112 protein-coding genes, 2 tRNA genes and 2 riboswitches (2 of these 116 cut by a window edge) are annotated in these 110,669 nt (G+C 61.4%); of the genes, 64 read left to right on the top strand and 50 right to left on the bottom strand.

What is annotated here, in order from left to right; genetic code table 11:
• From gltB to GLP43_RS03015, 6 genes are all read left to right on the top strand, one after another.
• On the top strand, positions 1-3,783 hold the 3' portion of the coding sequence (gene gltB / locus GLP43_RS02990) for a glutamate synthase large subunit (RefSeq protein WP_237278146.1). It extends 750 nt beyond the left edge of the window; the window shows 3,783 of its 4,533 coding nt (coding positions 751-4,533); the start codon falls outside the window, past its left edge; the stop codon is at positions 3,781-3,783.
• Between the two features lie 99 nt (positions 3,784-3,882).
• Positions 3,883-4,596, top strand: a complete 714-nt coding sequence (locus GLP43_RS02995) for an SGNH/GDSL hydrolase family protein (RefSeq protein WP_237278147.1) — start codon at positions 3,883-3,885, stop codon at positions 4,594-4,596.
• A 27-nt stretch (positions 4,597-4,623) separates the two neighbouring features.
• Positions 4,624-5,370, top strand: a complete 747-nt coding sequence (gene mtgA, locus GLP43_RS03000; protein WP_237279913.1) for a monofunctional biosynthetic peptidoglycan transglycosylase — start codon at positions 4,624-4,626, stop codon at positions 5,368-5,370.
• A 60-nt stretch (positions 5,371-5,430) separates the two neighbouring features.
• Positions 5,431-6,096 (top strand): FtsZ-binding protein FzlA, encoded by a 666-nt coding sequence (fzlA, locus tag GLP43_RS03005; protein ID WP_005850934.1) that lies wholly within the window; start codon positions 5,431-5,433, stop codon positions 6,094-6,096.
• A 15-nt stretch (positions 6,097-6,111) separates the two neighbouring features.
• Positions 6,112-7,170, top strand: a complete 1,059-nt coding sequence (gene queG, locus GLP43_RS03010; protein ID WP_237278148.1) for a tRNA epoxyqueuosine(34) reductase QueG — start codon at positions 6,112-6,114, stop codon at positions 7,168-7,170.
• A 61-nt stretch (positions 7,171-7,231) separates the two neighbouring features.
• A complete protein-coding gene (locus GLP43_RS03015; protein ID WP_237278149.1) occupies positions 7,232-9,238 on the top strand; it encodes a hydantoinase/oxoprolinase family protein in 2,007 nt (668 codons plus the stop codon).
• 52 nt (positions 9,239-9,290) lie between these two features.
• Here the strand turns inward: GLP43_RS03015 and msrA are convergent, their stop codons facing one another.
• From msrA to ade, 6 genes are all read right to left on the bottom strand, one after another.
• A complete protein-coding gene (msrA, locus tag GLP43_RS03020) occupies positions 9,291-9,800 on the bottom strand; it encodes a peptide-methionine (S)-S-oxide reductase MsrA (protein WP_237278150.1) in 510 nt (169 codons plus the stop codon).
• A complete protein-coding gene (gene msrB, locus GLP43_RS03025; RefSeq protein ID WP_237278151.1) occupies positions 9,797-10,246 on the bottom strand; it encodes a peptide-methionine (R)-S-oxide reductase MsrB in 450 nt (149 codons plus the stop codon). The genes msrA and msrB overlap by 4 nt, the downstream gene beginning before the upstream one ends.
• 120 nt (positions 10,247-10,366) lie before the next feature.
• A complete protein-coding gene (locus GLP43_RS03030; protein ID WP_037954066.1) occupies positions 10,367-11,236 on the bottom strand; it encodes a DMT family transporter in 870 nt (289 codons plus the stop codon).
• 144 nt (positions 11,237-11,380) lie between these two features.
• Complete coding sequence (locus GLP43_RS03035) at positions 11,381-11,671, bottom strand: HU family DNA-binding protein (RefSeq protein ID WP_235183739.1); 291 nt, start codon at positions 11,669-11,671, stop codon at positions 11,381-11,383.
• A gap of 129 nt (positions 11,672-11,800) precedes the next feature.
• The gene (locus tag GLP43_RS03040; protein WP_237278152.1) at positions 11,801-13,264 is read right to left on the bottom strand and encodes an AMP nucleosidase; all 1,464 of its coding nucleotides are present in this window, start codon (positions 13,262-13,264) and stop codon (positions 11,801-11,803) included.
• Positions 13,261-15,063 carry an adenine deaminase gene (ade, locus tag GLP43_RS03045; RefSeq protein WP_237278153.1) on the bottom strand — a complete coding sequence of 601 codons (1,803 nt, stop codon included), beginning with the start codon at positions 15,061-15,063 and terminating at the stop codon, positions 13,261-13,263. Before ade ends, GLP43_RS03040 begins: the two co-directional genes overlap by 4 nt.
• A gap of 121 nt (positions 15,064-15,184) precedes the next feature.
• Between ade and GLP43_RS03050 the strand changes: the two genes are divergently transcribed.
• Genes GLP43_RS03050 through GLP43_RS03060 form a run of 3 tightly spaced genes read left to right on the top strand, consistent with a single transcriptional unit; the run spans position 15,185 to position 17,913 of the window.
• A complete protein-coding gene (locus GLP43_RS03050) occupies positions 15,185-16,447 on the top strand; it encodes a glycosyltransferase family 4 protein (RefSeq protein ID WP_237278154.1) in 1,263 nt (420 codons plus the stop codon).
• Between the two features lie 12 nt (positions 16,448-16,459).
• Positions 16,460-17,314 (top strand): SDR family oxidoreductase, encoded by an 855-nt coding sequence (locus tag GLP43_RS03055; RefSeq protein ID WP_237278155.1) that lies wholly within the window; start codon positions 16,460-16,462, stop codon positions 17,312-17,314.
• 14 nt (positions 17,315-17,328) lie between these two features.
• Complete coding sequence (locus GLP43_RS03060; RefSeq protein ID WP_237278156.1) at positions 17,329-17,913, top strand: exopolysaccharide biosynthesis protein; 585 nt, start codon at positions 17,329-17,331, stop codon at positions 17,911-17,913.
• Here GLP43_RS03060 and GLP43_RS03065 read toward each other — a convergent pair whose 3' ends face one another.
• The 3 genes from GLP43_RS03065 to thiB are packed head-to-tail and all read right to left on the bottom strand — an operon-like array spanning position 17,914 to position 21,102.
• Positions 17,914-18,606 carry a thiamine ABC transporter ATP-binding protein gene (locus GLP43_RS03065; protein WP_237278157.1) on the bottom strand — a complete coding sequence of 231 codons (693 nt, stop codon included), beginning with the start codon at positions 18,604-18,606 and terminating at the stop codon, positions 17,914-17,916.
• Positions 18,593-20,149: a thiamine/thiamine pyrophosphate ABC transporter permease ThiP gene (locus GLP43_RS03070; protein WP_237278158.1), complete on the bottom strand. Its 1,557-nt coding sequence runs from the start codon at positions 20,147-20,149 to the stop codon at positions 18,593-18,595. The genes GLP43_RS03065 and GLP43_RS03070 overlap by 14 nt, the downstream gene beginning before the upstream one ends.
• Positions 20,125-21,102 carry a thiamine ABC transporter substrate binding subunit gene (gene thiB, locus GLP43_RS03075; RefSeq protein WP_237278159.1) on the bottom strand — a complete coding sequence of 326 codons (978 nt, stop codon included), beginning with the start codon at positions 21,100-21,102 and terminating at the stop codon, positions 20,125-20,127. The genes GLP43_RS03070 and thiB overlap by 25 nt, the downstream gene beginning before the upstream one ends.
• Before the next feature lie 34 nt (positions 21,103-21,136).
• Positions 21,137-21,236, bottom strand: a riboswitch (TPP riboswitch).
• A gap of 92 nt (positions 21,237-21,328) precedes the next feature.
• Here thiB and aroC point away from each other — a divergent pair.
• The 3 genes from aroC (at position 21,329) to GLP43_RS03090 (ending at position 24,567) form a co-directional block, all read left to right on the top strand.
• The gene (gene aroC, locus GLP43_RS03080) at positions 21,329-22,429 is read left to right on the top strand and encodes a chorismate synthase (protein WP_237278160.1); all 1,101 of its coding nucleotides are present in this window, start codon (positions 21,329-21,331) and stop codon (positions 22,427-22,429) included.
• Between the two features lie 101 nt (positions 22,430-22,530).
• Positions 22,531-23,508: a DMT family transporter gene (locus tag GLP43_RS03085; RefSeq protein ID WP_237278161.1), complete on the top strand. Its 978-nt coding sequence runs from the start codon at positions 22,531-22,533 to the stop codon at positions 23,506-23,508.
• Positions 23,509-23,619: 111 nt separating this feature from the next.
• Positions 23,620-24,567, top strand: a complete 948-nt coding sequence (locus GLP43_RS03090; protein ID WP_037964653.1) for a cyclase family protein — start codon at positions 23,620-23,622, stop codon at positions 24,565-24,567.
• An 82-nt stretch (positions 24,568-24,649) separates the two neighbouring features.
• On the opposite strand, the gene GLP43_RS03095 is transcribed toward GLP43_RS03090, so the two are convergent.
• On the bottom strand, positions 24,650-25,519 hold the full coding sequence (locus tag GLP43_RS03095; protein WP_005850954.1) for a branched-chain amino acid aminotransferase: 870 nt from the start codon (positions 25,517-25,519) through the stop codon (positions 24,650-24,652).
• 160 nt (positions 25,520-25,679) lie between these two features.
• Here GLP43_RS03095 and GLP43_RS03100 point away from each other — a divergent pair, with 160 nt between their 5' ends.
• The 5 genes from GLP43_RS03100 (at position 25,680) to dxs (ending at position 30,105) form a co-directional block, all read left to right on the top strand.
• A complete protein-coding gene (locus tag GLP43_RS03100) occupies positions 25,680-26,192 on the top strand; it encodes a MarR family winged helix-turn-helix transcriptional regulator (protein WP_237278162.1) in 513 nt (170 codons plus the stop codon).
• Positions 26,189-26,890 (top strand): response regulator, encoded by a 702-nt coding sequence (locus GLP43_RS03105; RefSeq protein WP_180828558.1) that lies wholly within the window; start codon positions 26,189-26,191, stop codon positions 26,888-26,890. The genes GLP43_RS03100 and GLP43_RS03105 overlap by 4 nt, the downstream gene beginning before the upstream one ends.
• A 135-nt stretch (positions 26,891-27,025) precedes the next feature.
• Positions 27,026-27,268 carry an exodeoxyribonuclease VII small subunit gene (locus tag GLP43_RS03110; RefSeq protein ID WP_005850957.1) on the top strand — a complete coding sequence of 81 codons (243 nt, stop codon included), beginning with the start codon at positions 27,026-27,028 and terminating at the stop codon, positions 27,266-27,268.
• Positions 27,222-28,160 (top strand): polyprenyl synthetase family protein, encoded by a 939-nt coding sequence (locus GLP43_RS03115; protein ID WP_237278163.1) that lies wholly within the window; start codon positions 27,222-27,224, stop codon positions 28,158-28,160. The genes GLP43_RS03110 and GLP43_RS03115 overlap by 47 nt, the downstream gene beginning before the upstream one ends.
• A 16-nt stretch (positions 28,161-28,176) precedes the next feature.
• Positions 28,177-30,105 (top strand): 1-deoxy-D-xylulose-5-phosphate synthase, encoded by a 1,929-nt coding sequence (gene dxs / locus GLP43_RS03120; RefSeq protein ID WP_237278164.1) that lies wholly within the window; start codon positions 28,177-28,179, stop codon positions 30,103-30,105.
• A gap of 27 nt (positions 30,106-30,132) precedes the next feature.
• On the opposite strand, the gene GLP43_RS03125 is transcribed toward dxs, so the two are convergent.
• Positions 30,133-30,567, bottom strand: coding sequence for a 6,7-dimethyl-8-ribityllumazine synthase (locus GLP43_RS03125; protein WP_005850960.1), 435 nt, complete (start codon positions 30,565-30,567; stop codon positions 30,133-30,135).
• Between the two features lie 80 nt (positions 30,568-30,647).
• A riboswitch (FMN riboswitch) is annotated at positions 30,648-30,803 on the bottom strand.
• A 66-nt stretch (positions 30,804-30,869) separates the two neighbouring features.
• Here GLP43_RS03125 and GLP43_RS03130 point away from each other — a divergent pair.
• From GLP43_RS03130 to GLP43_RS03150, 5 genes are all read left to right on the top strand, one after another.
• Positions 30,870-31,493: an FMN-binding negative transcriptional regulator gene (locus tag GLP43_RS03130; protein ID WP_037964659.1), complete on the top strand. Its 624-nt coding sequence runs from the start codon at positions 30,870-30,872 to the stop codon at positions 31,491-31,493.
• A gap of 68 nt (positions 31,494-31,561) precedes the next feature.
• On the top strand, positions 31,562-32,173 hold the full coding sequence (locus GLP43_RS03135) for a glutathione S-transferase (RefSeq protein ID WP_237278165.1): 612 nt from the start codon (positions 31,562-31,564) through the stop codon (positions 32,171-32,173).
• A 176-nt stretch (positions 32,174-32,349) separates the two neighbouring features.
• The gene (gene petA, locus GLP43_RS03140) at positions 32,350-32,910 is read left to right on the top strand and encodes a ubiquinol-cytochrome c reductase iron-sulfur subunit (protein ID WP_237278166.1); all 561 of its coding nucleotides are present in this window, start codon (positions 32,350-32,352) and stop codon (positions 32,908-32,910) included.
• A 12-nt stretch (positions 32,911-32,922) separates the two neighbouring features.
• Positions 32,923-34,266: a cytochrome b gene (gene petB / locus GLP43_RS03145; protein WP_005850964.1), complete on the top strand. Its 1,344-nt coding sequence runs from the start codon at positions 32,923-32,925 to the stop codon at positions 34,264-34,266.
• 5 nt (positions 34,267-34,271) lie between these two features.
• Positions 34,272-35,120 (top strand): cytochrome c1, encoded by an 849-nt coding sequence (locus GLP43_RS03150; protein ID WP_272903174.1) that lies wholly within the window; start codon positions 34,272-34,274, stop codon positions 35,118-35,120.
• A 131-nt stretch (positions 35,121-35,251) separates the two neighbouring features.
• Here GLP43_RS03150 and GLP43_RS03155 read toward each other — a convergent pair whose 3' ends face one another.
• The 3 genes from GLP43_RS03155 to dapF are packed head-to-tail and all read right to left on the bottom strand — an operon-like array spanning position 35,252 to position 37,818.
• Positions 35,252-35,611, bottom strand: a complete 360-nt coding sequence (locus GLP43_RS03155; protein ID WP_005850966.1) for a putative quinol monooxygenase — start codon at positions 35,609-35,611, stop codon at positions 35,252-35,254.
• A 60-nt stretch (positions 35,612-35,671) separates the two neighbouring features.
• The gene (mtaB, locus tag GLP43_RS03160) at positions 35,672-36,928 is read right to left on the bottom strand and encodes a tRNA (N(6)-L-threonylcarbamoyladenosine(37)-C(2))-methylthiotransferase MtaB (protein ID WP_237278168.1); all 1,257 of its coding nucleotides are present in this window, start codon (positions 36,926-36,928) and stop codon (positions 35,672-35,674) included.
• Positions 36,925-37,818: a diaminopimelate epimerase gene (gene dapF / locus GLP43_RS03165; protein WP_237279914.1), complete on the bottom strand. Its 894-nt coding sequence runs from the start codon at positions 37,816-37,818 to the stop codon at positions 36,925-36,927. The genes mtaB and dapF overlap by 4 nt, the downstream gene beginning before the upstream one ends.
• A gap of 104 nt (positions 37,819-37,922) precedes the next feature.
• On the opposite strand from dapF, the gene GLP43_RS03170 reads away from it, so the two are divergent.
• Positions 37,923-37,998 (top strand) — tRNA-Lys (locus GLP43_RS03170).
• An 81-nt stretch (positions 37,999-38,079) separates the two neighbouring features.
• On the opposite strand, the gene GLP43_RS03175 is transcribed toward GLP43_RS03170, so the two are convergent.
• The 9 genes from GLP43_RS03175 to GLP43_RS03215 all read right to left on the bottom strand — a co-directional run bounded on the left by GLP43_RS03175 (position 38,080) and on the right by GLP43_RS03215 (position 47,199).
• On the bottom strand, positions 38,080-38,850 hold the full coding sequence (locus GLP43_RS03175; protein ID WP_237278169.1) for a LamB/YcsF family protein: 771 nt from the start codon (positions 38,848-38,850) through the stop codon (positions 38,080-38,082).
• The gene (locus tag GLP43_RS03180) at positions 38,851-39,879 is read right to left on the bottom strand and encodes a biotin-dependent carboxyltransferase family protein (protein WP_237278170.1); all 1,029 of its coding nucleotides are present in this window, start codon (positions 39,877-39,879) and stop codon (positions 38,851-38,853) included.
• On the bottom strand, positions 39,876-40,613 hold the full coding sequence (locus GLP43_RS03185; protein ID WP_074636225.1) for a 5-oxoprolinase subunit B family protein: 738 nt from the start codon (positions 40,611-40,613) through the stop codon (positions 39,876-39,878). The genes GLP43_RS03180 and GLP43_RS03185 overlap by 4 nt, the downstream gene beginning before the upstream one ends.
• Positions 40,610-41,920, bottom strand: a complete 1,311-nt coding sequence (locus GLP43_RS03190; protein ID WP_237278171.1) for a TRAP transporter large permease — start codon at positions 41,918-41,920, stop codon at positions 40,610-40,612. The genes GLP43_RS03185 and GLP43_RS03190 overlap by 4 nt, the downstream gene beginning before the upstream one ends.
• Positions 41,921-41,924: 4 nt before the next feature.
• Positions 41,925-42,449 carry a TRAP transporter small permease gene (locus tag GLP43_RS03195; protein ID WP_005850973.1) on the bottom strand — a complete coding sequence of 175 codons (525 nt, stop codon included), beginning with the start codon at positions 42,447-42,449 and terminating at the stop codon, positions 41,925-41,927.
• Between the two features lie 72 nt (positions 42,450-42,521).
• Positions 42,522-43,511 (bottom strand): TRAP transporter substrate-binding protein, encoded by a 990-nt coding sequence (locus tag GLP43_RS03200; RefSeq protein ID WP_237278172.1) that lies wholly within the window; start codon positions 43,509-43,511, stop codon positions 42,522-42,524.
• Between the two features lie 39 nt (positions 43,512-43,550).
• Complete coding sequence (locus tag GLP43_RS03205) at positions 43,551-44,795, bottom strand: NAD(P)/FAD-dependent oxidoreductase (protein ID WP_237278173.1); 1,245 nt, start codon at positions 44,793-44,795, stop codon at positions 43,551-43,553.
• A gap of 164 nt (positions 44,796-44,959) precedes the next feature.
• Complete coding sequence (locus GLP43_RS03210) at positions 44,960-46,165, bottom strand: winged helix-turn-helix domain-containing protein (protein WP_237278174.1); 1,206 nt, start codon at positions 46,163-46,165, stop codon at positions 44,960-44,962.
• Positions 46,162-47,199 carry a LacI family DNA-binding transcriptional regulator gene (locus GLP43_RS03215; protein ID WP_272903175.1) on the bottom strand — a complete coding sequence of 346 codons (1,038 nt, stop codon included), beginning with the start codon at positions 47,197-47,199 and terminating at the stop codon, positions 46,162-46,164. Before GLP43_RS03215 ends, GLP43_RS03210 begins: the two co-directional genes overlap by 4 nt.
• Positions 47,200-47,355: 156 nt before the next feature.
• Here GLP43_RS03215 and GLP43_RS03220 point away from each other — a divergent pair.
• From GLP43_RS03220 to GLP43_RS03230, 3 genes are all read left to right on the top strand, one after another.
• Positions 47,356-47,432, top strand: a tRNA-Arg gene (locus tag GLP43_RS03220).
• Positions 47,433-47,738: 306 nt separating this feature from the next.
• On the top strand, positions 47,739-48,002 hold the full coding sequence (locus tag GLP43_RS03225; protein ID WP_237278175.1) for a hypothetical protein: 264 nt from the start codon (positions 47,739-47,741) through the stop codon (positions 48,000-48,002).
• On the top strand, positions 47,999-49,120 hold the full coding sequence (locus tag GLP43_RS03230; protein ID WP_237278176.1) for a TauD/TfdA family dioxygenase: 1,122 nt from the start codon (positions 47,999-48,001) through the stop codon (positions 49,118-49,120). Before GLP43_RS03225 ends, GLP43_RS03230 begins: the two co-directional genes overlap by 4 nt.
• Before the next feature lie 62 nt (positions 49,121-49,182).
• Here the strand turns inward: GLP43_RS03230 and leuB are convergent, their stop codons facing one another.
• The 6 genes from leuB to GLP43_RS03260 all read right to left on the bottom strand — a co-directional run bounded on the left by leuB (position 49,183) and on the right by GLP43_RS03260 (position 54,720).
• A complete protein-coding gene (leuB, locus tag GLP43_RS03235; RefSeq protein ID WP_237278177.1) occupies positions 49,183-50,289 on the bottom strand; it encodes a 3-isopropylmalate dehydrogenase in 1,107 nt (368 codons plus the stop codon).
• Positions 50,290-50,354: 65 nt separating this feature from the next.
• Positions 50,355-51,320 carry an endonuclease/exonuclease/phosphatase family protein gene (locus GLP43_RS03240; RefSeq protein WP_237278178.1) on the bottom strand — a complete coding sequence of 322 codons (966 nt, stop codon included), beginning with the start codon at positions 51,318-51,320 and terminating at the stop codon, positions 50,355-50,357.
• An 11-nt stretch (positions 51,321-51,331) separates the two neighbouring features.
• Positions 51,332-52,177, bottom strand: coding sequence for a hypothetical protein (locus GLP43_RS03245; protein WP_005851026.1), 846 nt, complete (start codon positions 52,175-52,177; stop codon positions 51,332-51,334).
• Positions 52,178-52,499: 322 nt separating this feature from the next.
• A complete protein-coding gene (gene leuD / locus GLP43_RS03250; protein WP_237278179.1) occupies positions 52,500-53,105 on the bottom strand; it encodes a 3-isopropylmalate dehydratase small subunit in 606 nt (201 codons plus the stop codon).
• A gap of 30 nt (positions 53,106-53,135) precedes the next feature.
• A complete protein-coding gene (gene leuC / locus GLP43_RS03255; RefSeq protein ID WP_237278180.1) occupies positions 53,136-54,545 on the bottom strand; it encodes a 3-isopropylmalate dehydratase large subunit in 1,410 nt (469 codons plus the stop codon).
• A 76-nt stretch (positions 54,546-54,621) separates the two neighbouring features.
• On the bottom strand, positions 54,622-54,720 hold the full coding sequence (locus GLP43_RS03260; RefSeq protein WP_037954076.1) for a hypothetical protein: 99 nt from the start codon (positions 54,718-54,720) through the stop codon (positions 54,622-54,624).
• Between the two features lie 174 nt (positions 54,721-54,894).
• Here GLP43_RS03260 and GLP43_RS03265 point away from each other — a divergent pair, with 174 nt between their 5' ends.
• The 3 genes from GLP43_RS03265 to rlmH all read left to right on the top strand — a co-directional run bounded on the left by GLP43_RS03265 (position 54,895) and on the right by rlmH (position 57,600).
• On the top strand, positions 54,895-56,250 hold the full coding sequence (locus tag GLP43_RS03265; protein WP_237278181.1) for a mechanosensitive ion channel family protein: 1,356 nt from the start codon (positions 54,895-54,897) through the stop codon (positions 56,248-56,250).
• 489 nt (positions 56,251-56,739) lie between these two features.
• Entirely contained in the window at positions 56,740-57,108 is a 369-nt protein-coding gene (gene rsfS / locus GLP43_RS03270; RefSeq protein WP_005851034.1) for a ribosome silencing factor, read from the top strand.
• Positions 57,109-57,129: 21 nt separating this feature from the next.
• Positions 57,130-57,600, top strand: a complete 471-nt coding sequence (gene rlmH / locus GLP43_RS03275) for a 23S rRNA (pseudouridine(1915)-N(3))-methyltransferase RlmH (RefSeq protein ID WP_237278182.1) — start codon at positions 57,130-57,132, stop codon at positions 57,598-57,600.
• Between the two features lie 35 nt (positions 57,601-57,635).
• Here the strand turns inward: rlmH and GLP43_RS03280 are convergent, their stop codons facing one another.
• The gene (locus GLP43_RS03280; RefSeq protein ID WP_064216286.1) at positions 57,636-57,992 is read right to left on the bottom strand and encodes a hypothetical protein; all 357 of its coding nucleotides are present in this window, start codon (positions 57,990-57,992) and stop codon (positions 57,636-57,638) included.
• 33 nt (positions 57,993-58,025) lie between these two features.
• Complete coding sequence (locus tag GLP43_RS03285) at positions 58,026-58,727, bottom strand: DUF599 domain-containing protein (protein WP_037954554.1); 702 nt, start codon at positions 58,725-58,727, stop codon at positions 58,026-58,028.
• 81 nt (positions 58,728-58,808) lie between these two features.
• Between GLP43_RS03285 and GLP43_RS03290 the strand changes: the two genes are divergently transcribed.
• The 7 genes from GLP43_RS03290 to GLP43_RS03320 all read left to right on the top strand — a co-directional run bounded on the left by GLP43_RS03290 (position 58,809) and on the right by GLP43_RS03320 (position 66,118).
• Complete coding sequence (locus GLP43_RS03290) at positions 58,809-60,257, top strand: FAD-linked oxidase C-terminal domain-containing protein (protein WP_237278183.1); 1,449 nt, start codon at positions 58,809-58,811, stop codon at positions 60,255-60,257.
• Positions 60,258-60,318: 61 nt separating this feature from the next.
• Entirely contained in the window at positions 60,319-61,437 is a 1,119-nt protein-coding gene (locus tag GLP43_RS03295; protein WP_237278184.1) for an FAD-binding protein, read from the top strand.
• A complete protein-coding gene (locus tag GLP43_RS03300) occupies positions 61,434-61,799 on the top strand; it encodes a hypothetical protein (protein ID WP_237278185.1) in 366 nt (121 codons plus the stop codon). The genes GLP43_RS03295 and GLP43_RS03300 overlap by 4 nt, the downstream gene beginning before the upstream one ends.
• A 45-nt stretch (positions 61,800-61,844) precedes the next feature.
• Entirely contained in the window at positions 61,845-63,236 is a 1,392-nt protein-coding gene (gene glcF, locus GLP43_RS03305) for a glycolate oxidase subunit GlcF (protein WP_237278186.1), read from the top strand.
• 106 nt (positions 63,237-63,342) lie between these two features.
• The gene (locus GLP43_RS03310; RefSeq protein WP_237279916.1) at positions 63,343-64,131 is read left to right on the top strand and encodes a trypsin-like serine peptidase; all 789 of its coding nucleotides are present in this window, start codon (positions 63,343-63,345) and stop codon (positions 64,129-64,131) included.
• Positions 64,132-64,287: 156 nt separating this feature from the next.
• Positions 64,288-64,758 (top strand): Hsp20 family protein, encoded by a 471-nt coding sequence (locus tag GLP43_RS03315; protein ID WP_237278187.1) that lies wholly within the window; start codon positions 64,288-64,290, stop codon positions 64,756-64,758.
• 139 nt (positions 64,759-64,897) lie between these two features.
• Positions 64,898-66,118 carry an aminotransferase-like domain-containing protein gene (locus GLP43_RS03320; RefSeq protein ID WP_237278188.1) on the top strand — a complete coding sequence of 407 codons (1,221 nt, stop codon included), beginning with the start codon at positions 64,898-64,900 and terminating at the stop codon, positions 66,116-66,118.
• Between the two features lie 60 nt (positions 66,119-66,178).
• Here GLP43_RS03320 and GLP43_RS03325 read toward each other — a convergent pair whose 3' ends face one another.
• Positions 66,179-67,654, bottom strand: a complete 1,476-nt coding sequence (locus GLP43_RS03325) for an NAD-dependent succinate-semialdehyde dehydrogenase (RefSeq protein WP_237278189.1) — start codon at positions 67,652-67,654, stop codon at positions 66,179-66,181.
• A 93-nt stretch (positions 67,655-67,747) separates the two neighbouring features.
• On the opposite strand from GLP43_RS03325, the gene GLP43_RS03330 reads away from it, so the two are divergent.
• The 5 genes from GLP43_RS03330 (at position 67,748) to GLP43_RS03350 (ending at position 72,128) form a co-directional block, all read left to right on the top strand.
• Positions 67,748-68,539: an alpha/beta hydrolase gene (locus GLP43_RS03330; protein ID WP_237278190.1), complete on the top strand. Its 792-nt coding sequence runs from the start codon at positions 67,748-67,750 to the stop codon at positions 68,537-68,539.
• A gap of 120 nt (positions 68,540-68,659) precedes the next feature.
• The gene (locus GLP43_RS03335; protein WP_237278191.1) at positions 68,660-69,883 is read left to right on the top strand and encodes an aminopeptidase P family protein; all 1,224 of its coding nucleotides are present in this window, start codon (positions 68,660-68,662) and stop codon (positions 69,881-69,883) included.
• Between the two features lie 218 nt (positions 69,884-70,101).
• Entirely contained in the window at positions 70,102-71,187 is a 1,086-nt protein-coding gene (locus GLP43_RS03340; protein ID WP_237278192.1) for a histidine kinase dimerization/phosphoacceptor domain -containing protein, read from the top strand.
• Positions 71,188-71,222: 35 nt separating this feature from the next.
• Positions 71,223-71,489 (top strand): hypothetical protein, encoded by a 267-nt coding sequence (locus GLP43_RS03345; RefSeq protein WP_237278193.1) that lies wholly within the window; start codon positions 71,223-71,225, stop codon positions 71,487-71,489.
• A gap of 12 nt (positions 71,490-71,501) precedes the next feature.
• Entirely contained in the window at positions 71,502-72,128 is a 627-nt protein-coding gene (locus tag GLP43_RS03350) for a DUF1523 family protein (RefSeq protein ID WP_237278194.1), read from the top strand.
• Positions 72,129-72,182: 54 nt separating this feature from the next.
• Here the strand turns inward: GLP43_RS03350 and GLP43_RS03355 are convergent, their stop codons facing one another.
• Together GLP43_RS03355 and GLP43_RS03360 are read right to left on the bottom strand one after the other, a co-directional pair.
• Positions 72,183-72,563: a histidine triad nucleotide-binding protein gene (locus GLP43_RS03355; RefSeq protein ID WP_005851062.1), complete on the bottom strand. Its 381-nt coding sequence runs from the start codon at positions 72,561-72,563 to the stop codon at positions 72,183-72,185.
• 9 nt (positions 72,564-72,572) lie between these two features.
• Positions 72,573-74,150, bottom strand: coding sequence for a DUF5928 domain-containing protein (locus GLP43_RS03360; protein ID WP_237278195.1), 1,578 nt, complete (start codon positions 74,148-74,150; stop codon positions 72,573-72,575).
• Between the two features lie 158 nt (positions 74,151-74,308).
• On the opposite strand from GLP43_RS03360, the gene GLP43_RS03365 reads away from it, so the two are divergent.
• The 4 genes from GLP43_RS03365 to GLP43_RS03380 all read left to right on the top strand — a co-directional run bounded on the left by GLP43_RS03365 (position 74,309) and on the right by GLP43_RS03380 (position 77,892).
• Positions 74,309-75,127 carry a sulfotransferase family protein gene (locus GLP43_RS03365; protein ID WP_237278196.1) on the top strand — a complete coding sequence of 273 codons (819 nt, stop codon included), beginning with the start codon at positions 74,309-74,311 and terminating at the stop codon, positions 75,125-75,127.
• Positions 75,128-75,221: 94 nt separating this feature from the next.
• Positions 75,222-75,710, top strand: a complete 489-nt coding sequence (gene smpB / locus GLP43_RS03370; RefSeq protein ID WP_009825868.1) for an SsrA-binding protein SmpB — start codon at positions 75,222-75,224, stop codon at positions 75,708-75,710.
• A 143-nt stretch (positions 75,711-75,853) separates the two neighbouring features.
• Positions 75,854-76,708, top strand: a complete 855-nt coding sequence (sseA, locus tag GLP43_RS03375; RefSeq protein ID WP_237278197.1) for a 3-mercaptopyruvate sulfurtransferase — start codon at positions 75,854-75,856, stop codon at positions 76,706-76,708.
• A complete protein-coding gene (locus tag GLP43_RS03380; protein WP_237278198.1) occupies positions 76,708-77,892 on the top strand; it encodes an amino acid aminotransferase in 1,185 nt (394 codons plus the stop codon). Before sseA ends, GLP43_RS03380 begins: the two co-directional genes overlap by 1 nt.
• A 163-nt stretch (positions 77,893-78,055) precedes the next feature.
• On the opposite strand, the gene GLP43_RS03385 is transcribed toward GLP43_RS03380, so the two are convergent.
• On the bottom strand, positions 78,056-79,357 hold the full coding sequence (locus GLP43_RS03385; protein WP_237278199.1) for an ammonium transporter: 1,302 nt from the start codon (positions 79,355-79,357) through the stop codon (positions 78,056-78,058).
• Positions 79,358-79,382: 25 nt separating this feature from the next.
• Positions 79,383-79,721, bottom strand: a complete 339-nt coding sequence (locus GLP43_RS03390; protein ID WP_005851080.1) for a P-II family nitrogen regulator — start codon at positions 79,719-79,721, stop codon at positions 79,383-79,385.
• 256 nt (positions 79,722-79,977) lie between these two features.
• On the opposite strand from GLP43_RS03390, the gene GLP43_RS03395 reads away from it, so the two are divergent.
• Complete coding sequence (locus GLP43_RS03395) at positions 79,978-82,149, top strand: transglycosylase domain-containing protein (protein ID WP_237278200.1); 2,172 nt, start codon at positions 79,978-79,980, stop codon at positions 82,147-82,149.
• Positions 82,150-82,284: 135 nt separating this feature from the next.
• On the opposite strand, the gene GLP43_RS03400 is transcribed toward GLP43_RS03395, so the two are convergent.
• From GLP43_RS03400 to GLP43_RS03410, 3 genes are all read right to left on the bottom strand, one after another.
• Positions 82,285-83,139, bottom strand: coding sequence for a DUF481 domain-containing protein (locus tag GLP43_RS03400; RefSeq protein WP_237278201.1), 855 nt, complete (start codon positions 83,137-83,139; stop codon positions 82,285-82,287).
• Between the two features lie 156 nt (positions 83,140-83,295).
• A complete protein-coding gene (locus GLP43_RS03405; RefSeq protein WP_237278202.1) occupies positions 83,296-84,195 on the bottom strand; it encodes a LysR family transcriptional regulator in 900 nt (299 codons plus the stop codon).
• A 104-nt stretch (positions 84,196-84,299) separates the two neighbouring features.
• Positions 84,300-85,049 carry an MlaA family lipoprotein gene (locus GLP43_RS03410; protein ID WP_237278203.1) on the bottom strand — a complete coding sequence of 250 codons (750 nt, stop codon included), beginning with the start codon at positions 85,047-85,049 and terminating at the stop codon, positions 84,300-84,302.
• Between the two features lie 189 nt (positions 85,050-85,238).
• On the opposite strand from GLP43_RS03410, the gene GLP43_RS03415 reads away from it, so the two are divergent.
• The 4 genes from GLP43_RS03415 to GLP43_RS03430 are packed head-to-tail and all read left to right on the top strand — an operon-like array spanning position 85,239 to position 88,001.
• Positions 85,239-85,697, top strand: a complete 459-nt coding sequence (locus tag GLP43_RS03415) for a RidA family protein (RefSeq protein WP_009825875.1) — start codon at positions 85,239-85,241, stop codon at positions 85,695-85,697.
• The gene (locus tag GLP43_RS03420) at positions 85,694-86,455 is read left to right on the top strand and encodes a glycerophosphodiester phosphodiesterase family protein (protein WP_237278204.1); all 762 of its coding nucleotides are present in this window, start codon (positions 85,694-85,696) and stop codon (positions 86,453-86,455) included. The genes GLP43_RS03415 and GLP43_RS03420 overlap by 4 nt, the downstream gene beginning before the upstream one ends.
• A 50-nt stretch (positions 86,456-86,505) precedes the next feature.
• A complete protein-coding gene (locus GLP43_RS03425; RefSeq protein ID WP_237278205.1) occupies positions 86,506-87,693 on the top strand; it encodes a GNAT family N-acetyltransferase in 1,188 nt (395 codons plus the stop codon).
• Positions 87,690-88,001, top strand: a complete 312-nt coding sequence (locus GLP43_RS03430) for a 4a-hydroxytetrahydrobiopterin dehydratase (RefSeq protein WP_093731549.1) — start codon at positions 87,690-87,692, stop codon at positions 87,999-88,001. The genes GLP43_RS03425 and GLP43_RS03430 overlap by 4 nt, the downstream gene beginning before the upstream one ends.
• Before the next feature lie 87 nt (positions 88,002-88,088).
• Here GLP43_RS03430 and GLP43_RS03435 read toward each other — a convergent pair whose 3' ends face one another.
• Entirely contained in the window at positions 88,089-88,577 is a 489-nt protein-coding gene (locus GLP43_RS03435) for a peroxiredoxin (RefSeq protein WP_237278206.1), read from the bottom strand.
• 92 nt (positions 88,578-88,669) lie between these two features.
• Here GLP43_RS03435 and GLP43_RS03440 point away from each other — a divergent pair, with 92 nt between their 5' ends.
• The 4 genes from GLP43_RS03440 to pssA all read left to right on the top strand — a co-directional run bounded on the left by GLP43_RS03440 (position 88,670) and on the right by pssA (position 91,940).
• Positions 88,670-89,878, top strand: coding sequence for an NAD(P)/FAD-dependent oxidoreductase (locus GLP43_RS03440; protein WP_237278207.1), 1,209 nt, complete (start codon positions 88,670-88,672; stop codon positions 89,876-89,878).
• Complete coding sequence (gene rsmD / locus GLP43_RS03445; RefSeq protein ID WP_237278208.1) at positions 89,875-90,426, top strand: 16S rRNA (guanine(966)-N(2))-methyltransferase RsmD; 552 nt, start codon at positions 89,875-89,877, stop codon at positions 90,424-90,426. Before GLP43_RS03440 ends, rsmD begins: the two co-directional genes overlap by 4 nt.
• Positions 90,427-90,517: 91 nt before the next feature.
• Positions 90,518-91,177: a phosphatidylserine decarboxylase gene (locus GLP43_RS03450; RefSeq protein WP_174226618.1), complete on the top strand. Its 660-nt coding sequence runs from the start codon at positions 90,518-90,520 to the stop codon at positions 91,175-91,177.
• 1 nt (position 91,178) lies between these two features.
• Positions 91,179-91,940, top strand: a complete 762-nt coding sequence (pssA, locus tag GLP43_RS03455; protein WP_237278209.1) for a CDP-diacylglycerol--serine O-phosphatidyltransferase — start codon at positions 91,179-91,181, stop codon at positions 91,938-91,940.
• A 3-nt stretch (positions 91,941-91,943) separates the two neighbouring features.
• On the opposite strand, the gene map is transcribed toward pssA, so the two are convergent.
• Complete coding sequence (map, locus tag GLP43_RS03460) at positions 91,944-92,759, bottom strand: type I methionyl aminopeptidase (RefSeq protein WP_037944888.1); 816 nt, start codon at positions 92,757-92,759, stop codon at positions 91,944-91,946.
• A gap of 34 nt (positions 92,760-92,793) precedes the next feature.
• Positions 92,794-93,531: a DNA/RNA nuclease SfsA gene (sfsA, locus tag GLP43_RS03465; RefSeq protein WP_237278210.1), complete on the bottom strand. Its 738-nt coding sequence runs from the start codon at positions 93,529-93,531 to the stop codon at positions 92,794-92,796.
• 46 nt (positions 93,532-93,577) lie between these two features.
• On the opposite strand from sfsA, the gene GLP43_RS03470 reads away from it, so the two are divergent.
• From GLP43_RS03470 to GLP43_RS03485, 4 genes are read left to right on the top strand one after another with little or no spacing between them, the layout of a single operon-like run.
• Positions 93,578-94,297, top strand: a complete 720-nt coding sequence (locus GLP43_RS03470) for a competence/damage-inducible protein A (RefSeq protein WP_237278211.1) — start codon at positions 93,578-93,580, stop codon at positions 94,295-94,297.
• Positions 94,294-95,004, top strand: a complete 711-nt coding sequence (locus GLP43_RS03475; RefSeq protein WP_237278212.1) for a GNAT family N-acetyltransferase — start codon at positions 94,294-94,296, stop codon at positions 95,002-95,004. The genes GLP43_RS03470 and GLP43_RS03475 overlap by 4 nt, the downstream gene beginning before the upstream one ends.
• Before the next feature lie 12 nt (positions 95,005-95,016).
• Positions 95,017-95,586, top strand: a complete 570-nt coding sequence (locus GLP43_RS03480) for a peroxidase-related enzyme (protein WP_237278213.1) — start codon at positions 95,017-95,019, stop codon at positions 95,584-95,586.
• Complete coding sequence (locus GLP43_RS03485; protein WP_237278214.1) at positions 95,583-96,536, top strand: OmpA family protein; 954 nt, start codon at positions 95,583-95,585, stop codon at positions 96,534-96,536. Before GLP43_RS03480 ends, GLP43_RS03485 begins: the two co-directional genes overlap by 4 nt.
• Positions 96,537-96,624: 88 nt before the next feature.
• On the opposite strand, the gene GLP43_RS03490 is transcribed toward GLP43_RS03485, so the two are convergent.
• The 3 genes from GLP43_RS03490 to GLP43_RS03500 form a co-directional block, all read right to left on the bottom strand.
• Positions 96,625-97,530 (bottom strand): LysR family transcriptional regulator, encoded by a 906-nt coding sequence (locus GLP43_RS03490; protein WP_005851116.1) that lies wholly within the window; start codon positions 97,528-97,530, stop codon positions 96,625-96,627.
• A 136-nt stretch (positions 97,531-97,666) separates the two neighbouring features.
• The gene (locus tag GLP43_RS03495; protein ID WP_237278215.1) at positions 97,667-98,608 is read right to left on the bottom strand and encodes a zinc transporter ZntB; all 942 of its coding nucleotides are present in this window, start codon (positions 98,606-98,608) and stop codon (positions 97,667-97,669) included.
• 134 nt (positions 98,609-98,742) lie between these two features.
• A complete protein-coding gene (locus GLP43_RS03500; RefSeq protein WP_237278216.1) occupies positions 98,743-100,770 on the bottom strand; it encodes an NADPH-dependent 2,4-dienoyl-CoA reductase in 2,028 nt (675 codons plus the stop codon).
• Positions 100,771-100,937: 167 nt separating this feature from the next.
• Here GLP43_RS03500 and GLP43_RS03505 point away from each other — a divergent pair, with 167 nt between their 5' ends.
• Positions 100,938-101,429, top strand: a complete 492-nt coding sequence (locus tag GLP43_RS03505) for an RNA pyrophosphohydrolase (RefSeq protein WP_237278217.1) — start codon at positions 100,938-100,940, stop codon at positions 101,427-101,429.
• Between the two features lie 211 nt (positions 101,430-101,640).
• Entirely contained in the window at positions 101,641-102,525 is an 885-nt protein-coding gene (gene purU / locus GLP43_RS03510) for a formyltetrahydrofolate deformylase (protein WP_237278218.1), read from the top strand.
• Between the two features lie 12 nt (positions 102,526-102,537).
• Here purU and GLP43_RS03515 read toward each other — a convergent pair whose 3' ends face one another.
• Genes GLP43_RS03515 through nth form a run of 3 tightly spaced genes read right to left on the bottom strand, consistent with a single transcriptional unit; the run spans position 102,538 to position 104,758 of the window.
• On the bottom strand, positions 102,538-103,128 hold the full coding sequence (locus GLP43_RS03515; RefSeq protein WP_237278219.1) for a GNAT family N-acetyltransferase: 591 nt from the start codon (positions 103,126-103,128) through the stop codon (positions 102,538-102,540).
• Positions 103,128-104,117: an adenosine kinase gene (locus GLP43_RS03520; RefSeq protein WP_237278220.1), complete on the bottom strand. Its 990-nt coding sequence runs from the start codon at positions 104,115-104,117 to the stop codon at positions 103,128-103,130. Before GLP43_RS03520 ends, GLP43_RS03515 begins: the two co-directional genes overlap by 1 nt.
• Positions 104,114-104,758, bottom strand: a complete 645-nt coding sequence (gene nth, locus GLP43_RS03525; protein ID WP_005851129.1) for an endonuclease III — start codon at positions 104,756-104,758, stop codon at positions 104,114-104,116. Before nth ends, GLP43_RS03520 begins: the two co-directional genes overlap by 4 nt.
• A gap of 140 nt (positions 104,759-104,898) precedes the next feature.
• Between nth and GLP43_RS03530 the strand changes: the two genes are divergently transcribed.
• Positions 104,899-105,792, top strand: coding sequence for a methylated-DNA--[protein]-cysteine S-methyltransferase (locus GLP43_RS03530; protein WP_237278221.1), 894 nt, complete (start codon positions 104,899-104,901; stop codon positions 105,790-105,792).
• Positions 105,793-105,918: 126 nt separating this feature from the next.
• Positions 105,919-106,587, top strand: coding sequence for an OmpA family protein (locus GLP43_RS03535; protein ID WP_037964750.1), 669 nt, complete (start codon positions 105,919-105,921; stop codon positions 106,585-106,587).
• 95 nt (positions 106,588-106,682) lie between these two features.
• Here GLP43_RS03535 and GLP43_RS03540 read toward each other — a convergent pair whose 3' ends face one another.
• Positions 106,683-107,714 (bottom strand): NAD(P)/FAD-dependent oxidoreductase, encoded by a 1,032-nt coding sequence (locus GLP43_RS03540; protein ID WP_237278222.1) that lies wholly within the window; start codon positions 107,712-107,714, stop codon positions 106,683-106,685.
• A gap of 59 nt (positions 107,715-107,773) precedes the next feature.
• Between GLP43_RS03540 and mnmD the strand changes: the two genes are divergently transcribed.
• Both mnmD and GLP43_RS03550 read left to right on the top strand, forming a co-directional pair.
• On the top strand, positions 107,774-108,445 hold the full coding sequence (gene mnmD, locus GLP43_RS03545) for a tRNA (5-methylaminomethyl-2-thiouridine)(34)-methyltransferase MnmD (protein ID WP_037943053.1): 672 nt from the start codon (positions 107,774-107,776) through the stop codon (positions 108,443-108,445).
• The gene (locus GLP43_RS03550; protein WP_051577598.1) at positions 108,442-109,350 is read left to right on the top strand and encodes a DMT family transporter; all 909 of its coding nucleotides are present in this window, start codon (positions 108,442-108,444) and stop codon (positions 109,348-109,350) included. Before mnmD ends, GLP43_RS03550 begins: the two co-directional genes overlap by 4 nt.
• Here GLP43_RS03550 and GLP43_RS03555 read toward each other — a convergent pair.
• Positions 109,306-110,669 carry the 3' portion of a lytic transglycosylase domain-containing protein gene (locus GLP43_RS03555; protein WP_237278223.1) on the bottom strand. Its footprint extends 610 nt past the window's final position, so 1,364 of the gene's 1,974 nt are visible here — the last part of the coding sequence; the start codon falls outside the window, past its right edge; it ends in the stop codon at positions 109,306-109,308. The genes GLP43_RS03550 and GLP43_RS03555 overlap by 45 nt on opposite strands.

The following is a 110,669-nucleotide window of genomic DNA, read 5'->3' on the forward strand; positions in this document are numbered from 1 at the left end:
CCACAGTGGTGGCTGGCGCAGCCCTTCCGCATGCTGGCCCACAACGGCGAGATCAACACGCTCAAGGGTAACGTCAACTGGATGAAAAGCCACGAGATTCGCATGGCCTCGGGCACTTTTGGCGACATGGCCGAAGATATCAAACCGATCGTCGCCGCGGGGTCGTCCGACTCTGCCGCGCTGGATTCGGTGTTCGAAGTCCTGGTGCGCGCGGGTCGTTCGGCCCCGATGGCGAAAACCATGCTGGTGCCTGAAAGCTGGTCAAAGCAGGCGGTCGAACTGCCACAGGCATGGCGCGACATGTATTCCTATTGCAACTCGGTGATGGAGCCTTGGGATGGTCCCGCAGCGCTGGCCATGACCGATGGCCGCTGGGTCTGCGCCGGTCTTGACCGGAACGGCCTGCGCCCCATGCGTTTCGTCGTCACCGGTGACGGCATGCTGATCGCGGGTTCCGAGGCGGGGATGGTCCCGCAGGACGAGGCGAATGTCGTGCGCAAAGGCGCGCTTGGCCCCGGTCAGCTGCTGGCGGTCGACATCGAAGAAGGCAAGATGTTCGGCGACACCGAAATCAAGGACAAGCTTGCCGCGTCGCGTCCCTTTGGTGAATGGGTCGGCAAGATCAACGAGCTGGACAAAGCGCTTGGCGATGTCGAGGAACAGGCCCTGTTCTCGGGCGATGAGCTGCGCCGCCGTCAGGTGGCAGCGGGCTATACCATCGAAGACCTCGAGCAGATCCTCGCACCGATGGCCGAAGATGCGAAAGAGCCCTTGGCGTCCATGGGCGATGACACCCCGTCGGCGGTTCTGTCGAACCAGTACCGCCCGCTCAGCCACTTCTTCCGCCAGAACTTTAGTCAGGTGACAAACCCACCCATCGACAGCCTGCGCGAATTCCGCGTCATGAGCCTAAAAACGCGGTTCGGGAACCTCAAGAACGTGCTGGATGAATCCAGCGCCCAGACCGAGATCCTCGTGCTCGACAGCCCGTTCCTCGCGAACGCGCAGTTCGATCAGTTGATGACCGAATTCAACGCGAACTCTGTCACCATCGACTGTACGTTCGAGCCGGGCGGCAACAACCTGAGCGAAAACCTGCGCCGCATCCGGGACGAGGCAGAAGACGCCGTGCGCTCCGGTGCTGGTCACATTGTGCTGACCGACCAGTTCAGCGATGCGACCCGCGTGGCGATGCCGATGATCCTTGCGACCTCTGCCGTGCACAGCCAGCTGACCCGCAAGGGCCTGCGGACCTTTACCTCGCTCAATGTGCGCTCGGCTGAATGTGTGGACCCGCATTACTTTGCCGTGCTGATCGGCTGTGGTGCCACCGTGGTGAACGCCTACCTTGCCGAGGATTCGCTGGCGGATCGTATCGGACGTGGTCTGCTGGACATGACTCTGACCACCGCAATGGCCCGCTACCGTGAGGCGATTGATCAGGGCCTGCTGAAAATCATGGCGAAGATGGGCATCAGCGTCATGTCCTCCTACCGTGGCGGCCTGAACTTCGAAGCCGTAGGGCTGAGCCGTGCGATGTGCGCGGAATACTTCCCCGGCATGACCAGCCGCATCAGCGGGATCGGTGTGACCGGTATCCAACGCAAGGCCGAAGCGGTCCACGACCGTGGTTGGCAGGGTGATGGCGTCGTCATGCCCATCGGCGGCTTCTACAAGGCGCGCAAATCCGGCGAGACCCACGCATGGGAAGCATCGTCGATGCACATGCTGCAAATGGCCTGCAACAAAGCGTCCTACCAGATGTGGAAGCAGTATAGCGCCAAGATGCAAAGCAACCCGCCGATCCATCTGCGCGACCTGCTGGATATCAAGCCGCTGGGGGCCCCAGTGCCCATCGAAGAGGTCGAATCCATCACCTCTATCCGCAAGCGTTTCGTGACGCCCGGCATGTCCCTTGGCGCGCTGTCGCCCGAGGCACATAAGACCCTGAACGTCGCGATGAACCGCATCGGGGCCAAGTCAGACTCTGGCGAAGGCGGCGAAGATCCGGCGCACTTCGTGCCCGAGGCCAACGGTGACAACCCGTCGGCCAAGATCAAGCAGGTGGCGTCGGGCCGTTTCGGTGTGACTGCCGAATACCTGAACCAGTGTGAAGAGCTTGAAATCAAGGTCGCCCAAGGGGCCAAGCCCGGCGAGGGTGGTCAGCTTCCGGGCATGAAGGTCACCGACCTGATCGCCCGTCTGCGCCATTCGACCAAAGGCGTGACCCTGATCTCGCCCCCGCCGCACCACGATATCTATTCCATCGAAGACCTTGCGCAGCTGATCTATGACCTCAAGCAGATCAACCCGCGCTGTAAGGTGACCGTAAAGCTGGTGGCGTCTTCTGGCGTTGGTACGATTGCGGCCGGTGTGGCAAAGGCCAAGGCGGATATCATCCTGATCTCGGGCCACAATGGCGGCACGGGCGCATCGCCTGCGACCTCAATCAAATATGCGGGTCTGCCGTGGGAGATGGGCCTGACCGAAGCGCATCAGGTTCTGGCGATGAACAACCTGCGCGACCGCGTCACCCTGCGGACCGACGGCGGTTTGCGCACAGGGCGTGACATCGTGATGGCCGCGATGATGGGAGCCGAGGAATACGGCATCGGCACTGCCGCGCTGATCGCGATGGGTTGTATCATGGTGCGTCAGTGCCAGTCGAACACCTGTCCCGTCGGCGTCTGCACCCAAGACGAAGCGCTGCGTGGCAAGTTCACCGGCAACGCGGATAAGGTCGTGAACCTGATCACTTTCTACGCCACCGAAGTCCGTGAATTGCTGGCGTCAATCGGGGCGCGTAGTCTGGATGACGTGATTGGCCGTGCCGATCTGCTGGCGCAAGTTAGCCGTGGCTCTGCACACCTTGACGATCTTGATCTCAACCCGCTGCTGATCACCGTCGATGGCGCGGCAGAGATCGTTTATGACCGTAACAAGCCGCGCAACGCTGTGCTGGACACGCTGGACTCTGAAATCGTGCGCGACGCTGCGCGCTTCCTTGAGGATGGCGAGAAGATGCAGCTCAGCTATGCGGTGCAGAACACGCACCGTACCGTGGGCACCCGCGTCTCGAGCCACATCATCCGCAACTTCGGCATGAACAACCAGCTGCAGCCCGATCACCTGACGGTCAAGCTGACCGGTTCGGCAGGGCAGTCGCTGGGGGCCTTCGCGGCACCGGGGCTCAAGCTTGAGGTGTCGGGCGATGCGAATGACTATGTCGGCAAGGGTCTGTCGGGCGGCACCATCGTCGTGCGTCCGTCTATGGCCAGCACCATCGTTGCCTCTGACAACACCATCATCGGCAACACGGTGCTTTATGGTGCGACCAAGGGCTTTTTGTTCGCAGCGGGCCGTGCCGGTGAACGTTTCGGCGTTCGGAACTCGGGCGCGCATGTGGTGATCGAAGGCTGCGGCAGCAACGGGTGCGAATACATGACCGGCGGTGTGGCCGTGATCCTGGGCGAGATCGGCGCGAACTTTGGCGCGGGTATGACGGGCGGTATGGCCTATCTCTACAACCCCGATGGCAAGGCCGACAAAATGCTGAACCGCGAAACGCTGGTGACCTGCCCTGTCACGGTCGAGCATTGGGAAAACCAGGTGAAGGGCCTGATTGAACGGCACCTGCAGGAAACCAACAGCCGCAAGGCCGAAGACATTCTGCAGCACTGGGACATTGAAAAGGATAACTTCCTGCAGATCTGCCCCAAAGAGATGCTGGTCCATCTGCCCGCCCCGCTCAGCGTCGAAGAACACGCGATCCCGGCGGAGTAAGCAAAACGGATAGATCGGGCGCGGGGGAAACCTCGCGCCCGATTTGTTTTGTGCGTCGCCCACGCTTTACCGGGGCCGCAACCGGCCTATAGTTACGGAATGATCAAAACACTTACCTCTCGCGTCCGGCTGATGGCGCTTTTGCTGGTAGGGCTCGCGCTTGCGGCCTGTACCGATGCTGCGCCCAAGGGTGGCGGCGATATTCTGGTGATTGGCGATTCCGTCATGGCGTGGAACGGATCAAGCGATCAGGCGATCCCCGATGCGATGGCAGCCAGCCTCGGGCGCAATGTTGTCAGCAAGGCCGTCCCCGGTGCGCAGTTCAGCAATGACAGCACGCTTTTATCCGCTGTCGGTTTCGACATTCAGGATCAGTACCCCGGCGGGCGGTGGAACTGGATCGTGGTGAACGGCGGGGCCAATGATCTGGGGTTCAACGACTGCAAATGCGGGGCCTGCACGCCTGTGGTCGACACGCTGATCGCGGCGGATGCCGCTACTGGGGAAATACCCGCCTTCCTGACGCGTTTGCGCAGCACGGGCGCGCAGGTGATGTGGATGGGGTACTACGCCGGCAATGGCAAAGGGTCATTCGAGGGCTGTCGCGATGATCTGGTGCTGCTGGAACGCCGTATCGCGCGGTTTGCGGCACAAACGTCGGGGGTGACATTCCTTGATTCCGAAACAGTGATCGACCGTCAGGATCCCAGCCTTTTTGCCAGCGATAACACCCACCCGTCGCCCAAGGCCTCGGCGCTGATCGGGGCCTATCTTGCAAAAGGGATTTCCGCCCGCAGTGCCCGTTCACAATAAGCCATTGCCACGATATAGCTGATGGCTATGGCAAAACGCGCATCCTCCAAATCCAAGGGCAAAGCCAAGTCCAAGACTCCGTCCCCTGTGGCGCAGCTGCGGTCGCTCAAGCAGCGCGTGGTTCGGGGCGCGTTCAAGCTGGTGCTCGCCGTGCTTGGCCTGTTGATCGCCCTGGTGTTGCTGTTTGCGGTGATCAACCCGCCGACGACCCCCTATATGTTCAGCGAAGGCCGCAGGCTGGGGGGCGTGGACCAGCAATGGGTCGCGCTGGAAGACGTGGCCCCTGTCATGGCGCGGTCTGTCGTGGCGGCGGAAGATGCGAATTTCTGCGAACACTGGGGCTTTGATCTGGCCGCGATCAAACGCGCCATCGCCGAAGGGTCAAACCGCGGGGCATCCACCCTGTCGCAGCAGACGGTCAAGAATGTCTATCTCTGGCATGGCCGCACATGGTTGCGCAAAGCGCTCGAGGCCGGGATCACGCCGCTGGTCGAAACCGTCTGGACCAAGCGGCGCATTATCGAGGTCTATCTGAACGTGGCCGAGTTCGACGAAGGCATCTTTGGTGTCGACGCCGCGGCGCAACATTACTTTGGGGTGATTCCCGCCAAGCTGACCGCAACCCAAGCGGCGCGGCTGGCCGCGATCCTGCCGTCGCCGAAAACCCGTTCGGCCGCGCGCCCCTCTGCCGCGGTGCGCAAGCGCAGTGCCCAGATCCGCGATGGTGCGGCGACAATCAGCAAGGACGGACGGGCAGCCTGTTTCGAGAGTTGAAAAACCCAACCAAGACGGGCATGAGGATGAAACCCCTGTTTGTTAGTACCGGAACCCCTTATGGCTCGCCTGTTTCACGTCCCGCTTTCGCCGTTCTGCCGCAAAGTCCGGCTGAGCCTCGCTGAAAAGAAGATCGAGGTTGAACGCGTCGAAGAACGGTATTGGGAGCAAGACCCAGATTTCATGCGCCGCAATCCGGCGGGCAAGGTGCCCGTATTGCAGCTTGATGGCATCATCATGTCCGAAAGCGCCGCGATCTGCGAATATATCGAAGAGACCCGCCCCGAACCGTCGCTGATGCCCTCTGATCCGGTCCAGCGGCTTGAAGTGCGTCGTCTGGTCAGCTGGTTCGACGACAAGTTCCACGACGAGGTCACCTCGAAGCTGCTGTACGAACGGGTCAACAAAAAGGTGATGAAGCAGGGCTTCCCTGACAGCCGCAACGTCAAGGACGGGGCCAAGGCGATCAAGTATCACATTGATTATATGGCATGGCTGCTGGACCACCGGCGCTGGCTGGCAGGCGACGTGATGACGTTGGCCGATTTCGCGGCGGCGGCGCATCTATCCTCGCTCGATTATATCTCGGATGTGGACTGGAACCGGTCCGATGTGGTCAAGGACTGGTATGCCAAGATCAAGTCCCGTCCCGCGTTCCGGTCGTTGCTGGCCGATCAGGTGCCGGGCTTCCCGCCGCCGAAGCATTACAATGACCTTGATTTCTGATCCCCGCCGCGGCCGATGTCTGTGACACCGGCTGCCGATACGGACGCCCTGCGGGGCCGGTTGGTGGCGCAGGCGCTGGACGAAGGCTTTGTGTCGTGCCGGATCTGCCGCCCCGACGCGGTGCCTGATGTGCCCGAACGGCTGCAGGCTTTCGTCGATGCAGGCTATCACGGGCAGATGGCGTGGATGGCCGACCGTATGGCATGGCGTGGCAACCCCGCAGCGCTTTGGCCCGAGGCGCGGTCGGTGATCATGCTGGCCGAAAGCTACACCCCCGAATACGACCCGACCGAGGTGCTGAACCACCCCGACAAGGCGGGCGTGTCGGTCTATGCGCAGGGGCGCGACTACCACGACATCGTCAAGAAACGGCTCAAGCGGGTGGCGCGTTGGCTGGTGGCGCAGGAACCCTGCGAGGTGAAGGTCTTTGTCGACACGGCCCCCGTGCCGGAAAAGGCGCTTGGGCAGGCGGCGGGGCTGGGCTGGCAGGGCAAGCACACCAATCTGCTAAGCCGCGACTGGGGGAACTGGGCCTTTCTGGGCGCGATTTTCACCACATTGGATTTCGCCACCGACACGGCAGAGGTGGATCACTGCGGGTCGTGCCGGTCGTGCCTCACGGCTTGCCCGACCAATGCCTTCCCCGCGCCCTATCAGCTGGATGCGCGTCGCTGCATTTCCTATCTGACGATTGAGCACAACGGGCCGGTCGACCTTGAGCTGCGCAGCAAGATGGGGAACCGCATCTATGGCTGTGACGATTGCCTTGCCGCCTGCCCGTGGAACAAGTTCGCCGTCACGGCGAGCGATTTGCGTTATCACGGCGGTGTTGGTGCGCCCGATCTGGCAGAGCTGGCGACGCTGGATGATGCGGCCTTTCGTCTGCGGTTCAGCGGCTCGCCAATCAAGCGGATCGGGCGCAATCGTTTCATTCGCAATGTGCTTTATGCCATCGGCAACTCCGGTCTGGCGCGTCTGACCCCTGTGGCGCAGGGCCTGCTGGACGATCCAGACACGACTGTCGCCGACGCGGCACAATGGGCCGTGGCTCGTCTGCGCGAAAACCGCGGCTGACAGGGCTGGACCGCTGCGCCGGAACAGGTAAACCCTAGGAAAACGGTGCAAGGATAGTTGAATGGCGCTTTTGCTTGGGGTCGATACGGGCGGCACCTATACGGATGCGGTGCTGATCCGCGATGAAACCACGGTGATCGCATCGGCCAAGGCGCTGACCACCCGCGCCGATCTGGCCATTGGTGTGGGGCAGGCTGTGCGCCGCGTGCTGGCGGCGGCCGATGTGTCAGCGGGTCAGGTGGCGATGGCGTCGCTGTCCACCACGCTGGCAACCAATGCGCTGGTCGAAGGGCAGGGCGGGCGCGTCGCGTTGATCTATGTCGGCTTCAAGGAACGGGATCTTGAGACGCACGGGCTGGCCGGGGCGCTGAACGGTGACCCTTATCTGATCCTTGGCGGTGGTCATGACCACGCAGGCGCAGAGCGTGCCCCGCTGGACGAAGCCGCGCTGATCTCCTTTTTGACCGAGCAGCGTGAACAGGTCAGCGGTTTTGCCGTCGCCAGCCAGTTCGCCACGCGCAACCCCGCGCATGAACAACGCGTCGCCGCCTTGGTGACGCAGGTGACGGGGCGGCCCGTGTCGGCCTCTCACCAGCTGTCGGCCAAGCTCAACGGGCCGAAACGGGCGCTGACGGCGGTGCTGAACGCGCGGCTGATCGGGATGATCGACCGGTTGATCGGGCGGGCCGAGGATGTGTTGACCGACATTGGCGTCACGGCCCCGCTGATGGTGGTGCGGGGGGACGGGGCGCTGATCTCTGCCGCGCAGGCACGGGAACGGCCGATTGAAACGATCCTCAGCGGGCCTGCGGCCTCGATCGTGGGGGCGCGGTGGATGACCGGTGCGGCGCGTGCGTTGGTCAGCGATATTGGCGGCACCACCACCGATGTAGCCCTCTTGCGCGACGGCCGGCCCGTGATCGACCCCGCAGGGGCCCGTGTCGGCAGCTACCGCACGATGGTAGAGGCCGTCGCCATGCGCACCACTGGTCTGGGGGGCGACAGCGAGGTGCATTTCCTGACCGAAGGCTTGCAGGGGGGCGTGACGCTGGGGCCAAAACGTGTCTTGCCCATTGCCCTCATCGCGGCGGAGGCACCTTTGGTGGTCCATGCCGCGCTTGATGCACAGCTGCGCAGCACCACCCCCGGCGAATATGACGGGCGCTTTGTGCGTGCCGTGGCAGGTCAACCGCGCGAAGGCATCTCGGCGCGTGAACAAACGCTCCTGGACCGTATCGGTGAGGGGCTGCACCCGATGGCCGACATCCTGCGCGCACGGATAGAGACAGGCGCGCTGAAACGTCTGGTAGAGCGTGGCTTGGTCCAGCTGGCCGGCGTTACGCCGTCAGACGCAAGCCATGTGCTGGGACGGGTGGCGGCGTGGGACGCAGAGGCCGCAGGCAAGGCGCTGCGGTTGTTTGGACGGCGACGCACAGGCGCGGGGAAGATGCTGGCCCCTGATCCCGCCGCTATGGCGCAGATCATTGTGGATCAACTGACCGAACAGACCGCACTGGCCATGCTGGAAGCGGCGCTGGCGGAAGAAGAGCCCGCCTTTGATACAGAACCCGAAACGCTGGCCCGCCACGAGCTTTTGCAGCGCGGGTTGCGCGGGCACGCGGGGCTTGTCCGGATCGAGGCGGCGTTGAACGTGCCGGTGATCGGGCTGGGGGCCTCTGCCGCGGCTTATTATCCGGCGGTGGGGGAACGGCTGGGCACGCAGATGATCCTGCCCGAACACGCCGCAGTGGCCAATGCCATCGGTGCGGTGGTGGGGCGGGTGACCATGCGGGAAAGCGGCACCGTGACCTCGCCCGCAGAGGGGCGGTTCAGGGTGTATCTGGCCGACGGGCCGCAGGATTTCACTGATCAGACCGACGCGCTGGGCACGCTTGAGGCGACCCTACGCGACAAGGCAGAGGCGGCGGCGCGGGCGGCGGGGGTGGTCGATGTGCAGATCGACGTGCAACGCGACATCCGCCACGCAGAGGTCGAAAGCCGCAAGGTCTTTATCGAAGCGCTGCTGACGGTCGAGGCGACAGGCAGGCCAAGGGTCGCATCGGCCTGACGCTGCCCAAAAGAAAACGGCGCAAACCCGAAGGGGCTGCGCCGTTTTGCGTTTATTCTGCTGCCGCGCGTTTGGGCAGGATCCAATCGGGGCGCGGGAAATGGCAGGTATAGCCGTTTGGAATACGCTCCAGATAATCCTGATGCTCGGGCTCTGCTTCCCAGAAATCGCTGACGGGTTCTACCTCTGTCACGACTTTGCCCGGCCAGATGCCCGATGCCTCTACATCGGCAATCGTGTCCAGCGCCGTGGCTTTCTGGTCTTCGTCGACATAGTAGATCGCCGAACGATAGCTCAGCCCGCGGTCATTGCCCTGACGGTTCAGCGTTGTCGGGTCATGGATCTGGAAGAACAGCTCCAGCAGATCACGATAGCTGATGACGTCGTCGTTAAACATCACCTCGATCGCCTCGGCATGGGTGCCGTGGTCGCGGTAGGTGGCATTGGGTACATCGCCGCCCGAATAGCCCACGCGGGTCGATAGAACCCCCTCGCGTTTGCGGATCAGGTCCTGCATGCCCCAAAAGCATCCTCCGGCCAGTACTGCGCGTTGTTCGCTCATGCTGCATCCTCCACTTGGTTGATATAATCGCCATAGCCTGCGTCTTGCATGTCGTCACGATGAATAAAGCGCAACGAGGCGGAATTGATGCAATAGCGCAGCCCGCCACGATCCGCGGGACCGTCGGGGAAGACGTGGCCCAGATGGCTGTCCCCATGGGCGCTGCGCACTTCGGTGCGCACCATTCCAAGCGACGCGTCGCGTAATTCGGCGACATGGGCCGGTTCGATGGGTTTGGTAAAGCTCGGCCAGCCGCAGCCGGATTCGTATTTGTCCGAGGACGCGAACAGCGGCTCGCCAGAGACGATGTCTACGTAGATGCCTGGCTCTTTGTTATCGAGCAGTTTGCCCGTGCCGGGACGTTCGGTGCCGTTCTGCTGGGTGACACGGAATTCTTCGGGGGACAGAGCGTTAATGGCGGCGTCGGTCTTTTCATAGGTCGGCATGCGAGGCTCCTTTGCGGTTTGATACATTAAATGGGGCCTGCGCGGGTTTTTCAAAGGGGTAATGCACCGACGCACCGATCTGTGACCGCCCGCCTATCGCCCAACCCCTTGGCTTGTAGGTCAGGCCCTGCGCTGCCGCGAGACCTGAACTGCAAGAATACCCAAGGCAATCACGGCGACGCCGATGATATCCTGAACCCCCAGCGGTTCGCCCAGCAACAGCCAAGCAATCGCCACCCCGAAAAACGGGTTGAGGAAATGGAAGGTCGCGGCGCGGGTGGCTCCGATGCGGTTGACCAGCCAGAACCAGACCACCGTCGCCAGCAGCCCCGGCACCAGACAGGTATAAAGGAACGCCAGCGCCAGCGGCCAGCTTGGGCTGATGTGCGGCGTCTCGAACAGCAAGGTCGCAATCGACAGCGCCACGCAGCCGACAAGCATCTGCAAGCCCACCACCATCAGGAAGTTCCCGCCAGAGGTCGCACCGCGCACCAGCAGGGTCGCCGCAGATAGCGCGACCACACCGACCCCGCATAGCAGCAGCCCCGTTAGATCGACGCCACCGCTGATCCGTGCCCCCATAATGATGGCCACCCCGATCACACCTGCGATCAGCCCTGCAATGCCCAACGGCTTGAGCTTTTCCCCCAGAAACAGCCATGTTGCCAGACCGACGAGCAGCGGCATGGTCGAGGCGATGATCGCCGCCAGTGACGCCTGTACGGTCTGCATCGCGACAAAGTTCATCCCCAGATAGACCGCGTTTTGTAGCACGCCGAAAATGATCGTTGCCCGCCATTGCGCGCGCGTCAGCCGCCACGTCTGCCCAAGCGCCAGCGCGACCCCCACGCCGATCAGGCCAGAGATCAGATACCGCGCCGACAAAGCCATCAAGGGGGACGCGTCCGCGACGATAATCCGCGCCGACGTAAAGGCCGAGGACCACATGACGGCGAAGGCCAGCCCCATGAGAATTGCACGTATATCCATGAGGGGGCCTTTCAGGTTTTCCAGTGGGCGGAGACTTCCGCAGTTGCCCGACAGGAGCAAGCGCATTCGGCGCAACACAGACCTGCGCCAAACGCAAAGGGCCGCCCGTGGGCGACCCTTTGTCAGAACAGACTGTAATCAGTCTTATTCGTTAACGCTGTCTTTCAGCGCTTTCGCGATGGTCATCTTAACAACCTTGTCCGCGTCTTTCTTGAACTGTTCGCCGGTGGCAGGGTTACGCACCATACGCTCGGGACGTTCGCGGCAGTAGATTTTGCCAATGCCGGGAAGTGTCACAGCGCCACCGCCGGAAACCTCTTTCGTGATCAACGCGCAAACCGCGTCCAGTGCCGCGCTTGCTGTTTTCTTGTCTTCGCCCATTTCCTCAGCCAAAGCCGCGACGAGCTGGGTTTTTGTCATTGGTTTAGTTGCCATCTTGTTTTTCTCCTTCGTCCGCCCGGATTAGGGCCTCACGCGCAGAATGTAACGGTATGTTGTGGCTGAACACAACGAATAGGTCGCAAGAAACCGCGAAAACATGCTATTTTCAGCCGATTTCGGCCTTTAGAGAAAGGCAGTTTCGTCAAACGAGCGCAATTTTCGGCTATGCAACCGCTCTAGCGGCATATCGCGCAGCTGTTCCATCGCGCGAATACCGATCATCAAGTGTCGTGCGACCTGCGTTTTGTAGAAATCAGACGCCATACCGGGCAGCTTCAACTCGCCATGCAAGGGTTTGTCCGAGACGCATAGAAGCGTGCCGTAGGGCACCCGGAACCGGTAGCCGTTGGCCGCAATCGTGGCGCTTTCCATATCCAGCGCCACGGCGCGCGACTGGCTGAGCCGTTGCACCGGACCGGATTGATCGCGCAGTTCCCAGTTGCGGTTGTCGATGGTGGCAACGGTGCCCGTGCGCATGATCCGCTTCAACTCGTAGCCTTCAAGCTGGGTGACCTGTTCAACCGCATCCTCCAGCGCAATCTGGATCTCGGCCAGCGCGGGGATCGGAACCCAGACCGGCAGGTCGTCGTCCAGCACGTGGTCCTCGCGCAGATAGCCATGCGCCAGCACAAAATCCCCAAGCGCCTGTGTGTTGCGCAAACCGGCACAGTGGCCGACCATCAGCCACGCATGGGGTCGCAGCACGGCGATGTGGTCGGTCGCGGTTTTCGCGTTGGACGGACCGACGCCGATGTTGACCAGCGTGATCCCGGACCCGTTCGCGCGCTTGAGGTGGTAGGTCGGCATCTGCGGAGTCTTTACCGACGCAGGCAGCGGCGCGTCGCCATCCGAAATCTCGACATTGCCGGTAGAGACGAAGGACGTGTAGCCGCTGTCGGGGTCACGCAGCATGGCGCGGGCGTATTCCTCGAACTCGGTCACGTAGAACTGGTAGTTGGTGAACAGCACGTGGCTTTGGAAATGTTCGGGGTCGGTCGCGGTGTAATGCGTCAGCCGTGCCAGCGAATAATCGACGCGCTGCGCGGTGAAGGGGGCCAGCGGGCGCACGTTGTCCAGCGGCAGATAGGTGCCGTTGACGATGTCGTCATTGGTTGTGCTCAGGTCCGGCACGTCAAACACATCGCGCAGGGTGAAATCCGCGGCACCTTCCTGCGGGATCGTCACGCTGTCGTCATTGCTAACCGCGAAATGCACGGGGATCGGCGTGTCGGATACCGCGATGGTCACGGGCTGGCCGTGGTTTTCGATCAGCAGCCCGATTTGCTGTGTCAGGTAATGTTTGAACAATTCTGGCCGCGTGATCGTGGCCGAGAAGGTGCCGGGGGACGACACATGACCGAATGACAGCCGCGAATCCACCTGCGCATAGCTGGAGGTGGTAAACCGGATCTCGGGGTAGAAGGCCCTGATCCGCGTTTCCGGGGCGGCGCTGTCCATCGCCTTCTGGAAATGCGCGCTCAGGAAGCCTGTCGCTTGGCTGTATAGCTCGATCAGCCGGGCAACGGCGGCAGCAGCATCGGTGAATTGTTCGGCGGGGCGGGCGTCTGGGGTCAGGATTCTGGTCATGAAACAGGCTCTAACAAAGGAATAAATTCAAAACTGCGCACATCGACCAAGCCGAGGTCAGAGATGCGCAATTCGGGAATGACAACAAGCGCCAAAAGCGAATGCTGCATATAGGCGTTGTTCAGCGTGCAGCCACAGTCGCGCATTGCCTGCATCATCGCCTCGGTCTTGGCGGCGACATCGGATGCGGGGTTGTCGGACATCAGGCCGGCGATCGGTAGCTCGACCATGGCCAGCTCTGCCCCGTCCTTGAAGATGGTGATCCCGCCGCCAACCTCGCGCAAGCGGTTCGCGGCCATCGCCATATGGTCGGTATCGGTGCCCACCACGATCATGTGGTGACTGTCATGCGCCACGGTGGACGCCATCGCCATCGGCCCCTGATAGCCAAAGCCCGAGACCAGCGCATTGACGACAGTGCCGGTGCCGCGGTGCCGTTCGACCAGCGCGATCTGGCACACTTCGCCCGTTGATTGCACGCGGCCTTCGGTCACCGGCAGCTCGAACTTCAGCGCGCGGGTCGGGGCCTGATTCTCGACCACGCCGATGACATTGGCGGTGACGGCATTGGCCCCCGCAGGTGCGGTGATCTGGAAATCATCCGCGCCAAGCGCTTTGCCCATGTTGACGGTCTGCCGCGCATGGGGTGGCCAGTCGTAATGCGGGCAGTCTACCAGACACGCGCCATCCTCGGCCACGATCTGCCCCCGCGCGATCACCGTCTCGATGGGCAGGGTTTTCAGGTCAGAGGTCAGGATCACATCCGCTCGCCGTCCGGGTGTCAGCGACCCGATCTCGCGTTCCAGCCCAAAATGGGTCGCGGTGTTGATCGTCGCCATTTGCAGCGCGACCAAAGGGTCGCAGCCGCAGTCGATGGCATGGCGCACCACGCGGTTCATATGACCGTCATTCACCAAGGTGCCGGAATGGCAGTCATCGGTGCACAGGATCATGTTGCGCGAATCCAGACCTTTTTCGGTGATCGCGGTGATCTGTGTTTCAACGTCATACCACGCGGACCCCAGCCGGATCATCGACCGCATCCCCTGACGCATCCGCGCAATGGCATCCGCCTCGCAGGTGCCCTCGTGATCATCCGCCGGACCGCCCGCGACATAAGCCGCAAAGGCAGGTCCCAGATCGGGGGAGGCATAATGCCCGCCCACGGTCTTGCCTGCGCGTTGCGTCGCCGCGATCTCGGCCAGCATCTTGAGGTCGCCCGCGGTCACACCGGGGAAGTTCATCATCTCGCCCAGACCAATGATACCGGGCCAGTGCATCGCCTCGGCGACATCCTCTGCCGTGATTTCAAAGCCGGTGGTTTCCAGACCGGGGGCAGAGGGCGCACAGGACGGCATCTGGGTGAAGATGTTCACCGGCTGCATCAGGGCTTCGTCATGCATCATGCGCACGCCTTCCAGCCCCAGCACATTGGCGATCTCGTGCGGGTCGGTGAACATTGACGTGGTGCCATGGGGGATTACGGCGCGAGCAAATTCCGCAGGTGTCAGCATACCGCTTTCGATGTGCATATGCCCGTCACACAGGCCGGGGATCATAAAGCGGCCCTTGGCCTCGATCACCTTGGTCGCATCGCCTTTGCAGTGGCTGGCGTCCGGCCCGACAAATGCGATGCGCCCCGCCTTGATCGCGATATCATGGTCCGGCAGGGTTTCGCGCGTGTGCACGTTCACCCAGATACCGCCGGTGATAATCGTATCCGCGGCGCTGCGTCCTGCCGCAACAGCGACCAATTGATCGGCCACATCGGGCCATGAGGGGAATGTGTGTTCTTTCATACCTGACGTTGACACGAAGATCGCCCGAGGTTCAAGCCAGAGCCGTCCAGCGCCGTGGCGTTTGCACTGTCCGTGCCGACTGGGCTAACTGTCTGCAACCGACAGGACATAAGGCGACCCCATGAAGATCATGTTTGTGCACCAGAATATGCCCGGCCAATACCGCGAGCTGGTGCAATGGCTGGCCGATCAACGCACACACCAGATCTATTTCCTGACCCAACGCAAAAACCCGCCCCGTTTTGATGGCGTCGAGACACGGGTCTACAAGGCGCATCACAGACCGGCAGAGAACGCCTATGGGCTGTCGAAGAACTGGGAGGAATCTACCGGCAACGGATTGGGGGCCGCTCGCGCGGCCAAACAGATCGAGACCCGCGAAGGGTTCAAGCCCGATATCGTGGTGGGGCATGTGGGCTGGGGGGAGCTGACGTTTTTCAAGCAGATCTGGCCCGACGTCCCGATCATCGGTTTCTTCGAGTATTACTACAGCGATACCGGCGGCCCTGTGGGGTTCGACCCCGAAGACCCCGTGACCGAGAATACCCCCTTTCTGTTGCACGCACGCAATGCCGTGCCGCTGGCCAATATCGAAACCGTCGATGTCGGGCTCAGCCCGACCTACTGGCAGCGCGACCGTTTTCCGCAAAGCTTTCATCGCAAGCTTTATGTTTGTCACGACGGGATACGCACAGACCAGCTGCGCCCCGATCCGGCGGTGACGCTCAAGCTGGGGCGGATGGATCGCGCCCTGACCAAGGATGACGAGGTGCTGACCTTTGTGTCGCGCAACCTTGAACGCACGCGGGGCTTTCATGTGTTCATGCGCGCATTGCCACGCATCCTGAAGCAACGCCCCAATGCGCGGGTGTTGGTGGTGGGCGGCAACGACACCTCCTATGGCGGCAAAAGCAAACACCCCGGGGGTCTGCGCGCCGAGATGGAGGCGGAGGTGGGCAAGCACGTCGATTGGTCGCGGGTGCATTTTCTGGGTAAGCTGTCCTACGAGGATTACCAGAAGGTTATTCAGATCAGCCGCTGCCATCTTTATTTGACCATGCCATTTGTGCTGTCGTGGTCCCTGCTCGAGGCGATGGCGATGGGCGCGACGATCGTCGGCTCTGACGTGGCCCCCGTGCGCGAGGCGATTACCCACGGCGAAACCGGCCTGCTGTGCGATTTCTTCGATCCCGATGCGCTGGGCGATCAGGTGGCGGATGTGCTGGGCAATCCGGCGGCCTATGCGCATCTGGGGCCGGCGGCGCGGGCGCATGTGGTCAAAACCTATGACTTCCTGACCAAATGCCTGCCGGAACATATCGCGCAGATGAATGCGTTGGTCCCCGAGGGGCAGCGGATCGCCTTGCCCCAGACCACCACATAGAAAGGACGCCTCATGGAGAAAACGCTGCTGTCGATCGGGCATGGCTTTAGCGCGCGCGCCCTTGCCGCACGGCTGGTGCCGCAGGGCTGGCGCATCGTCGGCACCACGCGCAGCCCCGACAAGGCAGATGCCATCGCGGACACGGGCGTTGAACCCGTCGTCTGGCCGGGTGCCGATCTGGGGGCGTTGATCGCGCAGTTTCCTAATGTGCTCGTCTCGGCCGGACCGGACAGCGCGGGCGATCCGGTATTGAATGCGGTCGAGGATGCAGTCAACCGCGCCGCGCCCGATCTGCGGTGGGTAGGCTATCTGTCGACAACAGGCGTTTACGGCGACCACGACGGCGATTGGGTGGACGAGGACACGCCGCTGACACCATCGACCAAGCGCGGACGCGCCCGTGTCACGGCAGAGGCACGGTGGCAGGCGATCCCCGATTTGCCGCTGCATATCTTTCGCCTCGCAGGCATCTATGGCCCCGGACGCGGCCCCTTTGCCAAGGTGCGGGCCGGAACGGCGCGGCGGATCATCAAGCAGGGGCAGGTCTTCTCTCGCATTCATGTCGAGGATATTGCCCAAGCGCTTGAGCTGTCCTTACAGCGGCCCGACCCGGGCGCGGTCTATAATCTGTGCGACGATGACCCCGCGCCGCCGCAAGACGTGATCGCCCACGCGGCAGAGCTGCTTGGCCTGCCCGTGCCCCCCGCGATCCCCTTTGATCAGGCCGATATGACCCCCATGGCCCGCAGCTTTTACGCGGAAAGCAAGAAGGTTCGGAACGACCGTATCAAGCAGGCGTTAGGCTGGGCACCGCAGTTCCCCACCTATCGGGCCGGGCTGGCGGCATTGCTTGCACAAGACAGCTGACCTTTGGGGGGTATATGCACAATATCGAGGAGCGTAGCCTCACCCATCTGCTGGACGGGATGGAGCAAGCGGCCAGCCGCGAGACGGTCACGATCAACGATGTGCTGAACGAATTCGGAGAGCGGTCCCTGCTCCCGTTCATTCTGGTGGCCGCGCTGCTGTTGGTGTCGCCGCTGTCCGGTGTTTTTGGTGTGTCCAGTTTCATGGCGATGGTCGTCATCGTGCTGTCGGCGCAGGCGGTCTATGGGCGCAAACGTCTGTGGTTGCCGCAGTTCCTGCTGCGCCGCGAAGTCAAGTCATCGCGGTTGCTGTTCTGCGTAAGGTGGCTGCGCAAGCCCGCGGCGTTTTTTGATCGCCACTCGGGTAAAAGGCTCCAGTTTCTGACGACAGGCCCGATGCGTCTGCTGACGTTGGTGACCTGCGTGATCCTGCCCGTGGGCTGGCCCTTGCTTGAATTCGTGCCTTTTGCGTCGTCTTTCGGGGGCGGGACGGTGGCGCTGTTTGCCTTTGGTCTGTTTACGCGTGACGGGCTTTATGTGCTGCTGGGGTATCTGACGATCCTGCTGACGTCGCTGACCTTCTACGCGGTCATTTTCTGACTACCCCAGATAGGCACGCAGCGCGTCGGGCGGGTTGTCCATCAGCGCTGCGGCAGGCTGCGGCGGATGTGCGGTGCCACCTTCGACAAAGATCACCTGATCCGCGATACGGCGCACGTCCTCGGGGGCGTGGGTGACCATGATCAACGCGGCTTTGGTCTCTGCGGCGAGCGCGGCCACCAGATCCAGCATGTCGTTGCGCAAAGCGGGGCCAAGTGCGGCAAAGGGTTCGTCGAGCAGCACAAGCGGGCGGGCTTGTACCAGCACCCGTGCGAGGGCCACACGGCTTTGCTGCCCGCCGGAAAGCTCGGAGGGTTTGCGCCCGGCCATCCCCTGCAGCCCGACACGATCAAGCGCCTCGTGTACACGGGTTTGTTCCGCGGTGCCGAGCCGCAGGTCGGGGCGCAGCCCCAGCCCCACATTCTGCATCACGCTGAGATGGGGAAAGAGGTTGTTATCCTGAAAAAGCATCGTCATCGGCCGCGCACCGGGGGCGGCTTGGGTGATGTCTTTGCCCTGCCACAGCAGCCTGCCGGACCTGAGCGGAATGAACCCGCAAAGCGCCCCCAGCAGGGTGGATTTCCCCGCACCCGAGGGGCCGATCACCGCATAGGTCTGCGCGGGCGAAAGGGTCAGGTCGGCGTGCAGGGTAAAGCTGCCTTGGGTGATCTGTGCGGTCTCAAGCGTCAGCATGCCAGCGCCCTCCCTTGTCGAATATCCAGAAAATCCCCAGCGACAGCGCCAGCAGGATCAGGGCCGCACCGGCCGCGGCCTCCATCCGGTAGGCCCCCATCAACCGGTACATCTGCAGTGGCAAGGTGGCACTGTCGGGGTCGGCGAACAAGGCGATGACCCCCAGATCTCCCATCGACAGGGCACCGGTCAGCCCCGCGGCAAAGCCGATCTGCGGGCGCAAGCGTGGTAGGATCAGCCAGCGCCAAAGCGGCCATCCGGTCAGCCCCAGCATCTGCGCCTGCCGGCCATAGATCTGCACCGTGTCGCGCAGCCGCGGCACCAGAATACGCAGGGCAAAGGGCAGGGCCATCAGCGCATTGACCAGCGCCGTGACGGGTAGGGCCAGCGCAAAGGGGCTGGCGACAGGGTTGATCAGAATGAACCAGCCGGTGCCGATCATCAGCGGAGAGGCCGCAAGCCCCAAGAGTCCCACGGCCTCTACCCCGCCGCGGGCGCGGGTCGCGATCCATCCGGCAAGGGGGAGGGCCAAGGCCAGCAAGACCACCACGCTGATCAGCGCCACGGTGACAGAGGTGCCCGCCGCCTGCCACACGCTGGCGGGCATTTGCGGCAGGCCGATCACCCCGCGCAGCACGACCGAGGTCAGGGGAAGCAGCAGAAACCCCGCCGCCACCGTGATGAACAGCGCGTCAAGCCACCGTTGCAGCCCGCCACGTGCGTCCCAGCGGTGCAGGGGTCGGTCCTGCCCGCCACCCAGACTGATCGCGGGGATGATCCACAGCGCCAGCGCGGCGGTGCTGCCCGCAAGCCCAAGCTGCACCAGCGACAGCAGCGCTGCACGGTTCAGGTCAAAGTCGAAACGGAACGCCTGATAGATCGCAAGCTCGATTGTCGTGGCGCGGGGGCCACCGCCCAAGGTTAGCGCCACGGCAAAGCTGGTCAGGCAGATCACAAAGATCAACGCCGCTGTGCCGGGCAGGATTTGCCGCAGGAGGGGAAGCTCGATGCTGCGAAATACCGCGCGCGGGGTCAGGCCAAGCTGTGCGGCCAGCCGGAACCGTTCCGCGGACACGGTCTGCCACGCTTGCAACAGCAGCCGCGTGGCCAGCGGGAGGTTAAAGAAGACATGCGCCAGCACAACGCCGTGCAGCCCGTAGATCGTGATGCCGGGCAATCCGACCAGCGCCAGCGCCGCATTGAGCCAGCCCGCGCGGCCAAAGACCGCAAGCACCCCCAGCACGGCGACAATCACCGGCAGGATGAACGGTGCTCCTAGCAGCGTGACCAGCAGCCCGCGCCCGACAAAGCGCCGTCGGGCCAAGGCACGGGCGACAGGGATTGCCAGCACGGTAGACAGCAGGGCGGAAAGCGCGGCCTGTAGCACGGTAAACTGGATCGCGGACCAATCGGCCGGGCCAAGCCCGCTGCCGAACTCCGCCCGCCAAAGTACCGCCCCCACCGCAGCAAGGATCAGCGCCGCAACCAAAACGGCGGCGCTGATGCCGGTTTTCGTGCTTATTGCGACAGCGCGGAGAGCCATTCGGCCAATGCTTCCTCGCGCAGGGCGGGCACGTCATCGCTCGGGATCAGCAGCGCCTTGCCCGGTTCGATCAACTTTTCAAAGCCTTCGGGCAGCCCGCCTTGAGGCGTGACGGCAGGGTACATCCAGTTGGTCGTGGGCAGCACCGATTGCGCCGCGTCCGATACCATGAACTGCATGAACTGATCGGCCAGCTCGGGCTGGTCGCTGCCTGCCAGTTTGCCGACCACTTCGATCTGCATGTAGTGGCCTTCGTCAAAGGCGGCGGCGGCCTTGGTCGCGTCCTCTTCGGCGATCAGGTGGTAAGCGGGGGATGTGGTATAGCTCAGCACCATGTCGGCCTCACCCTCAAGAAACAGACCGTAGGCTTCGGACCAGCCCTTGGTCACGGTCACGACGTTATCCGCCAGACCTTCCCAGATCGCAGGGGCCTCGTCGCCATAAGCGTCCTTGACCCACATGAGCAGGCCCAGACCGGGGGTAGAGGACCGCGGGTCCTGGATCACAATCTTGAGGTCACTGTCCGCCAGCGCACGAAAATTCGCAGGCGGTGTAAGATCGGCGCTATGGACAAAGGCAAAATAGCCCCAGTCATAGGGGGCAAAGCTGTCGTCTTCCCATGTGACCGGCAGGTCGTAGTCCGCATCAACTGTGGCCGTCGCGAACAACCCTGTTTCCTTGGCCGCCGCGATCAGGCTGGTATCAAGCCCCAGCACCAGATCGGCGTCAGACCGCGCGCCTTCCAGCTTGAGCCGCGCCAGCAGCGCCGCGCCATCACCCATGCCTACGAATTTCAGATCGCAAGCGCATTCGGCCTCGAAGGCCGCTTCGATCACGGGGCCGGGGCCCCATTCGGCGACAAAGCTGTCGTAGGTATAGACCACCAGTTCGGGCGTCTCGGCCCATGCTTGCGTGGCGACAAGCGTGATGGCAGCAAGTGTAAGATACTTCATGGCATCCTCCAAAATGCGGCGTCAGAAAGCGTTGGAGGTGTATCCAGACCTTCCCTCCGCCGGTGTTAACCGGTTCAGGTTCAACGGGTCCGTGCGCGCACATCTCAGCCTGTCAGGCCCCCCGAGGTATCTTATCGGTAGAACGCCTGTCGCCCGCGCGCAAGGTGAAACCCCTTGAGGCATGGTGCAGCCCCCGTTAAGGATCACCGCCAAAGGAGCACCGCCCATGTCGATCAACAGCTTTGGCCATCTTTTCCGCGTGACCACCTGGGGCGAAAGCCACGGGCCTGCTTTGGGGGCCACGGTGGACGGCTGCCCCCCCGGTGTGACGATCACCGAAGAGATGATCCAGCACTGGATGGACAAGCGCAAACCTGGCCAGAACAAATACACCACGCAGCGCCGCGAAGCGGATGAGGTGCGGATCCTGTCGGGTGTGTTTGAAGGCGTCACCACCGGCACGCCGATCCAGCTGATGATCGAGAACACCGACCAGCGGTCAAAAGATTACGGCGACATCAAGGACAAGTTCCGCCCCGGTCACGCCGACATCACCTATTTCCAGAAATACGGCATCCGCGATTACCGTGGGGGTGGGCGGTCCTCGGCACGTGAAACCGCGTCGCGTGTCGCGGCGGGTGGCCTTGCGCGCGAAGCGATCAAGGCGATTGCCCCGAATGTGCAGATCACCGGCTACATGGTGCAGATGGGCCCCCACAAGATCGACCGAGATGCGTTCGATTGGGACCAGATCGAACAGAACCCGTTCTGGGTGCCCGATGCCAAAGCGGCAGACGACTGGGCGGCGTATCTGGACGGGCTGCGCAAATCCGGATCCTCCGTCGGTGCGATCATCGAGGTGACAGCGCGCGGCGTGCCCGCGGGCCTTGGCGCGCCGGTCTATGGCAAGCTCGACACCGATCTCGCCGCCGCAATGATGAGCATCAACGCCGTCAAAGGCGTGGAGATTGGCGAAGGCATGTCCGCCGCCATGCTGACCGGAGAGCTGAACGCGGACGAGATCAGCATGGGCCCCGACGGCCCTGTCTATTCGTCGAACCACGCGGGCGGTATTCTGGGCGGCATCAGCACCGGTCAGGACATCGTGCTGCGTTTCGCGGTCAAGCCGACATCAAGCATCCTGACGACGCGCAAGACAATCACCAAGGCCGGCGAAGATACGCAGATCATCACCAAAGGCCGCCACGACCCCTGCGTCGGCATCCGTGCCGTGCCTGTGGGCGAAGCGATGATGGCCTGCGTCCTGCTTGACCATATGCTGTTGCACCGCGGTCAGGTCGGCGAAAACCGCGGCATCATCGGCTAAGCTGCAATGAACGCTCGGATTTTCTGCATGTTGGCGGGAATACGACGCGCAAGTTGACGCGGGGTCTTGCAACTTGAAACATGCAGGCGCAAGCATGCGCCATGCAAAGCACCACGACAGAGCACCGCCCCGGCCGGGCCATCGCCCTTAAGCTGGGGGCGGTCTTTCTGTTCTCGGTCATGGCGGCCCTTATCAAGATCGCGACGGCCACCGTGCCCGCCGCCCAGGCCGTGTTCTACCGGTCGTTCTTTGCCTTCCCGATGATCATCCTGTGGCTGTGGCAACGCGGCGACCTGCGCGACGGGCTGAAGCCGAGCAATCTGATGGGCCACGTCTGGCGCGGCGTTTTCGGGACCACGGCGATGGCGCTGACCTTTGCGGGGCTTAGCCTGCTGCCCCTGCCAGAGGTGACGGCTATCGGCTATGCCACGCCGCTGTTCACCGTGATCTTTGCCGCGATATTCTTGGGCGAACAGGTGCGTGTGTTCCGCCTGTCCGCTGTGGCGATCGGGTTGATCGGGGTGTTGATCGTTCTGTACCCCCGCTTCACTGTGGGCGGGGATAGCGTGTCGCAACTGGCGATGATGGGGGCGATGATGGTGGTTGCCGCGTCGATCATGCGTGCGCTTGTCCAGATCCACGTGCGCCGATTGGTGCAAACCGACAGCACGGCGGCCATCGTGTTCTATTTCTCGCTCACCGCGACCTGCCTGTCGTTTCTCACGCTGCCCGCAGGCATGGTGATCAACTGGGAACCGCTTTGGTGGGTGAACCCCGGTTGGCAAGTCTCGGCGCTGCTAATCCTGTCGGGTATGATCGGCGGGGTATCACAGATCATGATCACGGCCTCTTACCGCTTTGGCCCGGTGTCGATGCTCGCCCCGTTCGACTATGCCTCTATGCTGTTCGCGGTGTTGATCGGCTGGGTGCTTTTCAGCGAAATCCCGACGCCTGCAATCCTGATCGGTGCCGGTCTGGTCATCGCTGGCGGTGCCGCGATCATCTGGCGGGAACGGCAGTTGGGGCTGGATCAGTCCAAATCCAAGGCCAGCAGCACGCCACAGGGGGCGCCCAGCTGATCGGTTGAAATTACGTGCCCTGATTGAATTTCATGTTAGCCTAACCCTCTAGGGTGTGGAGTCGCGGGTGTTCCGTCGGAGCTGCACCCTGTTTTCTGGGAGGGAAGAAAGATGAAATTTACCAAGATTATCGCAACTGCCGTGTCCATCGGCGTCGGGGCATCTGCCGCATGGGCGCAAGACTGTGACCATTCGCATTGGGGCCCTGACGACCAGCTGGGATCGGCGAACCTGATCTCGACCGAGCGCACGTTGGAGGCCGCCAAGCTGATCAAGCAGGGCAAATCGATGCCGCTCGGGATCGTGATCGGGCCGGATACACCTGCCTTCCCGCCCCGTTCGCTGAGCCTTCAGGTGGTCCAGCCGAACCAGCACGGCGGCCAAAAGCTGTCGTCCTTTGGCTATGAGGGCAATTATAACGACGATCTGCTGCAAACCTGGATCGGTATCGGGTCGCAGTTGGACGGGCTTGGGCATCTGGGCGAAGACGGGATGTATTATAACTGCCTGGACGAAAAGGAAATCTCGGCGATCAGCGGCCTGACCAAATTGGGAACGCATGCCGTGCCGCCCTTGGTCGGGCGCGCCGTGATCATCGATATGGCCAAGCACATGGGCAAAGATGTGTTGGCCGCCGGTGAGCATTTTGGCGAGGCAGAGATTACCGCGGCGATGGAGGCGCAGCAGATCACGGTAAACGAAGGTGATATCGTGCTGTTTCACACCGGCTGGACCGACGGCATGATGGAAAGCGACCCGACGGCCTGGGGGTCCACCGAACCGGGGCTGAATAACGAAGGTGCGGTGTTTATGGCGTCGATGAACCCGATGGCCGTGGGTGCAGACACATGGGGCCTAGAAGCCATTCCACCGAAAGAGGGGGACAAGGTGTTCTATGGCCATGTCACGCTGCTCAAGGACAACGGCATCTATATTCTGGAGACGATGAACACAGGACCGCTGGTCGCGGAAGGCGTGCAAGAGTTCATGTTCGTGCTGGGACAGCCGCTGATCAAAGGCACGGTACAGGCGATGATCAATCCGGTCGCGCTTTACTGACACGCCGTGCTGCACCGCAGGTGCGGACATGAAAGCGGCGCGGGGGGTGATCCCTCGCGCCGTTTTGTTTTGGTGGGTCGGTTCAGGACCGGACGAGCTTTTCGTAGTCTTCCGAAATCTCGCGGGTGAGCGCGCCAACTTCGAAAGTGTAGTCGCCGATCTGTCCGACGGGTGTGACCTCGGCTGCGGTGCCAGTCAGCCAGCATTGCTCAAAGCCTTCCAGCTCTTCGGGCATGATGTGGCGTTCGTGCACGGTCAGGCCCTTTTCCTTGAGCATCCCGATGACGGTCTGACGGGTCAGCCCGTTTAGGAAGCAATCGGCCAGTGGCGTGTGCACTTCGCCGTCCTTGACGAAAAAGATGTTCGCGCCGGTCGCTTCGGCCACATAGCCACGGTAGTCCATGAACAGCGCGTCGGAACAGCCCTTGGCCTCTGCCGCGTGTTTGGAGGTGGTGCAGATCATATACAGGCCCGCCGCTTTGGCGTGCACGGGGATCGTTTCGGGCGACGGGCGCTTCCATTTCGAGATGTCGAGCTTGGCGCCCTTCATCTTGGCGTCCCCGTAATAGTTGCCCCATTCCCAGCCCGCGATGGCCAGACGCACAGGGTTGCGCGCCGCCGAGACCCCCATGTCGGGACCGGCCCCGCGCCACGCGACCGCACGGACATAGGCATCGGTCCAGCCGTTCGCCTTGAGCATTTCGTATTTCGCGGCTTCGATCTCATCCACGGAATAGGGGATTTCGAAATCGAGGTATTGCGCCGATTTGCGCAGCCGTTCCGAATGCTCGCGGCCTTTGAAAATCTTGCCATTGTAGCAGCGTTCGCCCTCGAACACCGATGACGCATAGTGCATGGCGTGGGTCAGGATGTGGACATTGGCGTCACGCCAATCGACCATTTTACCGTCCAACCAGATTTTGCCGTCGCGATCGTCATATGCGCCGTCCATGATGTATCCTTCCTCAAAGCACCTCGGGATTTATGAAAATTGCGTGAAACCCGCCGCGTGCAGACATATAATTACGCAAAACATGGGATTCGATAGCCTTTGACTCTTGGAAAGTCAATAACGCTGACGTAAGCTCTTGGCGCAGCAAGGGGAGAGTATAATGGCAGACGGACGCGGCCCATCATCACACACGGGCGAGAACCTGCTGTTCCTGACGGATGAACAGCTGCGGCAGGGGATCGAGGCGATGTTCTTTGCCTACCGCGGTTTTACAGCCGACCCTGACAAGATCCTTGTGGATATGGCCTATGGCCGTGCGCACCACCGTGCGATCCACTTTATCAACCGGGCACCGGGCACGACGGTAAACAACCTTCTGGGGATTTTGGGTGTTACAAAACAATCCCTTAATCGTGTATTGCGCACGCTGATCGCCGATGGTCTTGTCAAAAGCCAAGTGGGAAAAGCAGACAAGCGGGAGCGGCACTTGTATCTGACTGACGCCGGGCGCGCGCTCGAACAGACATTGTCTGATGCACAACGGATGCGGATGCGCAGTGCCTTCCGCGACGCGGGGCCCGAGGCGGTCGCCGGTTTCCGCACCGTGCTAGAGGCGATGATGGACCCCGAAATGCACCACAGCTACACCCGTCTGAAGGAAAGCGGCGCGTGAACGAGGCTGACGCGCACCTGCTGATCGTCGATGACGACGAACGTATTCGCACGCTGCTGCAGAAGTTCCTGATGCGGCACGGCTTCCTTGTGACCTCGGCCCGCGATGCCGCCCATGCGCGGCGTATTCTGGCGGGGCTGGATTTTGACCTGATCGTGCTGGATGTGATGATGCCGGGCGAGGATGGTCTAAGCCTGACCCGCAGCCTGCGCGAAGACATGCAAACGCCGATCCTGCTGCTGACCGCCAAGGGCGAGACGGGCAACCGGATCGAGGGGCTGGAAGCGGGGGCGGATGATTACCTTGCCAAACCGTTTGAACCCAAAGAGCTGCTGTTGCGGATCAACGCGATCTTGCGGCGTATGCCCGACACCCGCGTCGCTGATGCCGCGCCCAAGGTGCTGTCGATGGGGCCGATCCGCTATGACATCGAACGCGGAGAGCTGTGGCAGGGCGACGATCTGGTGCGGCTGACCGCCACCGAAATCCAGCTGATGCGCATTTTCGCGGCCCAACCGGGTGCCGCGCTTAGCCGGTCCAAACTGGTAGAAGAACTGGGCCGTGACCGCGGGCAGGCGCAGGAACGTGCTGTCGATGTGCAGATCACCCGTTTGCGCCGCAAGATCGAAGACAATCCCAAACAGCCCCGCTATCTGCAAACCGTGCGCGGCGCGGGCTATATGCTGGCCCCCGACTGATCACCCGCTGCCTTGGCGGTAAATGTGGTGTCGTGGCGTAAGAGAATTTGCGCCCAAGAAATCGGCACGGTCACTGGAAGCTATGGCGCGGGCGGGCTATGGTTAGGCCAAGTTTGATTGATGGGATTCACGGCAATGACGGATACTCCGGTAGAAGAGATGAGCTTTGAGGCGGCGATGGCCGAACTGGAAAAGGTTCTGGGCCAGCTGGAACGCGGCGATGTGGCGCTGGATGAAAGCATTTCGCTTTACGAACGCGGGGCCAAGCTCAAGAAACGCTGCGAGACCAAGCTAAAGGAAGCCGAAGAGAAAGTCGCGCAGATCACGCTGGATGGCGACGGCAACCCTGTCGGAGTGGCTCCCGTTGGCGGGGTTTGACATCTCGCTTGAGACAGAGCTGACGCGCCAACCGTTTCATGCGGCCTTGCCCCATGCTGCGGATCTGGCGATTGGCCAGATCCTGCATGGGCTTGGCGGGGTGGACGGCACCGTGGCCGAGGCGATGCGCTATGCCGTGACAGGTGGCAAGGGCCTGCGGGCCTTTCTGGTGATCGAAAGCGCACGGTTGCATGGCGTGATAGAGGCGCAAGCCGCCCCCGCCGCCGGTGCGATCGAGGCGCTGCACGCCTATTCGCTGGTGCATGATGACATGCCCTGCATGGATGATGACGCGCTGCGTCGGGGCCAGCCCACGGTACATGTGAAATGGGACGAGGCGACGGCGGTTCTGGCGGGCGATGCGCTACAGACGCTGGCGTTTGAACTGGCCGCGGCCACGGGCTGCGGCGACGCTGAACGGGTTGCGATGATCACGGGGCTGGCGCGGGCTGCCGGTGTGCGCGGCATGGTGGGCGGGCAGGCGATGGATATCGCCGCCGAAACCGCACGCCAGCCGCTGACCCTTGACCAGATCACGACGCTTCAGGCCGGCAAGACCGGTGCGCTGATTGAATGGGCGGCGACCTCGGGGCCGGTGATGGCGGGCGATAATCCCGCTGCGCTGCGCAGCTATGCGCGCAACCTTGGTCTGGCGTTCCAGATTGCGGATGACATTCTTGACGTCGAAGGCGATGCCGCCACGGTGGGCAAGGCCGTGGGCAAGGATGCCAATGCGGGCAAGGCGACCTTTGTGTCGCTGCTGGGGCTGGACCCCGCCCGCGCCCGTGCCCGTGATCTTGTCGATGCTGCCTGTGATGCCCTGTCCCCCTACGGCAGTGACGCCGAAACCTTGCGAGACGCGGCCCGCTTCGTTATTGCCCGCAAAAGCTGATCCGGTGGAGAGCCAGATGACCGATAGACCAGATACGCCCCTTTTGGACCGTGTGAACCGCCCTGCCGATCTGAAGAATTTCTCGGATGCAGAGCTGGTGAAACTGTCCCATGAACTACGGGCAGAGACGATTTCTGCCGTCTCCGAGACGGGCGGCCATCTGGGCGCGGGTCTGGGCGTGGTTGAACTGACGGTCGCGATCCATTCGGTGTTTGATACGCCGAAGGACAAACTGATCTGGGACGTCAGCCACCAGTGCTACCCGCATAAGATCCTGACCGAACGACGCGACCGCATCCGCACCCTGCGGATGAAAGACGGGTTAAGCGGATTTACCAAACGCAGTGAATCCCCTTACGACCCCTTTGGTGCGGCGCATTCGTCGACCTCTATCAGCGCGGCTTTGGGCTTTTCGGTCGCACGGGATCTGGGCGGCAATGTCCCCGAAGGTCTGGGCGATGCGATTGCGGTGATCGGTGATGGGTCGATGTCGGCGGGCATGGCCTATGAGGCGATGAACAACGCGGGCCATCTGAAAAAACGGATGTTCGTCATCCTGAACGACAACGAAATGTCGATTGCGCCGCCGGTGGGGGCGATGTCGACCTACCTCAGCCGTCTTTATGCCGAAGAGCCGTTTCAGGACTTCAAGGCCGCGGCCAAGGGCGCTGTCAGCATGTTGCCCGGCCCGTTCCGCGAAGGGGCCAAGCGCGCCAAGGATATGCTCAAGGGCATGGCCGTGGGCGGTACGTTGTTCGAACAGCTTGGGTTTTCCTATCTCGGGCCGATTGACGGGCATGACCTGAACCAGTTGCTGCCGGTCTTGCGCACGGTCAAGGCGCGGGCGACGGGGCCGGTGCTGATCCATGTGATCACCAAAAAGGGCAAGGGCTATGGCCCCGCCGAAGCCGCCCGTGACAAGGGCCACGCGACCGCCAAGTTCAATGTGCTGACGGGCGAGCAGAAGAAAGCGCCGTCAAACGCGCCAAGCTATACCCGCGTCTTTGCGGACAGCCTGATCGCCGAGGCGGCCAAAGACGACAAGATTTGTGCCGTGACGGCCGCGATGCCGGATGGGACAGGGCTGAACCTTTTCGCCGAACGCTACCCCAGCCGGTGCTTTGACGTGGGCATCGCGGAACAGCACGGTGTGACATTTTCGGCCGGATTGGCGGCGGGCGGGATGAAGCCGTTCTGCACGATGTATTCGACCTTCCTGCAGCGCGGTTATGATCAGGTGGTGCATGACGTGGCGATCCAACGCTTGCCGGTGCGCTTTGCGATTGATCGCGCGGGGTTGGTCGGGGCGGATGGGGCCACTCATGCCGGCGCCTTTGACGTGGCGTTCTTGGCGAACCTGCCCGATTTCGTCGTGATGGCCGCCGCGGATGAGGCAGAGCTGGTGCATATGGTGGCCACGGCGGCGGCCTATGACGACGGGCCGATTGCCTTCCGCTTCCCACGGGGCGAAGGCGCGGGTGTGACGATGCCCGAACGCGGCGAACCGCTAGAGATTGGCAAGGGGCGCATCATCGCCGAGGGCAAGCGCGTGGCGCTGCTGTCCTTTGGCACGCGCCTGTCAGAGGTGGAAAAAGCCGCCGAGGCGCTGCGGGCCAAGGGGATCACACCGACCATTGCCGACGCCCGCTTTGCCAAGCCGCTGGACCGCAAGATGATCCTGTCGCTGGCCGCCGATCACGAGGCGCTGATCACCATCGAAGAGGGTGCAGTCGGCGGTTTTGGCAGCCATGTGGCACAGCTTCTGGCGGATGAGGGCGTGTTCGACGCGGGGCTGAAATACCGGTCTATGGTGCTGCCCGATATCTTTATCGATCAGGCGAGCCCTGCGGATATGTATGCGGTCGCTGGGATGAACGCCGAACATATCGAGGCCAAAGTGCTGGATGTGCTGGGCATTGCCAGCATCGGGGCGCAGCGGGCCTGACGCACAGGCCCGCGCGGTAAACCCGTCTTAGGCGTCAAGCAGTTGACGCGCCGCGACGATGCCAAGCGCTGCCGAAGCGGCCTCGCGGCCCTTTTCGACGAAATGCGCGCGGTAGATCGCATTGTGGTGGTCGGTTTCCTGATAATGGTGCGGCGTCAGCGACACCGAGAGGACGGGCACGCCCGTATCAAGGCCTACGCGCATCAACCCGTCAACCACGGCTGTCGCTACGAAATCATGCCGGTAGATGCCGCCATCGACCACGAAGGCCGCGCAGATCACCGCATCGTATTTGCCGGATTTGGCCAGGGTCTGCGCCATCAGCGGCATCTCGAACGCCCCGGGGACATCGACAACATCAATCTGGCTTGCGGGGATGGTTTCGGAAAACCCGTCATAGGCACGATCTACAATATCGGCGTGCCAGCGTGCTTTTACAAAGGCGTAGCGGGTGTGTGTCATAGTGATCTCCTTTTTTACGTCAGCGACACAAGTCACCCAAGGCGATCACGATTGCGGACGGCCCCAAGGGGCCGCAACAAACGCATTCTCTTTCATCCGGACTATGACCGTCGGCTCTGGCATCTCACCAGATCTGCTGACCAAGCACCCCCGAAGGGGCGCGTTGCGCTCGCGGGCTCGTGGCACTGGGGCCACATACCGCCGGTGGGGAATTGCGCCCCGCCCTGAGAATAGGGATACGTTGCCAAGGCAGGGGCGCGTCTGCAATACCAAAAGCGCGTTTGCAGTTTGGACCCTACGTTATGCACCCGAATCCCGTTTACCACGACGCCGACACCGCCAAGAACATCGCCTTTGCCCGCGACCGCAGCTTTGGCGTGCTTGCAGCCAATGGCAGCGACGGCCCGTTGATCAGCCATGTGCCGTTTTTGCTGAACGAAGCAGGGGATCAGGCGGATCTGCATCTGGTCAGGTCAAACCCGATTGCGCGGGCGCTAAAGTCCGCGCTGCCCGTCAAGCTCGCCATCAGCGGGGGCGATAGCTATGTCTCGCCCGACTGGTACGACATCGACGATCAGGTGCCGACGTGGAACTATGTGGCGGTGCATCTGACCGGCACGCTAGAGCTGCGCCCGCAAGAAGAGCTGCTGGATCTGCTGGATCGCCAGTCTGCCTGGTTCGAGGACCGCCTACTGCCCAAGCCGCCGTGGACCACCGCCAAGATGAACCCCCTGACCATGCAGAAAATGATGCGCATGATCGTGCCCTGCCGGATGCGGATCACCGGCGTCGACGGGACGTGGAAGCTGAGCCAGAATAAACCCGATGCGGTGCGACTGGCCGCAGCCGACGGGGTAGAGGCGCACGGCTTTGGCGCGGGAACAGGCAGTTTGGCCGACCAGATGCGCGCGGCAAAAGGCGCCTGATCAACAAGCGATTGCACAGGGCGCGGTTGACGGTGATAGTCCGCCCGAACCCTGAGGAGGAGACACGCATGAAACTATCCTATTCCCCGACATCGCCCTATGTCCGCAAAGTCATGGTGTTGCTACACGAAACCGGCCAGCTTGAAGATGTGACGATTGAGAATATCTCGACCACGCCACTGGCCCCTGATGCGGCGCTGCTGCCGAACAACCCGCTTGCCAAAGTGCCGGCACTGGTGCGCGACGAGGGGCCCGCGCTCTATGATAGCCGTGTGATCTGCGCCTATCTGGATGATCGCGCGGGCGGCAAGCTGTACCCGACCGGCAGCCGCCGCTGGGACACGCTGACGCTTGAGGCAACGGCGGATGGTATGCTCGATGCGGCGCTATCGATGGTCTACGAGGGCCGGATGCGCCCCGAAGGCAAGCAGATGCCGGAATGGGTCGAGGGTCAGTGGTCCAAGATCGAACGGGCCTGCGCGGCGCTGAATACACGCTGGATCAGCCAGCTTTCCGGTCCGCTGGATATGGGGCAGATCGCCGTCGGCTGTGCTTTGGGATACCTTGATTTCCGGCACGACGCGCGCAATTGGCGCAAGGGAAACGACGCTTTGGCCGATTGGGCGCGCCGCTTTGATTCGCGAGCATCCATGCAGGCCACCGCCCCTCCGGCAGGATAAAAGCGCAAAAAATCCGGTCTGCACCCTTGAAGGAATGCAACACTGCGACGGTTTGCGCGACAAAGGTATCTGGACGTGCGCGACGCAGCCCGCTAGTAACCAAAAGAATTGTGGGAGGTGCGTCAGCGCCGCCCCTTGATTTAATGGCCGTCAGGCCCTCGATTTGGAGTTAACCCGTGTCCCAAGCAGAAGATCACGCAGGCACCCGGAGGGATTTCCTCTATTACGCCACAGCTGGTACAGGTGCGGTCGCCGTCGGCGCGGCAGTCTGGCCTTTGGTCAATCAGTTGAACCCATCCGCAGATGTGAAGGCGCTGTCGTCCATCCGCGTTGATGTGTCCGCTGTTGAGCCAGGTACACAGCTCACGGTCAAATGGTTGGGTAAGCCGGTGTTCATCCGCCGCCGTACCGAAGAAGAAATCGCCAAGGCACGTGACGTTGAAATGTCCGAGCTGCCCGATCCGGGCGCCGAGAACGCCAACATCGCAGCCGGTGCCCCCGCGACGGACGAAAACCGCGCGATGGTTGGCAAAGAAGACTGGCTGGTAATGATGGGCGTCTGTACCCACCTGGGCTGCGTGCCTTTGGGCGACGCAGGTGATTTTGGCGGCTGGTTCTGCCCCTGCCACGGATCGCACTATGACACTGCGGGCCGTATCCGCAAAGGGCCAGCACCGCGCAACCTGCCGGTGCCCGTCGCAGAATTCGTGGATGAAACCACGATCAAACTAGGTTAAGGGAGAACGGGAATGGCTGGAATTCCTCACGACCATTACGAGCCGAAATCTAACGGAGAGAAGTGGCTGCACACCCGTCTTCCCGTTGTTGGGCTGCTGTACGACACACTGATGATCCCGACACCGAAGAACCTGAACTGGATGTGGATCTGGGGCATTGTTCTGACGTTCTGTCTGGCACTGCAAATCGTGACCGGCATCGTGCTGGCGATGCACTACACTCCCCATGTCGATGTCGCGTTCTCGAGCGTTGAACACATCATGCGGAACGTGAACGGCGGCTACATGCTGCGCTATCTTCACATGAATGGCGCGTCGCTGTTCTTTGTTGCGGTCTATGCGCACATCTTCCGCGGCCTGTACTACGGGTCGTATAAAGCGCCACGTGAAATCACCTGGATCGTCGGCATGCTGATCTATCTTCTGATGATGGCAACCGGCTTTATGGGCTATGTTCTGCCTTGGGGTCAGATGTCGTTCTGGGGTGCAACGGTTATCACCGGTCTGTTCGGTGCGATCCCGTTCATCGGGGAAAGCCTGCAAACGCTTCTGCTGGGCGGGCCTGCGGTCGACAACGCCACGCTGAACCGTTTCTTCAGCTTGCACTATCTGCTGCCCTTCGTGATTGCCGGTCTGGTGATCGTGCACATCTGGGCCTTCCACACCACCGGGAACAACAACCCCACGGGGGTCGAGGTCCGTCGCACAAGCAAGGAAGACGCAGAGAAAGACACGCTGCCCTTCTGGCCCTACTTCGTGATGAAAGACCTGTTCGCGCTGGCCGTGATCCTGGTTGTTTTCTTTGCGATTGTTGGCTTCATGCCGAACTATCTGGGCCACCCCGATAACTATATCGAGGCGAACCCGCTTTCGACGCCTGCGCACATTGTGCCTGAATGGTACTTCCTGCCGTTCTACGCGATCCTGCGTGCCTTTACTGCCGAAGTCTGGGTCGTTCAGATTGCGTCCTTCGTGACCGGTGGCATCATCGACGCCAAGTTCTTTGGTGTTCTGGCGATGTTCGGTGCGATCGCGGTGATGGCACTGGTGCCTTGGCTGGACACATCCTCGGTGCGTTCGGGCCGCTATCGTCCCATGTTCAAATGGTGGTTCGCGCTGCTGGTCATCGACTTCTTCGCGCTGATGTGGCTGGGTGCCATGCCTGCGGAAGAGCCATATGCCAGCTTCTCGCTGATCGCGTCGGCCTATTGGTTCGCATACTTCCTGGTGATCCTGCCGCTTCTGGGTGTGATCGAGAAACCAGCGCCGCAGCCTGAAACCATCGAAGCCGACTTTGACGCGCATTACGCGCCAAAAACCGGCGGCACCAAGACGCTGGTCAAGCCAGCAGAGTAAGGACCATGACAATGATCAAGAAAACCTTCCTTTCGGCTGTTGTCGCCTTGGGCTTTGCAGGTTCCGCTGCTTTCGCCGCCGGTGGCGAAGCGCATGTCGAAGACTTTGACTTCTCTTTCGAAGGGCCGTTCGGGGCCTTCGATGCCAACCAGCTGCAACGCGGTCTGCAAATCTATACCGAGGTCTGCTCTGCCTGCCACGGTATGAAGTTTGTGCCGATCCGTACGCTTTCGGATGAAGGTGGCCCCCACCTTCCCGAAGATCAGGTCCGTGCCTATGCGGCGAACTTTGATATCTTCGACGCCGAGCTGGACGACACACGCCCCGGCACGCCGGTTGACCATTTCCCCGAGTCCGCGTTGGAAACCGCGCCGGACCTCAGCTTGATGGCCAAAAAGCGCGCCGGTTTCCACGGACCTTACGGTCTGGGGATCAACCAGTTCTTCAAAGGCATCGGTGGGCCCGAATACATCGCGTCCCTGATGATCGGCTACGAAGAAGCGCCTGCCTGTGCCCCCGAGGATTTCCCCGGCCACTACAACACGGCCTTCCCAAGCGGCGGTATCCCCGAGTCCTGTAAGGACGAGCATGGTCACGCCACAGTCGAAGGCAGCTGGATCGCAATGGCACCCCCGTTGTACGGTGATGACGTGACCTATAACGACGGCCACGCCTCTGACCTGCACCACGAAGCCGAAGACGTTGCAGCCTTCCTTATGTGGACAGCCGAGCCCAAGTTGATGGCACGCAAGCAAGCCGGTTTTGCTGGCGTTCTGTTCCTGACACTTCTGTCGGTCCTGCTGTATCTGACCAACAAACGTCTTTGGGCCCCTGTGAAGCACAAGGAAGACTAATCTTCCTTCACACGGCCAACACTGAATATAGCCCCCTGATCCCTTCGTGGTTCGGGGGGCTTTCTTTTTTGGGGCAATCGGCTGATCGCCAAACTCGCTGGTAGGACACCGGTACAGAGGGTGACCGTGACTTAGCGGTGGAACCCTGCCACGCGGTCAAGCCGCACACCGCCATAGCCCGCAAGCACGGACATCACCGCGGCGGTGGCAGGACCGTAGACGGTTAAACGCACCGGCATGAACAGCTCTGTAAACCGGTCAGCAAAGCGGCCACCGAACTGCGCAAAATGCGCCATCACGGCTGCGTTGTCCGCATAACGTTCCAGCACAGTGCAGGTGCGTCGGTCGTCGGACATGTAGAATTCGCAATGCAGCGTACGCGGTTCGTCTGCCTCTGCAGCCTGTACCATTTCCTCAAGCAACGGTTGGACATTGTCGCCCTGACCATCCCGCACGTCCATCTCGAGGACCCATTCGATAATTTCGCTCATGTTAAACCTTTCTCGCTAGGGAATCACCCTAGAGGAGAAAGGTTTACAATCTGCAACGTCTCACACAGCCAGCAGATGCCCTGCGTTCTGGCCGGTGATCGTGGCCGAAACGATCGCGCCCTCGGTCTGGTGGGTGGCAAAATGGGTTTCGGTAAATTGTTCGGTCCGGCCCATGGTGGGGCTTTCCATCAACACCTGATGGGCGCGTCCTTGTTGGGCCGCCAAATGGCGCGCGACCTGCGCGTCACCCGCAGCACGTAGCTGCGCCGCGCGTTCCTTGATCAGCGTGCCGTTCACTGCGGGCATCCGTGCCGCGGGCGTGCCTTCGCGCGCCGAATAGGGGAAGACATGCAGCCATGTCAGATCGCAGTCCGTCACCAGCTTGAGCGAGTTATCGAACATCGCGTCGGTTTCGGTCGGGAAACCGGCGATGATATCGGCCCCAAAGGTCATGTCGGGGCGAAGTTTGCGGGCCTCTTGGGCGAAGCCGATCGCATCGTCGCGCAGATGCCGACGTTTCATCCGTTTCAGGATCATGTCGTCGCCGTGCTGCAAGGACAGATGCAGGTGCGGCATCAAGCGGGGCTCGGTGGCGATGGCCTGCATCAGATTTTCGTCTACCTCGATCGAATCGATGGAGCTGATGCGCAAGCGCGGCAAGTCGGGCACCAGCCGCAGGATGCGCATCACCAGATCCCCCAGCTTGGGCGTCGCGGGAAGGTCCGCACCCCAACTGGTCAGGTCCACGCCGGTCAGAACGACTTCGTTAAAGCCCTTGTCGACCAGCCGCTTGATCTGATCCACCACGACCCCCGCAGGAACCGAGCGGGAATTGCCGCGGCCATAGGGGATGATGCAGAAGGTACAACGGTGATCGCAGCCGTTCTGGACCTGCACATAGGCCCGGCTGCGCGTGCCGAATCCGTCAATCAGATGCCCCGCCGTTTCGGTCACCGACATGATATCATCGACCTGCAGCGCCTCTGTCTCGCCGATGAAATCAGCCGCCAATCCCTGCCACGTTGCGCCGACCATCTTTTCGGTGTTGCCGATCACCGCGTCGACCTCTGCCATCTTGGTGAAGGTCTCCGGTTCGGTCTGGGCGGCGCAGCCGGTGACGATCAAACGCGCGTCGGGGTTGGCCTTGCGCAGCTTGCGGATGTCCTGGCGGGCCTTGCGCACCGCCTCGGCGGTGACGGCGCAGGTGTTGACGATCACCGCGTCTTTCAGGCCAGCCTGTTCGGCCAGTTCCTTCATCGCCTCTGTCTCATAGGCGTTCAGGCGGCAGCCGTGATTCGAGAAGATTGGAGCGCTCATGTCAGGCTTTCCAGAAACGAAGGGGTCAGGACGCCGCTGAAGACATGGGCCGACGGGCCGGTCATCCAGACGCCATCCTCGCGCCAGTCGATGTGCAGCGTGCCACCGTCCAGATCAATACGCACAGCGCGTCCTGTCAGCCCTCTGCGCGCCGCTGCCACGGCCGTCGCACAACTGGAGGAGCCGGAGGCCAGCGTGATGCCCACACCCCGTTCCCACACGCGCATACGGATGTGGTCGGGGCCGACGATCTGGGCGATCTGCACATTGGTGCGTTCGGGGTAGAGCGCGTGATGCTCGATACCGGGGCCAAAGGCGGGCAGATCAATCGCGTCAACATCATCGACAAAGAAGGTGCAATGGGGGTTACCCATGCCGGTGGCAGTCGGCGCGCCGTCAATCGGCAGCTCAAGCGTATCCATCTGGTGTGCCAGCGGAATTTCGTCCCAGTCAAGCTGCGGATGACCCATGTTGACCGATGTCAGCCCATTGCCGGCATCCCGCGCCGCCAGATCGCCGCGGTCGGTGGTCAGGTGCAGCTGGGTCTTGCCGGTTTCCTCCATCAGGAACCGTGCGATGCAGCGCGTGGCATTGCCGCAAGCGGCAGAGGTAGAGCCGTCAGCGTTGAAGAACGTCAGATGCGCATCAGCCGCGCCATTGGTGATCACGGCCAGCTGGTCGAAGCCCACGCCGAACTGGCGATGTCCGATGGCCTGCGCAAGGGCAGGGGTCACCTTCGGGAGCGCCGGGGTGCCGTCGGTACGCGCATCCAGCACATCTTTCAGGCGCGCATCCAGCACGACTTTTTGGCGCGCATCCAGCACGACGAAATCATTGCCCAGCCCATGCATCTTCATGAAGGGCAAACCGTTGGTCAGATCACTATACATTCGGCGCATATAACGCGGCATTTGAAACTAATCCAGCGAGAGTGAAATTTTTCGTAAGTTTCCGCTTGACCCCAAGGCCGCACCTTTCTAGATACCCGCCTAGTGGGCCGTTAGCTCAGTTGGTAGAGCAACTGACTTTTAATCAGTAGGTCGATGGTTCGAACCCATCACGGCTCACCACTACTTTCCAGTCTGACTGGAACGGATAAAAACAGCGCCCCTCGGGGCGCTGTTTTTCGTTTCAGGTGTTGGGTTTAGGGCTTAGCCCGTATGGCCTTCAAAACATTTCAGCGCGATCCCGGCTTCTTGCAGCGAGGATTTAACCGCACGGGCAATGTCGACGGCTTCGGGGGTGTCGCCGTGCAGACAGATGGTATCGATCGCGGCGGGAATTGTTTGGCCGCCCTCGGTCAGAATCGCACCGGCTTTGACCATTTTGACCATCCGTTCGCCCGCCAGTGCCGCATCGTGAATCACCGCACCGGGTTTAGAGCGGTCGACCAGCGTCGCGTCGTCGTTATAGGCGCGGTCGGCAAAGATCTCTCCGGCCCATTTACAGCCAAGCGATTGCACCGCGTCCTGCTGTGCCGTGGCGGCCAGCACCATGACGATCAGATCAGGCGCGACGCTTAGCGCGGCCTCATAAAGGTCACGGGCCAGCACCTCATCCTCGGACGCCATATTGGCGAGCGCGCCGTGCAGTTTCAGGTGGCGCACCGATGTGCCAAGGCTGCGCGCCATGCCGACACTGGCGGCGACCTGATAGCGGACCTGATTTTGCAGCGTGGCCCGTGGCACCAACATGCGGTTGCGGCCAAAACCGGCCAAATCCATGAAACCGGGGTGCGCGCCGATGCCGACGCCATTGTCACGCGCCAGCGCCATTGTGGCAGACATCACATCGGCGTCGCCCGCATGGCCGCCACAGGCGATGTTGGCAGAGCTTATGATTTGCAACAAAGCGGCATCATCGCCCATTTTCCACGGGCCAAAGCTTTCGCCCATATCGGCATTCAGATCGACGGTCGGCATTTAATGCTCCTCTTCAAAGGGGTTGTCGGTGGCAGAGATCGCGCCCCCCACCAGCTGATAGGCCAGCAGGTTGCGGATTTTGGCAGGGTCGCGGACCAGCGGTGTGACCTTCCCGCCAAGCGCCTTGATATCTTGGCGGTGCTGTGTCTCGAGCGTGATGGCCTGTTCCAGCGTGATGAATTCGAACCGGATCGCGGTACCCGATGCGGCTTGCGCCACGCGGGGCAGGTCGCGGGGAATCACGGTGCCGATGCGGGGATAGCCGCCGGTGGTCTGGCATTCGCCCATCAGCACGAAAGGTGCGCCGTCGCCGGTGATCTGGATGTCGCCGGGCACGATGACCTCGGACAGGATGGACAGGCCGCCCTCGGCGCTGAAGCCGGTGACGTCGTGGTCCATGCGCACGCCCATGCGGTTGGCACGCGGGTCGCGGGTAAAGGCGGTGGTTTCGAAGCGTTTGCGTTCATCAGCGGTAAAGTGGTCGGTCTGCATGCTGGCCACGACGCGCACGGTGCCGCCATCAAAACGACTGTCGCGGGGCAGTTGCAGCCCCGTTTCGCGCGACTTGTCCGCCGCAAGGGGTAGCGCGTCGCCCGCAGCAAGCGGCTGGCCCAGACCTGCGCTCAGGTGGCTGGCCCGCGCCCCCAGCAGTGTGTCAGAGGCGATGCCCCCGCCCACATGCAGATAGCCATAGGTGCCGCCCGTGGTGCCGCCAATGGTCAGCTTTGCCCCAGCGGGCAGCATGTGGCTGGCGTTCCAGACGATGGCATCCCCGTCGATGCTGGCGGCCATGGTGGCCCCTGTCAGGGCGATACGGATGTCGGCGTCGGCCGTGAAGGTCCCGCCGGTGCCTGTCATCTCTATCACGGCAAGCTCGGGCGATTGGCCAAGCAGGGCGGCCCCTTCGTAAAGCGCCACGGGATCGGCGGCACCGCCCTTGGTCAGCCCTTGGGCACGCCAACCGGGGCGGCCCATATCCTGTATCGTCAAAGCGGGGCCGGCTTGGGCAATGGTGAGGGTCGCAGTCATGCCAGCACCTCTGTCTCTGCGCCGCCCTGACCGGTTTCATCCGCCGCGGTGATCTTGTCATACTCGGCGCGCGATATGGAGGGAAAGCACAGCTCGTCCCCCGGTGAGAGGGCAAAGGGCGTGTCGCTGCGCGGGCGGAAGGTCTTGAACGCGGTCTGCCCGATGTGGCGCCAGCCGGTTGGGGAGGCATTGGTGAAGATAATCAGCTGCCGGATCGCCACGATCAACGCGCCGGCGGGGACGGATTTTGTCAGCCCCTGCTGGCGCGGAATATCCCAGTTCTGCGGCAGTTCGCCCATATAGGGCTGGCCGGGGGCAAAGCCGATGGTCAGCACCCGTACGCGCGCCTGCGACAGCTGTGCAATCGCCGCATCGGGGTCCAGCCCCGCAAGCTCTGCCGCTTCTTCCAGTTGCGGCGCAAGGTCGGTGCCATAGACCGTTGGCACATGCCACAGCGTCCGCCCTGTCGGCAGGTCCGAGGTGTACCAGTCGCGCGTTGCCAGCAGGTCGTGCAGCCGGTCCAGCAGGGTGTCCACCGAAGCCGCCACCAAATCGATCTGCAGGAAGGTGGATACAAGCGAGGTGCTCGTCTCTGTCACCTCGGGCCAGTCGGCGGCATCCACGGCGGCGCGAAACGACAGGGCGGCGCGGTTCGCGGGCTCCGACATCGTGTCGGCAAAACGCACCAGCACGCCGGACAGGCCAACGGTCTGGATCAGGGGGAAGTCGGTCATTGGGGCACCTGCCTTAGATTTTCGGGCAGCCAGGTCGCGATGTCGGGGAAGAAGATCAGGATAAAGACCATCACCACCATGATCAGGAACATCGGCAAGGCGGCTTTGGTAATATACCCCATCTCGTGATCCGTCATGCCTTGCAGCACGAACAGATTGAACCCGATCGGCGGCGTGATCTGCGCCATTTCAACGACGACCACAACAAAGATACCGAACCAGATCAAGTCGATCCCCGCACCGCGCACCATGGGTTCAACCACAGCCATCGTCAGTACGACCGACGAAATTCCATCAAGGAACATGCCCAGCACGATATAGAATACCAGCAGCGCCATCAGCAGTTGAAAGCGCGTCAGTTCAAGCGCTGCAATCCCGTCCGCCAGCGCACGCGGCAGGCCGGTAAAGCCCATCGACAGTTTAAGAAACGCCGCACCCGCAAGGATCAGCGCGATCATGGCAGAGGTGCGCATTGCCCCCATCAGGCTTTCCTGAAAGCTGGTCCAGTTCAGCGACCCCTGCATCAACGCCAGCGCCAGCGACCCCAGCACACCGATGGCCGCCGCCTCTGTCGCGGTGGCGTAGCCCAGATACATCGACCCGATCACCACCGAGATCAGCCCGAAGACCGGCAGCAGAAAGCGCGAGTTGCGCAGTTTGGCGGCAAAGCTCATCCCTGTCTCGACGCTGGGGTTCCAGTCCTTCGAGGTCAGCGCGATAAAGGCGACATAGGCCATGAACATCAGCGCCAGAATAAGCCCCGGCAGGACGCCGGCAAAGAACAGTTCGGTGATGCTTTCGTTCACGGTGACGCCATAGACGATCAGCGCGAGCGAGGGCGGGATCATCAGACCCAGCGTGGCGGCACCGGCCAGCGTGCCGATGATCATCTTTTCGGGATAGTTGCGCGCCCGCAGTTCGGGGATCGACATTTTACCCACGGTCGACAGCGTCGCGGCAGAAGACCCTGAAACGGCAGCAAAGACCGTGCAGCCGACGATATTGGTATGCACCAACCCGCCCGGCAATTTTGCCAGCCACGGCGACAGCCCTTTGAACATATCCTCGGATAGACGTGTCCTGAACAGAATTTCGCCCATCCAGATGAACAGCGGTAGTGCGGTCAGCGTCCACGAGCTGGACGAGGCCCAGATCGTCGTGACCATGGCATCGCCGACGGGGCGAGTGGTAAACAGCTCCATCCCGAACCAGGCGACGCCCATCAGCGCCAGACCAACCCAGACGCCGGTGCCCAGCAAGAACAGCAGCACAGTGATAAACAGAATGATCGCGTAAAGTTCCGTCACAGCGTCACTCCCCAAAACTTTGATCGACAAGATCGCGGGTGAGACGGTGTTCGCCTTTTACGATCAGATAGAGCAGGTTATCGGTCAGCGCGATGGCAAGGATGCCGCCGCCCACAACCATCACCGACTGCGGAATCCACAAGGATGTGGCGTCTTGCGACTGGCTGACTTCGTTGAACTTCCACGACCAGTAGACGAACCAATAGGCGTAGTAGGTGAAATACCACGCAATCGCCGCGGCAAGGCCGAAGCACCATATTTCAAGCAGCCGTTTCGGGCCTGCGGGCAGGGCGTTCAGCAGCACCGAAACGCGGATATGCGCGCCACGGTTCAGCGCGTTGGCAAAGGCGAGGAAGCTGGCGGCGGCCATCGCATAGCCGGCATAGCTTGCCGCACCGGGGAAAACCTCGCCGGTCCAGCGGGCAACCATCTGCACCACGATCAGCAGCAGGATCGCGACAAGACTGACGGCAGCCAGGGCACCAGATGCGAAATAGATGAAATCAAGCAGGCGTCGCAGGATGTTCATGGAAAAGGTCTCCGGATTGGCGGATCGAACGTCAAACGGCGGCACCTGTGAGGGGTGCCGCCGTTCGCTGATTTACTGCATGGATTTGTAGCTATCGACGATCGCCTGACCGTCCTCGCCTGCATTCTCCAGCCATTCGGAGGTCATGGTGCCGCCAATATCGCGCAGGCCGGACATCAGATCTTCGCTGGCGGGTTCCACGGTCATGCCGCCTTCGCGCAGCCCGTCATAGGTGAACTGCGTATAATCCTTGGAGGCTTGCAGCCCGCGCGTTTCCGCATCGCTGGCACAGGTGGTGATGATCGCCTTGTTCTCGTCCGAGACATCGTTCCACACGTCGTTGTTTACCATGATGTAGTTGCGCGGCAGCCAGGCGTCGACCTCGTAGAAATGGGTCAGGCTTTCCCAGACTTTCTGGTCATAGCCGGTCGCACCGGACGAGATCATGGATTCCGCAACGCCAGTGGCGAAAGCCTGGCTCAGCTCGGCGGCTTCGATGGTGACGGGCAGCATGCCGGTCAGCTCTGCCAGACGGCTGGTGGCGTTGTTATAGGACCGGAACTTGACGCCCTTCATGTCCTCGATCGTCTTGACCTCTTTCTTGAAGTACAGGCCCTGTGGCGGCCATGGCACGTTATAAAGCAGCGTCAGGTTCTGCTCTGCCAGCAGCTCTTCGATCTTGGGTTTCGCGGCTTGCCACAGCTTGTCGGACGCCTCGAAGGACGGCGCGAGGAAGGGGATGGAATCAAAGCCGAAGATCGCGTTTTCATTCTGGTGCCCCGACAGGATGCGTTCGCCCAGCTGGACCTGACCGGTCTGGATCGCGCGTTTGATGTCGGCACCCGCGATCAGCGACCCGCCGGGGTGCACGGTGATCTCGATCTCGCCCGCGGTGCCTTCGGTCACGCAGTTAGCGAATTCAACGCCGTTCTCGGAATGGAAGTTCGACGCCGAATAGGCCATCGGCATGTCCCATTTCTCAGCCGCGAAAGCGGGCAGTGCGGTGGTGACCGTCAGGGCGGCGGTCGCGACGCCTGTCATCAATGTGGTGGTCCGTTTCATGTGGTTCTCTCCTAGTTGGTATGTCTTTGGCTTGCGGGGTTAGCCCCTGCTAAACCGTTGCGGTGCATAGGGCTGCAGGTCGGTGTTGACGGGTTGCCCCATAACCAATCCTGCGACGAGGCGGCCTGTTTTGGGCCCGCCTGTCAACCCGATGTGGTGATGCCCAAAGGCGGTAAAGACCCGGCTTGTGCCAACCTGTCCGATCAGGGGCAGGCTGTCGCTGGGGGCAGGTCTGTGCCCCAGCCATTCGATTTCGCGCGTGGCCCGAAGCTGTGGAAAGGCGGCCTTGGCCTGTCGCCGCAGCAGCGCCAGCGGTGCCTTGGACGGGGCTGCGTCAAGCCCGCCGAATTCCAGAATACCCGCGCAGCGTAGGCCCTGCGCCATGGGGGTGGCAACGAATTTCCCGCTGGCGATCATCACGGGGCGCGCGGGCCCGCCCGTCGCCCCCTCGAATATCACATGATAGCCGCGTTCGCTTTCCAGCGGGACGTTCAGCCCCAGCTTGGCCATCAGCGGTTTCGACCAGACGCCGGTGGCCAGCACGATATCGTCACAGGCCACGCGGCCTTGGGTCGTCTCGACCCCGGAAATCGCGCCGTCGGACAGGTCGAAATCCTTGACCTCGGCCTGCAGGATCGTGCCGCCGCGTTGTTCGAACGCCCGCGCCAGCGCGCTGACATAGCCGCCGGGATCGCGGATAAAGCCGTGGTTCTTCATAATGGCAAGTAGGTGAATATCCGTCCCGAGCGTGGGTTCATACTCGTGTATCTGCGGCCCCTCGATCAGTTCTGGCGCGAACCCCGCCTCCGCCCGCAGCGCCCAGGTGTAGGCTTCGGCGTCAAACGCGGCGCGGTTGCGATAGGCGAAAACATAATCGCTGTCACTTACCCAGTCGGACAGGCCCAGATCGGCGGTCAGGCTTTTGTGTTGGTCCACACTGTCACTGACAATAGGCGCGAGCCCCTGCGCAATCCGGCGGGTGTCGCGGTCGTTCGCGACCCGCAGATACTTTGCCAGCCAAGGCAGCAGACGCGGCAGATAGGGCAGGCGCAGATAAAGCGGCACATCCGGGTTCAGCAGCATCGCGGGGGCTTTGGCGATCAGGCCGGGGGCGGTGACGGGTGCCACCGCGCAGGCCGCCAGCACGCCCGCGTTCCCATGTGACGTGCCTGTCCCCGGGGCCGCGCGGTCAATGATTGTGACCTGCGCGCCTGCGCGTTGCAGCCAGATCGCCGATGACACACCGACGATCCCCGCCCCCACGACGATCACATGGCGCGTCATGGGCGACCCTTGGGATGAAAGCAAAGACGGTTCGACATGGTTCTTGATTCCTTTCCGCTCACTTTGGCAGGGAAAAGCAATACGTCAACAAAATGTTTACAAATTGTCATCGTCGCCGCGTGCGTAGGCATGTACCGCCAATTCGTTCATCGAAACGGGGTGGGTTAACGAAGCCAGCCGTCTTCGAAAGCGATCTGACTGACGCCTGCCAGACGGGTGATGCGGGCCAGCTCTGCCTCGAAAGCGGCCTGTTTGCCTTTGCCCCAACGGCTGCCCGGCTCAGGCCAAAGCGCGCGCACAACCAGCGTATCGCGGTCACGGTGCGCTTTCATATCCACCCGCGCAATGATGCTGTCGCCCTGCAGGATCGGAAAAACATAATAGCCATAGACCCGTTTGGGCGCGGGCACGAACATCTCTATCCGGTAGCGGAAGCCGAACAGACGTTCGGCGCGTTTGCGATCGCGCAAGGCCGGGTCAAAGGGGCTCAGTACCCGTAGCCGTGCGGTCTGAGCCATGTCTATCGCGGGGTCGCTTGCCAAACCGGGACGGGCAAAGCTGCGATGGACTGTGCCGTCGGCACCCGCGATCTGCACCTGCTCCACGCGTCCGGCGGCCTGTTCCCGCTGGACCCATGCCTTCGCCTCTGCCGGAGAGATATGCGCCCAGAATGCCGCCAGCTCCCCCGGTGTGGCAAAGCCCAGACGATCCAGCGCGCCGTTGCAACACCAATCGATGGTCTGGGCCTCATCCGGTGCCTGCGACGGGTCGCATAGCGCCGCGTCGATCACCCGCTCTGTCAGGTCATAGCGTTTCTGGAAACCGTCCCGCCCCACGACGCAAAGCGCCCCTGCGCGCCACAGATACTCCAGCGCGGTTTTGGAGGGATGCCAATCCCACCACCCGCCGTTTGATCGCGGTTCATCCTGCCCGACATCAGACGACGACACCGGCCCCTGTTCGCGGACCTGGTCCAGCACGGACTGGAACCGCCCCTCGAAATCATGTTGGTGCCAGTCCTTATACCGCTGGCGCAGCATCTGCGCGTCCCGCTGGCGGCGCAATTCCCAATGGGGGTAGTATCCCATCGGGATCACCGCGGCGTCATGGGTCCAGTGTTCAAACAGCGCCCCATCGCGTTCATATAAGGTCTTCAACGCTTGCGGGCGATAGCGTTGGCGGCGCGAAAACAGGATCAGATCATGCGCCCGCGCCACGGTATTGATGCTGTCCAACTGCACAAAGCCCAGGCCCTGGATCAGTTGCAACAGGTCGTTCCCGCTGGCGGGCCCCTGGGGTGCATCGCTCAGCAGATGGCGATTTAGAAAGACGCGACGGGCGTCGCGGTTGCCGATCAGCGGCAGGGTCATACCTTGCGGTTGCGGCGCAGCGTGTCCCCCAGCGACAGGGTCGGTGTCAGGGTAATCTGCGTTTGCAGGTCGGGGTCCGGTTCATCCAATGTATCGTTCAAAATGATACGCGCCGCGGCCTGTCCGATCTCGAGCCGACAGGCGTCCATCGTGGCAAGCTGACGGGGCAAGCCCTGTAGCAGTTCGACGTTGTTGAAACCGGCAAGGCCGATCTGGCCCGGAATATCGATGCCCTGATCGATCAGATACAGCAATCCGCCCGCGCCGATCATGTCGTTTGAATAATACAGGAAATCCAGCTCGGGCGACCGTTCCAGCATGTCCTGCGTCATCTCGCGCCCCTTGGCCAGCGCAGAACCGCCGGAGTAGAACGCGCGGTCCTCGATCTCTATCCCGGCTTTGGCAAGCCCTTCGGTAAACCCTTCGAACCGTTTGCGGGCGCGGTGGTCAAGCGGCATCTTGGTGCCCATGAAACCGATGTGTTCATAGCCTTCCTTGAGGATCGCCTTGGCCATTTCCTGCCCCGCACGGCGGTGCGAAATCCCGACCATCGCATCAATCGGACGCCCGTCCACGTCCATGATCTCGACCACGGGGATGCCCGCGTTCTTGAGCATGGCACGCGTCGCCTCGGAATGTTCCAGTCCCGCGATGATCACGCCCGAAGGCCGCCAGGACAGCATTTCGTACAAAACGCGCTCTTCCTTTTCGGGCATATAGTCGGTGACGCCCACGACCGGCTGCAGCGGCGTGTCTTCAAGCACCTGATTGACGCCGTTCAGCACCTCGGGAAAGACCATGTTCGACAGCGACGGGATAATGACCGCGACAAGGTTCACCCGTTGCGACGCAAGAGATCCGGCAATCTGGTTGGGCACATACCCCAGCTCTTTCGCCGCAGCCAGCACCCGCCGCCGCGTCGCTTCGGACACGTCACCGCGTTTTCGCAGAACCCGGCTGACCGTCATTTCCGACACCCCGCAGGCATCGGATACATCACGAAGGGTCAACGGGCGTTTCGGAGGCTGTGTCAAAGGCGCTTGTCCTGCTTGAAAGTGGTATTCTATCAACAGCGTAGTGCGTCGGTCGGGCGCAGGCAATCACCATATCAAGCCCCCCGCTACAGCGTTGCCGCACCACCCCGCAGTGTGACTGGATCACCACCCCGTTTTGCGCTAAGCCAACCCCGTGGCCCCGTGGCTCAACTGGATAGAGCAGCCCCCTCCTAAGGGGCAGGTTGCAGGTTCGAATCCTGCCGGGGTCACCATTTATATCAATGGTGCACGTTTTCTCCGTGTCCTCGGGTATTGTCCTTCTCGCATCAAGCTCGGACGACAGCGGTCGCGGGGGCCGTTATTAGGTCTGAAAAGGCGCTGGTGTAATTTAGCGCATGCTATCGATCTTATGCCGCTCATGTTGATCTTGGTCATGCGGAAGGCGCTATGCTTGGCCAGATGAGTCAGCAAGATGCGGGCGGATACTGCTCGGGTCGACGAGACAGTCAATTGACCGCAGCAGGTGGCATTGGGCACATGATCGCCGATCCCCTGACATTCACCAACAAATTGCATCAGTGGCAAAGACCAGATCAGAAAACGGTTCTTCACTACAGTTCGCCTCACTTCTCATTTTCTTTACCGCGGTGAAAGTTGGCTTGCCGTATATGCTAGGGCAGCTTACCGTCGTGCCTTATGATGACGGGACGTTCAAGTTTGGTGCTGGAGTGGCGCGCGATGGGTGCGCCATTTGGCAAGACGCAGGAGTGGTGGCCGCCGCCCTGCTGTTGATCTTTGCGATCAACTTTAAAAGCCATCAAAACGAACTGGATAAAACATGACGATCCGCGACCTTACGGTCCGTGCCGACACGCTTGCCGTGACTTGGACGGATATGACCACCACAGATTTCCCAATCATCTGGTTGCGCGACAACTGCCCTTCTGGATTGCACCCCCAGACCCACGAACGCCTTTTGGACTTACTTTCGCTTGAGGATGCGCCCGTGCTGTCGTCCGCAGAGTTTGACGGCGATGAAGTTCATCTAAGCTACGAAGATGGACATATCAGCCAACTGCCATCCTCACTTTTATCGCAGCACCGCCCTGGCCAACGCGCCGCTGATCCTGCCGCAATCGAAGCGCGGCTTTGGCGGTCAGAGCACAGCGTCGCTCGGTATCCGGCCTCACCCATCATGGAGGACGACACCGCGCTTGAGACATGGATGAAGGTCACCGCTGCTGACGGTCTTAGCATCGTTGAAAACCTTGACGACCGGACAAGCGCAGGCGTTGATGTCGCGGAACGGATCGATTTCCTGCGGAAAACCAACTTTGGCACTACGTTTGAAGTGATCAACAAGCCTGATCCCAACAACCTGGCATATACGTCAGTCGCACTGCCATTGCATACAGATTTGCCAAACCAAGAGGTGCCACCCGGCTATCAGTTCCTACATTGCCTCGCCAACGAGGCGACGGGAGGCGGATCATTGTTTGCTGACGGATTTGCAATGGCAGAAGATTTGCGCACTGAAAATCCCGAGGCGTTCGAACTGCTTTGTGATGTCGCAATCCCGTTCCGGTTTCATGATGGCGATGCAGATATCTTGGTCTATAAACCGGTGATCACACTGGGCGCTGCGGGTGACGTGATCGAAATACGCTATAACGCGCACCTTGCAGGCGTCTTTGATATGCCGGCGGATATTATGCCTGCCTATTACCGTGCTTATCGCGCTTATATGTCCAAGACCCGTGACCCTAAATACCGCATCACGTTAAAGCTGAAGGCAGGTGAAATGGTTGTCTTTGACAATCGCCGTGTCCTTCATGGACGAGACTCCTTTGATCCATCTACGGGGTTTCGTCATCTCCACGGTTGCTACGTAGATCGTGGGGAATTTGCCTCTAGATTGCGTTTGCTATCGGGGCGGGCGAGGGCAACCAAAGCGGCTTGACCTGTGCCACAGCTCAAGGGGATCAGCCCCGCCGGTCATCCGGCAGGGCTGCGCTTTTTGTCTTACAGGCTCGCGTCCAGGGCGGCGAGGATCGCGTCGCCCATTTCGGAGGTCGAGATAGGAGAGCCGCCTTCGGGGCCCATCAGATCCGCGGTGCGTGCCCCATCGGCGAGCACTTTTTCAACGGCTTTTTCCAGACGCGCGGCTTCATCGCCTTGGTCGAAGGAATAGCGCAGCGCCATGGCAAAGCTGAGGATACAGGCGATGGGGTTCGCCTTGCCTTGACCCGCGATATCGGGGGCGGAGCCGTGGACGGGCTCGTACAGCGCTTTGGGGCGGCCATCAGCATTTGGCGCACCCAGCGAGGCAGAGGGCAGCATCCCCAGCGAGCCTGTCAGCATCGCGGCACAGTCGGACAGAATGTCGCCGAACAGGTTGTCGGTGACGATCACGTCGAACTGCTTGGGCGCGCGCACCAGTTGCATCGCGCCGTTGTCGGCGTACATGTGGGACAGCTCGACATCGGGGTAGTCTTCGTCATGCACTTTCTGCACGACTTCGCGCCACAGGATGCCGCTTTCCATGACGTTGGCTTTCTCCATCGAGCAGACTTTGTTGCCCCGACGACGCGCCAGTTCAAAGGCTGACCGTGCGACACGGTCGATCTCGGATTCGGTGTAGCGCTGTGTGTTGATGCCAACGCGTTCGTTGCCTTCCTCGAAAATCCCGCGCGGTTCGCCAAAGTAGACACCCGATGTCAACTCGCGCACGATCATGATGTCGAGCCCGGCAACGAGGCCTTTCTTCAGCGAGGAGAAATCCGCCAGCGCATCAAAACACTGTGCCGGACGCAGGTTCGAAAACAGGTCCATTTCCTTGCGCAGGCGCAGCAGGCCGCGTTCGGGTTTGACGCTGAAATCAAGCTCGTCGTATTTCGGCCCGCCAACGGCACCCAGCAGAACAGCATCCGCCGCCAGCGCTTTGGCCATCGTGTCGTCATGTAGGGGGGTGCCGTGTTTGTCATAGGCGGCACCGCCGACCAGATCGTGATCCACGTCGAAGGCCAGATCGCGCTTGTCGCCAAACCAGTCGATGATGCGAACAACCTGGCCCATGACCTCGGGGCCGATGCCGTCACCGGCGAGGATTAGCAATGTGGGGTTGGCCATGCGATGTCTCCTGAAAAATACGTTGATAGCGGGGTAGCGCGGGGAGGCAGAGGGGTCAAGAACGGCTAGCGGTCAAGATCGACCCAGACCACGCCATGGCGGCTGGCAGCAGGGTCGCGAGCCACACCAGTGGCCACGACGCGCCAGTCGGTTGAGGGCAGTAAATAGTCGACGCGCATATCGCCCAAACCGTCGAAGGTGACGGTGGGCTGACCCGCCAGCGGGTCTTGCAGCGCGGGGTGATCCAGCAGCGTCTGGATCGCGGCGCGCAGCCCTTCGCCTTTCGCCGGATCAAGATTTGCATCCCCCAGCAGGATAAAACGGTCTGTTGGCGGCGGGCCGAAGGTGCCTGCCAGATAGTGGTCCCAGAACAGGATCTCATCATGGTTGCGTTTGCCGTTGCGGTCCTCTGGTCCGTCGAACACAGGGGGCGTGGCATAGAAGGTCAGCAGGGTCAGGGGGGCTTGGTCAGGGATGTCGAGCGGCACGACCCATGCCCCGTGCGAGGCAAGACGCTGGACTTCTTGCGCCGCGGCAGAGGGGAAGGGGCCATTAGCCGTCTGCGGCAGCAGCGCATCGGGCAGGTCACGCCACAGAAAATCGCTGTAATCCTGAACGTCGGTGTGTCGCGCGGGATAGCGCGACAGGATCGCCATCGCGCCCGCACCGAAGAAGCGGCCATAGCCCTGACCATCGCGCGCGCCGCCCGTTTTACCGTCGCCGTCCATATCCAAACCCGTAGGCCGTCCCGCATTCGGAGGCAGCGCGAAACGGTAGGGGTAGCTGGGGCCAGCCTCGCCAAGCCTGTCCGCCAAAGCGCCAAGCGTTGTGCCGCCAAGATCGTAATCCACCCCCTGCAGCACGATGATATCGGCGGCAACATCCGCCAGCAGACGCGTCACAGCGGTAACCTGCGGGTCCGCCCCTTTGGCAATGTCGCGCAGCAGCAGACCCGGTCCGGCCCGCGATAATTCGGTGTTGAAGGTGGCGATGCGCAGGGGCTCTGCGACCGCGGGGGGGGCGGCCAGCAAGACGCCTGCGATCAGGCTGGCTGCAAGCCGTGATCTTTCTCCGCCTCGTCGGCATAGGCGCGACGGCGTTTCTCTTCGATCATCTCGGCGATCTTGCCCATGGCAATGCCGCGCATGATGATGCTGGCAGGAAGGAAGGCCCATGCGGCGACTGTCCAGATCTGGGTATGCGGGTTCTGTAATGTAATCGGGTCTAGCAGATCGGCCGCCGCTTTGACTACTGCGGGGATCAGGAAGGGCAGAAGGAAGCCAAGCGCGATATTGATGCGCGCGTCCCGTTGCAGACGATAGATGACATCGCCGCCCGCGGTCGGGTCGAACAGCGGCAGGTTCACCCAGACGTTAAAGGCCCCCTGACGCACCGGCCAATTCATGATGCGCACCAGCACCAGAAACGCCCCCATCGAGATCAGCGAGATCAGATAGGCCATGCCCGCGGACGTACGTACCGATGTCACCAGCGCGTCGCTGGCGCTTTCGGGTAGCATCAGGACAATCATGCGCACCGGCGAAAAGGGGAAATCCATCGCATTGCCAAGGATCGTCCCGATAGAGGTCATGGCACCGCCCAGAACCGAGGGGCTGACCTTTTGCTTCAGGATCAACGTCAGCAGGATGATGGTGACCAGCAAGCAGACATAGCGCAGCCGGTTGAAGGGGGCCGCGTCGCGGAATTCGATGATGCTGGGGAAGTTCGAGTTGTATTCGATGAACGTCAGAAAGCAGGCGATCAGCGCCACCAGCATTGTGATCTGGCTGGAATCGTTCAACGCATCGGGTAACATGAGGGCGGGCGTTGCAATCAACAATGCCACCAGAATGCCACGCGCTGCCGCGCCGGATATACGTGCAATCACAAAACTACCCTTCCAAACTGGCCAGCCACGATTCTTTGCCGCGTGCTTGTTCCAACTTGATGCCCTCGGGTGTCGAAGGCCTGCCTCAGAATTGCCTCAATTGTGTCTTCTTTCGCCACATTCCTCAAGCCCGTTCCTGACGATGGGCGCGGATCTGAGACATTTTGAGCGCAGGTGTGGTGCGATATTGCATCATAGCTGCGGCGAAAATGACGCAACCCGCGGTCTGTTGTGGGCAACAAAGCGGTGCCCACAACCATGTATAGAACTCAACCCGTGGTTAGGTCAAGCGCGCCAGCCCGTCGGGCCGGGCCCGTGAGGGTCAGACCCAGGGGCGTGCCTGTGCAGCGGCAGATTCGAAGCTGTCGATAGAGGCCGCTTTTTCCAGCGTCAGACCAATATCGTCGAGCCCGTTCATCAGGCAGTGCTTCTTGAACGCGTCAACCTGGAAGCTGATGACTTCGCCGTCAGAGCTGGTGATCGTCTGCGCCTCAAGATCCACTTCGATCCGCGCGTTAGAGCCTTTTTCGGCGTCTTTCATCAACAGGTCCACCTGCTCTTGCGGCAGGGCGATCGGCAGGATGCCGTTCTTAAAACAGTTGTTGTAGAAGATGTCCGCAAAGCTGGGCGCGATGACACAGGTGATGCCGAAATCGGCGATGGCCCAAGGCGCGTGTTCCCGCGAAGAACCACATCCGAAGTTATCGCCCGCTACAAGAATCTGCGCGTCACGGTATTGCGGTTTGTTGAGCACGAATTCCGGTACTTCGTTGCCGTCGCGGTCATAGCGCATCTCGTCAAACAGGTTCACGCCAAGGCCCGACCGTTTGATCGTTTTCAGGAACTGCTTGGGGATGATCATATCGGTGTCGATATTCACCATCGGCATGGGGGCCGCGATCCCGGAAAGCTTGTCGAATTTGTTCATGGTTTTGTTGTCCTTTGATCTGCTGGCCGCTTACGCGTCGAGCTTGCGGATATCGGTCAAACGTCCGGTAAGAGCGGCAGCGGCAGCCATCGCGGGGGACATCAAATGGGTGCGCCCCTTAAAGCCCTGACGGCCTTCGAAGTTGCGGTTCGAAGTCGATGCGCAGCGTTCGCCCGGTGCCAGTTGGTCGGGGTTCATCGCCAAACACATGGAGCACCCCGCAAGGCGCCATTCGAAACCGGCATCCTTGAAGATATCGGCAAGCCCTTCTTCCTCGGCCTGCGCCCGCACAAGGCCAGAGCCCGGAACGATCATGGCGCGCATGCCTTCCTTGATCTTCTTGCCCTTCAGGACTGCCGCGGCAGCGCGCAGGTCTTCGATGCGGCCGTTGGTGCAAGACCCGATGAACACGGTGTCGATCTCGATATCGGTCAGCGCCATGCCTTCGGTCAGGCCCATGTATTCAATCGCGCGTTTCGCCGCGTCGACCTTGCCGCCGGTGTAGTCCGAAGCTGCCGGTACGGTGGCGGTGATCGGCAAAACGTCTTCGGGCGAGGTGCCCCAGGTGACGGCTGGCGCGATGTCTTCGCCCTTGATGGTGATGACCTTGTCCCAATGGGCGTCGTCGTCGGAATACAGCGTTTTCCACCAGTCCATTGCGGCTTCCCACTGGGCACCTTTGGGCGCGTGGGGGCGGCCTTTGCAGTATTCGAACGTCTTGTCGTCCGGCGCGATCAGGCCAGCGCGCGCGCCGCCCTCGATGGCCATGTTGCAGACGGTCATGCGGCCTTCCATCGACAGGTCACGGATCGCCTCGCCGCAATATTCGATAACATAGCCGGTGCCGCCCGCCGTGCCGGTTTCACCGATCACGGTCATGGTGATGTCCTTGGCGGTCACACCGGGGGAAAGTTTGCCGGTGATCTCGACCTTCATGTTCTTGGATTTCTTCTGGATCAGCGTTTGCGTCGCCAGCACGTGTTCCACCTCTGAGGTGCCGATCCCGTGGGCCAGCGAGCCGAAGGCCCCATGTGTCGCCGTGTGGCTGTCGCCGCAGACAACGGTCATGCCGGGCAGGGTCCAGCCCTGCTCGGGGCCGACGATGTGCACAATGCCCTGACGCACGTCAGACACGGGGTAGTAGTGCAGGCCGAATTCCTTGGCGTTTGTATCAAGGGCCGCAACCTGAACGCGGCTGTCTTCGGTCATCGTCGCGGCGTTGGCGCGGTCCAGCGTGGTCGGCACGTTGTGATCGGGCACAGCGATGGTCTGGTCAGGGCGGCGCACGGTGCGGCCCGTCATCCGCAGCCCTTCAAAGGCTTGCGGGCTGGTCACTTCGTGGACGAGGTGACGGTCGATGTACAGAAGGCAGGTGCCATCGTCGGCCTCGTGCGCGACATGGGCATCCCAGATTTTATCATAGAGCGTTTTGGGGGACATGTGGTCCTCTCCCGTATGTTATGTAAGCGAAGTATAGGGGTGTACGAAAGACGAGCGCCAAGGCGCGGGCGGGCGTTTATAGTCGCGCCAGCACGGTGTGGGTTGCCCCGAAAAAGCGTTCGCGCAAGCGGGCGCGGTCGCAAATGTTGAACAGATCGTCTGAAACATGTGTCATAGCGGCTTAGCTAGACGCTTTCGGCCATGTGATCAAGGATTCTGACGGTGCACGGTGGTGGCGTGGCTGCATCGGATCACGCGCTTGTGCATGGGTGCGGGTATCCCTTCTTGCGCGGTGCGCGAGATTGTCCCACCATTGAAGCCCTGTACAAGTTTCTTGCCTTGAAAGTTCATGATGACCCCAGACCCCTTTGCCCATTTCCTTGAGAGTATCCAGGCGTTGATCGCAGGGGGTATCGGATTGGCGGAAAGCCTGATGCAGCCCGGCTGGCGTCAGTACCAGATGTTCATCCTGCTCGGGCTTGCGCTGATATCATGGGGGCTGCATCACGCCTCGGGTAACTGGCTGCAAAACTGGGTCCGCTCGCGCGAGGGTTGGTCCAAGTGGCAGCTGCGCATGGTGGTGCAGGTCAAGCGGCGTCTGGGGCTCATGTGGTTCGCCCTGCTGGCAGGGACGGTCTATCTGGTGATGCAGAACATCACCTGGCCGTCGCGGTCCTATCTGATCGGCATATTTGCAACGCTGGTGGCTGTTTGGGTCTGTATCGCCTTTGCGGCGCGGCTGGTGCGCAACCGCCCCATGCGGCGTCTGGTGACATGGGGGCTGTGGATCTACGCTACGCTCTATGCGCTGAACGTCGTTGATGACGTCTCGGCGTTTCTGGATTCGGTGGCGCTGTCGATTGGGGATTTCCGGCTGTCGCTGCTGACGGTGATCACCGCGCTGGTGGTGATCGGCCTGTTCTTCTCTGTGGCGCGGATCATCAGCCAGACCAGCGCTGCCACGATCCGCAAGAACGAAGACATCAGCCCCTCAATGCAGGTGCTGGCGGTGAAGGGGGTGCAGCTGACGCTTTATGGCATCGCGTTCTTTATGGGGGTCAGGGCCGTCGGGATTGACCTTACCGGGCTTGCGGTGCTGTCGGGGGCGATTGGTGTGGGCCTTGGTTTCGGTCTGCAAAAGGTCGTGTCGAACCTTGTGTCGGGGATCATCATCCTTATCGACAAGTCCATCAAGCCGGGGGATGTGATCAGCCTTGGCGACACCTTCGGCTGGATCCAGACCTTGGGCGCGCGCTATGCCTCTGTCGTGACGCGGGACGGGAAGGAATATCTGATCCCGAACGAAGACCTGATCACCGGACAGGTGGTGAACTGGTCCCACTCCAACGATTTTGTGCGGCTCGATATCTATTTCGGCACGGCTTACGGGGATGATCCCCATGTGGTGCGCAAGCTTGCGGTAGAGGCCGCAAGCGGGGTCGAGAGGGTGCTGAGCTTCAAGGCTCCGGTCTGTCATATCGTGGGCTTTGGGGACAGCAGCGTCGATTACATCCTGCGCTTCTGGATCAAGGACCCGACAGGCGGTCTGACCAATATCAGGGGGAATGTTTATCTGGCACTTTGGGATGCGTTCAAAGAGCACGGCATTTCGATCCCCTTCCCGCAGCGCGAGGTCAAGGTTCTGGATGACAGCAAGCTCGCCCTGTCCCGCGCCGGTGCAGATGCCGGATCAACACAGGAATGAGCGGCGGGAATCAGCGGGGCCGTGAGCCTGTCGTGACTGCGCCCGAACCGCCATATCCCCCTGTCGCGGGCGCATGGCAGCTTTGCGACGCCGTGGCGCGACTGCCGGCTCGTGCTGCATAGATGGAGCATATGCCTATCGGCCAGACCTTCATGGCGCTGCGAGGAGGGTGGTCGTGGTACCCCCTGACAACGCCAGTGTCGTCGGCAAAAATGCACAGCAGACAAGAGTTTGCCCGTCAGGGCATGCCATTCTCTCGCCGCGTTACGGGCGGTCTGTCAAAGCGGTGGTGTCGTGGCTCTCGGAACGGCCCCGACTGGCGCGCGCCGGTAAATGCCGGTCATGGCCGCTTGTCATTGAAATTTCACTTCGGCGTGCCTATTCTAGGACATCCCCAGCGCCGGGGGACTGTCGGCGCGTCTAAAGGAGGACAATGTCCTGTCAACGCTTTCAAATGCAGTTCCGACTGCTACCCCGCAGGCAGCCCTGATGACTGCTGAACAAAACACAGCCACAAGCGACGCTCTGCTGGCTTCAATCCTTTCCCAGCTTGACGACGATAAAGCCGAAGAAGTTGTGCAGATCGATCTGCGCGGCAAAACGGCGATCGGCGACTATATGGTTGTGTGCTCCGGCCGGTCTTCGCGTCAGGTTTCGGCAATCGCCGAAAAGCTGGCCCAGATGGTCAAGGACGACTATGGCCGTTCGCCCAAGGTCGAAGGCAAGGAAACTGGCGACTGGGTGCTGATCGACACAGGCGATGTGATCGTTCACGTGTTCCGTCCGGAAGTCCGCGAATTCTACCAGCTGGAGAAGATGTGGATGACCACAGAAGCCCCAGCCGTGATGCCGCATTAAGCTGCCTTTCAGGCAGGGTTCATGCGTGTTCACATCTGTGCGGTCGGGCGCTTGCGCGCCGGACCGGAAAAAGACCTCATTGATGATTATCTGAATCGGTTCGATCGAACCGGTCGCGCGCTGGGCCTTGGGCCCGCGCGCGTGATCGAGGTTGAGGATAAGAAAAATGGCGGTATGCCCGCCGAAGCCGCGCTGCTGCGCCGTGCCATTCCTGCGGGGTCGTTGATCTGCGTGATGGACGAACGGGGGAAGGTCGAAACCTCGCCGGATTTCGCCACCCGTCTAGGGGGCTGGCGCGATCAGGGGCGGGGGGATCTGTGCTTTGTCATCGGCGGCGCGGATGGCATCGACAAAGAGCTACGCCGCGAGGCGGATCATGCGCTGTCATTCGGCAAGATGGTCTGGCCGCACATGCTGGTGCGCGTCATGCTGGCAGAACAGCTGTATCGCGCCGCCTCTATCCTGTCGGGCGGCCCATACCACCGCGTATAAATCCGCTAGCGCTAGCGTCCGGCAGAGCCCAAACCTTACTTGATCTGGACCTTCTTGATCTCTTTCCCCCAACCGGACTGCGTATCGCGGGCCTGAATGCCGACCTCTGTCGTGCCTGCGGGTAGCTCAACGCCGGACAGGGAACGAGTCAGCGGTTGTTCGTCCACGTGGGGGTGGATCAATTCGCGGATCGCCAGCTGGTTGCCATCGGCATCCAGAATGCGCCACGCGTCCGAAAAGTGGTCCCAGCCGGTATCATTGTGGCTGATCGTCACGTCGAACTTATAAAGGCCGCCCTCTTTCGACACGCGCACCGAGTTGATGGAGGTCGGGTCCGCCGCAGCGACCTGTGCTGCAACCAGCAGCGGAATGGAAAGGATCAATTTGTACATGAATACACCAATGTCTGAAAACAGACATATAGACTAGCCTTGCTCATTTTCCAATAGAATGCGCCGTGACAGTGACGTGAACTCGCGCCGCCAGATGATGATGACGGTGACCATAGCGGCGATGGTGAGGGGGATCGGGCCGACGATCCAGCCCAGACTGGCCAGCGCAAAATAGAGCGACCGCAACCCCCGATTGAAACTGCGTGCGGCGGTGATGTTGATCTCTGCCGCCTTGGACGCCAGCGGGGGTGCGCGGCGGTCCTCGGGGTCATTTGGGACGGCGGCCATGAGCACCGAACAATAGCCAAACAGCCGGTTTGACCAGACGAATTTCAGAAAGCCGTTGGTCAGAAAGAACAGTGGCAGCAGCATTTTGAATTCCCACACCACGGTGGGCAGCTCGGTCAAGGCAAGGTCTTCGACCACCGTCGACAGACGCTCACTGTTGCCCAAAAGCGCCAATGTCCCGCCCAAAGCGATCATGCTGGTAGAGGCGAAGAAGGCCGTGCTTTGCCGCAGGGTGCTGATCATCTGCGAATCGAAGATACGCGGCTGACGGGTGATCATCTGGGTCATCCATTCGCGCCGGTATTGCGCCATGATCAGCGACACAGACGGCTTCGCGGGGTTCGGGTGTTCGATGCGCCAGCCAATGGCCAGCCAGGCGCAAAAGATTATCGCCAAAGCGGCATAATCCAGCGGTTGAAACAGGGCGATGCGATCCATCCAAGTCATGTTAAGCTGCATACGCCGACTGGTTCTGTGTTGCCAATGTCTTTAATTGGTCATATTATTTTACCAAACCGGAGGTTCGCCATGGAAATGCCTATTCCCAGCCAAGCCGTGATCGCGCGTAAGACGCGTGTGGTTGATCGGCTGCGTCAGGTTCTGCCGGCTGATGCTGTCATCTCGGACGAACGCGAGACGCGGGCCTATGAATGTGATGCGCTGACCGCCTATAAATGCGCGCCGATGGTGGCGGTGTTGCCCTATACCACACAGCAGGTGTCGGACGTGTTGCGCATCTGCCACGAAGAGGGCGTGCCCGTCGTGCCGCGCGGCTCCGGTACGTCGCTGGCGGGGGGCGCGCTGCCCACGGCGGACTGCGTGATCCTTGGCGTAGCGCGAATGAACGAGGTGATCGAAACCGATTACGCCAACCGCATCATCAAGGTGCAAACCGGGCGTACCAACCTGAGCGTCACGGGCGCGGTCGAGGAAGACGGATTTTTTTACGCGCCCGACCCGTCTAGCCAGCTGGCCTGCGCCATCGCGGGCAATATCGCGATGAATTCGGGCGGGGCGCATTGTCTGAAATACGGGGTGACGACCAACAACCTCATGGGCGTTACGATGGTCTTGATGGATGGCGAGGTGATCGAGGTTGGCGGCGCGCATCTGGACGCGGGCGGGCTGGACCTGCTTGGGCTGATCTGCGGCTCTGAAGGGCAGCTGGGGGTGGTGACCGAGGCCACGCTGCGCATCTTGCACAAACCCGAAGGCGCGCGGCCTGTGCTAATCGGGTTCGACGATAACGAGGTCGCGGGGGAATGTGTCTCTGACATTATCAAGGCGGGTGTCTTGCCCGTCGCTATCGAATTCATGGACCGCCCCTGTATCGAAGCGACGGAAGCCTTTGCCAAAGCCGGCTACCCCATGTGCGAAGCCTTGCTGATCATCGAGGTCGAAGGCTCCGACGCGGAGATTGACCACCAGTTGGGTCTGATTTCCGACATCGCGCAGCGGCACAATCCGGTGGAGCTGCGGCAATCCAAATCCGCAGAGGAAAGCGCCAAGATCTGGCTGGGTCGGAAATCGGCCTTTGGCGCAATGGGGCAGATCAACGACTACATGTGTCTGGATGGCACCATCCCTGTGTCGTCGCTGCCCTTCGTGCTCAAACGCATCAAAGAACTAAGCGATCAGTTCGGGCTGAAGGTCGGCAATGTGTTCCATGCGGGCGACGGTAATATGCATCCGTTGATCCTGTTTGATGCCAACAAACCGGGGGATCTGGAGCTGTGCGAGGAATTTGGGGCCGAGATCCTCAAGCTCTGCGTCGAGGTGGGCGGCTGTCTGACCGGCGAACATGGCGTCGGCATCGAAAAGCGCGACCTGATGCATGTGCAATACGCCCCCGACGACCTTGAGGCGCAAATGGCCGTAAAAGACGTGTTCGACCCCGCATGGCTGCTGAACCCCGCCAAAGTCTTTCCGCTGGACGCGTCAGAAACCCGCCGCGCCGTGGCGCTGGCGGCGGAATAATCCGCGCCCTGATTAACTGCTGATCTTCAACAGATCACACGCACGACGAAGGAGCTGAGCTATGGCCATCACATCCGAAGAGGCGCTGGTCGATGCGGTCAAAGACGCCGCTGGCCCGATCTCGGTTCAGGGCGGCGGCACGCGCGGCCTGCCCGCGACAGGTCAGATCGTGAGCGTCGCGGGGCTGCAGGGGATCACGCTGTACGAACCCGGCGCGCTGACCTTGGTTGCGAAACCGGGCACCCCCGTGGCCGAGATTGAAGAGGCACTGGCCGCCGAGAACCAGCGTCTCGCGTTTGAGCCGATGGACCATCGCGGACTGTTGGGCACCAGCGGCACGCCGACGATCGGTGGGGTGATGGCAGGCAATATCAGCGGGCCGCGGCGGATCTCGGTCGGGGCGGCGCGGGACTTTCTGCTGGGGGTGCGCTTTGTCGACGGGCGCGGTTCCGTGGTCAAGAACGGCGGGCGCGTGATGAAGAATGTCACCGGCTATGATCTGGTCAAGCTGATGGCGGGGTCTTACGGCACTTTGGGTGTGCTGAGCGAGGTATCGATGAAGGTGCTGCCACGCCCTGAAAAGCAGGCGACCTTGGTGTTGCACGGGCTGGACGATGGGGCCGCTGTGGCTGCGATGGCCCGCGCCCTTGGCAGCCCGTTCGAGGTGACAGGGGCCGCCCATGACCCTGCCACCCGCGAAACCGCACTGCGCATAGAGGGGTTCGAGGCATCGGTCAGCTACCGTCTGAGCCAGCTTCAATCATTGCTCGCCGGCGCGGGGGCAGAGATTGAGCAACGCGTAGCTGCGGCGACGCAGGCGCTTTGGTCCGGCATCCGCGATGTGGCGGCGTTTCACGACGGGCAGGGTGATGTGTGGCGCGTGTCGTGCAAACCCTCTGACGCGCCGGGGATCGCGGCGCGGTCGGGGGCAGAGCGCTGGACCTATGACTGGGCGGGCGGGCTGATCTGGCTGCGCAGCGCCGCGGGCCATGATCTGCGCACGGCCATCGGGCCGATGGATGGGCATGCAACACTGGTGCGGGCCAATGCACAGACCAAGGCGCGCTTGGGCGTGTTCCACCCCGAACCCGCCGGTGTGGCGCGGCTGACAGCGGCCTTGCGGGCGCAATTCGATCCCAAGGGCATTTTTAACGCGGGCCAGCTGGACCGCGCGGCATGAGTTTGCTTGCGGTCTTCCTTGTCGTCTTTATCGGCGGGCCGTTGGTGTTCCGCCTCTTGACCCGTGGCAAGCCTGACCGGCGCAGCCTGCGTGCGCTGGTGCTCTTGGCCTTTCTTTGTGCCGTGGCGGGGATGGCGATACGCTATGGCGTGGCGCAGTATTGGGGCGAAAACCTGCTGGCATCGATGGGGGCGATTGCCTGTATCTGGCTGGGCTGGATCGCCGTTCTGGCCTTTGTCGCGCAGGTGTTGCGCCGCGCCTATCCCGGAGCCACCTCGCAGCGATGGACCAATGTGCTGGGGATCTTGGCCACCACGCTGCCCTGGTTCGGCCTGATCTGGGCCAGCACCGTCGCCGCTTAACTCTTTACCTCGTCAGGGTCTCGTACCCGCAACGCCGGAGCTTTCATGCAAACCACATTCACCGCAGAACAGTTGAAAAACCCCGCGACGGCGCGCAGCAACGAGATCCTGCGCGCCTGTGTGCATTGCGGCTTTTGCACTGCCACATGCCCCACGTATCAGGTGTTGGGTGACGAATTGGATAGCCCGCGAGGGCGTATCTATCTGATCAAGGACATGCTCGAAAACGACCGCGATCCTGATGAAAAGACGGTCAAACACATCGACCGCTGCCTATCCTGTCTGGCGTGTATGACGACCTGCCCCTCGGGCGTACACTATATGCATCTGGTGGATCACGCCCGCGACTACATCGAAAAACGCTACAAACGGCCCTTCAGCGACCGTGCCTTGCGGTGGGTTCTGGCGCGTATCCTGCCCTATCCGACGCGGTTCCGGCTGGCGCTTCTGGGGGCGAAGATCGGGCGCCCCTTCGCGCGGTTGATGCCCGACGCGCGGTTGCGTGCGATGATCGAAATGGCCCCCAAGACGATCCCGCCGGTCAGCCGCAACGACGACCCGCAAAGCTTCCCGGCGCAGGGGGCACCGCGTAAACGGGTGGCGCTGATGACGGGCTGTGCGCAAAAGGCGCTGAACACCGACATCAACGACGCCACCATCCGCCTGCTGACACGGCAGGGCTGCGAAGTGGTCGTCGCCGAAGGCGCGGGCTGCTGCGGGGCGCTAACCCATCACATGGGCAAAACCAGCGAAAGCCATGCCACCGCGGCGCGCAACATTAAGGCATGGTGCGCCGAGATGGACGGGCAGGGGCTGGACGCCATCGTCATCAACACCTCGGGCTGTGGCACCACGGTGAAAGACTACGGCCATATGTTCCGCAACGACCCGCTGGCGCCGGATGCGGCGCGGGTTTCGGCGATCGCCAAGGACGTGTCCGAGGTGCTGCACGATCTTGCGGGGGACGCAGACCCAGACGCCATGCCCAACCCCGCCAAGGGGGATATCGCGGGCACCGATGCGCCAAAGGCCCCCGCGCCCGCCCCTCACGGGCTGACCGTGGCCTATCATGCCGCTTGTTCCCTGCAACACGGCCAGCAGATCAAGAGCTACCCCAAGGATTTGCTGAAACGCGCAGGCTTTACCGTGGTCGAGCCTGCGGATTCACACCTGTGCTGCGGGTCGGCGGGGACGTATAACCTGATGCAGCCCGAAATCTCTAAGCAGTTGAAAGACCGCAAGGTCAAAACCCTGCAGGCCAAGAACCCCGACGTGATTGCGGCGGGCAATATCGGCTGCATGATGCAGATTGGATCGGCGGCGGGCGTGCCCGTGGTGCACACGGTAGAGTTGCTGGATTGGGCGTCGGGCGGGCCGAAGCCTCCTGCGTTGTCGCAAGAAAAAGGCGCAAATTTGCAGATTCCTCGCCTCCGCTAGGGTTTTCGCCGCATTTTCGCCTTATCTCGCGGCTAGGAGAGGCTAAAGACCAGACCTCACCGAAGTAGGAGCAATATCCGTGCGCCGTTGGGTAGCCATCTCTATCATGTGCCTGACCGTTGCGACGGCCGGGCTTGCTCAGGATGCGCGGTTGCGCAGGCTGGACACGGGGGTGGATGCCGGCGCGTGGGAGGCCGTGGGCCGTCTGGATATCGGCGGTAAGGGGTTTTGCACCGGCGCGTTGATCGCGCCCCGTTTGGTTCTGACAGCGGCGCATTGTCTGTACGACAAGGACAGCAAGCAGCGCATTGATCATGGCGAGGTCGAATTTCTTGCCGGTTGGCGCAACGGGCGGGCGGGTGCCTATCGCAATGTGCGCCGTGCGGTGGTGCATCCCGATTATGTCTACGACGGCGTCGTATCCTCGGACCGTGTGCGCAACGATCTGGCCCTGCTCGAACTCGACCGGCCGATCCGCAATACCACGATCAAACCCTTCGACACCGCCCGTCGTCCGCGCCGCGGCGACCAGTTAGGGGTGGTGAGCTATGCCAAGGACCGGTCAGAGGCACCGTCCCTGCAAGAGGTCTGCAGCGTGCTGGCCCGCCAAGAAGGCGTGCTGGTGACCACATGCTCCGTCGATTTCGGGGCCAGTGGTGCGCCGATCTTTACCTTTGAAAACGGGGTGCCGCAGATTGTGTCTGTCGTATCCGCCAAGGCCCATGTCGAGGACAAGGAAGTGTCCCTTGGTACCGCGCTTGGTGCGCCGCTGGCCCGGCTTCAGGCGGATCTGGTGGCGGGCAAGGGTGTTTTCCAAGGCGGTGGTGTGGTCAGCAAGCGCATCACGTCAGAGGATCGCCGCCGCACCACCGGCGCGAAATTTGTCAAACCCTGACTTGTCATCAGGGGTGATTTTGTCCCCTTGAAACGCGATTTATCCATCCCCACATGCATGTCACCGGAACGCCTGTTGAGGGTTCCGGCAGACAACCCAGGGTCTGTCCATGATGGAAGGCCTGAATGATTATCGCTCAAACGAGGATGAATACCTATGCGTAGTTTTGATTTTGCACCGCTGCACCGTTCGACTGTCGGCTTTGACCAGATTGCCAATCTGATGGATCGCGTGATGGCCAACGACGCACCGCAGCCAAGCTATCCCCCTTACAACATCGAAAAACTGGACGATGATTCCTATCGTATCAGCATCGCCGTCGCCGGCTTTACCGAAGGCGACCTGAGCGTTGAAGTCCGTGAAAAATCGCTGATCGTCTCGGCGCGCAAAGCTGATGAAGATACGGACAAGACCTATCTGCATCGTGGCATCGCGACCCGCGCGTTCGAACGCCGCTTCCATCTGGCGGATCACGTGCAAGTGACCGGCGCGGCCCATGCCGACGGTATGCTGCACATCGATCTGGAGCGTCAGGTGCCCGAAGCGCTGAAACCGCGCCAGATCCAGATCGCGCGTTCGACAAAGGCGATTGAAAAGGATGTGGTTGACGCGAACACCGTCAACTAAGCGACACCTCTCTGACAGACGAAGCCCGGTGCATTTGCGCCGGGCTTTTTTGTGCGCGCATGGGGGCTAGGTCACAGTTGTTGACTTAAAATAGCGCAAACGGCACAGTGCGCCGATCCAGTCGGGGGAGGAACGCCGGATGTCACTGCAGGAAATATTTGCCACACGCGCCAATCGCATGAAGGCGTCGGAAATTCGCGAGCTGCTTAAGCTGTTGGACCAGCCCGATATCATCTCTTTTGCCGGTGGTATCCCTGACCCTGATCTGTTCCCCAAAACGGCTTTTCAGGACGCTTTTTCCGAGGCGCTGAACGGGCCGATGGCGGCGCAGGGGTTGCAGTATTCCACCAGCGAGGGGCACAAACCGCTGCGTGTCTGGATTGCCGCGCAGATGCAGGCGATCGGTATTCCCGCGACGCCGGACAACATCCTGATCACCTCGGGCTCGCAGCAGGCGCTGGATTATCTGGGCAAGCTGTTCCTGTCGCCGGGGGATACCGCGCTGGTGGGCTGGCCGACCTATCTGGGGGCTTTGGGCGCCTTTAACGCCTACGAGCCGCGCTATGACAAGCTGGACCCGCTGAGCAACCGCAGTGGTGCGGATTATACCGCCGCCGCGAAAGAGGCAGGCGGCGCGACCAAGTTCGCCTATCTTTCCGTTGATTTTGCCAATCCGACAGGGGCCACCGTCAGCCGCGCCGCGCGCGAGCGGGTGATTGATCTGGCCGAGGAAATGGACATCGCCGTGATCGAAGACGCGGCCTATCAGTCGCTGCGCTTTGACGGCGACGCGATCCCGCCGATCCTCGCGCTTGAGGCCGAACGCCGGAACGGTGATCTGGAAGCCTGTCGGACGATCTATTGCGGCAGCTTTTCGAAAACACTGTCGCCCGGGCTGCGTGTGGGCTGGGTCTGCGCCGCGATGCCGGTGATCTCGCAACTTGTGCTGATGAAACAGGCGGCGGATTTGCACAGTGCGACACTGAACCAGATTGCCGTGGCCACGGTCGCGGAACAGCATTTCGACAGCCACATCGACACGATCCGAAGCGCCTACCGTGCCCGTCGAGACGCTATGCTGGCAGCGCTGCAGGCACATATGCCCGAAGGGGTGAGCTGGACCAAACCCGAAGGCGGCATGTTCATCTGGGTGACACTGCCTGACACGCTGGACGGGGCCGACCTGCTGAAACAATCGCTGGAAAGCGAACGGGTCGCCTTTGTACCGGGGCACGCGTTTTTCGCGGACGGGTCGGGGCGCAATACCTTGCGGCTCAGCTATTCCACCTCGACCGAAGGCAAGATCGCTGAAGGGATCGAGCGCTTGGGCCAGTTGATCACCCGCGCGCTGAACGGCTGATACGAAAACGGGCGGCAGGATGACCCCGCCGCCCGTTTCTAATCCCAGATGATCCGCAGGTCAGACCGACATGCAGATATATTTCATCTCAAGGTAATCTTCGATCCCGTGGTGGCTGCCTTCGCGGCCCAGACCGGACTGCTTGACGCCGCCAAACGGCGCGACCTCGGTCGAGATGATGCCGGTGTTCACACCCACGATGCCATATTCCAGCGCCTCTGCGACCTTGTACACGCGGCTTAGGTCTTTGGCGTAGAAGTAGGACGCAAGACCAAAGATCGTGTCATTGGCCATCTCGATCACGTCGTCTTCGTTGTCGAACTTGAACAGCGGGGCGAGCGGGCCGAAGGTTTCCTCTTTCGAGACTTTCATATCCTGCGTCACACCGGTGATGATGGTCGGCGCGAGGAAGTTGCCCTCCATCTTCTCTTCTTTGCTGCCCAGCAGGATTTCGGCGCCTTTCGACACCGCGTCCTCGACATGTTCCTTCACTTTTTCGGAGGCATCGCCGTTGATCAGCGGCCCCAGTTCCACGCCGTCTTCAAAGCCGTCGCCGACCTTCATCTTTTCAACGCGGGCTTTCAGCTTTTCAGCGAAGGCGTCATAGACACCGGCCTGCACGTAGATGCGGTTCGCGCAAACACAGGTTTGGCCGTTGTTGCGGAACTTGCACAGGATCGCGCCTTCGACAGCGGCGTCCAGATCGGCGTCGTCAAAGACGATGAACGGCGCGTTGCCCCCCAGCTCCATCGAGCATTTCATAACCTGATCGGCAGCCTGTTTCAGCAGGATGCGGCCCACTTCGGTTGATCCGGTAAAGGTCAGTTTGCGCACGGCGGGGTTTTCGCAGAACTCCTTGCCCACGGCAGAGGACGACGACGACGGCACGACGTTGAACACGCCTGCGGGGATGCCCGCGCGTTCGGCCAGCACACCCATCACGATCGCCGACAGCGGTGTTTCCGCAGCGGGGCGCGCCACAAAGGCGCAGCCAGCGGCCAGCGCGGGCGCGGCCTTGCGGGTGATCATCGCATTGGGGAAGTTCCACGGGGTGATCGACGCGGCCACGCCGATGGGCTGCTTGATCACGGTGATCCGCTTATCGCGCTGGTGGCCGGGGATGGTCTCGCCGTAGACGCGTTTGGCCTCTTCGCCGAAGAATTCGATAAAGGACGCGCCATAGCCGATCTCGCCCTTGGCTTCGCCCAGAGGCTTGCCCTGTTCAGCGGTGAGGATGGCCCCCAGATCGTCCTGGTTTTCCATCATCAGGTCGAACCATTTGCGCATGACGCCGGCCCGTTCCTTGCCGGTCCAGCTGGCCCATTCCTTCTGTGCCTTTTCCGCTTGAGCGATGGCACCGGCCACCTGCGCACGGCTGAGGTTGGCGACCTTGGCAATCACATCGCCGCGGGCAGGGTTCACCACATCAAAGGTGCCATCGTCGCCATCAACCCATGCGCCACCGATATAGGCGCGGGTCTCTAGCAGACTTGGATCCTTGAGCATTGATTTCAGGTCAGTCTTTGCGTCAGTCATTTTGATCTCTCCGCTTTTGTCTGTGGTTACCCAAAGCAACAAACGCTATGATTGTCTAGTTCCGTTCGTATCGGGACGCTGACGGAGGACCACATGCAGCTAGACGACGCCTATGCCAACGCCGCTTATATCGATAACGCAGAGGCATATCCGCCCCGCTGGAAAGAAGCCGCAGCGGCATTCCGCAAGAAGCTGGGGTTTCGTGCGCAAAAGAATATCTCTTACGGGCCGACCGACCGCGAAGTCTATGACTTGTTCGAACCCGAAGGCGTCTCGCGGGGCACGGTGATCTTTGTCCACGGTGGCTATTGGAAAGCGTTTGCCCCTGCCGATTGGTCCCATCTGGCGGCGGGCCCCCTGGCGCGCGGCTATGCGGTTGCGATGGTCGGCTATGACCTGTGCCCCGATGTGCGGATCAGCCAGATCACCGGTCAGGTCGCCCGCGCCATTTCCCAGATCGCGAAACGCACCCAAGGTGCGCTGGCGCTTGTCGGCCATTCCGCAGGGGGGCAGCAGGTTGCCCGCATGACCGACCCGCTGATCCTGTCCGGCGATGTTCGCGACCGGATCGAGAATATCGTGTCCATCTCGCCCGTGGCAGACCTGATGCCGCTGTTGCAGACCTCTATGAACGACATTCTTCAGCTGGACGAAGCCGAAGCGACGGCGGAAAGCCCCGTGAACATGACGCCACCCCATGGGGTGAACGTCACGATTTGGGTCGGGGCTGATGAACGCCCCGCCTTTCTGGAGCAGGCCGAACAATTCTCGCGCGTGTGGGGGGCCAAGCAGTTCGTCGTCGAGGGGCGGCATCATTTCGATATTATCGACCTGCTGGAAGACCCCGACAGCGATATGGTGAAAGCGCTGCTTGGCATAAAGTGAGCCTTGATCGGGCCGCGCAAATCGGCGAGACAGGGGGCGGGTTGGGACGATGGCGTCGTCCTGCATTTCACGGCCCTTGCGTCCTGCACGCCGGGACCTTTCTGAGAAGGAGGGTCTGATATGACCAATACATCCAAAACCGCCCGCCCCGATATGTACCGTTTCCATAACGGCACGAAGTCTCCGCTGCCGTTTGACACCGCTGAATACGAAGCGCGTCTGGAAGAGCTGCGCGAACGGATGGATGCGGCCGGTGCGACGGCGGCGGTCTTCACGTCGATGCACAATATCGCCTATTATTCGGGCTTTCTGTATTGCGCCTTTGGCCGCCCCTATGGGCTGGTGGTGACCGAGACAGAGTGTGTGACCATTTCCGCGGGCATCGACGCCGGTCAGCCGTGGCGCCGCAGCTTTTGCGACAACATCACCTATACCGACTGGCAGCGCGACAATTATTGGCGCGCCGTCGCCTCGGTTACGGGCAAGGGCGCGGTGATCGGCTATGAGGGGGACCACCTGACGCTAATGCAGCGCGACAAGCTGGAAGATTTCCTTGAGCCGGTGGTGATGATCGACCTGTTCGAGACGACCATGCGCCAGCGGATGCACAAGTCTCCGGCAGAGATTGACCTGATCCGTCAGGCCGCGCAGGTCGCTGATGTGGGCGGCTACGCGATCCGCGATGCGGTCAAGGTCGGCGCGCGCGAGATCGACATCGCAATGGCAGGCCGCGACGCGATGGAGCTTGAGATTGCCAAGCGGTTCCCCGACGCCGAATACCGCGACACCTGGGTGTGGTTTCAATCCGGCATCAACACCGATGGTGCGCATAATCCGGTCACTGCGCGGCAACTGGAACGCGGCGATATCCTGTCGCTGAACACCTTCCCGATGATCTCGGCCTATTACGTGGCGCTGGAACGCACCATGTTCGCCGGAGAGGTGGACCCCGCCAGCCTGAAAATCTGGGAGGCCAATGTCGCTGCCCATGAATACGGGATGAGCCTGCTGAAGCCCGGTATCAGCTGCGCCGATGTGACCCACAAGATCAACGCCTTCCTAGAAGAGCGTGACCTGCTGCAATACCGCACCTTTGGCTATGGCCACTCGTTCGGCGTGTTGTCGCATTTCTATGGCCGCGAAGCAGGGCTGGAGCTGCGCGAGGACATCGACACGGTGCTTGAACCCGGCATGGTCATCTCGATGGAGCCGATGCTGACCCTTCCCGAAGGTCAACCCGGCGCGGGCGGCTACCGCGAACATGATATTCTGGTGATCACAGAAGAAGGTAACGACAATATCACCGGCTATCCTTATGGCCCTGATTTCAACGTCGTAGGCTGATTGAGCTGCCCCCCTGATTAAGGGGGGCAAACGCCCTTTTAGCTGCTGAGGATGCCTGCGAGTACAAACAGGGAATATGGCTTGACCTGCACGGTCACGTCGATATCTTGACGCATCGCTGTCACAGGGTCGGCGCGGCAGGTGAAATCCTTGCCTATCGCCCGCTTCCCAAGTCTTGTTAAAAGTGCTTTCCGCACGCTGTTTCGTGAGTGTTACCGATGAAAGCATCTTTGATAGAGCAAGAAGAAATGCGCCTCGCTTTGCTGCGGGGGTATAATATTCTGGATACCGCCCCCGAAGAGGGGTTCGACGACATCACCCGCCTCGCGGCAGAGATTTGCGAGGTGCCGATCGCGCTGATCTCTTTGGTGGATGAAGACCGCCAGTGGTTCAAATCCAAGGTCGGGCTCGAGATTGACGGCAGCGACATCACGGACAGTATGTGCGCCCATGCCATCGCGGGGGATGACTACCTTGAGGTGAACGACACGACCGCCGACCCGCGTACAGTGGATAACAACTTTGTCACGGGCGAGGATTCGATCCGGTTTTATGCCGGTGCCTTGCTGGAGGACGACAAGAATCTGCCGCTCGGGACGCTGTGCGTGCTGGATAAGAAACCGCATCAGCTCAATGATTTTCAGCGCCGTGCGCTCAAGGTGCTGGCAGGGCAGGCGATGCGGCAGATCGAATTGCGCAAGGCCCTGGCCGATGCCGAGGTGCTGCGCAAAGAGGTCGACCACCGCGTGAAAAACTCGCTCCAGTCCCTAGAGGCATTGATCCGCATCCAGATCCGCAGCGAAAAATCCCCCGAGGCCCGCGCCGCGCTGGACACCATTCAGGGCCGCCTGTCGACCATCAGCAGCCTGCACGAGGCATTGTACCTGACTGAAACCGGTGCCGCCGTGGATATCGCAGCCTTCCTGAAGAAGGTCGCCCATTCCACCAGTGAACAATTGCCCGACGGGGTGCAGGTGAACATTGAGGTCGATCCGGCGCATCTGTCGTCCCGTTCGGCGTCATCCGTGGGGATGATCGTGAACGAGGCGATGACCAACGCTGCGAAATACGCCTATGAGGGCCGCAAACGCGGGACACTTGACCTGCGCGGCGAACGCAAGGGCGGCTTCTACCACCTCAGCTGCATTGACGACGGCCCCGGTATTCCCAAAGATCGGACCACGGGCACGGGGCTCGGCATGCGCATCCTGCTTGCCGCCGCCCAGCAATTGGGCGGAGAGCTGGAAACCCCAGAGCGTGAAAGCGGCGGCGAGATCAAGATCGTCTGGCCGCTGACCGACTAAGCCCCGATCCGGGGCGCAAGAAGAGGCGCGGGATTATGCTGGGTTTGCTGAGGTTGATCGTCATCGGGTTCGTCGTCCTAACGATCATCTATATCGCCTTGTCGCTCTATTCGCGTCGGGTACGGCGCGGCAAGCTCTACCAGAAGTGGGCGGACGGGCCGCGTCTTGTGGATCGCGACATTTTCGTGCAACGAGGGCTCAAACGATATGACGGGTCGATCCGTCGCAAGCTGATCCTTGGGGTCTATATTGTCCCGGTGGGGCTGGTCATCCTGACTGTCTACCTCACGAACTTTAACTAAGGGGTAACGCCGATGGCGATCATCAAATGGACCTTCTGGGGTGTGATCTGGCTGATCATTGCCGCGTTCTTTCACTATACGCTGCCTCAGGTCGATATCGTACGGATTACCGACACCTATGAAAAGCGCATCGACTTTGGCGAAAACTCGATCTTCTGGTCGCATGCGGATGTGGGCAACAGCACCGCCTTGGGCAACCGCGATGTGTTCTTCATCCAGACGCGTCGGGCCAAGGGCGACGTCATGGTCTACCGCAACGAAGACACCGGCTGGGGCTGGCCGCCGTATTTCAAGTTCGACACGACCAACCTGCAGGCCGAGGCATCTGATCTGAAGTCCGCCGCCGGTACGCCGCAGTATGTCGCGGTCAAGCATTACGGCTGGCGCAATGAATTCCTGTCGATTTTCCCCAACGCGGTGTCCGTGCGCGTGGTGGACGGGCCGGACGCCAGCAAGGGCATCCCGTTCCTGAATATCATTATCCTGACCCTGTTTGCGGCCGTGGTCTATGCGATCTGGGTCCGTTGGCGTCGGTTCAGGCGCGCGCGCATTGATCCGACGTTAGAGCGGTTGGAAGATGACATCGCCGAAAAGCAGGGTCGTTTCGCGCGCTGGCGGGCGGGTCGTAAAAACAAATAAGCGCGGCGCAAGATCACGCCGCGCCTTTTGCGCACTGATTAATGTCGTGACGGGTTAGCTGGGGCGCGCCACCATGCGCCCCATGGGCCGACCGCCCAGAATATGCACATGCAGGTGCGGGACTTCCTGAACCCCATGCGCGCCGGCATTGGCGATCATACGAAACCCTTCGCCCGCGTCCAATGTAACCCCTTCGGCTTTGCAGACTTCCGAGATGGCGCGTACATAGCCGACGATTTCGGCATCGCTTGCCTCTGCCGCGAAGTGGTCGAAGCTGATGTAGGGGCCCTTGGGGATCACCAGCACATGCGTCGGCGCTTGGGGTTCGATATCGCGAAAGGCAAGCGCGTGGTCGGATTCATATACCGTGTTGTTCGGGATTTCGCCGCGCAGGATTTTGGCAAAGATGTTCTGGTCGTCGTAGCTGTAAGCCATGGGATGTCCTTAATCGGTGAATAGATAATGTGTGTCGGCAATGGGCTGCGCCTGTTCCGGAGAGATGCGCAGGAAAGCGGCCAGCGCCTCGGCATTGTCCTGCGCCGAGGCTGTTTCGCGCATCCGGGCGTAGTTTTCAAACTGCGCGTCGCGGATGCGGTCGGATTCAAGGGTCAGGTCGTTCCGGATGGTGGGCAGCAGCCGTTCCAGCGTGTCAGCCGAGGTGCGTTCGCCCGCCAGCCCCACGCGCATGGCGTGGCCGATCAGGTAGTCATCCGAGAACTGGCATTCGATCTCGAGAACCCGTGTCATCGACCGGTCAGAGGCAAAGTCGTTCAGCAGGTCGATATCGCCGGGATCCATGCAGACGATCAGCCGGTCGGCCTCGTAATAGTCGAACAGCATCCGCATCAGGGATCGCCGGTGGCGGGTGCGCTTGCCCAGACTGTTCTGGATGCCGCCAAGATCGGGCAGAGGGGTGTCCTGTTCGCTGAACAGATATTCGATCGCGGGCAGGTTGGTGACCTGACGCATCTGCTCTAGCACGCGTTTGGCGACATGCCACTTTTTGCACACGACAATCAGCAGCTCGCGCTCGCGCCCCAGCGTGCTCTCCGTCTCCCAGAAACGGGTAGAGAACCGTCGCCCGATCCGGCCCCGACCGGTCAAGAACTTGAACAGGTTGCGCCCTTCGTTGCTGATCTGCATTTCGACATCCTTGGCCGAATAGAGCAACCCCAACCGGCGCTTGAGGTCCGTCGCCTCGCTGCTGATCTTGCGTGCGAACAGATAGTCTTGGGCAAGCAGCAGATCGTAGTGGTCGTTATAGAAGGTCACCGGCATGCCGTAGTCGGTAAACATCAGGAACGTCAGCGTGCGCGCACGAATTTCGTTATCGGGCACGATGTGGCGCACGATGGTCTGAAAAAACGTCTCGTCCGGGATCCAGGTGGTCCTGAAAAACCGCATCACGTCTTTGCGCTTGCGGGTGAAGGCCATCACCGCCTCTATGGTCTGGCGGCGCAGACACCACCACTGGCTGCCGATCTGGATTTGCAGGTCCGCAGGAATGTCGCGAGTCAGACCAAGGCGTTTCTGCAACTCGAACATGCCGTAGAATCGCTTTTTCTGGGTGCGCTCGTTGAACCAGTGACGGTAGATCAGCCGCTCTTCCTTCCAGCCGGTCTTGATCCAGTCGCTTTCGAAGTAGTCAAAACTTTCGATGAAATCGACGTCGTTATCATCAAGGTAGTCGTGGATGTATTCGGCGGATTTGATTGCCATGCAATCGCCCGACAGCATGTAGAAATGTGTGGCACGCGGAAAGGCATCAATCGCGCTTTCGACGGCGTTCAGCGTCGCCTGTACCAGCGACCATTCTCCCCAGCCGCAGCGGATGCGTTTGCTTGCGAAGGTCACATTGGGGTTCTTGCCAAGCGCTTGGGTGATCTGTGCGAAATCGGTCGGGCTGGCCGAGGCGTCAAAGTGGATCGACATGTAATCGCCAGACGCCGTCAATCTCTCCGCCTGCTTGATGATTGCAACGGTGTCTTTGTGACACAAAAGGATATAGGCAATTCTGGCCATCGCGAAACACGCATCCCCTCTGCTCTGGACGAGTTTGTTAGATAAAGGCGAACAGCGATTGAATAAACCGCGAATATTTGCTTTTTCTATATTTCAGGCCATTCTGTCGCCATAAATGGCAGCATAAGTGCGAAAAAGTTTAGGAGGCAGAGCCGATTATGGGTTTCCCAGGGACATGGATGACAGAAAGCGAAAGCGTGGTATACCGCGTGGTGCCCAAATGCGCCTGTTCGACGATCGGGCAGATCATGTTCTATTCGGACCATGGCGAATTCTTTGACGGCGACATCCATGACGCGAAATCGGGCATGCACAAATGGGCGCATGACGACTCTCAGCCGTTGATCACGCGCAATGTGGAAAACCACAAATCCTACGCCTTCACCTGCGTGCGCAATCCCTACACCCGCATCCTCAGCTCGTTCTTTGACAAGATCTGCGGCATCCAGCGCAACGGTCGGCGGTATCGCGGCAATCTGGTGCCGCTGCTCGTGCAGAAATACGGGATCGAGGTCGGCGGCGATGACGGCAAGCAAGAGTTTGACCAGATCGCCAGCTTCCGCCGCTTCCTGCTGTTTGCCCGCGACACCATCCGCTGGCGTCGCCCGATGGACCCGGACATCCACTGGTCCGCGCAATCGGGGCATGTCAGCACGTTCATCGTGAACGGCGGCACCTATGACAAGATCATCTGGACCGAGAAATTCAACGACGGCATGCAAAGCGTGCTGGATGCCATCGACACGCCCCATACGGTGAACCTGTCCGAAATTCCGCGGTTTAACGAATCCGAAGGCCACGGCCCCAAGCGCGCCCACCCGGTTGAGGATTACTTCGACGATCTGTCGATGCATCTGATGCGCGAGATCTTCAAAAAGGATTTCGAGCTGTTCAAATACGATTTCGACGACCCGGGGAACAAGATGCCCACGGGAGAGGTCGACCTCGCCGAGGTGCACGCCAAGCTGGGCGACTAAGCGGGCAGGGCCGGCGCGCCCCGCCTGATGGTCCATGCGGTTATGCCCGCTGCGGCATCTTGCGCGCAGGGCCGCAACGCCCTACATCCTTGGCATGTCACAGGTTAAATCATCTTCCAAATCCGACCCGAACTACAAGGTCATCGCCGAAAACCGCCGCGCGCGGTTCGATTACGCGATCGACGATGATGTCGAATGCGGCATCATCCTTGAAGGGTCCGAGGTCAAATCGCTCCGCAACGGCGGTGCCAATATCGCCGAAAGCTACGCCGCCGTGGAAGATGGCGAACTGTGGTTGGTGAACTCCTACGTCGCGCCTTATACGCAGGCCAAGACCTTCACCCACGAGGAACGCCGTCGCCGCAAGCTCTTGGTGTCCAAGAAGGAACTGTCGAACCTGTGGAATGAAACCCAACGCAAAGGCATGACGCTGGTCCCGATGGTGATGTATTTCAATCACCGTGGCATGGCCAAGATCAAGATCGGCATCGCCAAGGGTAAAAAGCTGCACGATAAACGCGAAACCGCCGCCAAGCGCGACTGGTCCCGCCAAAAGCAGCGTCTGCTGAAAGACCACGGCTGACGCCCAGTCCCGCACTCGACGCCTGAACGGAACACATTCCCCCCATTTCCGGCCTGTGCTGCATGTGCACAGTCGCGGGCTCTTGCTTGCGGGGGCCGTCGCGGGTAGGCATTGAAAAACCTGTTCTAAAAGGGGGTGGACCCATGGCTGACAACCCGAAAACGCTTGTTTCAACCGATTGGCTGGCGCAGCACCTCAAGGATCCCGACCTGCGTCTGCTGGACGCGTCATGGTATTTGCCCGATGCAGGGCGCGACCCCAAAGCCGAGTACAATCAGGCGCATATCCCCGGCGCCCGCTTTTTCGACATCGACGAAATCTCTGATGGGCGGTCGGATATGCCGCATATGGCCCCGCCTGCTGAAAAATTCATGTCGCGGATGCGCGCTATGGGTGTGGGCGACGGGCATCAGGTGGTGGTCTATGACGGGGCCGGCTTGCTGTCGGCCGCGCGTGTGTGGTGGCTATTCCGTCTGATGGGGCAGGAAAATGTCGCCGTGCTGGATGGGGGCCTGCCCAAATGGGTCGCCGAAGGTCGCCCCACCGAAGACATGCCCCCTATCCCCCGCGACCGCCACATGACCGTGCGCTTCCAAAACCAACTGGTGCGCGATGTGACGCAGGTGGCTCAGGCGTCCAAGCTCAAGGCACCGCAGATCGTGGATGCCCGCGCAGCGGCCCGCTTTCGCGGCGACGCGCCCGAACCCCGCGAAGGTCTGCGCGCCGGCCACATCCCCGGGGCGCGCAACCTGCCCTACACAGAGCTGTTGAACGACGACAAAACACTGAAATCCGTAGCCGAGACCAAAGCGGCTTTTGAAGCGGCGGGCATTGACCTGTCCCACCCTGTGATCACGACCTGCGGGTCCGGCATCACCGCGGCGATACTCGCGCTGGCACTGGAACGGATGGGCCATACCGATTGGTCCCTTTACGATGGATCTTGGGCAGAATGGGGGATGTTCCCCACCGTGCCCGTTGCGACCGGAGACGCATAATGTTCGAAACCCTACAGGCGCAGCCCGCCGATAAAATCCTTGCCTTGATGCAGATGTACAAGGACGACCCCCGCGAGACCAAGATCGACCTTGGCGTGGGCGTGTACAAGGATGCCACGGGGCTGACGCCCGTCATGCGCGCGGTCAAGGCGGCTGAACACCAGCTGTGGGAAGCCCAGACCAGCAAGGCCTATACCGGTCTGGCGGGCGATCCTGCCTTTGGCGATGCGATGGTGCAGATGGTGCTTGGTGATGCGGTCCCCCGCGCGCAGGTCGCCGCGGCGGCAACCCCAGGCGGGACCGGCGCGATCCGTCAAGCGTTCGAGCTGATCCAGATGGCCCGCCCGCAAGCGCGGGTGTTTGTGTCGAACCCGACATGGCCGAACCATCTGTCGATCTTGAAATATCTGGGGATGGAGATGGTCCCCTACCGCTATTTCGACGATGAAACCCGTGGCGTTGATTTCGATGGCATGATCGCCGACCTCAAGACCGCGCAAAAAGGCGATGTGGTCCTGCTGCACGGCTGCTGCCACAACCCGACAGGGGCCAACCTGAACGCCGCCGAATGGGACGCGGTGATCAAAGTGTTGCAAGACACCGGTGCCACCCCGATGATCGATATCGCCTACCAGGGCTTTGGCGACGGGCTTGACGCGGATGCGGCGGCCACGCGCAAGGTCGCGGCGGCGGTGCCTGAATGTCTGATCGCGGCAAGCTGCTCCAAGAACTTCGGGATTTACCGCGAACGCACCGGTATCCTGATGGCGCTGTCGGCAGACAGCTCGGCGCAAAAGCTGAACCAGGGCACGCTGGCCTTTCTCAACCGCCAGAACTTCAGCTTCCCGCCCGATCACGGGGCCCGCATCGTCACCACCATCCTGAACGACGACGCCTTGCGCAGCGACTGGATGGCCGAGCTCGAAGACATCCGCAACACCATGCTGGGCCTGCGCAGCCAGCTCGCGGGCGAACTGCAGCGCCTCTCCGGCTCTGACCGCTTCGGTTTCCTTGCCGAACACCGCGGCATGTTCTCGCGTCTTGGAACCTCGTCTGACATGGTCGACAAGCTGCGCGAAGACCACGGCATCTATATGGTGGGTGACAGCCGCATGAACATCGCGGGGCTGAACGCCGAAACCGTGCCGATCCTCGCCAAGGCGATCATCGAGGTCGGCATCTAACCCGCCGCTTCACCCTTTTAAAAATACTCAAACCGCCACGCTGGCATCTGGCGCGGCGGTTTTTGTTTGGGCGCATTGCCAGCCCGGCCGAGCATATCACCCGCGCAGCAAAAAGCCCGGGCGCGAACGCCCGGGCCTCTGCCTGCCTGCAGGAGTTTAGACCTTAGCTCTTGGAGAACTCAGGGTAGGCTTCCATGCCCAATTCGGACACATCCAAGCCAACGATCTCGGCTTCTTCGCTGACGCGGATGCCGGTGGTGGCTTTCAGGATCATCCAGACGATCAGCGACACGATGAAGACAAAGGCACCGATTGAGGCAAAGCCGATGATCTGTGTCACAAAGGATGTGCCGTCGGTGTAGACGGGAACAACCAGCGTGCCCCAGAAGCCTGCGATCAGGTGAACCGGGATCGCACCGACCACGTCATCGATCTTGAGCTTGTCAAGGAAGGGCACCGCGAAGACCACGATCGCACCGCCCACAGCACCGATCCAAAGCGCACCGAAGAGCGTCGGGTCAAGCGGACCAGCTGTGATAGAGACCAGACCGGCCAGCGCGCCGTTCAGCACCATTGTCAGGTCGGGCTTTTTGTACAGCATCTGGGTCAGGACCAGCGCGGCGATGGCACCGGCAGCAGCCGCCATGTTGGTGTTGGCAAAGATCTGCGCGACAGCGTCGGCGTCGATCATCGACCCCATAGCCAATTGCGAGCCGCCGTTGAAGCCGAACCAACCCAGCCACAGGATGAACGTCCCCAAAGTGGCAAGCGGCAGGTTCGAACCCTGCATCGGGATCACACGACCGTCTTTGTATTTGCCGATACGGGGGCCAAGCACCAGCGCACCTGCCAGAGCCGCAAAGCCACCGGCTGCGTGGACCAGAGTGGAGCCCGCAAAGTCGCTGAAGCCCGCGTCAGACAGCCAGCCTGCGCCCCACTGCCAGCTTGCTTCGATCGGATAGATAAAGCCGGTCAGTACGACAGTGAAGATCAGGAAGGGCCACAGTTTGATACGTTCGGCCAATGTGCCCGAAACGATGGATGCGGTGGTCGCGCAGAACATCAGCTGGAAGAAGAAGTCAGACGCGTTGGAATAGCCGCCCGCGTCAATCGCCGTCTTGATGTCCTTGGTTGCAAAAGTGCCGAACACACCGGGGATGATCCACGCGTCGCCGGGGTACATGATGTTATAGCCGACCAGCCAGTAGAGAATGGCGGCCAGTGCGAAAAGCGCGATGTTCTTGGTCAGCTGGGTGGTCACGTTCTTGGACCGCACCAGACCGGCTTCGAGCATGGCAAAACCCGCCGCCATCCAGAACACCAGAAAGCCGCCGATCAGGAACAGGATCGTGTTGAAAATGAAAGCAGTGTCAGCCGCGGTTGCATACTCGGCCTCCTGCGCGAAACCCAAGGACGGCAGCAGCGTCGCTGCGGCGGCAAGGGGAATAAGAAGTCGTGATGTCATGTCGTCAATTCCTCGGACGTGGGGGTCAGATGGCGTCTTCGCCGGTTTCGCCGGTGCGCACGCGCACGGCTTGTTCAACGTCGAGGACAAAGATTTTGCCGTCGCCGATCTTGCCGGTATGTGCGGTGCGGGTGATCGTCTCGACCATCTGGTCGGCCAGCGCATCTGCGACCACCAGTTCAAGTTTCACCTTGGGTACGAAGTTCACGACATATTCAGCGCCGCGGTAGATTTCGGTATGGCCGGATTGGGCACCAAAGCCCTTGATCTCGGTCACCATCAGGCCGCGCACGCCCGCTTCGGTCAGTGCTTCGCGCACTTCCTCGAGCTTGAATGGCTTGATTGTTGCGATAATGAGTTTCACCTATAATCCCTCTTCCAGATGGCAGGTACTTCCCTGCGTTATGCCTTGGATAAAAGAGCGGCCGGTGCCCCTTGAAGGAAGGGTGCATCGCGCTTAGTCCCTCTCTGGGCGGGCGCGTTTGCCTGATTATTGGGCGCTGTGGGAAATGTGCCTGATTATTGGGCGTTAATTAGACGGCGCAGCGGGGCGTCTGCGCTAAACAAACCGCGCCGTGCAGGATAGAGTGCGAAAAAAAGAATGGTTCAGCGAGCAGCATATGAGTGATTCATCCAAACGGAAGCGGCCCTTGGTTGCCGATAAACGCACCGCGGGCAAAGGCGGCAAACCGCCCCGCAAGCCGGTCGCGAAAAAGGCTCCGGCCAAGCGCAAGCCTGCACGTCGTGCGCCTGCGCGCCCCAAAGGGCCTATTGGCTGGCTGGCCGCGCTGGTGCGGTGGGTCTTCCGGTTGATCTGGACGATCGTCTGGCGGGTAACTGCCGTGGCGGTGCTGATGGTTGCGTTGGCCGTCGGCTATTTCTACACCACGCTGCCGCCGCTCGAGGCGCTGCTGGACGGGCGTGCGCGAGGGTCTGTCACGCTCAAGGATCGCTATGGTGATGTCTTTGCATGGCGCGGGGATCAGTTCGGCGGCGTCGTCACTGCAGACAGCGTATCCCCCGCCCTGAAGAACGCGGTGATCTCGACAGAGGACAAACGCTTCTATCGTCACTTTGGTGTCAGCCCGCGCGGCATCGCTTCGGCGGTCAAGATCAACCTGAGCGAGGGCCGCGGGCCGTTGTCCGGTCACGGTGGTTCGACGATCACGCAGCAGGTGGCCAAGCTGCTCTGTCTGGGTGAACCCTATGATGCGTCTTCGGGGCAGACGGAAAAGGAATACGAAGCCGAATGTCGCCGGTCCTCGCTGTCGCGCAAGGGCAAGGAAGCCCTGTTCTCCATGGCGATGGAGGCGAAGTATTCCAAGGATGATATCCTGTCGATCTACCTGAACCGCGCCTATATGGGCGGCGGTGCCTTCGGAGCCGAAGCCGCGGCGCAGCGTTTCTTTGGCAAACCGGCCGCCGCGTTGAAGCCTGCCGAGGGCGCGATGCTGGCGGGTCTGTTGACCGCACCGACCACGCTGTCACCGACCAATAATCTGGATCGGTCGCAAAGCCGTGCGGCAACCGTGATCCGCCTGATGGAAGATCAGGGCTATCTGTCAGAGGCCGAAGCGGACAGCGCCATTGCCAACCCCGCAGAGCTGTCAGAAGCCGCAGAGGCCGAGGCGGGTGGCTATTTCGCGGATTGGGTGATGTCGTCGGGGCCGGAGTTCTTTACCCGCAACACGACCGAGGATGTGGTGATCAAGACCACCCTTGACCAAAAGATCCAGCGCGCCGCCGAGGAAGGTCTGAGCTGGGTGTTCGAAAACAAGGTCCGCGAAGGTTCCAAAGCGCAGGCGGCTGTGGTGATCATGTCTGCTGACGGGGCCGTGCGCGGCATGGTCGGTGGGCGCAAGACCAAGGTCGCGGGGGCCTTTAACCGCGCGACACAAGCGATGCGCCAGACCGGCTCTGCCTTCAAACCGTTTATCTATGCAGCGGCGCTGGATCTGGGGTATTCGCCCAACGATCTGATCGAAGACGCGCCCTATTGTCTGAACGTGCCAGGGTCGGGCCAATGGTGCCCGAAGAACTATACCAACAGCTTCAAGGGTAACGTGACGCTCACCACCGCGCTCAAGGATTCGCTGAACATTCCGGCGGTCAAGGTCTCTGAGAGTGTCGGCCGCGATGTGGTCAGCCAGGTGGCAGAGCAGTTCGGCATCAAAAGCGATCTGGCCGCTGGTCCGGCGCTGGCGCTTGGGGCGTCCGAAAGCACGCTGCTTGAAATGACAGGTGCCTATGCCGGCATCCTGAACGGCGGGTCATCTGTTAAACCCTATGGGCTGATTGATCTGACGTTGCAGGGCGACACTGATCCGGTAATGGGCACGGGCGGCGGTATCGGCGAGCGGGTCATTCAGGAAGATGCTGCACTGCAACTGGTCTATATGATGGAAAAGGTCGTGTCCGAGGGCACCGGCGGGCGGGCGCAATTTGGTGGCCGCGAGCTGGCCGGCAAAACCGGCACGACACAGGCCAACCGCGACGCCTGGTTCATCGGTTTCTCCGCCGACTATGTGGCCGGTGTCTGGATGGGCTATGACGACAACACGCCGTTGACCGGTGTATCGGGCGGCGGGTTGCCCACCGAGATCTGGCAGCAGGTCATGATGCGCGTTCACGAAGGGCTGCCCAATACGCCGCTGCCGATGATCGTGCCGGAACCGCCTGTCGTACAGGCCCCGCCGCAGCCTCAGCAACCGGCGCAGCCGCAGCGCGTGCCGCGTCAGGACAACCCATTGGGCGTCATCGACAGGGTGCTGCGCGATATCTTTGGCGGGTAAAGACCCTGCCTCTACGGCAGCACAATCCTTTGGAAACGAAAGAAGGGAGGCCGGAATACTCCGGCCTCCCTTCCTTTTGTCGCATCCCCGAAAGCGGTACGAGGAGACCCGCCCCCGAGGGTTTGACAGTCTGGCTTAGAAGCCCAGAACCAGCGACACACCCAGGGTGTTGTCAGTGGATTTCAGGCCCGCAACCGGATCGGTGTTGTAGTCGGTACGGTAGCTTACGCGTGTCGACAGGTTGTCGGACATCTTGTAGTTGATGCCAGCGTCGTTCGACACGATGGTGTTCACGTCAGAGCCGACAATGTCGGTGTCCATGGTGAAGGATACGATGTCGTTGAACGCGTAGAAGTAGCGCGACGAGGCGATGAAGCCGACTTCGGTTTCGGAGGTGCCGGTTGCGTCTTTAAAGTAGCGTACACCGGGGCCCGCTTGAACGCGCCATGTGTTGTCTTCTTTATTGATCGCGCGGTAACCCGGACCAAAGCCCAAGAATGCGTCTGTTTCGGAACCGTCCACGGCTGCACCGGATGTGTCGGTCAGGTAACCGTCATATTGGTAACGGGCCAGGCCGAACGCATAGAACTCGGGTGTGAAGTAGCGGCTACCTTCATAGGTACCAAAGAACTTCTCTTCGCTCTTTGTGCCGTTTGCTTCGCCGTATTCTACCGCAAAACCAACCAGGTGGTTCCAGTCGCCGACACCGTATGTCAGGCGGCCAGCGCCCGATACTTCGCCGTTGTCTGTGTTGCCGCTGGTGCCCGATGCGGACAGGGCGAAAGACCCGCGCCAGCCTTGGGCAACACCATTGGCGCCATAACGTTCTGCGTCAGCGCCGCGGGCCAGGTCGGTGTTCACGTCATCGGTGATGTCGTCGATCTGGTCGTTCAGCGTTTCAATGCCAAGCGCACGTTGCTGCGCGAAAACGGGAGCAGCAGCCAAGAGTGCGATTACGGAAACCGCGGACGCTTTAAGTACTGTGTTCATTGGGGAATCCTTTCCCTTAGAAGTGACCCGCCTCGTTGATTGAGGCGAGAGCATCTCTGCTGAGAATGGATTTAAGACAGGGGGTAAGATAAGTGAAATTCGAATAAATCGTGCATGAAGCAAGTATTACTCGTGTTAACTGCCCTTGAAGCGGAATTAAGGCGTGTCTGGCGCGTTGTCCAAGCTCTCGATCAGAATATTCTGTTGATTTTCAGCCGCTTGAGCGAGGTCCATCAAACTACGCCGTGCGATCGACAGCATCTCGGGGTCCAGATCTTCGCGCCAGACCACCCATGCGGGGTACGCAAAGCGTGGGGAATTTGCCACAACATGCAGTTTTCCAACGTCGAGATACCGTTGCACTGCCCGTGCGGGCAGGTAGGCAGCGGCGCGACGGTTGACGATATAATCGGCGGCAAGCCCGCCAAGCGCCAATGATCGCCCCGAATTGGTCAGATGGGGCAGGGCGCTGGCGTGCATATGCGTAAACTCCGGCCCCCAGTCGACCGCGACATACTCTTTGCCAAGATCTTTGACGTCCGTTTCAAAGGACGCGACAAGAATCAGTTCTTCCTCCAGCACGGGTTCGACGCGCAAACCGGGGCGCAGCTGCGGGGTGTAAAGCAAGGCGGCCTGAATAACCCCTTCGACCAGAAACCGCGTCAGCCGGTCGGACATGCCCATTTCGGCGTGAATACTAAGTTCGGGCATCATCGCTTGCATGGCGTCGATCCAGCGAAAGCCAAGCTTGTGCCAAAGGGCGTGCTGCGCGCCGAAGGAAAAGCTGCGGCTGTATCCTTCGGGGATGGCGATCTGCTGCCGGGCTTCTTCCCATATCTTGAGAAGGCTCAGCGCATATGAGGTGAATTGTTCGCCTTCCGAGGTCAGCACCGCCCCCGCTTTTGATCGTTTGAACAGCGGGTGGCCTAGGCTGTCCTCAAGCCGTTGCACGCGCAGGCTGACAGCGGATTGGGTGACAAACAGCCGTTCGGAAGCAGCGACAAAAGAGCCGGTGTTGGCGACTTCGATAAAGGTTTTGATCAGGGTGATATCCATGCCCTGATAATGATCCTCCGCAGACCCGTTGCCAAGCTGCCCTGACCTGAATCGCGCACCCCTATCCGAAAGAGACCGGGAGGGAGGCGCGTGTTATTTGATGCTTAGTCAACCATGCGCGGGCCGGTGGTGGCGGCGATGCTGGTGGGGCGCGCCAGATCGGCACGGCGCTTTTGCAGATAGTCCTGACGGGCTTGGGCATAGCTGTCGCCCGATGCGGAGATTGGCACTTGCTTGCCATTCACGATGCGGCGGTTTTTCTCGAATGCGCTATCGGCATAACCGGTGACGGTGCCGACATAGCTTTCGGGGCTATCAAGCGTATAGGACAGCGGGTTGGTGAACAGGTCCACGACGCGGCCGGTGGTGTCGCGACGGGTGGACGGGCCGATCAGGGGCAGTTCGATATACGGGCCTTCGCCCACACCCCAGACATATAGCGTTTCGCCAAAGTCGGTATCATGCTCGGGCACTTTGAATTCGCTCGCGACGTCGAACAGGCCGCCCATCCCAAGCGTGCTGTTTACCAAGAAGCGGTAGGTCGACAGGCCAAAGCCCGCGACATCCGCCTGCAAGGCGCTGTTGACGGCAGCTTGCGGCATCGACAGGTTCTCGGAGACGTTATGCACGACCGTCTGGAATTCGATCGGTACCGCCCCCAGCACGCGGTTGGGTTTGCCCGATCCGCCGATCTTTTGATTGAAGGCATGCACCTTGCGGTTACCGGCCTCGTGCGGGTCATTGACCCCTGCGGGCTGGGGTCGCGATGCACCGCTACAGGCGGCAAGACCTGCAACCAAAGTGACACCCACAAGGGCGCGCAGCGATGTGGAGAGGGTCGTGGCCTTGAACATGGTATAAATCCCGAAAACGCGTGACAAACATGGTTCGTTATGCGCAGCGTCCCCGAAATACGCAACATGAGTTTCCTTGGGCGGCTCGCGTTGGTGGCAGGTGTTGCAGTTCCTCACTGATGGGTCTTTTCGTTTCGGTATCGCATCGCTATCGTCCCGCCAAAGCCATTCATTCCAAGGAAGTCCCCCATGAGCATCACCAGCCGTCTGAACGATCTTGGCGTCACCCTGCCTGACGCACCTGCCCCTGCGGCGAACTATGTACCCTTCGTGAAAACCGGCAACACGGTCTATGTTTCGGGTCAAATCTCGAACGGGCCGGACGGGTTCATCACCGGAAAACTGGGCGCGGATATGGATGTCGCCGCGGGTGCCGAAGCCGCCAAGACCTGCGCGATCAGCTTGCTGGCGCAAGTCAAAGCCGCATGTGACGGCGATATCGAACGGCTCAAGCGGGTGGTGAAGCTGACGGCCTTTGTGAACTCCACCGCCGACTTCACCGACCAGCCCAAAGTGGTCAACGGGGCCTCTGACTTCCTTGTCGAAGCTTTGGGGGATGCGGGGCGTCACGCGCGCTCGGCGGTTTCTGCCGCGTCCTTGCCGCTGGGTGTCGCGGTCGAGATCGAAGGCATTTTCGAAATCGAATGACCCTACCTCAGACGTTTTACACGACCCCTATTGCGCATCGCGGTTTTCATCACCGCGATACCGGTCGGCCCGAAAACAGCTTTGCCGCCTTTCAGGCCGCGATTGATCGGGGCTATGGCATCGAGCTTGACGTGCAACTGTCACGCGACGGTGTGGCGCTGGTGTTTCACGACTATGCGCTGGATCGGCTGACGGGGCAGACCGGTGCCATCCGGCAACGCGATGCGGATGACCTGTGCCAGATTACGCTCACCGGCGGCAGCGACACTATTCCCACCCTGCCGCAGGTGCTGGAACTGATCGCAGGACGCGTGCCGCTGCTGGTCGAGATCAAGGATCAGGACGGTGCAATGGGCACCGACATCGGGCCGCTGGAAGATGCGGTGGCAGCAGCCCTGCGCGACTATGCGGGTGATGTCGCTGTCATGTCGTTCAACCCCAACAGCGTTGCGCGCATGGCTGACCTGCTGCCGGATGTGCCGCGCGGTTTGGTGACCAGCGCCTATCGCTATGTCGAATGGCCGCTGCCCAAAGCCACCTGCGACCGCCTGCGCGAGATCCCCGATTACCACCGCACCGGCGCGTGTTTCATCAGCCACGAGGTCGACGATCTGCCCCGCCCCCGCGTGGCAGAGCTGCGCGAGGCAGGCGCGATGATCTGCTGCTGGACCGTGCGCAGTCTTTCAGTTGAAAACGGCGCACGCGAATTTGCGCATAATATCACCTTCGAAGGCTATGACGCGCCGCTGCAAGGTTGAACCGTCCGGCTTCGGCCACAGATAAGGCCTATGACAACGGGACACCCAGAATGAACGCGCGCGACGTCGAAATCAGAATTGCCTCGCGCATCGCGCAAATCGGTCAGGCGGATTGGGATGCCTGTGCCTGCCCCGAAGCCTCTGAGGGCGCGCGCCCCGCCGACCCTTTCACCACCTTTCGTTTCCTTTCAGCGCTAGAGGAAAGCGGCAGCGTCGGCCCCGGTACGGGGTGGCAGCCGCAGTACCTCAGCGCTGCCATTGACGGTCAGATCATCGCGGTCGCGCCGATGTACGCCAAGTCACACAGTCAGGGTGAATACATCTTTGACCACAGCTGGGCCCATGCGTTTGAACGGGCGGGCGGGCGCTATTACCCCAAGCTACAGATCGCCGTCCCTCACACTCCCGCCACGGGCCGCCGTTTCCTGACCCGTCCGGGGTTTGAAGAGACAGGCACCGCAGCGCTCATCCAGGGGGCGGTCCAGCTGACCGATTCAAACGGGCTGTCGTCCTTGCACATTACCTTTTGTACCCAAGACGAAGCCGCCGCCGCAGAGCAACTGGGCCTGCTGGCCCGCAAAAGTCAGCAGTTCCACTGGCACAACGCGGGCTTCGAGGATTTCGACGGGTTCCTCGCCACGCTCAGCTCGCGCAAGCGCAAGAACATCCGCAAGGAACGTCAACAGGCACAGGCCTTTGGCGGAGAGATTGAGGTGTTTACCGGTGATGATCTGCAGCCCGAACATTGGGATGCCTTCTGGCAATTCTATCAGGACACAGGCGCGCGCAAATGGGGCACGCCCTATCTAACACGCGCATTTTTCGACATCGCCCAGGACCAGCTACGCGACGACATGGCACTGGTGCTGGCCAAGCGGGATGGTGCATGGGTGGCGGGCGCGCTGAACTTTATCGGTGCCGATGCGCTTTATGGGCGCTATTGGGGCTGCACTGAACATCATCCGTTCTTGCACTTTGAACTGTGCTATTATCAGGCCATCGATATCGCGATCAAACTGGGCCTCTCTACCGTCGAGGCAGGTGCGCAGGGGGAACACAAGCTCGCGCGCGGTTACCTGCCACAGGCGACGTGGTCGCTGCATTGGATGCGGGACGAGGGTTTTATGCGCGCTGTTGAAGACTATCTTGTACAGGAACGGGCAGCCGTTGACGAAGAGATAGATATTTTGACAGATTACGGCCCGTTCAAAAGGGTCGAGGTTGAGGAACAGGAATGAGCGAAAGATTAAGCGAAGAGACGCGCAAAACCGTATTGGCACCCTTGTTCAGTACAGGCTGGGCCATGGTGGATGACCGCGACGCCATCGTCAAAACATTCAAGTTCAATGATTTCGCGGATGCTTTCGGCTGGATGACCCGCGCGGCGATCTGGGCCGAGAAATGGAACCACCATCCAGAGTGGGAGAACGTCTATAACAAGGTGATCGTCACCCTGACGACCCATGACGTGGATGGCCTAAGCTCGCTTGATGCCAAGCTGGCGCGCAAGATGGATGGATTGATGGGCGAGGTCAAAGCGGGCTAAGGCACCATTGATCGTCGCATTATCCAAAGAAAAACGCAGCCCCGGTGTCCCCGCGGCTGCGTTTTTCATTTTCAGGGTCGTGCCGGATTACATGTTGTCCAGCAGCGCCTCGCCGCCCGACATATCGCAGACACCGGGTTGGACCTCGGCCTGGAACAGCGTGACCTTGCCGTCATCCACCAGCATCGCATAGCGTTTGGAGCGCGAGATCAGCCCTGCGGGCTCGGCCGAGAATTCCATACCGATGGCTTTGGTAAAGGCGCTGTTGGCATCGGCGAGCATGGTGATGCCAGCCGCCGTCGCACCTGTCGATTCACCCCAGGCGGCCATAACAAAGGGGTCATTACAGGACACGCAGATGATCTCGTTAACGCCTTTGGCGTCGAACTGGTCCTTGGTGCGCACAAAGCTGGGCACATGGGCGGAATCGCAGGTGGGCGTATAGGCACCGGGCACGGCAAAGACGACGACCTTGCGGCCCTTTAGCTTGTCAGCCATCTGCACAGGCTGCGGGCCGTCCGGCCCCATTTGCACCAGCGTTGCATCGGGCAGCGTGTCGCCTTGGGAAATCGTCATATGCGTGACCTTTCGTGTCATTGCGTTTGTCTTCACGGAAGATATAGGCTTTGCAGGCAGGCAGGAACACGGTTTTTTCGAAAGGGGCAAGGATGGGTCATGTGGTGGTGATCGGGGCAGGGCAGGCGGGGTCATCCTGTGTGGCCAAGCTGCGCAACTCCGGCTTTGAGGGTAAGATCACGTTGATCGGGGCCGAAACCGCGCCCCCCTACCAGCGCCCGCCCTTGTCCAAGGCCTATCTGCTGGGCGACATGGCGCTTGAGCGGCTCTATCTGCGACCCGAGAGTTTTTACGCCGACCACGGGATCGACCTGATGCTGGGCTCCACGGTCGACAGCATTGATCCGGCGGCGCAGACCGTGCGGGTCAACGGCGGGGATATGGCCTATGACGATCTGGTGCTGACCACCGGATCTTTCCCGCGTCGGCTGCCCGCGCATATCGGTGGCGATCTGGCGGGCGTGCATGTGGTGCGCGACCTCAGCGATGTCGATACGATGGGTCCGCGCTTTACCAAAGGCGCGCGGGTGCTGATCGTCGGCGGTGGCTATATCGGGCTAGAGGCCGCCTCGGTCGCGGCCAAGCTGGGGTTGCAGGTGACGCTGGTAGAGATGGGCGACCGCATCCTGCAACGGGTCGCGGCCCCGCAGACCTCTGACTTTTTCCGCGATCTTCACGCCTCGCACGGTGTGACCATCCGCGAAGGCGTCGGGCTTGAGCGTTTGACAGGCGACACGCATGTCACCGGCGCTGCACTGTCTGACGGCACCACGCTGGACGTGGATTTCGTGATCGTCGGCGTTGGCATCGGGGCGGCGACGGCGCTGGCCGATGCGGCGGGGATCGTGAATGACAACGGTATCATGACCGACACCCACGGGCGCACCTCTGCGCCGCATGTCTGGGCAGCGGGCGATTGCGCGTCCTTCCCCTATCGCGGCGGGCGCATCCGGTTGGAATCTGTGCCAAACGCCATTGATCAGGCCGAGCTGGTCGCGGAAAACATCATGGGCGCGGTTAAGGAATATGTCGCCAAGCCGTGGTTCTGGTCGGACCAGTATGACGTGAAACTGCAGATCGCGGGGCTGAACATGGGCTATGATCGCGTGATCACCCGTCGCAGCGATGCCGATAGCGTGGCCTTCTGGTACTATCGCGGGGACGAGCTCTTGGCGGTGGATGCGATGAACGATCCGCGCGGCTTCATGATCGGGCGCCGGTTGATCGAGGCGGGCAAATCCCCCGCACCTGCGCTGATCGAAGACCCGAGCACAGATTTGAAGGCACTGCTGAAGTCATGAGGATCATCGCTGGCAAACACCGTGGCACCCAACTGGCCGACGTGGGCAAGGGCGATGCGGATGCGCATTTGCGCCCCACCTCTGACCGCGTGCGCGAGAGCCTGTTTTCGATGCTGACCCATCACAATGTGATCAACGGCGCGCGGGTGCTTGACCTGTTCGCGGGGACCGGTGCCCTGGGGCTAGAGGCGCTGTCGCGCGGTGCGCGCGAGGTCGTGTTCATCGAAAACGGGCGCGTCGGGCAAAAGCTGATCACCGAGAACATCAAGAAGCTGCGAGCCGAGAGCGCGACCGCGCTGATGCGCTCCGACGCGACGGCACTTGGTGACTGGATCGCGGCCCCCTTCGATCTGGTTTTTCTTGACCCGCCTTATGGCAAGGGGATGGGCCAGACCGCCTTGGTCAAGGCGCGCGCGGGCGGCTGGCTGACACCCGATGCCATGATCGTTTGCGAGGAAAACGCCCCGCTTGATCCGCCCCAAGGGTTCACGCGCGAGGACAAGCGCAAGTATGGCGACACCTGGATCACCCTGCTGCGCCAAGACTAGCCCAGTGGGCATCAACAGTTGCCGCTTTGCATTCGCTGCGCTGCGGCCTATGTGCTAACAAAGACGTAAAGGAAAGTAGACCGCCATGAGCCTGAGCATGACCAGCACCTTCATCAAGCCGATGCACCCCGAGGGGCGCAAGTTCGTGGCAATCTTTGCCGCGATCACGCTGGTGCTCTTTATCATCGCTGAACCACTGGGGTGGCTGGGTGTGGGCGCAACCGTCTGGTGCTACTACTTTTTCCGTGACCCTGAACGGGTGACACCCAAGGGCGATAACCTTGTTATCAGCCCTGCAGATGGCATCGTATCATTGATCGAACCTGCCGTGCCCCCCGCAGAGTTGGGAATGCCCGACACGCCGTTGACACGGGTCAGCGTGTTCATGAACGTATTTAACTGCCACGTGAATCGCGCCCCCGTCGCGGGCGAGATCACCGAAATCGCTTACCGCCCTGGCAAGTTTTTCAACGCCTCGCTGGACAAGGCGAGCGAGGATAACGAACGCAACAGCCTGCGCATCAAGATGGCCGACGGCCGCGAGGTCGCCGCCGTCCAGATCGCCGGTCTGGTGGCGCGTCGTATCGTGTGTTTCACCAAGAAGGGCGCGCATACGCAGGCGGGTCAACGCTTTGGTCTGATCCGCTTTGGATCGCGCGTCGATGTCTACCTGCCCGAGGGGGTTACCCCGCGCGTCAGCATCGGTCAGACCATGGTCGCAGGCGAAACCGTGCTGGCAGAGCTTTCCTGAGATGACCGATCAGCCCCCCGTCGCGCCGGATAAGACGAAGACCGAATTCTCGCTGCTGCAGCTGTTGCCCAACATGCTGACGATTGCCGCGATCTGTGCCGGTATTTCCGCGATCCGTTTCGCCGCCGAGGGGAATATCGCGCTGGCTGTGGCTCTGATCACGCTGGCGAGCATCCTTGACGGGATGGACGGGCGCACCGCGCGCTATTTGGGCTTCAATAGCAAGATCGGGGCCGAACTCGACAGCCTCGCGGACTTCTTGAACTTCGGTGTTGCCCCGCCGTTAGTAGTGTATTTCTGGGGGCTTCAGGACAGCTATCGCGCGGGCTGGCTGGCGGTACTGGTCTTTGCGATCTGCTGCGTCATGCGTCTGGCGCGGTTCAACGTCGATTCCCGCACCAAAGACCCGCTGGACGATGGCGGCTATTTCACCGGTGTACCGTCTCCCGCAGGTGCGATGCTGGTGATGCTGCCGATCTATCTGCCCTATGCCTTCGGCCCCGGTGCCGCGCTGCCCGACGTTGTATCCAGCCTGTATATCGTGCTGGTCGGCTGGGTCATGGTCAGCCGCATCCCCACGTGGTCGTTCAAGTCGGTCAGCTTTTCGCGCGCCAACGTGACCTATTTCCTGATCTTCTTTACTGGCTTCATCGCCTGCCTGGTCAGCTTCCCGTGGGCCACATTGGTACTGTGCTGCTTTGCCTATGCAGGCAGCGTGGTGTGGGCCGTGATCGAGCTGAAGCTGGCCAAGCGCCGGGGTTGAGGATCAGCCCTGGCTATAGGTCGGGTGGAACATGCCGGCGGGGGATTCGGTAAAGATCTCGTATCCGGTTTCGGTCACGCCGATAGAGTGTTCAAACTGCGCTGACAGGGATTTGTCGCGGGTGACCGCTGTCCAGTCGTCGGCCAGCACCTTGGTCTCTGCGCGGCCCAGATTGACCATCGGTTCAATGGTAAAGAACATGCCGGGCTCAAGGACGGCACCGGTGCCGGGGCGGCCATAGTGCAGCACGTTTGGCGGTGCGTGGAACACGCGGCCCAGCCCATGACCGCAGAAATCTGTCACAACGCTCATCCGGTGGGATTCTGCGAATGTCTGGATCGCGTGGCCGATGTCGCCAAAGGTATTGCCGGGCTTCACGACCTCGATCCCGCGCATCAGCGCGTCATGGGTCACGTTGATCAATCGCTCTGCCTTGCGCGACAGCTTGCCCGCGACGTACATGCGCGAGTTATCTCCGTACCAGCCATCGACAATCACCGTGACGTCGATGTTCAGGATGTCGCCGTCCTTCAGCTTCTTGTCACCGGGGATGCCGTGGCAGACGACATGGTTCAACGAGATACAGCTGGCGTGTTGATAGCCCTTATACCCGATGGTGGCAGACTTCGCGCCGGCGTCTTCGATCATCTGCGTGATAACACCGTCAATGGCACCTGTGGTCTGTCCGACAAAGACATGTTCGGCGATGTCATCAAGGATTTGCGCCGCCAGCTTGCCCGCCGCGTGCATCCCCGCGAAATCCGAGGGGTCGTAAATGCGAATGCCATCTTTGGTCTGGCGTCCTCGGTGTTCGTTCATCACCGCTGTCTCCGTCATATGAATTTGCTGCTGTCTAACCCGCTTGGCCCTTACACGCCAGTGCAGGCGGGTCGATTAGGGGGATTGCGCCCGCAACGCTGACCCCGTCGGGGCTGATATGGGTGCCGATGACATGGGTTTCCAGCCCCGCGGCGCGGGCGTCGGCAAAAGCGGCGGCATAGGCAGGATCGATATCGGCCGCCACGCTAAAGGCGCTGCAATCGGTCCGCTGCACCAGATAAAGCAGCACGGCGCGGTGCCCGTCCCGTGCCATCTGCGCCAGCTCTCCCAGATGCTTTGCGCCGCGTTTGGTCACGCTGTCGGGGAATTCGACCAGCCCCTCGCGGCGCGACAGGGTGGCGGATTTCACCTCGACATAGGCGTCGGGCAGGCCGGGTTCTGTCAGCAGAAAGTCGATGCGCGAGTTTTCACCGTATTTCACCTCGGGCCGCACGGTCGTGTAGCCCGCGAGCGGGGCGATCTGCCGATCCATTAACGCGGCCTTGATCGCACGGTTCGGCAGCGCGGTGTCGACGCCGGTGAAATGCCCGTTCTCGTGGTCAACCAGCCGCCAGCCGTAATTCAGCTTTCGTTTGGGGTCGTCGTTCGGCTCAAGCCAGATTTTCATGCCCGGTATGGCCAGCCCCATCATCGACCCGGGGTTGGCGCAATGGGCTGTCACCTCGGTGCCGTCCTCAAGCTGGCAATCGGCCAGAAACCGTTTGTAGCGGCGGATCAGGCGGGCGGGGACAAGTTCGGTTTGAAAGCGCATGGGGGGTGACCTATACCTCAATCAACGGCCCCTCAAGGAGACAGCCATGCCCAACCCCACTGCTGCGATGATCGTCATCGGCGATGAGATCCTGTCGGGGCGCACCCGCGATTCAAACATGCACCATTTGGCGGGGCAGTTGACCAGCGTCGGGATCGACCTGAAAGAAGTCCGTGTGGTGGGGGATGAAAACGGCACGATTATTGCCGCCGTGCAGGAACTGTCGCGCGTCTATGACAGCGTGTTCACCAGTGGCGGCATCGGGCCGACCCATGATGACATCACCGCCGATTGCATCGCCGCGGCCTTTAACAAGAATATCGACGTGCGCGAGGATGCCCGCGCCATTCTGGCCGATCACTACGCCAAAAGCGCGACAGAGCTGAACACCGCCCGTCTGCGCATGGCGCGTATCCCCGATGATGCCACGCTGATCGATAATCCCGTGTCTGCGGCACCGGGGTTCAAGCTGGAAAACGTCTATGTCATGGCGGGCGTCCCCGCCGTGTTCGAGGCGATGGTCGCCAGCGTTCTGCCAACCCTGACCGGTGGGGCCCCCCTGATCAGCGCCACCCATCGCATCGAACGGGGAGAGGGCGACATCGCCGGACCGTTGGGAGAGCTGGCGCATAGCTATCCCAACCTCTCTATCGGGTCCTACCCCTTCCAGAAAGACGGCAAATACGGCGCGCATATCGTGATCCGTGGCAATGATCAGGCCGAGGTCGACGCGGCGATGGCAAAGCTCGCGCAGGTGTTCCCGTGACCGATCTGGCGCAGCTTTATCAGGTCATCGACCACACATGGCCCGCCGCGAAAATCTGGACCGAAACCGGCTGGACCTTGCGGGACGGGCAGGGCGGGGGCAAACGCGTCTCTGCCGCGACGATGGCCGAACCCAATGCGGATATCGGTCAGGCCGAGGCCGCGATGCACGCCATGAACCAGCGCCCAATCTTCATGATCCGCGACGGCGACGACACGCTGGATACAGAGCTGGCCGCGCGCGGGTATGACATCGTCGATCCGGTGAATGTCTATATCGCGCCGGTCGGCAAGCTGACCGATGTGCCGATGCCGCGGGTGACCGCTTTCCAGATCTGGGAGCCGCTGGCCATCATGACAGAGATTTGGGCCAAGGGCGGCGTGGGCCCTGAACGGATCAACGTGATGCACCGCGCCGCGACCAAAACCGCGATCCTGACCCGCTGGAACGAGATGCCCGGTGGCGTCGCCTTTGCCGCGCTGCATGATGGCGTATGCATGGTCCATGCGGTCGAGGTGCTGGAACACCAGCGCGGGCAGGGTGTGGCGAAATGGCTGATGCGCAGCGCCGGTTTCTGGGCGCAGGCGCAGGGGGCGACCCAGGTGGCGGTTCTTTGCACAAAGGCGAACGCGGCCGCGAACCGCCTGTATCAAGGACTGGGCTTTGATCTGGTAGGCCACTATCATTACCGTCAATCCCCTGACTAAAGGAGCCGCCCCATGGCGCATGATGCCCCCACTGCCCTGAACCTGCCGATGGTCGATCCGCTGCCCGAGGACACGCAGAAATACTTTGATGTCTGTCAGGAAAAGCTGGGGATGGTGCCGAATGTGCTGCAAGCCTATGCCTTTGACATCGACAAGCTGAATGCCTTTACCGCGATGTACAACGACCTGATGCTGGGCGCGTCGAACCTTTCAAAGCTGGAACGCGAAATGATCGCGGTCGTCGTGTCGTCCGTGAACAAATGCTACTATTGCCTGACGGCCCATGGCGCGGCGGTACGGCAACTGTCTGGCAATCCGATCCTTGGGGAACAGATGGTGATGAACTGGCGCGTCGCGGATCTGGATGCGCGACAAACCGCGATGCTGGCTTTTGCCGAACACCTGACCGTTGCCAGTGCCAAAACGACCGAGGATGATCGTCAGGCGCTACGCGATGTGGGCTTTTCCGATCGCGATATCTTTGACATCGCGTCGGTCACGGGGTTATTCAACATGACAAACCGCGTCGCCAGCGCGACCGAAATGAAACCGAACGACGCTTACCACGCGCAATTCAGATGATCATCTGGCGTGCCGGGCTGATCTGGCTTTTACTGGCGGGCACGGCCCAAGCGCTGGACCTGTCGCTGCCCGCTGCGGCGCGGCAGACCGTGACGCGCGATACCGACCCTGACAGCTACCTTGCCCCGACCTCTGCCTTTGAGGACGGCGGCTTTGCCAGCGTCAAGATCGAAGGGTCCATCGCGCGCTCTGCCTGGCGGTTAGAGGCTCCGGGCCTCACGCCGCTACAGATTATGCGGCCCCTGCGCACCCAGCTAGAGGACGCAGGCTACAGGATCGTGCTGGATTGCAGCGCCGAGGTCTGCGGCGGTTTCGATTTCCGCTTTGCGATCGAAACACTGCCCGCGCCGAACATGTATGTCGATCTGCGCCAGTACCAGTTTGTCACCGCCGTCAAAGGATCGCTGCAATCGCCTGAAGCCGTTGTGACCCTTCTGGTCAGCACAACCGATACCTCTGCCTATCTGCAGATCGTCGAGGCGGATGCGCAAGGCCAAGCGTCCAGCCCATCGGTCCCAGAGGGGGGGGAAGACAGCCAGCCCTTGGCCCCCGATGCCCCTGCGCAAAGCCAGTCAGAGATGGCTGCGGCGTTGCAGAATACCGGCCATGTGGTGTTGGCCGCGCTTGATTTCGGCACCGGCACCGCGGCCTTGGGGCAGGGGGAGTTTGATGCGCTGGCCAATCTGGCGGCGGTGCTGAAAGACCAGCCCGATCTGCGGATTGTTCTGGTGGGCCACACCGATAGCGTCGGCGGGCTGCAAAACAATATTGCCCTGTCGCGAAGCCGCGCGGCGGCGGTGCGGCGGCGGCTGATCACGGCGCATGGCATCGCAGGCGATAGGATCGAGGCGCAGGGCATGGGCTATCTGTCGCCAATCGCGTCCAACCAGACCAAAGCGGGGCGCGACGCCAATCGACGGGTCGAGGCCGTGCTTTTACCCGCGCCCTGACCTAACAGAAAAATCCCCGCATCCCTGGAAAGGGAGCGGGGGCAGCCACATGGGGCTCAGTTCACCGAGGGCAGTTGGTGATCTCGTGTTACCAGTCCGTTGGACCTTTTTCGGCAAAGGTATGGGCTAGAAAATCAATGAAGGCGCGCACCTTGGGCTGGGTGAACCGGCCCGGAGGATAGACGGCGTAGATGCCTTGGGTCTCAAGCGGGAGATCGGGGATCGCGTCTTCGACCAGCCCTTTCTCCATCGCGTCGGCATAAAGAAAGCTCGGCAGGTAGGCGATGCCAAGGCCAGAGATGGCGGCGTTCAGCAGCGATTGCCCGTCGTTCACCGACAGCCAGCCAGCGGTGCGCACCTGACGCTTTTCGCCCGACGGCGAGGTCAGCTTCCACATATTGCCGCTGGACTGGTTGGAATAATGCAGCAGCTTGTGATCGTTCAGATCGTCGATCTTTTCGGGGCGGCCGTATTTCTCGAAATAGGCGGGGGAGGCGATCATACGTTTGGTCGTCTCGGTCAGCTTGCGGGCCCGCAGGGTGCTGTCTTCCAGCTCTCCGATACGGACGGCCATATCGAAACCTTCGCTGATCAGTTCGACGTAGCGGTTGTTCAGCACCATGTTGACGGTGATGTCGGGGAAATCGGCGAGGAATTCGGACAGGGCGGGCGACAGATGGTTCACGCCAAAGTCCGTCGCGACCGAGATCCGCAAAAGGCCCGATGGCGCGGATTGCATAGAGGTCACAAGCGCATCGGCTTCGCCCGCGTCATTCAGCACGCGGCGGGCACGGTCGTAATAGGCAAGCCCGATCTCTGTCGGGCTGACACGGCGGGTCGTGCGGTTCAGCAACCGCGCCCCAAGCCGCGCTTCAAGCGAGGATACGTGTTTGGATACGGCGGATTTGGAGATACCCATCTTCTTGGCCGCATCGGTAAAGCCACCCTGGTCCACGACCGTGGCGAATGCTTCCATCTCTGTCAGGCGGTCCATACCCGTCCCCTTTCATCATCTGCGTCTGGAAATGGTATGGCGGCCAAATCAGGCAGGATCACGGCAGCGGTGAGACAGTGGAGAGGTATTTATAGGGATCGTTCGCGGCGGGGAAACAGGGCGCGCCGTGCTGTGGCTAAATCCAGCGGACCAGTTTCAGGACCAGAAACATCAGCAGTGCCAGCCCCGCCATGCCAAGACAGAGGATGGTAAACGCCCAAGGATGGTCCATTCCGGGCATCCCGCCGACGTTGACCCCGAACAGACCGGTCAGGAACCCCAGCGGTAGAAAGATCGCCGCGGCGACCGACAGCACATAGCCGTGGCGTGCCTGGCGCTGCGCGATATTGGCGTCGTGCTCTTCCTGCACCGACACCAGCCGGTCGCGCAGCTCGTCCAGCTCTTCTACCGCGATCAGCGCGCTGTTGGCTTGCTCGCGCAGCTCAAGCTGGCTTTCGTCGGGGATCAGCGGGATGTCAAAGGCGGCCAGCTTGGCCAGCGCCTCGCGTTGGGGGTCAAGATAGCGCCGCAGCCGGATCACGCTGCGCCGGATTTCGGGCAGCTCATGGGGCATCGGGGTGTTCTTGTCCTCTAGATCATCCTCGAAGAACTCCGCCTGTTCATCCAGTGTTGCAACGTGTTCCTGCACCCGCAGGGTCAGGCGACCCACGAGCGCTTCGAGGAACTCGGCAGGGCTGGGAGGGGCCTTTTGCGCTTCGGCCTCGCGGCGGATCGCGTCGATGGCAAATACTTTCTTGCGGCGCACGGTGATCAGCAGGTCGGAATCCACATACATCCGCACCGATACCATTTCATCGGCGTCCTGCCCTTCGTTCATATTGATGCCGCGCAAGTTCAGGATCAGCCCGCCTTCAAACCGGTCACAACGGGGGCGTGTCTGTTTCTGGATCAGCGATCCGGCGGGGATTTCATGCAGGTGTTCGCGGACCCAGGGTTCAAGCATCGGGTCGGCCAGATCAAAGTGCCACCAGCGGTAGATGCCCGGCCCCGTAAGATGCGTGTCGGTGGGCACTTGGGACGTGCCATCGGCAAAGATATCGAAAACGCAAATCGGCATGGCCACACCCTGAAACACCTATTGATCCGGGCATTTTGACAGACCGGCGCGGAGGCGCAAGATGTGCTGCCCTTGTGGCGCGGGCGAAAGACGGGGCAGGCCACGACAGCCTGCCCCGTTTTGGTCGAAATACCTTACAGCGCAGCGGCCAGACGGGTGCCTTGGTCAATCGCGCGTTTCGCGTCCAGTTCCGCCGCGACATCCGCGCCGCCGATAACGTGGCACGGGATGCCCTTGACCTCTAGCGCGTCGGCCAGCGACCGGTCCGACAGCTGACCGGCACAAAGCACGATCGTATCCGCCGCGATGACCTGCGGCTTTTCACGCGCTTCGCCAAAGCTGATGTGCAGGCCCTCTGCGTCGATCTTCTCGTAGTTGACGCCCGCGATCATCTGCACGTTCTTCATGGTCAGGGACGCGCGGTGGATCCAGCCGGTCGTCTTGCCCAAGCCCTTGCCGACCTTGGTGGTCTTGCGCTGCAGCATGGTCACTTCGCGCGCGGGGGCGTGCGGCTGCGGCCCTTCGGGCGCGAGGCCAGAGCGGTGATCGGCGGGGTCGGTGACGCCCCATTCCTTCATCCATTCGGGCAGGTTGGTGGTGGTGCTGTCCCCGTCATGCACCAGATGTTCAGACACATCGAAACCGATGCCGCCCGCGCCGATGACGGCGACGCGCTGACCGGCGGTGACGGTGCCGTTCAAGATGTCGATATAGCTGACCACATTGCCCGCGTCCTGACCGGGGATTTGGGGGTCGCGGGGGATAACGCCGGTGGCGATGATCACCTCGTCATAATCGCCCAGATCATTGGCCGAGACTTCGGTGTTCAGCTTCACGGTGACGTCGTATTTCTTGACCATCGCCCGATACCAGTCGACGAGGCCCCAGAACTCCTCTTTGCCGGCGACCTGCTTGGCAAGGTTCAACTGGCCGCCGATCTCGGCTGCGCGGTCAAAGACAGTGACCTTATGGCCGCGCTCTGCCGCGGTGAAGGCGGCAGAGAGCCCCGCAGGCCCCGCGCCCACCACGGCGATTGTCTTGGCCGCGTCAACCGGATCGACGCGCAGTTCAGTCTCGTAGCAGGCGCGCGGGTTGACCAGACAGCTCGAGATTTTGCCGCCAAAGGTATGGTCCAGACAGGCTTGGTTGCAGGCGATACAAGGCGCGATCTCGGCCGATTTTCCGGCGGCGGCCTTGGCGACGAAATCGGCATCGGCCAGCATGGGCCGCGCCATCGACACCATGTCGGCACAGCCGTCCACCAGCACCTCTTCGGCGACCTCGGGCGTGTTGATCCGGTTGGAGGTGATCAGCGGGATGTTCACCTGACCCATCAGCTTTTTCGTGACCCATGCAAAGGCCGCGCGCGGCACCGAGGTCTGGATCGTCGGGATGCGCGCCTCGTGCCAGCCGATGCCGGTGTTGATGATCGTCGCACCTGCGGCCTCTACCGCCTTGGCAAGCTGCACGACCTCTTCAAAGGTGGAGCCATTGGGGATCAGGTCGATCATCGACAGACGGTAGATGAGGATGAAATCGGGGCCGACGGCCTCGCGCACGCGGCGTACGACCTCGACTGGCAGCCTCATGCGGTTCTCGTACGACCCGCCCCATTCGTCGGTCCGTTTGTTGGTGTGGGTGACGAGGAACTGGTTCAGGAAATACCCTTCGGAGCCCATCACCTCTACCCCGTCATAGCCTGCCTGTTTGGCACGCAGGGCGCAGGCGGCGATATCGCTGATCTGCTTTTCAATGCCTTCCGCGTCCAGTTCTTTCGGGGCAAACATCGAAATGGGGGATTTGATCGCCGTGGGGGCAACGCAATCGGGGCTGAAGGCATAGCGCCCCGCGTGCAGAATCTGCATCGCGATCTTGCCGCCTGCCTCGTGCACGCGGTCGGTGACGATGCTGTGGTTGTCCACGTCCTTTTGCGACAGCATCATCGCGGCACCATGCGCGACAGACCCTTCGGGGTTCGGCCCGATGCCGCCTGTCACCATCAGCCCCACATCGCCACGCGCGCGCGTGGCGTAGAATTCGGCGACGCGGTTCCAGTCCTGTGTTTCCTCAAGCCCGGTGTGCATAGACCCCATCAACACGCGGTTCTTCAACGTCGTGAACCCCAGATCAAGCGGGGCAAGCAGGTGCGGATAGTCGGACATTTGGCAAACCTTTCGAGGGCTGAATGTAGGGTACTGGACCGTTCTGTGCGGCAGTTCACCCCAAGCCTGCGGTTCTGTCACGCACAACGCTGCGTAAGCCAATATACATGGGCGCGGGATTCGTGCTAACGCCGGTATGACTTCTCTTGCCGCGAAAGGCCCCCGAAATGACGCCAGAAGAAATCGCCCAACTGCCCTATCGCCCCTGCGTCGGGGTCATGCTGGTAAACGCCGACGGGCATGTGTTTGTCGGGCAGCGTCGTGACCGGGATCAGGACGCATGGCAGATGCCGCAAGGCGGCGTCGAACAGGGTGAACACGCCGAAGTCGCCGCCCTGCGCGAACTGGAGGAAGAGACAGGCATCCCCCCAAGCTCTGTTACCGTGGTGGCACAGACCGAGGGCTGGTTGCCCTATGACCTGCCGATCGAACTGGTGCCCAATATCTGGAAAGGCCGGTTTCGCGGGCAAGAACAGAAATGGTTCCTGCTGCGCTTTCACGGGTCGGATGACGAGATCAATCTGGATACCGAACACCCCGAATTCTCGGACTGGCGCTGGTTGCCGGTGCGCGAACTGGTCGACAACATCGTCCCGTTCAAGCGCGAGGTCTATACCGCTGTGGTCAACGCCTTTGTGAGCCATTTCGCCGACGCCTGACAAAGGGGCAGGCCGCGTTCACCGTCTGCCTGATTGCGTAGCGGATATGGGTCAATGTGCATGATCGGAAACCGATTGTGCTGATTTGACCGGCTGCGCGGGCGTCGCGTGTCTTTTTCGGCCCTCCCGAACTTGACGGGGCGGGGGCGGATAGGAAACAGGTGGCTATCGGCGCGCGACGTCGGACCGCTTTGCCACAGGAAAAATCCCGATGAAAACATATGCCCTGACCGTGACCTGCCCCTCTGCGCGCGGGGTTGTTGCAGCGATTGCGAACTATCTGGCCGATCAAGGCTGCAACATCTCGGACAGTGCCCAGTTCGACGATAAGGAAACCGGCGGTTTCTTCATGCGCGTCAGCTTTGAAAGCGAAGCCGAGGTTGATCTGGCGACGCTTTCGGACGGCTTTGCCGATGCGGCGCGGCCCTTTGACATGGCCTATGAGTTCCACGACGAGGCGGTGAAGATGAAGGTCGTCATCATGGTCTCGCGCTTCGGGCATTGCCTGAATGACCTGCTATATCGCTGGCGCATCGGCGCGCTGCCGATTGATATCGTCGCGGTGGTGTCCAACCATATGGAGTATCAAAAGGTCGTCGTGAACAACGACATCCCGTTCCACTGCATCAAGGTCACAGCGGAAAACAAGGCCGACGCCGAAGCGCGGATCATGGCGGTGGTAGAAGACGCAGGTGCCGAGCTGATCGTGCTGGCGCGCTACATGCAGATCCTGTCGGACGAGATGTGCCAGAAGATGTCGGGACGGATCATCAATATCCACCATTCTTTCCTGCCCAGCTTCAAGGGGGCGAACCCGTATAAGCAAGCGTTCCAGCGCGGGGTAAAGCTAATCGGGGCGACATCGCATTACGTGACCGCCGATCTGGATGAAGGGCCGATCATCGAACAGGACATCGTGCGCGTCACCCATGCACAATCCGCCGAAGACTATGTCTCGCTCGGGCGGGATGTCGAAAGTCAGGTATTGGCGCGGGCCATTCACGCGCATATCCACCGGCGCGTGTTTGTGAATGGCAACAAGACGGTGGTCTTCCCTGCCTCGCCGGGGTCTTACGCCTCTGAACGGATGGGGTGAGCCACGGGGGCGCTAGCCGATGGTCGGCACATGCGCCCCTGCGTCCTTGTCCAGCAGATCGATCAGCCGCGGATCATCCGCGACCTCGACCTGCCGCTTGAACGGGGTAAACCCGCTGCGGATGTAAAAGGACAGCGCCTGCGGACTGTCTAGCGTGCAGGTATGGAGATGAAACCGCGAGATCGGCCGCGCCCAAGCCGTGCGGATCGCGTGGTTCATCAGGTAGCGGCCGGCACCCGATCCGATCAGCGCGGGCGTCAGTCCAAAATAGGCGAGCTCGCACGTGCCATCAGCCGTGAACTTGAGCTCGAGCAGCGCCTCGTCGCGACCATCTTTGGTCAGCGTGAAAAACTGCGTGTCCGCATCCGACAACAGCGCCTGCAATTCGGCGTCGGTTTTTGTGAGCCGTCCGAACCACAGCCAATCCTGTCCGACCCGCCGAAAGATATCACGGTACCAGTCCAGCGTGGGGGTCAACGCGCGCAAGGTCACGCCCTCGGGGGCGGGGACATCCCGCAGGGGGGCGGCCTCGCGCATCTCAAGATGTGTGACAACCATCGCCAGCTTGCCAAGCGGTACGTCGTGATATCCGTCGGACAGCATCAGACCAGCCCTTTTTCCTTGAACAGCTCCATCATCGAGGTCTGCGGGCGTGGACCGATATGGCTGATAACCTCGGCCGCACAGATGTTGCCCATCTTGCCGCATGTCTCGAGGTCGCGACCCGTGGCCATGCCATAAAGGAACCCCGCCGCGAATTGATCGCCGGCGCCTGTGGCATCCACGGGGGTCACCTTGGTCACCGGTACGTCGACGCGTTCGCCTTTGCGGATAAGCGTCACGCCGTCGCCGGAACGGGTGCAGACGACCGTGTCACAGATCGCCGCCGTGCGGGTCAGCGCGTCTTCCAGATCGTCGGTTTCCCACAGGGCGCGGATCTCGGCTTCGTTGCCGATGACATAGCCTAGATCGTTTTCAATCAGTGCAAGGAAGTCATCCCGGTGGCGTTCCACGCAGAAGGGGTCGGAAATCGCGATCCCCGCCATGCCACCGCCCGCCGTCGCCGCACGCGCCGCTTCGCGGAATGCGGTTTTGCCGGCGTCGTGGTCAAAAAGATAACCTTCGAGGAACATCAGCTTGGCCTTGGAGGCCACCGCCTGCGGAACGTCGTCCGAGGTAAGACCCGTGGAGATCCCAAGATAGGTGTTCAAAGAGCGTTCCCCGTCCGGGGTCACAAAGATCATGCAGCGCGAGGTCGGGTTCTCGCCCCCGGTCACAGGCGCGTTGACAAAATCAATGCCGATGTCGGTCATTGCTTTGGCATAGAATTGACCCAGATCATCGTCATTCACCCGCCCGATAAAGGCCGTGGGCAAGCCAAGCGCGCCTATGCCCGCAATGGTATTGGCGACCGACCCGCCGGGGGTCTGCAGACGGTCTTGCATTGTCGCATACAGGTTTTCGGCGCGGTCACGCTCGATCAGCTGCATGATGCCTTTTTCGATGCCGTTATCTTGCAGAAACGCGTCATCCGCATGCGAGATCACATCGACAACGGCGTTGCCGATGCCAACCACTTCGTATTGGGTCATTCGGTTTTTTCCTCATAGGGGCAAAGGTCACGGATGATGCAGGTTCTGCATAGGGGTTTGCGTGCTTTGCAATGGTATCGCCCGTGCAGGATCATCCAGTGGTGGGCATGGTGTTGGAAATCAACGGGGATATTATCCTCGATCGCGCGTTCTACGGCATCGACGGTTTTGCCGGGGGCGATGCGTGTGCGATTGCCGACGCGAAAGATATGCGTGTCCACCGCCTGCGCCGGATAGTGCCACCACATATTCAGCACAACATTCGCGGTCTTGCGGCCCACGCCGGGCAATGATTGCAGCGCCGCGCGGCTGTTGGGCACGACCCCGTCATAGTCATCCACCAGAATCTGGCTCAGCTTCATCACGTTCTTGGCCTTCTGGCGGAACAGGCCGATCGTCTTGATATGTTCGGTCAGCCCCTCCAGCCCGAGGTCCAGCATCTGCTGCGGGTGCTCAACAATCTCGAACAGGGATTTGGTGGCCTTGTTTACCCCCGCATCCGTGGCCTGCGCGCTCAGCGCGACAGCGACCAGCAACGTATAGACGTTGGTGTGATCCAGCTCGCCTTTCGGTTCCGCCTCGGCGTCCTGAAAGCGGGTGAAAATCTCGCGGATCGTGTGATAATCAAGGGTTTTGGCCATGCGCCAAGGGTATGCGTGGTTTCGCCTCTCAGGGCAAGCCGCGCGCGGCGGATTTTACGGGCGTCGCTGCGGCAGGGGGCTGCGTCATTTGGCGCATGTTTCGGGTCGCGCGGGGGCGGGGCCTGCCGTAGTCTGCCCCTATGACACATGCACAGCACACACCCCAAACTATCGCCCCCGAAGATGCCGCCACCGCTGACGGCAGCGCCTATCACTACGGTGTGATGCGGCGGGCGATTGATCTGATCGATGCCGCCGCCGACCCGCTGGCGCTGGATCAGATCGCGGGCGAAATGGGGATGAGCCCGGCGCATTTCCAGCGGCTCTTCTCGCAGTGGGTTGGGGTGTCGCCCAAACGCTATCAGCAATATCTGATGCTGGATCACGCCAAATCACTGCTGCGCGACCGCTTTACCACGCTCGACACAGCGCACGAGCTGGGGTTGTCCGGCTCTGGACGGCTGCACGACATGTTCCTGCGGTGGGAAGCCATGAGCCCCGGCGATTTCGCCCGCAAGGGGGAGGGGCTTGTGATCTCGTGGGGGTGGTTCGACAGCCCCTTTGGCCCGGCATTGGTCATGGGCACGCCACGGGGGATCTGCGGGCTGGCTTTCTCGGCCGAGATGGGCACCGACGCCGCGATGGAGGATCTGTGCCGCCGCTGGCCGGGGGCGACATTCCGCGAGGATCCGACGGTGCTGCGCGACTGGGTGCAGATTGCATTCGGCGTGCAGGGAGACGGGACCGACAAAGCCCCGATGTATCTGATCGGCGCGCCCTTCCAGATCAAGGTGTGGGAGGCTTTGCTGGCGATCCCGTCGGGTCATGTGACCACCTATTCCGAAATCGCCCAGACCATCGGCACGCCCAAAGCGGTCCGCGCTGTGGGCACGGCGGTGGGGCGTAACCCGATCAGCTGGTTGATCCCCTGCCATCGCGCCCTGCGCAAATCCGGCGGGCTGGGAGGTTATCACTGGGGGCTGCCGGTCAAACGCGCCATGCTGGCCTTTGAATCTGCCCGCGTCGACGCGTGAGGGTATCGGCGGGTTGCTGCCTATGGGTTTGAAGCTGCCGGTTCAACGGGAACAAAGGCTGGTGTAAGGCGTTATGTGACGATTGCCTCGCCCGAACGGGGCCACAACTTAAAGGCAGAATAAGATATGACACTTTCGAAAACCTCCATTGCTGTAGCTCTGACAAGCGTTCTGGCGCTGGCTGCTTGTGAACCCGGTCCGATTGGTGGCAACCCCAACGACCCGAACGCCAACACTCGTAACGGTGCGCTGATCGGTGCAGGTACCGGTGCTGTGATCGGTGCGCTGTCCAAAGGCGACGGCAACCGTGCACAAGGTGCCTTGGCCGGTGCGGTCGCTGGCGGTGCATTGGGTGCTGGCTATGGCTATTCGCTGGACAAGCAAGAGGCCGACCTGCGCCGTCAGCTGGATTCCGACGTGATCATCACCAACACAGGTGACCGCCTGATCGTGACCCTGCCGCAGGACATCCTGTTCGCGACAGACAGCACGCAGGTTCAGTCCGGTATGCAAAACGATCTGGCTGCACTGGCGCGGAACGTGAACGTCTACAGCAACTCCACGCTGCAAATCGTCGGTCACACCGACAGCGACGGCGAAGCGTCCTATAACCAGCAGCTGTCCGAAGGCCGTGCGCGCGCCGTTGCGAATGTGCTGGTGTCGAACGGCGTCCCCGGCAGCCGCATCCAATCTGTGGGCCGTGGCGAAAGCCAGCCGGTTGCAAGCAACCTGAACGCAGCGGGCAAAGCGCAAAACCGCCGCGTTGAAATCGTGATCCTGCCAAACGCTGCCTAAGCGTTAGCGACATGAACGTGAAAGGGTCTCGGCATCTGCCGGGGCCCTTTTGCGTTTGAGGGGTGCCATACGGGGGTTGACGGGCCGCCGCGGCGCTAGAGGTTGTCTTCGACGCGGAACCCATCAGGGATGGTATCGCGCCCGTCCAGCATCAGCTCGGCCATGACCTCGGCCACTTTGGGGGCCATGCCGAACCCGATCTTGAACCCGCCGTTGGCCACGAACTGCCCCGGAGCGTCGGGCAAGGCCCCCAGCATCGGGGCACGGCTGCGGCTGCGGGGGCGCACGCCGGCCCAGCGGGTGATCACCGGCGCATCACGTAACACGGGCACTGCAGCGCGTGCGGCGGCGACCACACCGTCAAGCTGCGCGTCCGTCGCGGTGGGCGAGGTATACGTGCGCTCTGTCGTTGATCCGATGGCGGTGGTGCCGTCGCTATGCGGGATGATATGCACACCGCCCGCAAAAAGCTGCGGCAAGCCGCGCGCGTCATAGTCTAGCAGCGCAGCCTGACCCTTGACGCCTGCACCGACCAGACGGCTGTGATTGGCAGTCATATGCGCCAGCCCCGCGACGCCTGTCGCCCACAAAACCTGTCCGTGATCTTCGCCTTCCGCCTGTACGGTCACGCCTTTGGCCGCCAGTGCCCGCACCAGCGCGTCGCAGGCGTGGCGGGGGTGGATCAGACCGCTTAGCGTGTCGTGGATCAGCCAGCCGCTGGGGCTGTCAGGCTGCCACGGGGTGTCACTCGCGCGGATCACGGACCATGTGGCCTGACCCTGCCACAGCGCCTTAGCGGTTTCGGCCCGCTGCTGTGCCAGTGCCAATGCCGCGTCATCGGCCACGGGTTGCAAGCGCCCCTTGCGGGCATAGCCCGCGTTGCCGCCGCCCGCCTGTTCAACCGCCTGCCAGAACCCTTCGGCCATCAGCAGGCTGTCGCGTTGAAAGGCTTTCTTGGCGTTCCAGTTTTCAGGCACATGCGGGGCCAGCGCGCCGACGATACCGCCGCTGCTGCCTGCGGCGGGCCCATTCGGGTCGATCACCTGCACAACCGCGCCGCGTTGCACGCAGGCCCATGCCACGGATAGCCCGAATATCCCCGCGCCGCGTATCGTGATTTCGGCCATTGCCAATCCTTGCCCTTTTTGCGCAGTGTTCGGCAACGCCCATAGCACAAGGCCATCCAATGGAGAACCAGACAGCTGATATCGAATGGAAAGACAGCGGTGTGCCTGTGTCCTCCAAGTTCGACGACCCGTACTTCAGCCTTGATAACGGGGTAGAGGAAACGCAGCATGTCTTTATCGACGGGAATGATCTGACCAACCGCTTCCGCGACGGGTTCCGCATCGGAGAGTTGGGGTTCGGCACGGGGCTGAACTTTCTCGTGGCTTGGGACGCGTGGGCGCGGCATGGCGCGAAAGGCACGCTGCATTTCACCTCGTTCGAAGCCTTCCCGATGTCGTCGGAGGATATGGCCCAAGCGCATCGGTCCTTTCCTGACTTCGATGGCAAGCGCGACGCGCTGCTGGACGCCTGGTCGCCCGAGGGTGGAGAGATGCGCTTTGGCGATGTGGTGCTGACCGTGGTGATCGGCGATGCGCGACGTGCGGTGCCCGCGTGGGACGGGCTGGCGGATGCATGGTTTCTTGACGGGTTTTCCCCCGCCAAAAACCCCGAGTTGTGGGAGCCGGAGCTGCTGCACGATGTCGCACGGCACACTGCACCGTTTGGCACGGCCGCGACCTATACCGCCGCTGGCGCAGTCCGTCGCGCGCTGGAAAGCGCGGGCTTCGCGGTCGAGCGCACGACCGGCTATGGCCGCAAGCGGCACATGACGCGGGCTGTGCGCGTATGAGCATGGCCACCAACCGCGCGGCGGCTGCGGCGCAATCGAACAATATCCCGCTTGGCATCACCTTGATGGTGATCACGACCTTTGTGTTTGCGGTGCAGGACGGGCTGTCGCGGCATCTGGCCTCTGAATACAACGTGATGATGGTGGTGATGATCCGCTACTGGTTCTTCGCGGCCTTTGTCATCGCGCTGGCCAAACGCCATGCGGGCGGGCTGCGGGCGGCGGCGCGGACAAGCCAGCCGGTGCTCCAGATATTCCGCGGGCTGCTGCTGGCGGCCGAGATCTGCGTGATGATCGTCGCCTTCACGATCCTTGGCCTTGTGGAAAGCCACGCGGTCTTTACCTGTTATCCGCTGCTGGTGGCCGCCCTGTCCGGCCCCGTCCTGGGGGAAAGCGTCGGCTGGCGCAGATGGGCGGCGATCGGGGTCGGCTTTATCGGGGTGTTGATCATTCTGCAGCCGGGGATGAGCGTCTTTGACCCCGCCGCCGTGATCCCGCTGGTGGCGGCCGCGATGTTCGCGGTCTACGGGCTGCTGACCCGCTATGTCGGGCGCAAGGACAAGACCGCCACCAGCTTTTTCTGGACCGGCGTCACGGGGTCAGTGGCGATGACAGCCACAGGGCTGTGGTACTGGGAGCCGATGATCGCCAGTGACTGGCTGATCATGGGGTGCCTGTGCATTACCGGTGTCACGGGCCACTGGCTGTTGATCCGCTGCTACGAAGTGGCCGAGGCCAGCGCGGTGCAGCCCTTTGCCTATTTGCAACTGGTCTTTGCCGCGATCATCGGCATCAGCGCTTTTGGCGAAACCGTGCGCCCCAATGTCGCCATCGGGGCGGCGCTGATCGTCGCGGCGGGGCTATTCACCTTTTGGCGCGAACGGCAAAAGGGTCGTGCCCGTTAGTTCCTCGGTAAAGGGTTGGGGCAGGGGGTCTTTGCCCATGCGCGCGCGGTAAACGGGCAGGCTTTCGGTCACCCGCATCACATAGTTCTGCGTCTCGCGGAAAGGGATCATCTCTATCCAGTCGACGATATCGATGTCGCCCTCGCGCGGGTCGCCGTAGGTGTCCATCCAGCGCGTCGGACGCGAGGGGCCCGCGTTATACGCGGCAGAGACCATGACCACATTCCCGTTAAACCGGCCCGCAATTTGCGACAGGTATTCGGACCCCAGCAAAGCATTGTATTCGGGGTCGGCGGTCAGCCGGTCGGTGGTGTGCAGCGCGCTGATATCCAGATCGCGCGCGACATCCTTGGCCGTGGCGGGCATCAGCTGCATCAGACCGCGCGCGCCCACATGGCTTTGGACCACGGGATCGAATTCGCTTTCACGGCGGGCGATGGCCAGCACCATTTCGGGGGCCATGTTCAGGTCCAGCTTGATCGCATCATGCAGTGCGTAATAGGGGCCGGCGATGGTGATGCCCCGTTGCGCCACACGTTTGCCGATCATCACGGCCAGATGCGGCTGGCCCACGTCAATCGCGGCCTGCCCCAGAAGGGCGGCGTCATCGGTGATCAACTGCTCTGCCAGATGGGTCCAGAACCGTTCCGCGGTCGACAGCTCGCCCGAGGCTTGCAGTAGCAGCCCCGCCTGAAACAGCGGTGCCTGTGCCAGCGCCGATGTGCGCCAATCCTGTTCAGGGCGCGCGCCCGCAAGGCTCGTGTCGAACGGCAGATTGCCCCGCTCTGCCGCAAGCAGACCGTAGAAAGAGGATTGGAACTTCGCGCCTTGGGCATAGGCTTTGGCCGCGCCCTCGGCATCGCCCCTGGCTTGATACGCGCGGCCCTGCCAATAGCCTGCGCGCCCTTGGCTGATGGGGGATTCTACTGCGCCGTCATGGGCCTGAAAGTGACCAAGCGCCAGCTTGGGGTCTTTGAGGAAACGCAGGGCGATATAGCCTGACAGCCATTCAAGGTCCGCATAATGCGACCCTTCGGACAGGAAGTGTTTCGACGCCATCTGATAGGCCCGCGCCGGATCGCCATTGCGCATTTCATCCCGCGCCAGCGCGCGGCGGCGGTTGGCCCATGCAGCGGGCTGACCAAGGGCCGCAGCGCTGATCGATTGCGATAGCATCAGATCCTTGGCGCTTTCGCCGTAGCCTTTGCGGATCCGCCATTCAAAGCGGTCGGCCTGCAGCCCCGGATCACCGGCCTTGCTGGCGGGCAGCGCGTCGATCAGGGCGTTTACATCGCCGTCCAGATTTTGCAAGGCGATGC

It is taken from the genome of Sulfitobacter sp. M39, from assembly GCF_021735935.1.
Taxonomy (GTDB): domain Bacteria; phylum Pseudomonadota; class Alphaproteobacteria; order Rhodobacterales; family Rhodobacteraceae; genus Sulfitobacter.

What these genes read in the sequence shown, in the direction of transcription:
- GLP43_RS03540 (WP_237278222.1), bottom strand. Translation starts at nt 107,714, where the DNA reads ATGGCCGAAATCACGATACGCGGCGCGGGGATATTCGGGCTATCCGTG.
- GLP43_RS03195 (WP_005850973.1), bottom strand. Translation starts at nt 42,449, where the DNA reads ATGAACATCCTGCGACGCCTGCTTGATTTCATCTATTTCGCATCTGGT.
- petB (WP_005850964.1), top strand. Translation starts at nt 32,923, where the DNA reads ATGGCTGGAATTCCTCACGACCATTACGAGCCGAAATCTAACGGAGAG.
- msrB (WP_237278151.1), bottom strand. Translation starts at nt 10,246, where the DNA reads ATGCCGACCTATGAAAAGACCGACGCCGCCATTAACGCTCTGTCCCCC.
- GLP43_RS03400 (WP_237278201.1), bottom strand. Translation starts at nt 83,139, where the DNA reads ATGAACACAGTACTTAAAGCGTCCGCGGTTTCCGTAATCGCACTCTTG.
- GLP43_RS03295 (WP_237278184.1), top strand. Translation starts at nt 60,319, where the DNA reads ATGGCCATCACATCCGAAGAGGCGCTGGTCGATGCGGTCAAAGACGCC.
- GLP43_RS03100 (WP_237278162.1), top strand. Translation starts at nt 25,680, where the DNA reads ATGGCAGACGGACGCGGCCCATCATCACACACGGGCGAGAACCTGCTG.
- GLP43_RS03435 (WP_237278206.1), bottom strand. Translation starts at nt 88,577, where the DNA reads ATGACGATTTCCCAAGGCGACACGCTGCCCGATGCAACGCTGGTGCAA.
- GLP43_RS03470 (WP_237278211.1), top strand. Translation starts at nt 93,578, where the DNA reads ATGCCCAACCCCACTGCTGCGATGATCGTCATCGGCGATGAGATCCTG.
- pssA (WP_237278209.1), top strand. Translation starts at nt 91,179, where the DNA reads ATGACCGATCAGCCCCCCGTCGCGCCGGATAAGACGAAGACCGAATTC.
- GLP43_RS03090 (WP_037964653.1), top strand. Translation starts at nt 23,620, where the DNA reads ATGAAATTTACCAAGATTATCGCAACTGCCGTGTCCATCGGCGTCGGG.
- smpB (WP_009825868.1), top strand. Translation starts at nt 75,222, where the DNA reads ATGTCACAGGTTAAATCATCTTCCAAATCCGACCCGAACTACAAGGTC.
- GLP43_RS03310 (WP_237279916.1), top strand. Translation starts at nt 63,343, where the DNA reads ATGTGCCTGACCGTTGCGACGGCCGGGCTTGCTCAGGATGCGCGGTTG.
- GLP43_RS03060 (WP_237278156.1), top strand. Translation starts at nt 17,329, where the DNA reads ATGCACAATATCGAGGAGCGTAGCCTCACCCATCTGCTGGACGGGATG.
- GLP43_RS03480 (WP_237278213.1), top strand. Translation starts at nt 95,017, where the DNA reads ATGGCGCATGATGCCCCCACTGCCCTGAACCTGCCGATGGTCGATCCG.
- GLP43_RS03495 (WP_237278215.1), bottom strand. Translation starts at nt 98,608, where the DNA reads ATGCCGATTTGCGTTTTCGATATCTTTGCCGATGGCACGTCCCAAGTG.
- GLP43_RS02995 (WP_237278147.1), top strand. Translation starts at nt 3,883, where the DNA reads ATGATCAAAACACTTACCTCTCGCGTCCGGCTGATGGCGCTTTTGCTG.
- GLP43_RS03385 (WP_237278199.1), bottom strand. Translation starts at nt 79,357, where the DNA reads ATGACATCACGACTTCTTATTCCCCTTGCCGCCGCAGCGACGCTGCTG.
- GLP43_RS03110 (WP_005850957.1), top strand. Translation starts at nt 27,026, where the DNA reads ATGACGGATACTCCGGTAGAAGAGATGAGCTTTGAGGCGGCGATGGCC.
- GLP43_RS03330 (WP_237278190.1), top strand. Translation starts at nt 67,748, where the DNA reads ATGCAGCTAGACGACGCCTATGCCAACGCCGCTTATATCGATAACGCA.
- GLP43_RS03040 (WP_237278152.1), bottom strand. Translation starts at nt 13,264, where the DNA reads ATGACCAGAATCCTGACCCCAGACGCCCGCCCCGCCGAACAATTCACC.
- GLP43_RS03065 (WP_237278157.1), bottom strand. Translation starts at nt 18,606, where the DNA reads ATGCTGACGCTTGAGACCGCACAGATCACCCAAGGCAGCTTTACCCTG.
- GLP43_RS03135 (WP_237278165.1), top strand. Translation starts at nt 31,562, where the DNA reads ATGAAACTATCCTATTCCCCGACATCGCCCTATGTCCGCAAAGTCATG.
- GLP43_RS03485 (WP_237278214.1), top strand. Translation starts at nt 95,583, where the DNA reads ATGATCATCTGGCGTGCCGGGCTGATCTGGCTTTTACTGGCGGGCACG.
- rlmH (WP_237278182.1), top strand. Translation starts at nt 57,130, where the DNA reads ATGCGTGTTCACATCTGTGCGGTCGGGCGCTTGCGCGCCGGACCGGAA.
- purU (WP_237278218.1), top strand. Translation starts at nt 101,641, where the DNA reads ATGAAAACATATGCCCTGACCGTGACCTGCCCCTCTGCGCGCGGGGTT.
- GLP43_RS03490 (WP_005851116.1), bottom strand. Translation starts at nt 97,530, where the DNA reads ATGGACCGCCTGACAGAGATGGAAGCATTCGCCACGGTCGTGGACCAG.
- mtgA (WP_237279913.1), top strand. Translation starts at nt 4,624, where the DNA reads ATGGCAAAACGCGCATCCTCCAAATCCAAGGGCAAAGCCAAGTCCAAG.
- msrA (WP_237278150.1), bottom strand. Translation starts at nt 9,800, where the DNA reads ATGAGCGAACAACGCGCAGTACTGGCCGGAGGATGCTTTTGGGGCATG.
- GLP43_RS03285 (WP_037954554.1), bottom strand. Translation starts at nt 58,727, where the DNA reads ATGACTTGGATGGATCGCATCGCCCTGTTTCAACCGCTGGATTATGCC.
- GLP43_RS03050 (WP_237278154.1), top strand. Translation starts at nt 15,185, where the DNA reads ATGAAGATCATGTTTGTGCACCAGAATATGCCCGGCCAATACCGCGAG.
- GLP43_RS03055 (WP_237278155.1), top strand. Translation starts at nt 16,460, where the DNA reads ATGGAGAAAACGCTGCTGTCGATCGGGCATGGCTTTAGCGCGCGCGCC.
- rsmD (WP_237278208.1), top strand. Translation starts at nt 89,875, where the DNA reads ATGAGGATCATCGCTGGCAAACACCGTGGCACCCAACTGGCCGACGTG.
- GLP43_RS03205 (WP_237278173.1), bottom strand. Translation starts at nt 44,795, where the DNA reads ATGACGCGCCATGTGATCGTCGTGGGGGCGGGGATCGTCGGTGTGTCA.
- dapF (WP_237279914.1), bottom strand. Translation starts at nt 37,818, where the DNA reads ATGTATAGTGATCTGACCAACGGTTTGCCCTTCATGAAGATGCATGGG.
- GLP43_RS03350 (WP_237278194.1), top strand. Translation starts at nt 71,502, where the DNA reads ATGGCGATCATCAAATGGACCTTCTGGGGTGTGATCTGGCTGATCATT.
- GLP43_RS03395 (WP_237278200.1), top strand. Translation starts at nt 79,978, where the DNA reads ATGAGTGATTCATCCAAACGGAAGCGGCCCTTGGTTGCCGATAAACGC.
- rsfS (WP_005851034.1), top strand. Translation starts at nt 56,740, where the DNA reads ATGACTGCTGAACAAAACACAGCCACAAGCGACGCTCTGCTGGCTTCA.
- GLP43_RS03365 (WP_237278196.1), top strand. Translation starts at nt 74,309, where the DNA reads ATGGGTTTCCCAGGGACATGGATGACAGAAAGCGAAAGCGTGGTATAC.
- GLP43_RS03200 (WP_237278172.1), bottom strand. Translation starts at nt 43,511, where the DNA reads ATGAAACGGACCACCACATTGATGACAGGCGTCGCGACCGCCGCCCTG.
- leuD (WP_237278179.1), bottom strand. Translation starts at nt 53,105, where the DNA reads ATGAACAAATTCGACAAGCTTTCCGGGATCGCGGCCCCCATGCCGATG.
- thiB (WP_237278159.1), bottom strand. Translation starts at nt 21,102, where the DNA reads ATGAAGTATCTTACACTTGCTGCCATCACGCTTGTCGCCACGCAAGCA.
- sseA (WP_237278197.1), top strand. Translation starts at nt 75,854, where the DNA reads ATGGCTGACAACCCGAAAACGCTTGTTTCAACCGATTGGCTGGCGCAG.
- GLP43_RS03360 (WP_237278195.1), bottom strand. Translation starts at nt 74,150, where the DNA reads ATGGCCAGAATTGCCTATATCCTTTTGTGTCACAAAGACACCGTTGCA.
- GLP43_RS03185 (WP_074636225.1), bottom strand. Translation starts at nt 40,613, where the DNA reads ATGACCGACTTCCCCCTGATCCAGACCGTTGGCCTGTCCGGCGTGCTG.
- aroC (WP_237278160.1), top strand. Translation starts at nt 21,329, where the DNA reads ATGTCGATCAACAGCTTTGGCCATCTTTTCCGCGTGACCACCTGGGGC.
- GLP43_RS03210 (WP_237278174.1), bottom strand. Translation starts at nt 46,165, where the DNA reads ATGACCCTGCCGCTGATCGGCAACCGCGACGCCCGTCGCGTCTTTCTA.
- GLP43_RS03425 (WP_237278205.1), top strand. Translation starts at nt 86,506, where the DNA reads ATGAACGCGCGCGACGTCGAAATCAGAATTGCCTCGCGCATCGCGCAA.
- GLP43_RS03180 (WP_237278170.1), bottom strand. Translation starts at nt 39,879, where the DNA reads ATGACTGCGACCCTCACCATTGCCCAAGCCGGCCCCGCTTTGACGATA.
- dxs (WP_237278164.1), top strand. Translation starts at nt 28,177, where the DNA reads ATGACCGATAGACCAGATACGCCCCTTTTGGACCGTGTGAACCGCCCT.
- GLP43_RS03440 (WP_237278207.1), top strand. Translation starts at nt 88,670, where the DNA reads ATGGGTCATGTGGTGGTGATCGGGGCAGGGCAGGCGGGGTCATCCTGT.
- GLP43_RS03515 (WP_237278219.1), bottom strand. Translation starts at nt 103,128, where the DNA reads ATGCTGTCCGACGGATATCACGACGTACCGCTTGGCAAGCTGGCGATG.
- mtaB (WP_237278168.1), bottom strand. Translation starts at nt 36,928, where the DNA reads ATGAGCGCTCCAATCTTCTCGAATCACGGCTGCCGCCTGAACGCCTAT.
- GLP43_RS03265 (WP_237278181.1), top strand. Translation starts at nt 54,895, where the DNA reads ATGATGACCCCAGACCCCTTTGCCCATTTCCTTGAGAGTATCCAGGCG.
- leuC (WP_237278180.1), bottom strand. Translation starts at nt 54,545, where the DNA reads ATGTCCCCCAAAACGCTCTATGATAAAATCTGGGATGCCCATGTCGCG.
- queG (WP_237278148.1), top strand. Translation starts at nt 6,112, where the DNA reads ATGTCTGTGACACCGGCTGCCGATACGGACGCCCTGCGGGGCCGGTTG.
- GLP43_RS03030 (WP_037954066.1), bottom strand. Translation starts at nt 11,236, where the DNA reads ATGGATATACGTGCAATTCTCATGGGGCTGGCCTTCGCCGTCATGTGG.
- GLP43_RS03320 (WP_237278188.1), top strand. Translation starts at nt 64,898, where the DNA reads ATGTCACTGCAGGAAATATTTGCCACACGCGCCAATCGCATGAAGGCG.
- GLP43_RS03345 (WP_237278193.1), top strand. Translation starts at nt 71,223, where the DNA reads ATGCTGGGTTTGCTGAGGTTGATCGTCATCGGGTTCGTCGTCCTAACG.
- GLP43_RS03115 (WP_237278163.1), top strand. Translation starts at nt 27,222, where the DNA reads ATGGCGACGGCAACCCTGTCGGAGTGGCTCCCGTTGGCGGGGTTTGAC.
- GLP43_RS03175 (WP_237278169.1), bottom strand. Translation starts at nt 38,850, where the DNA reads ATGCCGACCGTCGATCTGAATGCCGATATGGGCGAAAGCTTTGGCCCG.
- GLP43_RS03315 (WP_237278187.1), top strand. Translation starts at nt 64,288, where the DNA reads ATGCGTAGTTTTGATTTTGCACCGCTGCACCGTTCGACTGTCGGCTTT.
- GLP43_RS03125 (WP_005850960.1), bottom strand. Translation starts at nt 30,567, where the DNA reads ATGACACACACCCGCTACGCCTTTGTAAAAGCACGCTGGCACGCCGAT.
- leuB (WP_237278177.1), bottom strand. Translation starts at nt 50,289, where the DNA reads ATGGCCAACCCCACATTGCTAATCCTCGCCGGTGACGGCATCGGCCCC.
- GLP43_RS03405 (WP_237278202.1), bottom strand. Translation starts at nt 84,195, where the DNA reads ATGGATATCACCCTGATCAAAACCTTTATCGAAGTCGCCAACACCGGC.
- mnmD (WP_037943053.1), top strand. Translation starts at nt 107,774, where the DNA reads ATGGAGAACCAGACAGCTGATATCGAATGGAAAGACAGCGGTGTGCCT.
- GLP43_RS03155 (WP_005850966.1), bottom strand. Translation starts at nt 35,611, where the DNA reads ATGAGCGAAATTATCGAATGGGTCCTCGAGATGGACGTGCGGGATGGT.
- glcF (WP_237278186.1), top strand. Translation starts at nt 61,845, where the DNA reads ATGCAAACCACATTCACCGCAGAACAGTTGAAAAACCCCGCGACGGCG.
- GLP43_RS03335 (WP_237278191.1), top strand. Translation starts at nt 68,660, where the DNA reads ATGACCAATACATCCAAAACCGCCCGCCCCGATATGTACCGTTTCCAT.
- sfsA (WP_237278210.1), bottom strand. Translation starts at nt 93,531, where the DNA reads ATGCGCTTTCAAACCGAACTTGTCCCCGCCCGCCTGATCCGCCGCTAC.
- GLP43_RS03230 (WP_237278176.1), top strand. Translation starts at nt 47,999, where the DNA reads ATGACGATCCGCGACCTTACGGTCCGTGCCGACACGCTTGCCGTGACT.
- GLP43_RS03085 (WP_237278161.1), top strand. Translation starts at nt 22,531, where the DNA reads ATGCAAAGCACCACGACAGAGCACCGCCCCGGCCGGGCCATCGCCCTT.
- GLP43_RS03505 (WP_237278217.1), top strand. Translation starts at nt 100,938, where the DNA reads ATGACGCCAGAAGAAATCGCCCAACTGCCCTATCGCCCCTGCGTCGGG.
- GLP43_RS03535 (WP_037964750.1), top strand. Translation starts at nt 105,919, where the DNA reads ATGACACTTTCGAAAACCTCCATTGCTGTAGCTCTGACAAGCGTTCTG.
- GLP43_RS03130 (WP_037964659.1), top strand. Translation starts at nt 30,870, where the DNA reads ATGCACCCGAATCCCGTTTACCACGACGCCGACACCGCCAAGAACATC.
- ade (WP_237278153.1), bottom strand. Translation starts at nt 15,063, where the DNA reads ATGAAAGAACACACATTCCCCTCATGGCCCGATGTGGCCGATCAATTG.
- GLP43_RS03430 (WP_093731549.1), top strand. Translation starts at nt 87,690, where the DNA reads ATGAGCGAAAGATTAAGCGAAGAGACGCGCAAAACCGTATTGGCACCC.
- GLP43_RS03420 (WP_237278204.1), top strand. Translation starts at nt 85,694, where the DNA reads ATGACCCTACCTCAGACGTTTTACACGACCCCTATTGCGCATCGCGGT.
- GLP43_RS03300 (WP_237278185.1), top strand. Translation starts at nt 61,434, where the DNA reads ATGAGTTTGCTTGCGGTCTTCCTTGTCGTCTTTATCGGCGGGCCGTTG.
- GLP43_RS03520 (WP_237278220.1), bottom strand. Translation starts at nt 104,117, where the DNA reads ATGACCCAATACGAAGTGGTTGGCATCGGCAACGCCGTTGTCGATGTG.
- GLP43_RS03150 (WP_272903174.1), top strand. Translation starts at nt 34,272, where the DNA reads ATGACAATGATCAAGAAAACCTTCCTTTCGGCTGTTGTCGCCTTGGGC.
- GLP43_RS03260 (WP_037954076.1), bottom strand. Translation starts at nt 54,720, where the DNA reads ATGACACATGTTTCAGACGATCTGTTCAACATTTGCGACCGCGCCCGC.
- nth (WP_005851129.1), bottom strand. Translation starts at nt 104,758, where the DNA reads ATGGCCAAAACCCTTGATTATCACACGATCCGCGAGATTTTCACCCGC.
- GLP43_RS03095 (WP_005850954.1), bottom strand. Translation starts at nt 25,519, where the DNA reads ATGGACGGCGCATATGACGATCGCGACGGCAAAATCTGGTTGGACGGT.
- GLP43_RS03290 (WP_237278183.1), top strand. Translation starts at nt 58,809, where the DNA reads ATGGAAATGCCTATTCCCAGCCAAGCCGTGATCGCGCGTAAGACGCGT.
- map (WP_037944888.1), bottom strand. Translation starts at nt 92,759, where the DNA reads ATGAACGAACACCGAGGACGCCAGACCAAAGATGGCATTCGCATTTAC.
- GLP43_RS03070 (WP_237278158.1), bottom strand. Translation starts at nt 20,149, where the DNA reads ATGGCTCTCCGCGCTGTCGCAATAAGCACGAAAACCGGCATCAGCGCC.
- GLP43_RS03530 (WP_237278221.1), top strand. Translation starts at nt 104,899, where the DNA reads ATGACACATGCACAGCACACACCCCAAACTATCGCCCCCGAAGATGCC.
- GLP43_RS03500 (WP_237278216.1), bottom strand. Translation starts at nt 100,770, where the DNA reads ATGTCCGACTATCCGCACCTGCTTGCCCCGCTTGATCTGGGGTTCACG.
- GLP43_RS03415 (WP_009825875.1), top strand. Translation starts at nt 85,239, where the DNA reads ATGAGCATCACCAGCCGTCTGAACGATCTTGGCGTCACCCTGCCTGAC.
- GLP43_RS03325 (WP_237278189.1), bottom strand. Translation starts at nt 67,654, where the DNA reads ATGACTGACGCAAAGACTGACCTGAAATCAATGCTCAAGGATCCAAGT.
- GLP43_RS03035 (WP_235183739.1), bottom strand. Translation starts at nt 11,671, where the DNA reads ATGGCAACTAAACCAATGACAAAAACCCAGCTCGTCGCGGCTTTGGCT.
- GLP43_RS03550 (WP_051577598.1), top strand. Translation starts at nt 108,442, where the DNA reads ATGAGCATGGCCACCAACCGCGCGGCGGCTGCGGCGCAATCGAACAAT.
- GLP43_RS03380 (WP_237278198.1), top strand. Translation starts at nt 76,708, where the DNA reads ATGTTCGAAACCCTACAGGCGCAGCCCGCCGATAAAATCCTTGCCTTG.
- GLP43_RS03340 (WP_237278192.1), top strand. Translation starts at nt 70,102, where the DNA reads ATGAAAGCATCTTTGATAGAGCAAGAAGAAATGCGCCTCGCTTTGCTG.
- GLP43_RS03280 (WP_064216286.1), bottom strand. Translation starts at nt 57,992, where the DNA reads ATGTACAAATTGATCCTTTCCATTCCGCTGCTGGTTGCAGCACAGGTC.
- GLP43_RS03410 (WP_237278203.1), bottom strand. Translation starts at nt 85,049, where the DNA reads ATGTTCAAGGCCACGACCCTCTCCACATCGCTGCGCGCCCTTGTGGGT.
- fzlA (WP_005850934.1), top strand. Translation starts at nt 5,431, where the DNA reads ATGGCTCGCCTGTTTCACGTCCCGCTTTCGCCGTTCTGCCGCAAAGTC.
- GLP43_RS03015 (WP_237278149.1), top strand. Translation starts at nt 7,232, where the DNA reads ATGGCGCTTTTGCTTGGGGTCGATACGGGCGGCACCTATACGGATGCG.
- GLP43_RS03355 (WP_005851062.1), bottom strand. Translation starts at nt 72,563, where the DNA reads ATGGCTTACAGCTACGACGACCAGAACATCTTTGCCAAAATCCTGCGC.